107 protein-coding genes (2 of these 107 cut by a window edge) are annotated in these 113167 nt (G+C 72.3%); 59 read left to right on the forward strand and 48 right to left on the reverse strand.

What is annotated here, in order from left to right:
• From OG462_RS32970 to OG462_RS32990, 5 genes are all read right to left on the reverse strand, one after another.
• Nucleotides 1-523, reverse strand: partial view of an SDR family NAD(P)-dependent oxidoreductase gene (locus OG462_RS32970; protein ID WP_406063273.1) — the 5' portion only. 263 nt of this gene lie to the left of the window's left edge; 523 of the gene's 786 nt are visible here — the first part of the coding sequence; it begins with the start codon at nucleotides 521-523; the stop codon falls past the left edge of the window.
• Nucleotides 524-698: 175 nt separating this feature from the next.
• Nucleotides 699-1058 (reverse strand): hypothetical protein, encoded by a 360-nt coding sequence (locus OG462_RS32975; protein ID WP_406063275.1) that lies wholly within the window; start codon nucleotides 1056-1058, stop codon nucleotides 699-701.
• A 16-nt stretch (nucleotides 1059-1074) separates the two neighbouring features.
• Nucleotides 1075-2130 carry a helix-turn-helix domain-containing protein gene (locus tag OG462_RS32980; RefSeq protein ID WP_406063277.1) on the reverse strand — a complete coding sequence of 352 codons (1056 nt, stop codon included), beginning with the start codon at nucleotides 2128-2130 and terminating at the stop codon, nucleotides 1075-1077.
• Nucleotides 2131-2326: 196 nt separating this feature from the next.
• Nucleotides 2327-2566, reverse strand: a complete 240-nt coding sequence (locus tag OG462_RS32985; RefSeq protein WP_406063279.1) for a DUF397 domain-containing protein — start codon at nucleotides 2564-2566, stop codon at nucleotides 2327-2329.
• A complete protein-coding gene (locus OG462_RS32990) occupies nucleotides 2563-3408 on the reverse strand; it encodes a helix-turn-helix domain-containing protein (protein WP_406063281.1) in 846 nt (281 codons plus the stop codon). The genes OG462_RS32985 and OG462_RS32990 overlap by 4 nt, the downstream gene beginning before the upstream one ends.
• 151 nt (nucleotides 3409-3559) lie before the next feature.
• Between OG462_RS32990 and OG462_RS32995 the strand changes: the two genes are divergently transcribed.
• Together OG462_RS32995 and OG462_RS33000 are read left to right on the forward strand one after the other, a co-directional pair.
• A complete protein-coding gene (locus tag OG462_RS32995) occupies nucleotides 3560-4039 on the forward strand; it encodes an ATP-binding protein (protein WP_406063282.1) in 480 nt (159 codons plus the stop codon).
• Nucleotides 4040-4069: 30 nt separating this feature from the next.
• Nucleotides 4070-5236, forward strand: a complete 1167-nt coding sequence (locus tag OG462_RS33000; protein ID WP_406063283.1) for a hypothetical protein — start codon at nucleotides 4070-4072, stop codon at nucleotides 5234-5236.
• A gap of 6 nt (nucleotides 5237-5242) precedes the next feature.
• Here OG462_RS33000 and OG462_RS33005 read toward each other — a convergent pair whose 3' ends face one another.
• The 4 genes from OG462_RS33005 to OG462_RS33020 form a co-directional block, all read right to left on the reverse strand.
• Complete coding sequence (locus tag OG462_RS33005) at nucleotides 5243-5866, reverse strand: hypothetical protein (protein WP_406063285.1); 624 nt, start codon at nucleotides 5864-5866, stop codon at nucleotides 5243-5245.
• Entirely contained in the window at nucleotides 5866-6222 is a 357-nt protein-coding gene (locus OG462_RS33010; protein WP_406063287.1) for a hypothetical protein, read from the reverse strand. Before OG462_RS33010 ends, OG462_RS33005 begins: the two co-directional genes overlap by 1 nt.
• Before the next feature lie 146 nt (nucleotides 6223-6368).
• The gene (gene fusA, locus OG462_RS33015; protein WP_406063289.1) at nucleotides 6369-8393 is read right to left on the reverse strand and encodes an elongation factor G; all 2025 of its coding nucleotides are present in this window, start codon (nucleotides 8391-8393) and stop codon (nucleotides 6369-6371) included.
• 63 nt (nucleotides 8394-8456) lie between these two features.
• Nucleotides 8457-8588, reverse strand: coding sequence for a hypothetical protein (locus OG462_RS33020; protein WP_406063291.1), 132 nt, complete (start codon nucleotides 8586-8588; stop codon nucleotides 8457-8459).
• A gap of 151 nt (nucleotides 8589-8739) precedes the next feature.
• On the opposite strand from OG462_RS33020, the gene OG462_RS33025 reads away from it, so the two are divergent.
• Nucleotides 8740-9528 (forward strand): alpha/beta fold hydrolase, encoded by a 789-nt coding sequence (locus OG462_RS33025; RefSeq protein ID WP_406063293.1) that lies wholly within the window; start codon nucleotides 8740-8742, stop codon nucleotides 9526-9528.
• Between the two features lie 3 nt (nucleotides 9529-9531).
• Here the strand turns inward: OG462_RS33025 and OG462_RS33030 are convergent, their stop codons facing one another.
• On the reverse strand, nucleotides 9532-9948 hold the full coding sequence (locus OG462_RS33030) for a VOC family protein (RefSeq protein ID WP_406063295.1): 417 nt from the start codon (nucleotides 9946-9948) through the stop codon (nucleotides 9532-9534).
• Nucleotides 9949-10014: 66 nt separating this feature from the next.
• On the opposite strand from OG462_RS33030, the gene OG462_RS33035 reads away from it, so the two are divergent.
• Nucleotides 10015-10758: a nucleoside/nucleotide kinase family protein gene (locus tag OG462_RS33035; RefSeq protein WP_406063297.1), complete on the forward strand. Its 744-nt coding sequence runs from the start codon at nucleotides 10015-10017 to the stop codon at nucleotides 10756-10758.
• Between the two features lie 93 nt (nucleotides 10759-10851).
• Complete coding sequence (locus OG462_RS33040; protein WP_406063299.1) at nucleotides 10852-11430, forward strand: TIGR03086 family metal-binding protein; 579 nt, start codon at nucleotides 10852-10854, stop codon at nucleotides 11428-11430.
• A 56-nt stretch (nucleotides 11431-11486) separates the two neighbouring features.
• Here OG462_RS33040 and OG462_RS33045 read toward each other — a convergent pair whose 3' ends face one another.
• The gene (locus OG462_RS33045) at nucleotides 11487-12227 is read right to left on the reverse strand and encodes a glutamine amidotransferase-related protein (RefSeq protein ID WP_406063301.1); all 741 of its coding nucleotides are present in this window, start codon (nucleotides 12225-12227) and stop codon (nucleotides 11487-11489) included.
• A 96-nt stretch (nucleotides 12228-12323) separates the two neighbouring features.
• Between OG462_RS33045 and OG462_RS33050 the strand changes: the two genes are divergently transcribed.
• The 4 genes from OG462_RS33050 (at nucleotide 12324) to OG462_RS33065 (ending at nucleotide 16019) form a co-directional block, all read left to right on the forward strand.
• Complete coding sequence (locus OG462_RS33050) at nucleotides 12324-12857, forward strand: tetratricopeptide repeat protein (RefSeq protein ID WP_406063303.1); 534 nt, start codon at nucleotides 12324-12326, stop codon at nucleotides 12855-12857.
• 18 nt (nucleotides 12858-12875) lie between these two features.
• Nucleotides 12876-13757: a LysR family transcriptional regulator gene (locus tag OG462_RS33055; protein WP_406063305.1), complete on the forward strand. Its 882-nt coding sequence runs from the start codon at nucleotides 12876-12878 to the stop codon at nucleotides 13755-13757.
• Between the two features lie 49 nt (nucleotides 13758-13806).
• The gene (locus tag OG462_RS33060) at nucleotides 13807-14766 is read left to right on the forward strand and encodes a hypothetical protein (RefSeq protein ID WP_406063307.1); all 960 of its coding nucleotides are present in this window, start codon (nucleotides 13807-13809) and stop codon (nucleotides 14764-14766) included.
• A gap of 110 nt (nucleotides 14767-14876) precedes the next feature.
• Complete coding sequence (locus OG462_RS33065; RefSeq protein ID WP_406063309.1) at nucleotides 14877-16019, forward strand: M24 family metallopeptidase; 1143 nt, start codon at nucleotides 14877-14879, stop codon at nucleotides 16017-16019.
• Between the two features lie 18 nt (nucleotides 16020-16037).
• Here OG462_RS33065 and treZ read toward each other — a convergent pair whose 3' ends face one another.
• The gene (treZ, locus tag OG462_RS33070; protein ID WP_406063310.1) at nucleotides 16038-17789 is read right to left on the reverse strand and encodes a malto-oligosyltrehalose trehalohydrolase; all 1752 of its coding nucleotides are present in this window, start codon (nucleotides 17787-17789) and stop codon (nucleotides 16038-16040) included.
• 108 nt (nucleotides 17790-17897) lie between these two features.
• A complete protein-coding gene (locus OG462_RS33075; protein ID WP_406063312.1) occupies nucleotides 17898-18890 on the reverse strand; it encodes a GNAT family N-acetyltransferase in 993 nt (330 codons plus the stop codon).
• 134 nt (nucleotides 18891-19024) lie between these two features.
• On the opposite strand from OG462_RS33075, the gene OG462_RS33080 reads away from it, so the two are divergent.
• The 3 genes from OG462_RS33080 (at nucleotide 19025) to OG462_RS33090 (ending at nucleotide 21507) form a co-directional block, all read left to right on the forward strand.
• The gene (locus OG462_RS33080; protein ID WP_406063314.1) at nucleotides 19025-19573 is read left to right on the forward strand and encodes an FHA domain-containing protein; all 549 of its coding nucleotides are present in this window, start codon (nucleotides 19025-19027) and stop codon (nucleotides 19571-19573) included.
• A gap of 137 nt (nucleotides 19574-19710) precedes the next feature.
• Nucleotides 19711-20919, forward strand: a complete 1209-nt coding sequence (locus tag OG462_RS33085; protein WP_406063316.1) for a cytochrome P450 — start codon at nucleotides 19711-19713, stop codon at nucleotides 20917-20919.
• Between the two features lie 96 nt (nucleotides 20920-21015).
• Complete coding sequence (locus OG462_RS33090; protein ID WP_406063317.1) at nucleotides 21016-21507, forward strand: hypothetical protein; 492 nt, start codon at nucleotides 21016-21018, stop codon at nucleotides 21505-21507.
• Between the two features lie 40 nt (nucleotides 21508-21547).
• On the opposite strand, the gene treY is transcribed toward OG462_RS33090, so the two are convergent.
• Nucleotides 21548-23905, reverse strand: a complete 2358-nt coding sequence (gene treY / locus OG462_RS33095; protein ID WP_406063319.1) for a malto-oligosyltrehalose synthase — start codon at nucleotides 23903-23905, stop codon at nucleotides 21548-21550.
• Between the two features lie 90 nt (nucleotides 23906-23995).
• Here treY and OG462_RS33100 point away from each other — a divergent pair, with 90 nt between their 5' ends.
• On the forward strand, nucleotides 23996-25228 hold the full coding sequence (locus OG462_RS33100) for an MFS transporter (protein ID WP_406066816.1): 1233 nt from the start codon (nucleotides 23996-23998) through the stop codon (nucleotides 25226-25228).
• Here OG462_RS33100 and glgX read toward each other — a convergent pair.
• On the reverse strand, nucleotides 25197-27317 hold the full coding sequence (glgX, locus tag OG462_RS33105) for a glycogen debranching protein GlgX (protein ID WP_406063320.1): 2121 nt from the start codon (nucleotides 27315-27317) through the stop codon (nucleotides 25197-25199). The genes OG462_RS33100 and glgX overlap by 32 nt on opposite strands.
• 189 nt (nucleotides 27318-27506) lie before the next feature.
• On the opposite strand from glgX, the gene OG462_RS33110 reads away from it, so the two are divergent.
• The 4 genes from OG462_RS33110 to OG462_RS33125 all read left to right on the forward strand — a co-directional run bounded on the left by OG462_RS33110 (nucleotide 27507) and on the right by OG462_RS33125 (nucleotide 31959).
• Nucleotides 27507-28319, forward strand: a complete 813-nt coding sequence (locus OG462_RS33110; RefSeq protein WP_406066817.1) for a Tat pathway signal sequence domain protein — start codon at nucleotides 27507-27509, stop codon at nucleotides 28317-28319.
• Nucleotides 28320-28375: 56 nt separating this feature from the next.
• On the forward strand, nucleotides 28376-29755 hold the full coding sequence (locus OG462_RS33115; RefSeq protein ID WP_406063321.1) for a copper amine oxidase: 1380 nt from the start codon (nucleotides 28376-28378) through the stop codon (nucleotides 29753-29755).
• A 110-nt stretch (nucleotides 29756-29865) separates the two neighbouring features.
• A complete protein-coding gene (locus OG462_RS33120) occupies nucleotides 29866-31146 on the forward strand; it encodes an SAV2148 family HEPN domain-containing protein (RefSeq protein WP_406063323.1) in 1281 nt (426 codons plus the stop codon).
• Between the two features lie 87 nt (nucleotides 31147-31233).
• Entirely contained in the window at nucleotides 31234-31959 is a 726-nt protein-coding gene (locus OG462_RS33125) for a 3'-5' exonuclease (protein ID WP_406063325.1), read from the forward strand.
• Here the strand turns inward: OG462_RS33125 and OG462_RS33130 are convergent.
• Nucleotides 31956-32786 (reverse strand): alpha/beta fold hydrolase, encoded by an 831-nt coding sequence (locus OG462_RS33130; protein WP_406063327.1) that lies wholly within the window; start codon nucleotides 32784-32786, stop codon nucleotides 31956-31958. The two genes, OG462_RS33125 and OG462_RS33130, sit on opposite strands and share 4 nt — an antisense overlap.
• Before the next feature lie 47 nt (nucleotides 32787-32833).
• The gene (locus tag OG462_RS33135) at nucleotides 32834-33691 is read right to left on the reverse strand and encodes a phosphotransferase enzyme family protein (RefSeq protein WP_406063329.1); all 858 of its coding nucleotides are present in this window, start codon (nucleotides 33689-33691) and stop codon (nucleotides 32834-32836) included.
• Nucleotides 33692-33934: 243 nt separating this feature from the next.
• Here OG462_RS33135 and OG462_RS33140 point away from each other — a divergent pair, with 243 nt between their 5' ends.
• The 5 genes from OG462_RS33140 to OG462_RS33160 all read left to right on the forward strand — a co-directional run bounded on the left by OG462_RS33140 (nucleotide 33935) and on the right by OG462_RS33160 (nucleotide 38424).
• Nucleotides 33935-34879 carry a carbohydrate ABC transporter permease gene (locus OG462_RS33140; RefSeq protein WP_406063331.1) on the forward strand — a complete coding sequence of 315 codons (945 nt, stop codon included), beginning with the start codon at nucleotides 33935-33937 and terminating at the stop codon, nucleotides 34877-34879.
• Nucleotides 34876-35718, forward strand: a complete 843-nt coding sequence (locus OG462_RS33145; protein ID WP_406063333.1) for a carbohydrate ABC transporter permease — start codon at nucleotides 34876-34878, stop codon at nucleotides 35716-35718. Before OG462_RS33140 ends, OG462_RS33145 begins: the two co-directional genes overlap by 4 nt.
• Nucleotides 35715-37013, forward strand: coding sequence for an ABC transporter substrate-binding protein (locus tag OG462_RS33150; RefSeq protein WP_406063335.1), 1299 nt, complete (start codon nucleotides 35715-35717; stop codon nucleotides 37011-37013). The genes OG462_RS33145 and OG462_RS33150 overlap by 4 nt, the downstream gene beginning before the upstream one ends.
• Nucleotides 37014-37165: 152 nt before the next feature.
• Nucleotides 37166-37723, forward strand: a complete 558-nt coding sequence (locus OG462_RS33155) for a DUF1697 domain-containing protein (RefSeq protein ID WP_406063337.1) — start codon at nucleotides 37166-37168, stop codon at nucleotides 37721-37723.
• Nucleotides 37724-37797: 74 nt separating this feature from the next.
• Nucleotides 37798-38424, forward strand: a complete 627-nt coding sequence (locus OG462_RS33160; protein ID WP_406063339.1) for a DsbA family protein — start codon at nucleotides 37798-37800, stop codon at nucleotides 38422-38424.
• A gap of 100 nt (nucleotides 38425-38524) precedes the next feature.
• On the opposite strand, the gene OG462_RS33165 is transcribed toward OG462_RS33160, so the two are convergent.
• The 13 genes from OG462_RS33165 to OG462_RS33225 all read right to left on the reverse strand — a co-directional run bounded on the left by OG462_RS33165 (nucleotide 38525) and on the right by OG462_RS33225 (nucleotide 49804).
• Nucleotides 38525-39412 (reverse strand): D-alanyl-D-alanine carboxypeptidase family protein, encoded by an 888-nt coding sequence (locus OG462_RS33165; RefSeq protein WP_406063341.1) that lies wholly within the window; start codon nucleotides 39410-39412, stop codon nucleotides 38525-38527.
• Nucleotides 39413-39618: 206 nt separating this feature from the next.
• A complete protein-coding gene (locus OG462_RS33170) occupies nucleotides 39619-40362 on the reverse strand; it encodes a sirohydrochlorin chelatase (protein ID WP_406063343.1) in 744 nt (247 codons plus the stop codon).
• Between the two features lie 8 nt (nucleotides 40363-40370).
• Nucleotides 40371-41273: an ABC transporter permease gene (locus tag OG462_RS33175; protein ID WP_406063344.1), complete on the reverse strand. Its 903-nt coding sequence runs from the start codon at nucleotides 41271-41273 to the stop codon at nucleotides 40371-40373.
• The gene (locus OG462_RS33180) at nucleotides 41260-42054 is read right to left on the reverse strand and encodes an ABC transporter ATP-binding protein (protein ID WP_406063346.1); all 795 of its coding nucleotides are present in this window, start codon (nucleotides 42052-42054) and stop codon (nucleotides 41260-41262) included. The genes OG462_RS33175 and OG462_RS33180 overlap by 14 nt, the downstream gene beginning before the upstream one ends.
• A 33-nt stretch (nucleotides 42055-42087) precedes the next feature.
• Nucleotides 42088-43197 (reverse strand): aliphatic sulfonate ABC transporter substrate-binding protein, encoded by a 1110-nt coding sequence (locus OG462_RS33185; protein ID WP_406063348.1) that lies wholly within the window; start codon nucleotides 43195-43197, stop codon nucleotides 42088-42090.
• Nucleotides 43198-43400: 203 nt separating this feature from the next.
• On the reverse strand, nucleotides 43401-44744 hold the full coding sequence (locus OG462_RS33190; protein ID WP_406063350.1) for a sulfate adenylyltransferase subunit 1: 1344 nt from the start codon (nucleotides 44742-44744) through the stop codon (nucleotides 43401-43403).
• Nucleotides 44744-45679, reverse strand: a complete 936-nt coding sequence (cysD, locus tag OG462_RS33195; RefSeq protein WP_406063351.1) for a sulfate adenylyltransferase subunit CysD — start codon at nucleotides 45677-45679, stop codon at nucleotides 44744-44746. Before cysD ends, OG462_RS33190 begins: the two co-directional genes overlap by 1 nt.
• Nucleotides 45676-46257, reverse strand: a complete 582-nt coding sequence (gene cysC / locus OG462_RS33200; protein ID WP_406063353.1) for an adenylyl-sulfate kinase — start codon at nucleotides 46255-46257, stop codon at nucleotides 45676-45678. The genes cysD and cysC overlap by 4 nt, the downstream gene beginning before the upstream one ends.
• On the reverse strand, nucleotides 46239-46946 hold the full coding sequence (locus tag OG462_RS33205; protein ID WP_406063355.1) for a phosphoadenylyl-sulfate reductase: 708 nt from the start codon (nucleotides 46944-46946) through the stop codon (nucleotides 46239-46241). Before OG462_RS33205 ends, cysC begins: the two co-directional genes overlap by 19 nt.
• On the reverse strand, nucleotides 46943-47122 hold the full coding sequence (locus tag OG462_RS33210; RefSeq protein WP_406063357.1) for a hypothetical protein: 180 nt from the start codon (nucleotides 47120-47122) through the stop codon (nucleotides 46943-46945). The genes OG462_RS33205 and OG462_RS33210 overlap by 4 nt, the downstream gene beginning before the upstream one ends.
• A complete protein-coding gene (locus tag OG462_RS33215; RefSeq protein ID WP_406063359.1) occupies nucleotides 47119-48816 on the reverse strand; it encodes a nitrite/sulfite reductase in 1698 nt (565 codons plus the stop codon). The genes OG462_RS33210 and OG462_RS33215 overlap by 4 nt, the downstream gene beginning before the upstream one ends.
• Before the next feature lie 136 nt (nucleotides 48817-48952).
• A complete protein-coding gene (locus OG462_RS33220) occupies nucleotides 48953-49036 on the reverse strand; it encodes a putative leader peptide (protein ID WP_310591794.1) in 84 nt (27 codons plus the stop codon).
• A 198-nt stretch (nucleotides 49037-49234) separates the two neighbouring features.
• Nucleotides 49235-49804: a GNAT family N-acetyltransferase gene (locus OG462_RS33225; RefSeq protein WP_406063361.1), complete on the reverse strand. Its 570-nt coding sequence runs from the start codon at nucleotides 49802-49804 to the stop codon at nucleotides 49235-49237.
• A gap of 271 nt (nucleotides 49805-50075) precedes the next feature.
• On the opposite strand from OG462_RS33225, the gene OG462_RS33230 reads away from it, so the two are divergent.
• A complete protein-coding gene (locus tag OG462_RS33230) occupies nucleotides 50076-50744 on the forward strand; it encodes a response regulator transcription factor (protein WP_406063363.1) in 669 nt (222 codons plus the stop codon).
• A gap of 48 nt (nucleotides 50745-50792) precedes the next feature.
• Here OG462_RS33230 and OG462_RS33235 read toward each other — a convergent pair whose 3' ends face one another.
• Genes OG462_RS33235 through OG462_RS33245 form a run of 3 tightly spaced genes read right to left on the reverse strand, consistent with a single transcriptional unit; the run spans nucleotide 50793 to nucleotide 53983 of the window.
• Entirely contained in the window at nucleotides 50793-51413 is a 621-nt protein-coding gene (locus OG462_RS33235) for a DsbA family oxidoreductase (RefSeq protein ID WP_406063365.1), read from the reverse strand.
• Between the two features lie 15 nt (nucleotides 51414-51428).
• Complete coding sequence (locus OG462_RS33240; protein WP_406063367.1) at nucleotides 51429-53006, reverse strand: MFS transporter; 1578 nt, start codon at nucleotides 53004-53006, stop codon at nucleotides 51429-51431.
• Entirely contained in the window at nucleotides 53003-53983 is a 981-nt protein-coding gene (locus OG462_RS33245; RefSeq protein ID WP_406063369.1) for a zinc-binding dehydrogenase, read from the reverse strand. Before OG462_RS33245 ends, OG462_RS33240 begins: the two co-directional genes overlap by 4 nt.
• Before the next feature lie 82 nt (nucleotides 53984-54065).
• Here OG462_RS33245 and OG462_RS33250 point away from each other — a divergent pair, with 82 nt between their 5' ends.
• Nucleotides 54066-54707, forward strand: coding sequence for a TetR/AcrR family transcriptional regulator (locus OG462_RS33250; RefSeq protein WP_406063370.1), 642 nt, complete (start codon nucleotides 54066-54068; stop codon nucleotides 54705-54707).
• 72 nt (nucleotides 54708-54779) lie between these two features.
• Here the strand turns inward: OG462_RS33250 and OG462_RS33255 are convergent, their stop codons facing one another.
• The gene (locus OG462_RS33255) at nucleotides 54780-55754 is read right to left on the reverse strand and encodes a hypothetical protein (RefSeq protein WP_406063372.1); all 975 of its coding nucleotides are present in this window, start codon (nucleotides 55752-55754) and stop codon (nucleotides 54780-54782) included.
• Nucleotides 55755-56182: 428 nt separating this feature from the next.
• On the opposite strand from OG462_RS33255, the gene OG462_RS33260 reads away from it, so the two are divergent.
• The 11 genes from OG462_RS33260 to OG462_RS33310 all read left to right on the forward strand — a co-directional run bounded on the left by OG462_RS33260 (nucleotide 56183) and on the right by OG462_RS33310 (nucleotide 67503).
• Nucleotides 56183-56458 (forward strand): acyl carrier protein, encoded by a 276-nt coding sequence (locus OG462_RS33260; RefSeq protein WP_406063374.1) that lies wholly within the window; start codon nucleotides 56183-56185, stop codon nucleotides 56456-56458.
• 86 nt (nucleotides 56459-56544) lie between these two features.
• Nucleotides 56545-57225, forward strand: a complete 681-nt coding sequence (locus tag OG462_RS33265; RefSeq protein ID WP_406063376.1) for a 4'-phosphopantetheinyl transferase family protein — start codon at nucleotides 56545-56547, stop codon at nucleotides 57223-57225.
• A gap of 132 nt (nucleotides 57226-57357) precedes the next feature.
• The gene (locus OG462_RS33270; RefSeq protein ID WP_406066818.1) at nucleotides 57358-58920 is read left to right on the forward strand and encodes an acyl-CoA carboxylase subunit beta; all 1563 of its coding nucleotides are present in this window, start codon (nucleotides 57358-57360) and stop codon (nucleotides 58918-58920) included.
• A gap of 38 nt (nucleotides 58921-58958) precedes the next feature.
• A complete protein-coding gene (locus tag OG462_RS33275; RefSeq protein ID WP_406063378.1) occupies nucleotides 58959-59912 on the forward strand; it encodes an aromatase/cyclase in 954 nt (317 codons plus the stop codon).
• Nucleotides 59913-59983: 71 nt separating this feature from the next.
• Nucleotides 59984-61114, forward strand: coding sequence for a DegT/DnrJ/EryC1/StrS family aminotransferase (locus tag OG462_RS33280; protein WP_406063380.1), 1131 nt, complete (start codon nucleotides 59984-59986; stop codon nucleotides 61112-61114).
• Nucleotides 61111-62172, forward strand: coding sequence for a glucose-1-phosphate thymidylyltransferase (locus OG462_RS33285; protein WP_406063382.1), 1062 nt, complete (start codon nucleotides 61111-61113; stop codon nucleotides 62170-62172). The genes OG462_RS33280 and OG462_RS33285 overlap by 4 nt, the downstream gene beginning before the upstream one ends.
• Nucleotides 62169-63170: a dTDP-glucose 4,6-dehydratase gene (rfbB, locus tag OG462_RS33290; protein ID WP_406063384.1), complete on the forward strand. Its 1002-nt coding sequence runs from the start codon at nucleotides 62169-62171 to the stop codon at nucleotides 63168-63170. Before OG462_RS33285 ends, rfbB begins: the two co-directional genes overlap by 4 nt.
• Nucleotides 63167-64582 (forward strand): NDP-hexose 2,3-dehydratase family protein, encoded by a 1416-nt coding sequence (locus OG462_RS33295; RefSeq protein ID WP_406063386.1) that lies wholly within the window; start codon nucleotides 63167-63169, stop codon nucleotides 64580-64582. Before rfbB ends, OG462_RS33295 begins: the two co-directional genes overlap by 4 nt.
• A 98-nt stretch (nucleotides 64583-64680) precedes the next feature.
• The gene (locus OG462_RS33300) at nucleotides 64681-65403 is read left to right on the forward strand and encodes a class I SAM-dependent methyltransferase (RefSeq protein ID WP_406063388.1); all 723 of its coding nucleotides are present in this window, start codon (nucleotides 64681-64683) and stop codon (nucleotides 65401-65403) included.
• A complete protein-coding gene (locus OG462_RS33305; RefSeq protein WP_406063390.1) occupies nucleotides 65400-66407 on the forward strand; it encodes an NAD-dependent epimerase/dehydratase family protein in 1008 nt (335 codons plus the stop codon). Before OG462_RS33300 ends, OG462_RS33305 begins: the two co-directional genes overlap by 4 nt.
• Nucleotides 66408-66516: 109 nt before the next feature.
• Complete coding sequence (locus tag OG462_RS33310) at nucleotides 66517-67503, forward strand: carbohydrate kinase family protein (RefSeq protein WP_406066819.1); 987 nt, start codon at nucleotides 66517-66519, stop codon at nucleotides 67501-67503.
• Nucleotides 67504-67665: 162 nt separating this feature from the next.
• Here OG462_RS33310 and OG462_RS33315 read toward each other — a convergent pair whose 3' ends face one another.
• Nucleotides 67666-68172, reverse strand: coding sequence for a flavin reductase family protein (locus OG462_RS33315; protein WP_406063392.1), 507 nt, complete (start codon nucleotides 68170-68172; stop codon nucleotides 67666-67668).
• Nucleotides 68169-69152: a 3-hydroxyacyl-CoA dehydrogenase NAD-binding domain-containing protein gene (locus OG462_RS33320; RefSeq protein WP_406063394.1), complete on the reverse strand. Its 984-nt coding sequence runs from the start codon at nucleotides 69150-69152 to the stop codon at nucleotides 68169-68171. Before OG462_RS33320 ends, OG462_RS33315 begins: the two co-directional genes overlap by 4 nt.
• Before the next feature lie 235 nt (nucleotides 69153-69387).
• Between OG462_RS33320 and OG462_RS33325 the strand changes: the two genes are divergently transcribed.
• Genes OG462_RS33325 through OG462_RS33340 form a run of 4 tightly spaced genes read left to right on the forward strand, consistent with a single transcriptional unit; the run spans nucleotide 69388 to nucleotide 72827 of the window.
• A complete protein-coding gene (locus tag OG462_RS33325) occupies nucleotides 69388-70164 on the forward strand; it encodes a BTAD domain-containing putative transcriptional regulator (RefSeq protein WP_406063396.1) in 777 nt (258 codons plus the stop codon).
• 13 nt (nucleotides 70165-70177) lie between these two features.
• On the forward strand, nucleotides 70178-70618 hold the full coding sequence (locus OG462_RS33330; RefSeq protein WP_406063398.1) for a nuclear transport factor 2 family protein: 441 nt from the start codon (nucleotides 70178-70180) through the stop codon (nucleotides 70616-70618).
• A gap of 50 nt (nucleotides 70619-70668) precedes the next feature.
• Nucleotides 70669-71688 carry a zinc-binding alcohol dehydrogenase family protein gene (locus OG462_RS33335; protein WP_406063400.1) on the forward strand — a complete coding sequence of 340 codons (1020 nt, stop codon included), beginning with the start codon at nucleotides 70669-70671 and terminating at the stop codon, nucleotides 71686-71688.
• Nucleotides 71685-72827, forward strand: coding sequence for a nucleotide disphospho-sugar-binding domain-containing protein (locus tag OG462_RS33340; RefSeq protein WP_406063402.1), 1143 nt, complete (start codon nucleotides 71685-71687; stop codon nucleotides 72825-72827). Before OG462_RS33335 ends, OG462_RS33340 begins: the two co-directional genes overlap by 4 nt.
• A gap of 60 nt (nucleotides 72828-72887) precedes the next feature.
• Here OG462_RS33340 and OG462_RS33345 read toward each other — a convergent pair whose 3' ends face one another.
• A complete protein-coding gene (locus OG462_RS33345) occupies nucleotides 72888-73532 on the reverse strand; it encodes a hypothetical protein (protein WP_406063404.1) in 645 nt (214 codons plus the stop codon).
• A gap of 292 nt (nucleotides 73533-73824) precedes the next feature.
• Here OG462_RS33345 and fabG point away from each other — a divergent pair, with 292 nt between their 5' ends.
• From fabG to OG462_RS33370, 5 genes are all read left to right on the forward strand, one after another.
• Nucleotides 73825-74610 carry a 3-oxoacyl-ACP reductase FabG gene (gene fabG / locus OG462_RS33350; protein ID WP_406063406.1) on the forward strand — a complete coding sequence of 262 codons (786 nt, stop codon included), beginning with the start codon at nucleotides 73825-73827 and terminating at the stop codon, nucleotides 74608-74610.
• Nucleotides 74611-74644: 34 nt separating this feature from the next.
• Nucleotides 74645-75787, forward strand: coding sequence for a hydrolase (locus OG462_RS33355; RefSeq protein ID WP_406063407.1), 1143 nt, complete (start codon nucleotides 74645-74647; stop codon nucleotides 75785-75787).
• Between the two features lie 240 nt (nucleotides 75788-76027).
• Nucleotides 76028-77296: a beta-ketoacyl-[acyl-carrier-protein] synthase family protein gene (locus OG462_RS33360; protein WP_406063409.1), complete on the forward strand. Its 1269-nt coding sequence runs from the start codon at nucleotides 76028-76030 to the stop codon at nucleotides 77294-77296.
• Nucleotides 77293-78519 (forward strand): ketosynthase chain-length factor, encoded by a 1227-nt coding sequence (locus OG462_RS33365; protein ID WP_406063411.1) that lies wholly within the window; start codon nucleotides 77293-77295, stop codon nucleotides 78517-78519. Before OG462_RS33360 ends, OG462_RS33365 begins: the two co-directional genes overlap by 4 nt.
• Nucleotides 78512-79423: an MBL fold metallo-hydrolase gene (locus OG462_RS33370; RefSeq protein ID WP_406063413.1), complete on the forward strand. Its 912-nt coding sequence runs from the start codon at nucleotides 78512-78514 to the stop codon at nucleotides 79421-79423. The genes OG462_RS33365 and OG462_RS33370 overlap by 8 nt, the downstream gene beginning before the upstream one ends.
• 144 nt (nucleotides 79424-79567) lie before the next feature.
• Here OG462_RS33370 and OG462_RS33375 read toward each other — a convergent pair whose 3' ends face one another.
• Together OG462_RS33375 and OG462_RS33380 are read right to left on the reverse strand one after the other, a co-directional pair.
• Complete coding sequence (locus OG462_RS33375) at nucleotides 79568-80878, reverse strand: GAF domain-containing protein (protein WP_406063415.1); 1311 nt, start codon at nucleotides 80876-80878, stop codon at nucleotides 79568-79570.
• Nucleotides 80879-81162: 284 nt separating this feature from the next.
• Nucleotides 81163-82821, reverse strand: a complete 1659-nt coding sequence (locus tag OG462_RS33380; protein ID WP_406063417.1) for an acyl-CoA dehydrogenase family protein — start codon at nucleotides 82819-82821, stop codon at nucleotides 81163-81165.
• Between the two features lie 17 nt (nucleotides 82822-82838).
• Between OG462_RS33380 and OG462_RS33385 the strand changes: the two genes are divergently transcribed.
• Together OG462_RS33385 and OG462_RS33390 are read left to right on the forward strand one after the other, a co-directional pair.
• The gene (locus OG462_RS33385; protein WP_406063419.1) at nucleotides 82839-83963 is read left to right on the forward strand and encodes a YihY/virulence factor BrkB family protein; all 1125 of its coding nucleotides are present in this window, start codon (nucleotides 82839-82841) and stop codon (nucleotides 83961-83963) included.
• A gap of 27 nt (nucleotides 83964-83990) precedes the next feature.
• Nucleotides 83991-84755, forward strand: a complete 765-nt coding sequence (locus OG462_RS33390; protein ID WP_406063421.1) for a helix-turn-helix domain-containing protein — start codon at nucleotides 83991-83993, stop codon at nucleotides 84753-84755.
• Here OG462_RS33390 and OG462_RS33395 read toward each other — a convergent pair.
• Entirely contained in the window at nucleotides 84683-85105 is a 423-nt protein-coding gene (locus OG462_RS33395; protein ID WP_406063423.1) for a VOC family protein, read from the reverse strand. The genes OG462_RS33390 and OG462_RS33395 overlap by 73 nt on opposite strands.
• A gap of 411 nt (nucleotides 85106-85516) precedes the next feature.
• On the opposite strand from OG462_RS33395, the gene rsgA reads away from it, so the two are divergent.
• On the forward strand, nucleotides 85517-86635 hold the full coding sequence (gene rsgA / locus OG462_RS33400) for a ribosome small subunit-dependent GTPase A (RefSeq protein WP_406063425.1): 1119 nt from the start codon (nucleotides 85517-85519) through the stop codon (nucleotides 86633-86635).
• Between the two features lie 107 nt (nucleotides 86636-86742).
• Nucleotides 86743-88137 carry a bifunctional transcriptional activator/DNA repair enzyme AdaA gene (locus OG462_RS33405; protein ID WP_406063427.1) on the forward strand — a complete coding sequence of 465 codons (1395 nt, stop codon included), beginning with the start codon at nucleotides 86743-86745 and terminating at the stop codon, nucleotides 88135-88137.
• Here OG462_RS33405 and OG462_RS33410 read toward each other — a convergent pair.
• From OG462_RS33410 to OG462_RS33425, 4 genes are all read right to left on the reverse strand, one after another.
• On the reverse strand, nucleotides 88070-88468 hold the full coding sequence (locus OG462_RS33410) for a PPOX class F420-dependent oxidoreductase (RefSeq protein ID WP_406063429.1): 399 nt from the start codon (nucleotides 88466-88468) through the stop codon (nucleotides 88070-88072). The genes OG462_RS33405 and OG462_RS33410 overlap by 68 nt on opposite strands.
• 130 nt (nucleotides 88469-88598) lie before the next feature.
• Nucleotides 88599-89081, reverse strand: coding sequence for a DUF456 domain-containing protein (locus OG462_RS33415; RefSeq protein ID WP_406063431.1), 483 nt, complete (start codon nucleotides 89079-89081; stop codon nucleotides 88599-88601).
• Nucleotides 89082-89145: 64 nt separating this feature from the next.
• Complete coding sequence (locus tag OG462_RS33420) at nucleotides 89146-89583, reverse strand: hypothetical protein (protein WP_406063433.1); 438 nt, start codon at nucleotides 89581-89583, stop codon at nucleotides 89146-89148.
• 89 nt (nucleotides 89584-89672) lie between these two features.
• Nucleotides 89673-90656, reverse strand: coding sequence for a helix-turn-helix domain-containing protein (locus OG462_RS33425; protein ID WP_406063435.1), 984 nt, complete (start codon nucleotides 90654-90656; stop codon nucleotides 89673-89675).
• A 233-nt stretch (nucleotides 90657-90889) separates the two neighbouring features.
• Between OG462_RS33425 and OG462_RS33430 the strand changes: the two genes are divergently transcribed.
• From OG462_RS33430 to OG462_RS33445, 4 genes are all read left to right on the forward strand, one after another.
• Nucleotides 90890-94651, forward strand: a complete 3762-nt coding sequence (locus OG462_RS33430) for a S8 family peptidase (RefSeq protein WP_406063437.1) — start codon at nucleotides 90890-90892, stop codon at nucleotides 94649-94651.
• Between the two features lie 123 nt (nucleotides 94652-94774).
• Nucleotides 94775-96481, forward strand: coding sequence for a protein phosphatase 2C domain-containing protein (locus tag OG462_RS33435; protein ID WP_406063439.1), 1707 nt, complete (start codon nucleotides 94775-94777; stop codon nucleotides 96479-96481).
• A gap of 27 nt (nucleotides 96482-96508) precedes the next feature.
• The gene (locus tag OG462_RS33440; protein ID WP_406063441.1) at nucleotides 96509-98251 is read left to right on the forward strand and encodes a pyruvate dehydrogenase; all 1743 of its coding nucleotides are present in this window, start codon (nucleotides 96509-96511) and stop codon (nucleotides 98249-98251) included.
• Nucleotides 98252-98321: 70 nt separating this feature from the next.
• Entirely contained in the window at nucleotides 98322-98726 is a 405-nt protein-coding gene (locus tag OG462_RS33445) for an ATP-binding protein (protein WP_406063443.1), read from the forward strand.
• A gap of 36 nt (nucleotides 98727-98762) precedes the next feature.
• On the opposite strand, the gene OG462_RS33450 is transcribed toward OG462_RS33445, so the two are convergent.
• Nucleotides 98763-99881: a DUF2637 domain-containing protein gene (locus OG462_RS33450; protein WP_406063445.1), complete on the reverse strand. Its 1119-nt coding sequence runs from the start codon at nucleotides 99879-99881 to the stop codon at nucleotides 98763-98765.
• Nucleotides 99882-100085: 204 nt separating this feature from the next.
• Complete coding sequence (locus OG462_RS33455) at nucleotides 100086-100952, reverse strand: (2Fe-2S)-binding protein (protein WP_406063447.1); 867 nt, start codon at nucleotides 100950-100952, stop codon at nucleotides 100086-100088.
• Nucleotides 100953-101146: 194 nt separating this feature from the next.
• On the opposite strand from OG462_RS33455, the gene OG462_RS33460 reads away from it, so the two are divergent.
• The 3 genes from OG462_RS33460 to OG462_RS33470 all read left to right on the forward strand — a co-directional run bounded on the left by OG462_RS33460 (nucleotide 101147) and on the right by OG462_RS33470 (nucleotide 104516).
• Nucleotides 101147-102007, forward strand: coding sequence for a GntR family transcriptional regulator (locus OG462_RS33460; RefSeq protein WP_406063449.1), 861 nt, complete (start codon nucleotides 101147-101149; stop codon nucleotides 102005-102007).
• Nucleotides 102008-102036: 29 nt separating this feature from the next.
• A complete protein-coding gene (locus OG462_RS33465) occupies nucleotides 102037-102711 on the forward strand; it encodes a hypothetical protein (RefSeq protein WP_406063451.1) in 675 nt (224 codons plus the stop codon).
• A gap of 125 nt (nucleotides 102712-102836) precedes the next feature.
• Nucleotides 102837-104516: a WD40 repeat domain-containing protein gene (locus OG462_RS33470; RefSeq protein ID WP_406063453.1), complete on the forward strand. Its 1680-nt coding sequence runs from the start codon at nucleotides 102837-102839 to the stop codon at nucleotides 104514-104516.
• A gap of 59 nt (nucleotides 104517-104575) precedes the next feature.
• Here OG462_RS33470 and OG462_RS33475 read toward each other — a convergent pair whose 3' ends face one another.
• Together OG462_RS33475 and OG462_RS33480 are read right to left on the reverse strand one after the other, a co-directional pair.
• Nucleotides 104576-105364, reverse strand: a complete 789-nt coding sequence (locus tag OG462_RS33475; RefSeq protein ID WP_406063455.1) for a hypothetical protein — start codon at nucleotides 105362-105364, stop codon at nucleotides 104576-104578.
• A 304-nt stretch (nucleotides 105365-105668) separates the two neighbouring features.
• Complete coding sequence (locus OG462_RS33480) at nucleotides 105669-107366, reverse strand: PucR family transcriptional regulator (RefSeq protein ID WP_406063456.1); 1698 nt, start codon at nucleotides 107364-107366, stop codon at nucleotides 105669-105671.
• Between the two features lie 308 nt (nucleotides 107367-107674).
• Here OG462_RS33480 and OG462_RS33485 point away from each other — a divergent pair, with 308 nt between their 5' ends.
• The 4 genes from OG462_RS33485 to OG462_RS33500 form a co-directional block, all read left to right on the forward strand.
• On the forward strand, nucleotides 107675-108565 hold the full coding sequence (locus OG462_RS33485) for an FAD binding domain-containing protein (protein WP_406063457.1): 891 nt from the start codon (nucleotides 107675-107677) through the stop codon (nucleotides 108563-108565).
• A gap of 2 nt (nucleotides 108566-108567) precedes the next feature.
• Nucleotides 108568-109164 (forward strand): (2Fe-2S)-binding protein, encoded by a 597-nt coding sequence (locus OG462_RS33490; protein WP_406063459.1) that lies wholly within the window; start codon nucleotides 108568-108570, stop codon nucleotides 109162-109164.
• A 2-nt stretch (nucleotides 109165-109166) separates the two neighbouring features.
• The gene (locus OG462_RS33495; RefSeq protein ID WP_406063461.1) at nucleotides 109167-111566 is read left to right on the forward strand and encodes a xanthine dehydrogenase family protein molybdopterin-binding subunit; all 2400 of its coding nucleotides are present in this window, start codon (nucleotides 109167-109169) and stop codon (nucleotides 111564-111566) included.
• 268 nt (nucleotides 111567-111834) lie between these two features.
• Nucleotides 111835-113167, forward strand: the 5' portion of a protein-coding gene (locus OG462_RS33500) for an NCS2 family permease (RefSeq protein WP_406063463.1). 134 nt of this gene lie beyond the right edge of the window; the window shows 1333 of its 1467 coding nt (coding positions 1-1333); the start codon lies at nucleotides 111835-111837; its stop codon lies beyond the right edge, outside the window.

Genomic DNA, 113167 nt, shown 5'->3' on the forward strand with positions numbered 1-113167 from the left:
ACTCCAGGGCGCCCTTGGAGACCCCGTACGCGCCGCTCTGCACGAACGCGCGGTGCGCCTGCTGGGAGGTGATGTGGATGATCCGGCCGAAGCCGCGCTCGGCCATCCCCGGGCCGAACCGCTGACCCAGGAGGAACGGGGCCTCCAGGTTCACCGTCATCGTGGTGTCCCAGACCTCCTCGGCGAGCTCGCCGAACGGGGGGCGGAGGTTGATCCCCGCCGAGTTCACCAGGATGTCCGGCTCGCCGAAGGCGGCCGCGGCCGCCTCAGCCCCCGCCTTGATGCCCTCGCGGGTGCTGAGGTCGGCGCTCACCCAGGCCGCCCGGCAGCCGTCGGCCGTCAGCTCGTCGACGGTCGCGACGAGCTCGGCCTCCTTGCGGGCCATCACGACCACACTCGCCCCGGAGCGGGCCAGGGCCCCGGCGATGGCCCGGCCGATGCCGGAGCTGCCGCCCGTGACGAGGGCGGTGCGCCCTTCGAGGGAGAAGAGGCCGGAGAGGTATCCGCCGGGGGTCGTGCTCATGGTGCTGCTCCTCGTGTCGTACGCCACCTGCCGTCCGCGCGCGGACGGAGGGCAGGTGCACGCATCCTGGCACACGGCGCTCGCGGGCCGGGAACCGAGTCGGACGAGCGTCGGACGCGGACGACACGGGAAGGCGCACGGACACGAAGTCCCGAGGCCTGGAGACCTCCTGGGGTCAGGAGGAGACGGTCGTCCAGTCGCCGCTCTGCGAGGCCGGCACCCATGCGGTCGTGTCCCCGTAATACGTGGCGAACGAGCAGGAGTTGTTCTTGTAGAAGGTGACTTCGGCCTCCCCCTTCCACCACCAGCCACCGATCCAGGTGTCCTTGCTCGGGGTGCCGAAGCATCCCGATACCGCATCGCCGTTCTGGTTGTAACCCTGGATGCGGATGGAGTAGACGAGGCCGCTCGTGTCGTGGAAGTGGATCTGCTGTCCGTTCGTCGCGGCGAACGACTGCCCCGCGGAGCCCAACACCCCAGCGAAGGACAGGGCAGCGGCAGCGGCGGTGGTGGCAACCTTCGTACGCAGGTTCATGTTTTCGTGGTTCCGTTCACTCTGGGGTGGTGTCCTCTGCGGTGAATTTAGGCCCGAACGGAGCGCGGTGGTGTGTGTGACGTGCAGGGTTTCTGTGCTTTGCGTGCCGTGGAGCCGCCAGGGAGGACGCACGATGTTCGGTAGGGGTGATCCCGTAGGCCTCGCGGAACGCCCGGCTGAACCCGGTGGCGGTGGAGAAGCCCCAGCGCGCCGCGATCGCCTGAACGGGCTGACCGCTCAGTTCCCCGCACGCGAGGTCGGCGTGGGCACGCTCCAGCCGGCTCCGGCGGATACGTGCCGAGATGGTCAGGGGCTGGTCGCCGAAGAGGTTGTAGAGCTGCCGGAGGGACATGTTGTGGCGATCGGCGATCACCTGAGGAGTCAGGCCCGGGTCGCCGAGATTGTTCTCGATGAAGCGATGGATCCGCTGCACCGTCTCCTGCGCACGGGCCTCGGCGGGCGCCGCACCGGGGTCACCGAGCTGCTGCGCGAGAAACGCGGTGGCCAGGTCGAGGGCGACGGACCCCATCCCGCGCAGCTCCTCCGGGCGACACTGCGGGCCGTGCGTGAGCAGCGTCTTCAGGAAGTCGGCCAAGATCGCCCCTGACGCCACGTCTGCGGCCAGGCCCCGTGCGAGGAGGCGGTCCACCCGGTCCGACTTCAGAGCCAGGGCGTGACGGGGAATCTGCATGACCACCGTCTCGACCTGCCCGCCTGTGCATTCCCCCTCACTCGGTCGTGAGGTGTCCGTGAGGACGAGTTGCCCCGCGACCAGCGATTCGTTGCCCCGCTGGGAGATCCTGACAGCGCCTTGTGTGACGAGCGCCAGCTGCAGGTGCTCGGGATCGCCACGCCGTACATGAGTCGACGTGCGGCGCGAGAGCACCGGTGAGCAGGCCAAAGCGGACAGCCGCACCACGCCGAGATCCAGGTCCGTGATACTCGCCCGGAAGTCGGCCGCGTGCCGGGTGCTGAGCATGACGGGCATGACATCACTGGACACCGCCTCGCAGAACCAGTCGAACCTGTCCTTCCGCGCCTCGACAGCCTCCGACGCAACCAGCAATCCCATGCGATCCCCCACACCTCGATGTGGCGTGATCCAGTCCCGTACCGGTTGTCGCACAGCCGTGCTTCACCCTCGCCGCCACGTGATCGATTATCAGACACGCGCTTTCGGACGCATCCTCGGTTCGGCGTGGCGGCCACCGACTGGCCGGCGGGACACCCGGTGGCGCCCGCCCAGTTGTCGCATCAAACCCTGGCCGTCAGCCGAGCTGGGTGAGGAACTCCGTCCAGGCGGCGGGCGCCACCGTGAACTGGGGGCCGTCCGGGATCTTGGAGTCGCGGACGTGGACGGTGGAGGGGCAGGAGGCGACCTCGACGCAGTCACCGTCGCCACCACTGCTGTAGCTCGACTTGTGCCAGGAGAGGGCGACTTCGACGCAGTCGTCTCCGCTGCCACCGCTGTAGCTGCTCTTGAACCAGGCCAGGTCTGTGGTGCTCATGGCGCTCCTCGCATCTCCCGCAGCAGGCTCACGGACTTCTCGAAGGAGAGAGCCTGTGCTCGCATCCTGGCATACCGCTTCTGGAGGATGCTGACCACTTTGGGGTCCGAGAGGAGGAGGCCGCTCTCCTGCCCCTCGCAGTAGGCGTACCACTTGTTCTCCGGGGTCTCCAGGAGACGCATGGGGCCGTCGAGCCCCGAGTGGTGCTCGCGCGACTGCGGCATGATCTGGAAGTCGATGTTGCGGCGTGAACAGATGTCGAGGATGTGGGCGATCTGCTCGCGCATGACCTGCGGACCACCGGTCTGGCGGCGCAGCACGTGCTCCTCGATGATGAAGCTGTAGATCGTGTGGGGGCGTTCCGTGAGGAGCTTCATCCGCTCGACGCGGGCGTCGAGTTGTGCCTCGATCTCGGCGTCACCCATCGTCGGAATCTGCTTCTCGAAGAGCGTCCTCGCGTACGCGGGCGTCTGGAGCAGGCCCGGCACGAGCCGGTTCTCGTACGTGTAGAGCGCCGCCGCCTGAGCCTCCAGCTTCGCCCACTGGCGGAACCAACTCGCAAGCCCCGGCTTCCGGGCCAGGTGCTTCGCCGCCGCCCGGATCACCCCGAAGGCGTCGAGCACCACCTCGGACTTCTCCACGAAGTCGACCGACGGTAAACGCCGCCCCTGCTCGATCGAGGCCACCGTCGGCACCGAGTACCCGACGAGGGGCGCGAAGGCCTCCTGCGTCAGCCCGGCCCGCTTCCGGAAGGTCTTGACCACCTCACCGAAGGCCTTCAGGCTGTCCGATGCCTCCGGTTCACTGCCGCCCTGAACCTCGCCCGGAACCTCGTCCGTCACCCCGGCCACCTCCCGCACCCATGCGCTCGCACTGAACGCACCCATGCTCACGGGCAGTTATCGGTACCGTCCAGAGTGTGAACCCGTACGCTGTCGCAGCGTACGGGTTTCTGACCTGGCAACCCGTCCCCGGCGGCGCCACATTGGCCCCATGACCACCCCCATGACCCGCCAATCCTCCGTCACCGTACGTGTGTTCACCCAGCGCTTCAGCTCGACCCCGCGTGGCGCGCGCCTCGCCCGCCGGCTCGCTCTCCACCAGCTCGACCGCTGGAACGTTCCGTACGGCTCCGAGGTCTCCGAGACCGTCGGGCTCCTCGTCGCCGAACTCGCCGCCAACGCCGTCACCCACGGCCGGGTGCCCGGACGTGACTTCGAGCTGACGCTCTCGTACACGCCCGGTCTGCTGTTCCGGGTCGGCGTCTCCGACACCCGGAGTGAGCGGCGCCCGGCCCCCGTCGCCCCGGGCCCCCTCGACGAGGGCGGGCGCGGCCTGCTCCTCGTCGAGGCGCTGGCGACCCGGTGGGAGGTGCTCGACCGTGTACCGGTCGGGAAGACCGTACGAGCGGAACTCGACCTCGCGGCCTGCGCCGATTCCGCTGACACAGCTGACCGACTCCCGCCAGACTGACGGGAAAGAGAGGGACGGGGGAGCAGCACGATGGCGACGAAGACGGACGAGGACAAGGCGCGGGCCTTTCTGTGGGAGCTGCAGGCGCAGATCGCCGAGGTGCGTGGCCTGCGACGAGGCAGGCAGGGGGCAGGCTGGAACGAACTCCTCGTGGAGACCGGGAGGAGAATGCCCGGCCTGTCGGACGAGGTGGTGGACCGGGTTGTCGCGTTAGGGACAACGCCCCAGGATCACTGGCCGCCTTGCGGGCCCGACGAGCCTCCAGGGGGATACTGGCTGATCCACACGCTGGCGGACCGGCTCGAGAAGTCCTTCCCCGCCTCCTTCACCCGTCCCGTGCTGGGCCTGCTGGCCACGGGCGAGATCAATGCCGTGACGCTGCTCGCCCCCGACTCGCAGGCGCACGTGGTCGTCTTCGAGAACGAACTTCTCAACTTCGCCGGCCTGTTCAGCAAGGCCGTGGCCCTGGCGATGCCCCAGGAGAGAGCGGAGGGCGACAGGATCGCGTTCTCCGTGGACGTCGACAAGGTGCGTCGTCACGTGCGGGACTCCCCGGAGGCCGTTCGCCGCTTCCGCGAGGTCGTGCTCGCCTATCTCCTTGAGGGCGAACCGAGCAGAGCGCCCCAGTACTTCCCCCCGGAAGGCGTCGACCAAATGGGCAGCATCCTTCGGGACGGGATGGAGCTCTTCGTCCTCGGCCATGAATACGGCCACGTCATGGCCGAACACGTGGCCGACCGGAAGGGCCCCCGTCGCATGCTGGGGACAGACGGTGCCGACGTCACCGAGGTCACCGAGGTCGCCTGGAAGTGGGAGCAGGAGGCGGTCGCCGACCTCATCGGCTGGAATCTGTGCCTGGGGGCCATGAGCGGGGACTACGGCCCGTCGCTACCCCACGCGGGCGTCGAACTCTTCTTCTCCGCCTGCGAGGTTCTCGAACGGGCTGTGCCCTTGCTGGTGACAGGCGCGAACGCTCCGCGCCCCGCGTCCCCGACCCATCCGCCGACCGAGCTCCGACGCGACCTCGTGCGCGGACACGCGAAGGAACGCCTCAACGAAGGCGCGGCACCGCTCCTTCAGCTGGGTACCGCGATCCAGGAGATCGTGGACGTCCTCTGGGAGCAGACCGCCCCCGTGATCCTCGACCTCCACCGGCAAGGTGCGGTTCCCGACGCCCGCTGGACAGCCAACCTCTAGGGGGTCCTAGGGGCAGCTCTCCACCGACTTCGCCGACCCGATCCGCCCCGACGGCACCCGTCGCTCCACCTCCTTGACCCGCAACCGCACCCCCTTGGCGTCGATCCCGACGAGCGTGCCGCACAGCACGCTCCCGTCGGTCTGCACGATCTGCACCCCCGGCTTCCCGGGCCGGGGGCCGTACCAGGTCAGACCGATCCCCGCGGTGACCACAGCCAGCGCCAGGAACCCCGCGGCGATGGCCCGGCGCAGGTCCCGTACGGCCCGGCGCACGGTCAGCCGCTCCCTGGTGAGCAGTTCCTCCAGCGAGGCGTCGGCCACGCGACGCCGCGGCAGCCCGAACGCGGCCCGCATGGCGAAGAAGGCCCCGGCCGCGGAGAGCAGCAGTCCCCCCAGCAGGAGTACTCCCACCGCGCCGCGCGCCCCGCCGGACAGTCCCTGCAGGGTGTCGGGTCCCTTGACGATCCCGACGGCGGTCAGCAGGCCGAGCAGGGCGGCGAGGCCGTTGCGCCAGTTCTCGGCCTGGGCGCGGACCCGGACGAGCTCGCCCTCCAGCAGTCCGCGGGACTCGTCGGCCCGTGCCCGGCTGGCCGGCGAACTGGGCGTACCGGCCGTGACGCGGACCGCCATCAGGCGTCCCACTCGACGTGCAGCACCCAGGAGGCCCCGCATCCCTTGTGCTCGCCGGCCTCGGGGTGGGCGGCGGGGCAGGCGCAGATGACCTCGACCTCCCGCGAGCCCGCTTCGGCGGCCCGGCGGAGAAGCAGGCGGGCCAGCAGGCCGGTACGGGTGAGCGCGTCGGCGTACGCGACGAGCGGCTCGGCGTGCACGGTCTCGTGGTGGCAGCGTGGGCACGGACCGCTCACGACGATGACCTCGGGCGCCGTCTCGTCCGGATGCAGGCTGACCCGCGCGGTGCCGGCCGCGGCCGTGTTCCACTCCGGGTCCGACTCCACGCGGTACAGCAGGTCCTGTTGGTCCGTCACTCGCCCCCCTTGGGTGTCCGATCCGATCAACCTAACGTCCCGCAAGGGGCCTTGACACTGCCGGTATGCGCCACGCCCCGACCGCGCAGGCCCGGTGTCGGCCCGGTGTCCGGGCCGCGGGGTCACCGCGGCCCGGACACCCCCGTTCACACCGTCCGGTCCTGCGGGGCAGGGGCGTAACCCGCCGGGCGGGTGGTGAACGTGCCCCGGCCCTGGGTGCGGCCGCGCAGGCGGGACGCGTAGCCGAAGAGTTCGGCCAGCGGCACCGTCGCCTCCACCACCGCCGTACCGGAGCGGGTCGTCTGGTCCGTCACCCGGCCGCGGCGGGCCGCGAGGTCACCGAGGACCGAACCGACGGACTCCGCGGGGACGGTGACCGTCACGTCGGCCACCGGCTCCAGGAGCGTCATCACGCTCGCGCGGAGCGCCTCGCGCAGCGCGAAGCGGCCCGCCGTGCGGAACGCCATCTCCGAGGAGTCCTTCGGATGCGTGGCGCCGTCCGTGAGCGTGACCCGGACGCCCGTCACCGGGTGGCCGCCGAGGGGACCCTCGACGAGCGCGTCCCGGCAGCCGGCCTCGACCGCGCGGACGTACTCCTGCGGGACCCGGCCGCCCGTGACCGTCGAGCCGAACGCGAACTCCGCCTCGTCGGTGTCCGCGAGCGGCTCGACGTCGATGACGACATGGGCGAACTGGCCCGCGCCGCCGTCCTGTTTGACATGACGGTGGAGCAGTCCGGTGACGCCCTTCGCCACGGTCTCCCGGTACGCGACCTGCGGACGGCCGACCGTGACCTCAAGGCCCCGGTCGCGCCGCAGCTTCTCCACCGCGACCTCCAGGTGCAGTTCGCCGAGACCCGACAGGACGGTCTGGCCCGTCTCCGGGTCGGACCGCACGACGAGCGACGGGTCCTCCTCGGAGAGCCGGGCGAGCGCCGTCGCCAGGCGGCCGGTGTCCGTGCTCCGGCGGGCCTCGACCGCGACCGAGACCACCGGGTCGGCGGTGGTCGGCGGTTCGAGGACGATCGGCGCGCCCGGGGCGCACAGGGTCGCCCCGGCCCGGGCGCCCTTCGGGCCCACGACGGCGACGATGTCCCCGGCGCGCGCCACGTCGACCTCGGTCGCCCGGTCGGCCTGCACCCGCAGGATGCGGGCGATCCGCTCGGTGCGGCCGGTGACGGTGTCGAGCACGGTGTCCCCCTTTCCGATCGTGCCCGCGTAGACGCGGACGTAGGTCATCCGGCCGGTGGCCGTCGCGCTCACCTTGAACGCGAGCGCGGTGAACGGCGCCTCCGGGTCCGCCGGCACCTCTCCGCGTACCGGAGGCATGTCCGAGGGCGCCGGGAGGTACGCGACGACGGCGTCGAGCAGCGGCTCGACACCCCGGTTGCGGTACGCCGAGCCGCACAGGACGACCACGGCCTCGCCGGTGAGGGTGAGGTCGCGGAGCGCGCCCGTCAGCGTCCCCTCGGAGAGCGCGGAGACCGAGCAGAACTCCTCCAGGGCGCCCGGATGCAGCTCCGCCACCGTCTCCTCCAGGCGTCGCCTGCGGTGCCGTGCCTCGTCCCGGAGCTCGTCGGGGACCGGCTGGTCGGTGTACGTGTCGGCGCCGTCGGCCCACACGTACGCCCGCATCCTGACCAGGTCCACGACGCCGGTGAAGCCGTCCTCGCGCCCGATGGGGAGCTGGACGGGCAGCGGGACGGTACCGAGGCGGGTACGGATCGACTCCACGGCGGTGTCGAGCTCCGCGCCCGCCCGGTCCAGCTTGTTGACGAAGGCGATGCGCGGGACGCCGTGCCGGTCCGCCTGCCGCCACACCGTCTCGCTCTGCGGCTCGACACCCGCGACGGCGTCGAAGACGGCGACGGCGCCGTCGAGGACGCGCAGCGAACGCTCGACCTCGTCGGAGAAGTCGACGTGCCCCGGGGTGTCGATCAGGTTGATCCGGTGCCCGGCCCAGTCGCAGCTGACGGCCGCGGCGAAGATCGTGATGCCCCGGTCCCGCTCCTGCGGGTCGAAGTCGGTGACGGTGGTGCCGTCGTGGACCTCGCCACGCTTGTGGGTGGCACCGGTGAGGTACAGGAACCGCTCGGTGACGGTGGTCTTGCCGGCGTCGACGTGGGCGAGGATGCCGAGGTTGCGGACGCGGTCGACGAGGTGGGTACGCACGGTGTCGTGCCTTTCGCTGCTGCTGGATGAAGACAGGGCAGCGCGATTCCCGTACGCGGGCCGTCAGACGGACGGCGGGAGCGACACGGGTCGGCGATGGCGGGCGCGCAGCCGCCACCGGCCGGAGGGAGAGGCGAGGATCACGTCGTACCGGGCACGGGCGGACGACACGGCTGCGGCGCTACGGCAACGCACGGTCGTCTCCCCTCGGTCGGACGTCTCACGGGGCGCACCGGTCGATGCGCCGAGACGTGAGTGTAGGGAGGGGAACGGGACGCGCGACAACGGTTTTTCCGGAGGCCACGTGCTGCGGCCGTGGGCGGCGCATTTCAACTAGCCTGGAGGCATGGCAGTGGTGCGGGTCGGCGGCGTCGACGTCGCCTATACGCGGAAGGGGCGAGGGCCGGTCGTGGTTCTCGCTCACGGGGCCGGGCTCGACGGGCGGATGTGGCAGCCTCAGGTCGAGGCGCTGGCGGACGAGTTCACGGTGGTGGCCTGGGACGAGCCGGGGGCCGGGCGGTCCGGCGTGCTGCCGGCGGGCTTCGGGCTCGCGGACTTCGCGGGCGCTCTCGCCGCCGTGATCGAGGACGTGGGGCTCGGACCCGCCCAGGTCGCGGGGCTGTCCTGGGGCGGGACGGTGGTCCTGGAGCTGTACCGGTGGCGGCCGGAGCTGGTGCGGTCGCTGCTGATGGTGGACACGTACGCCGGCTGGAAGGGCTCGCTGCCGCCGGAGGAGGTCGCGGCGCGGGTCGAGGGGGCACAGCGGATGCTCGCGGCGCCTCGGGAGGACTTCGACCCGACGCTGCCGGGGCTCTACGCCGACGGCCCGCCGGAGCGCTTCGCCGCGCTCCTGGACGCCATGAGCCGTGACGTGCGGCCGGAGAGCATGGCCGCGCAGCTCTCCCTGATGGCCGAGGCCGACGAGACGGACCTGCTGCCCCGTGTCACGGTGCCGACCCTGCTGCTGTGGGGGGAGCGCGACGCCCGCTCCCCCCTGGACGTCGCCCACGCCTTCCGGGACGCGATCCCGCACGCCGAGCTGGTGGTGATCCCCGCGGTGGGCCACATGAGCAACCTGGAGGCGCCGGAGGCCTTCACCGCGGCGGTTCGCACCTTCTGCCGCGCGCACGTCTAGGCATTACGCGGTCGGTTCCGCCGGCTGGAGGAGGTCCCAGCGGTTGCCGTACAAGTCCTCGAAGACGGCGACCGAGCCGTAGGGCTCGTGGCGCGGGTCCTCCAGGAACTTGACGCCCGCCTCCGTCATCCGGGCATGGTCCCGGGCGAAGTCCTCGGTGTGGAGGAAGAAGCCGACCCGGCCGCCCGTCTGGTTGCCGACGGAGGCCTCCTCGGCGTCGTTCTTGGCGCGGGCCAGGAGCAGGCCCGCGTTCCCGAGGCCGCCGACCCCGGCCGCGCCGCGCGGGCGGACGACGACCCAGCGGCCGCCGCCGCCGCGGTCGGTGTCCTCGACCAGGTCGAATCCGAGGGCGTCGGTGTAGAAGGCGATGGCCTCGTCGTAGTCACGGACGACGAGGGTCACAAGTGCGATGGACGGCATGGGGCAAAAGTAGTACGTAGGAATCTACCCGCGTCAACCGGCACGCCCGGTGCGAGAATGCCCGACATGGACGCGCAACAATTCGAGCGTCTCGCCGCCCGGGCGAGGGCCCTCGCGGAGACGGGGAGCGGGCGGGAGAGCGGGCCCGGAAGCGGTCCCGACGGCGGGCCCGGAAGGCTGGATGACCGGCCTGGGAGCGAGCTCGGGAGCGGGCTCGGGAGCGGGTCGGAACACGCATCCGTTCAGCGCCGCATCCTCGGTCTCGCCGGTGCGCCCGGCGCCGGGAAGTCCACGCTCGCCGCGCGGCTCGTCGCCCGTCTCGACGGGCTCGCCGTCCTCGTCCCCATGGACGGCTTCCATCTGGCCCAGGCCGAACTGGAACGCCTCGGCCGGGCAGGCAGGAAGGGCGCGCCCGACACGTTCGACGCCGCCGGATACACCGCGCTCCTCGCCCGGTTGCGTACCCCCGCTCCCGGCACCACCGTCTACGCGCCCGCCTTCGACCGCTCCATCGAGCAGCCGATCGCCGGGGCGATAGCCGTCGGCCCCGAAGTCCCGCTCGTCGTCACCGAGGGCAACTACCTGCTGCACGACGAGGACGCCTGGGCCGGTGTCCTGCCGCTCCTCGACGAGGCCTGGTACCTCGACCTGGACGCCCGGCGCCGCGTCCCCCGGCTCGTCGACCGCCACGTCCGCTTCGGCAAGGACCGCGCCCACGCCGAGCGCTGGGTCCACGGCTCGGACGAGGCGAACGCCCGCCTGGTGGCCCGCGGCCGCGACCGCGCCCACCTCGTCGTGCCGATGTCGTAGGTCCTGTCGGTCCTTGGCGAAAAGGTCGGACGCCGGGTCGACCGCCGACCTATGGTGACGATTCGATCTTGGAAACAACGGGAGGGCCGACGGATGACCGCCGACGGATTCAAACTGCTCGCCGAGGCGCACGACTACCTGCTCGCCGCTGCGCGTGGCGTCCCCGCCGGGGCGTGGGGGGACGCGACACCGTGCACGGAGTGGACGGTGCGGCAGGTGCTGAACCACGCGCGCCTGGACCAGCAGGCGCTGGTCATGCAGATCACGGGCGTCACGCCCGCGAGTGACCCCTTCGAGCCCGTGGACGCGACGGCGGACGACCCGGTCGCGGAACTGACGGCGGTGCTGGAGGCGGCCGCCGCGGCGTGGGAGTCGGGGAGGGACGCCGAGAGCGTGCCCACCCCGATGGGGCCGATGCCGGCCGAGACGGGCGCCGCCGCCGCGGCGCTCGATGCCGGCATCCACGCCTGGGACATCGCCAGGGCCACCGGGCAGGACCTGCCGCTGACGGAGGAGATGGCCGAGGCGCTGGAGGACATCGCGTCGAAGCTCGTCGACTTCGTCCGCGACTCCTTCGGGAAGTACGCGCCGGCGCTGGTCGTTCCGGAGGGGGCGAGCCGCGCGGAGAGGCTCCTCGCCTTCACCGGGCGCGACCCGCACTGGTCCCGCTGACCTCCCGTCGACCTCGCGCGGGCACGGCACCCGGCACCCGGCCCGGGGACCTGTCCCTAGGCCGGGTGCTCGGCCGCGTGCTTCGCGGCCGCCACCGCCAGTGCCCGGATCAGCGGGTGCGGTCGGGTGCCGTCGCCCGCGAGTTCCGGCTGGAAGAGGGTGGCCAGGAAGAAGGGGTGGGAGGGGAGTTCCGCGATGCGGATCCCGCCCTCCTCGTCCGCGCCCGTGAACCGCAGGCCGTGGGCCCGCAGGGTGTCCAGGTGGCGGCTGTCGGGGCCGTAGTTGCAGTGGTAGCGCTCGGTGGTCCGCTCCGCGCCCAGGGCCTGCTCGGCGAGCGAGCCCGGGGTGACCCGTACGACTCCCTCGTGGCCCACCAGCGAGCAGGCGAGCGGCGCGATCAGCAGGTCGCCGGCGTCGGCCGACGGGTCGTTCTCGGCGTGTGCCGCACCGGTCAGACCGCAGACGTCCCGCGCGTATTCCAGGAGCGCGTGCTGGAAGCCGCCGCAGGTGCCGAGGAACGGGATGCCGTCCTCGCGGGCCGTGCGGATCGCGGCCAGCGCCCCCGCCTCGCTCGCGTACGGGCTTCCCGGCAGCACCCACACCGCGTCGAAGCCCTTCACCGCGCCGGGCGTCTCCGCGTCCCCGGTCGGGATCCAGTACGCGTCGAGGGCGAGGCCGTCGCGCTCGGCGAGCGCGTCGAGGAGGACGGGGATCCGGACGTGGGAGCGGACGTGCGGGGAGCGGTCGCCGACCAGGGCGATACGGGGGGTGCGGGGGAGGGTGTGCGTGTCGTTCATGGGGACCATCCTTGGCGGCGCCCCCCGTTCACGTCCAACGATGATTGCTGCACCTTCCATCGCCGATGCTTATGTGGAGCTGGATAGGGTGGCCGCATGACAACCGATCATGAGCTGCCCGACTGGGAGAGCCGCGTCGCCGCCCTCTGGGAGCGGCTCGACACGTACGAGCCCGCCGACTTCCGCGCCCGCGTCGCCGCACTCGCCGCCGAGCGCCCCGCCGACGACGCCGCCGCACTCTTCGAACAGGGCGCCGCCCACGACTCCACCGGACAGCCGGAAGAGGCCGTCCGTCTCTACCGTCGCGCGCTCGACCTGCACCTCACCGGACTGCGCCGCCGCCGGGCCGTCATCCAGCTCGCCAGCAGCCTGCGCAACCTCGGCCGGCCCGACCGCAGCGTCGAACTCCTCACCGCCGAACGGGACATCCCCGCCGACCGGCTCGACGCCGACGAGACCGCGCTCTCCGGCGCCGTCGACGCCTTCCTCGCCCTGGCCCTCGCCGACACCGGGCGGGACCGCGAGGCCGCCGCCCTCGCCCTCGGCGCCCTCGCCCCCCTGCTGCCCCGCTACAACCGCTCCCTCGCCCACTACGCCCAGGCCCTCCTCACCGCCCCCGACGGGTCCTGACGGGGCCCGGCGCACTCCATGGACCCCCACCTCCTCCGTACGTACGTCACCGTCGCCCGGCTCGCCTCCTTCTCCGAGGCCGCCCGTGAGCTGGGCTACACCCAGTCCGCCGTCTCCCAGCACATCGCCGCCCTGGAGGCCGACCTCGCGCTGCCGCTGCTCACCCGGCGGCCCGTCGCCCCGACCCCGGCCGGGGAGCGCCTCCTCGAACACGCCGGGGCGCTGCTGCTGCGGCTCGACGCGGCCCGCGCCGACCTCGACCGGTTCGCGGCCGCGCCCCGCGCCACCCTGAACGTCGCCGCCTCCCCGCTCGCCCTGCACGCCCGTACCCTCGCCGCGCTCCCCGCCACCGGCGTCACCCTGCGCGCCCTGCCCCGCGAGCGGGTGCCCGTCGCGGTCGCCACCGGCGAGGCCGACGCCGGGCTCGTCGACGGCATCGCCGCCCCCAGCGACCCGCTGAGGCTGCCCGACGTCGCCCCGCTCGCCGCGACCGGCGTCGCCGAGGAACCGCTCGCCGTCGTCCTGCCCGCGACCCATCCGCTCGCCGGGCGCTCCGGGCTCCGCCTCGACGACCTCGTCGACGCCCGCTGGCTCGACGCGCCCGCCGCCGGCCTCCCCCTCGACCAGCTGCGGGGCGCCCACGGCGGGCCCGCCGGGCGGGGTTTCCGTACCGCCCTGCGCTACGAGGGCACCGACACCCGCACCCTCGCCGCCCTGGCCGCCGCCGGTCACGGTCTCGCGCTGCTGCCCGCGCCGGTGGCGGCGGACGTCTCCGGCGCCACCGCCGTCCCCCTGATCGCGCCCCGGCTGGTCCACCGCACCGAACTCCTCCTCCCGGCCGGCATACAGGCCGAACCCACGGGCCCGGTGGCCGAGTTCACCCGACGGCTCAAGAGCTGACACCCGCAGTCGCTACCCTGTGCGCAACGGCGACGGAAGGCGGGCGGGCGTGGGGTGGCTGCGACGAGGACCCAGGCGGGACGGCGACGACGCACCGAGGGACCCCGAGTTCGCGTACTTCTCACAGCGCGAGGCCGCGCTCTTCCGCGGCCGCGTCCGGGAGACCTTCGCCGAACTCGGCCTTGAGGTGAGCGTCTACGCCGACCACGTCATCGACGACAAGGGCCGCCGCTTCGGCCTCGGCAACCTCGCCGCCGTCTGTCACCAGGACCGGCGGGGCCCCCGCGTCTGGCCCGGCATGATCGACCGGCACATCGGTCTGGTCGTCCGCGCCATGGACGGCCCCTCCGCGCTCGACACCCTGCCGCCCGAGCAGATCCGCTCCCAGCTCTATCCCCGGGTCGTCAGTGGGGACGGCATCGACGCCGCGGCCTTCGGGTACGCGAGGACCGTCGGCCCGGGTCTGTACGAGATCCTCGCCCTCGACCTGCCGGAGAGCGTCATGATGCTCACCGACGATGCGCTCGACCGGCTCGGCGACCACGCCCAGCTGCGCGACCGCGCCCTGCGCAATCTGCGCGGGCTTCCCGTCGAGGAGCACGAGACCGTCCGCGACTCCGACGGCATGTGCTTCGAGATCATCCTCGGCGACTCCTTCTACACGGCGAGCCGCGTCCTCGACCTGGACGGCGTCGTCCGGCGGGTCACCGGCCTGCCGATAGGCGAACACGGCGCCCTCGTCGCGATGCCGTTCCGGCACCAGCTCGCCTTCCACCCCATCCGGGACACCTCGATCATCCCGGCCCTCGGCGCGATGGCCTCCTTCGCCGCCTCCGGGTACGAGGACACACCGGGCGCCATCAGCCCGTACGTCTTCTGGTGGCGCGGCGGCACGCTCACCCAGCTCAGCGAGCACGACGCGGAGAGGGGGGACCTGCGGATCGTCGTCGGCGACGACTTCCAGGACCTCCTGGAACGGCTCATCGCCCAGGGCCCGGACCTCGGCTGACCGGTCGCGGGCGCGGGGGCCCGAGCGTCGCCGACCGGTCGCGGGCGCGGTCCCCGCCCGGCAGGATGCTGTACGTCGAGGACGCCGAGGACGCCCCAGAAGGAGACCCCATGTCGAGCAGCCCCGCCACCGAGACGGTCGAACCGTTCACCGCGGACGACTACCGGGCCCGGATGGCCCGCGCCGCCGAGTCCGCCGCCGACGCCGGGCTCGCCGGCGTCGTCGTCGCCCCGGGCCCCGACCTCGTCTACCTCACCGGCTACCAGCCCACCGCGATCACCGAGCGGCTCACCGTCCTCGTCCTCGCCGCCGGTCGGGAACCGGTCCTCGTCGTCCCGACCCTGGAGGCCCCCGACGCCGAGAAGGCGGCCGGGGCCGCCGCACTCACCCTGCGGGACTGGACCGACGGCAAGGACCCGTACGCCGTCACCGCGCCCCTCCTCGACGTCGACGGGCGGTTCGGCGTCAGCGACAACGCCTGGGCCATGCACCTCCTCGGCCTCCAGCAGGCCCTCCCGGGGACCTCGTACGTCTCCCTCACCGAGGCCCTGCCGATGCTCCGGGGCGTCAAGGACGCCCACGAGCTGGCCCGGATCGCGGCCGCCGGGGCCGCCGCCGACCGGGCGTACGGCGAGATCCTCAAGGTCCGTTTCGCCGGCCGCAAGGAGACCGACGTCGCCGCCGACCTCGCCGCGCTGCTGCTGCGCTTCGGGCACTCGCAGGTCGACTTCACCGTCGTCGGCTCGGGTCCCAACGGCGCCAACCCCCATCACGAGGCCGGCGACCGGGTCATCGACCACGGCGACATGGTCGTTCTGGACTTCGGCGGCCTCAAGCACGGGTACGGCTCCGACACCACCCGTACCGTCCACGTCGGCGAACCCACCGACGAGGAGCGGCGCGTCCACGACCTCGTACGGGAGGCCCAGCAGGCCGGCTTCGAGGCGGTACGGCCCGGGGTGGCCTGCCAGGAGGTCGACCGGGCGGCCCGCAAGGTCATCACGGACGCCGGGTACGGCGAGTACTTCATCCACCGCACCGGCCACGGCATCGGCGTCACCACGCACGAACCGCCGTACATGATCGAGGGCGAGGAGCTCCCGATCGTGCCGGGCATGTGCTTCTCCATCGAGCCCGGCGTCTATCTGCCGGGCCGCTTCGGCGTCCGGATCGAGGACATCGTGACGGCGACGGAGGACGGTGCGGGGCGCCGCTTCAACAACACCCCGCACGAGATGGCGATCGTCGGGTAGCCGCCCGCGGGGTGGTCGTCAGCCGTCCGCGAGGACGACCGCCGACTCGCCGGGGAGCCGCAGGACCCCGTCCGCCGCCGGGGTCTCGACCGGCTCCCACGCCGCCAGGACCTGGTCCCGGCCGTTGGTGCCGAGCGGGATCACGGCCGGCTCCTTGCCCAGGTTGACCGCCACCCGCAGGACCCCGCGCCGGAAGACCAGCCAGCGGGCCTCCTCGTCGAAGGCCACCTTCACGCCCGCCAGGTCCGGGTCCGTCAGGTCGGGCAGGGTGCGGCGCAGCGCGATGAGCTGGCGGTACCAGGCGAGCAGCCGCTTGTGCGGGTCCCGCTCGCGCTCGGCCCGGTCGAGGACCGAACGGTCGCGGGTGGCGGGCTCCTGGGGGTCGGGGACCTCGTTCTCGTCCCAGCCGTGCTCCGCGAACTCCCGCCGTCTGCCCCGCCGTACGGCCTCCGCGAGCTCCGGATCGGTGTGGTCGGTGAAGTACTGCCAGGGCGTGGTCGCCCCCCACTCCTCGCCCATGAAGAGCATCGGCACCGAAGGCCCCGTCAGGACGAGGGTCGCCGCGCAGGCGAGCAGGCCGGGGGAGAGGGAGGCCGAAAGGCGGTCCCCCAGGGCCCGGTTGCCGATCTGGTCGTGGGTCTGGGCGTACCCGAGGAAGCGGTGGGCGGGGGTGCGCTCCCGGTCCACCGGACGTCCGTGACGGCGGCCCCGGAAGGCCGAGTACGTGCCGTCGTGGAAGAAGACGTGCGTGAGCGTCTTCGCGAGCGCGGCCATGGGGGCACGCGCGAAGTCCGCGTAGTAGCCCTGGGATTCGCCCGTCAGGGCGGTGTGCAGGGAGTGGTGGAAGTCGTCGTTCCACTGGGCGTGGACGCCGATCCCGCCGAGCGCCCGCGGGGCGGTCGTGCGCGGGTCGGCCAGATCGGACTCGGCGATCAGGAAGTGCGGCCGGCCCTGCTCCTTCGCCAGCTCGTCGACGGCCGCCGAGAGCTCCTCCAGGAAGGTCAGCGCCCTGGTGTCGGCGAGCGCGTGCACGGCGTCGAGCCGCAGCCCGTCGATCCGGTAGTCCCGCAGCCAGGCGAGCGCGCTGCCCCGGAAGTACGCCCGGACCTCGTCCGAGCCGGGCGCGTCCAGGTTCACCGCCGCGCCCCACGGCGTGTGGTGGGTCTCCGTGAAGTACGGGCCGAAGAACGGGAGATGGTTGCCGGAGGGCCCCAGGTGGTTGTGCACCACGTCCAGGACCACGCCCATGCCGAGCCCGTGCGCCGCGTCCACGAACCGCTTCAGCGCCTCGGGACCGCCGTACGGCTCGTGCACGGCCCATGGCGCCACCCCGTCGTACCCCCAGCCCCGCACCCCGGGAAACGGGCACAGCGGCATCAGCTCCACATGGGTGATGCCGAGGCCCGCCAGCTCCCCGAGGCGCGCGGCCGCCGAGTCGAGGGTCCCCTCCGGGGTGAAGGTGCCCACGTGCAGCTCGTACAGGACGCCGCCGCGCATCCGCAGCCGCGGGGAGTCGTGACGCCAGGCGTACGTGGAGTGGTCGACGACCGCGCTCAGCCCGTCGGGCCCGTCGGGCAGCCGCCGGGAGCGCGGGTCGGGCAGCAGGGGCCCGCCGTCGAGCGAGAAGCCGTAGCGGTCGCCGTCCTCGGCGGGCACGACACCCGTCCACCAGCCGCCCCGCTCGGCGTCCCGCTCCAGGGGGTGTCCGGAGCCGTTCAGCTCCAGCGTCACCCGGTCACGGGCGTTCGGCGCCCACACCTCGAAGAGCACGGAAATCCCCTCGTCGACGGACCGACCACGCATCGGATCCAGACATCGGATCCACGCGTCGGATCAGCTCGGCGGATCAGCGAATGACCACCGCGTCCATCCTGGCAGTCAGGACCCCGCCGCGCCCGGCGCGTCCCACACGTAGTTGATCGCGCGCTCGAAGGTGATGTAGCCCGCACGGGCGAAGGCGGCCGCCATCGGCACGTTGCCCAGGTCGGTCGCCGCCCGGATACGGGGCACGTCGGCGGCGGCCAGGACGCGGGTCCCCTCGACCAGGATGTCGTCGATGTAGCCGTTGCCGCGGTGGGCCGGCAGCACGCCGATGTACGCGATCGTGTGGTGGTAGTTGTTGCGCGCGGGGACGACGAAGCCGACCGGCTCGCCGCTCTCCGGCAGCTGGGCCACCCGCCACCACTCCTGCGGCGAGGAGTAGTGCGCGAACTCCTCGTCGTAATGCAGCTCCGCGGCCTCCCGCGCCGACAGGCCGGAGGCCAGGTCGGCCTGTCCGTGCGCGTCGAGCGTGCCCTCCATGACCGGTGTCATCAGGGCGACCAGGTCCTCGCGGTCCCGGACCGGGCGGAACTCCAGACGGCCCTTCGCCTCCGGTACGGGGGTGCCGGGCTGCCATTCGAGGCGCAGCCGCTCGACCAGGGGACGGGCTCCCGTGGCCTCCAGGGTGCCGAAGACGGACTCCAGGAGGGACCGGGTCTCCGGCACCTCGCGCCAGTCCGCCGGCATGAAGCGGCCGAACTCCGGGCGCTTCCCGCCCGCCGGGATCACGGCGGCCGTGGCGGTCTCCAGGAGCCGCAGACCGACCTCGGCGCGCTCCTCCGGGGAGAGCTCGGGGTCGAGGTCGAAGAAGTCGAGTGCCAGCGGCTCGCCGCCTGCCGCGTTCGTCCACCAGGCGAGCCGGCCGAGGAGCCGGTCGCCGTCGAGGGCGACCCACATCCACTCCGGCAGGCGGCGGCCGGTGGCGAGGTCGTCCGCGAGCTCGTGGTCGAGCGAGTAGGTGAGGCGGAGGAACAGGTCGAGTTCCTCGGGTCCGGCGAGCGGACGTATGACGTGGTCGTGCTGGAGTCCGGCCGGAGAAGACGCGGTCACGTGGTGTTTCCCCCTGGGGATGGGTGATCTGGAGACCGCAGACCGTAGCAGCGGTCATGAACGGCGGGGTAAGGAGTTTCCCGGCCCGGGGCCCTTCTGGACACTGCGGGCCCGACGGACCGACAATCACGGGTGTGACGACCCCTTTCGAGCTTCCGGCGAGCACCCCTCGGCTGACCGACGCCGAGCGGGACCGTGCGCTGGTGCTGCTCCGTGAGGGCGCCGCTCAGGGCCGCCTCTCGCACGACACGTTCGTCTACCGGATGGAGCGCGCGCTCCAGGCCCGGCGCCCCGACGAACTCGCCGTGCTCACCGCCGACCTGAGGACCGAGGGCACCTGGACCCGTCGGGTGGTGGGCGCGGTCGAGCGGATGTCCGCGTTCACGGCCAGGCTGGGGCGGGCCTGGAGCGCGGAGCGGCTGCCGAAGCTGCTGCTGCCCCTGCCGGGCCCGCAGCCGCTGCGGATCGGCCGCGACCCGGTCAACGGACTCCGGCTCAGCCACGAGACCGCCTCCCGGCTGCACGCGGAACTGTCGATGCAGAGCGGGATGTGGGTGCTGCGCGACCTCGGCTCGACGAACGGCACGACCGTCAACGGGCGCCGGGTCACGGGCGCGGTGGTCGTGCGGTCGGGGGATGTCGTGGGCTTCGGCCAGATGTCGTTCCGGCTCTCGCACGGCTGAGCCGCTGGTAGGCGCCCCGCCCTGTCACCCGTTCGGCGGTACGCGGCGGGCGGTGCGGCGGGTGCGGTGATGGGCTGTGGGAGACGCGCGCCACGATCTCCGGCCGCGGCACCCACCGCCGATCGACAGGGGGCGCGATGAGCGACGAGCCGAACCGCGAGCCGGGCCGAGGCATAGGGAACGAGGCGGCGGGCACGCCGCACCTCCGGGCCGGGATGCCGCCCGGGGATCCCTGGACCCGGCTGCCGTCCATGGCACCGGCGACGCCTCCGGCCGACGAGGGAGTGGGCGCCGGCGCGCGGGGCGGTCGCGCCCCCGTGCCGGGGCGCGTGCGGACCGTGCCCGATCGGGCCGCCTCGGGGCCCGCCGGGGCTGCCGGGGCCGTCGGGCCGGGCGGACCCGGTGCGCCTGGTGTGCCCGGCGCTCCCGGCTCCAGGATCGTCGCCCCGAGCCCCCTCGACCCCGGTGCGACCCGGGACCCGCACGGGATCCACCGGACCCTGCGCGAGGAGTTCCCGCTCACGTACGACCCGCTGCTCCGGTCCTGGGTGCTCAGCCGGTACGCGGACGTGGCCACCGCCCTCACCGACAGCCGCTTCACGCACGGGCACCGGCCCGGCGACCCGCCGTGCGCGCGGGCCCATGTCGACGTCGACGTGGAGGCCCTGCACTCGGTCACCGAACGGACGGCGTACGTCCTGGCCCGCCGGATCGCCGAGCGGCCGCAGGCCGACCTCGTCGCCGACTTCTGCCACTGGCTGCCCGCCGGAACGGTCGCCGCCGCCGTCGGTGTGCCCTACCGCGACATGATGCGGCTCGTCCGGGGCCGGGCGGCCGGGGCGCTCGCCGGGGAGTGCGGCGGGCAGATCGCCGTACGGGAGAAGGCCCTCGCCTCCTTCCTCGGCAACGTCCTCTCGGACCCCGACCAGGTCGCCGCCCTGCGTGACGCACCGGCCGGCCTCGTGGGCCGCGCCTGGACGGAGTCGCTGCGCCGCGACCCGCCCGTGCAGATCGCCGTGCGCCGCACCAGCGCCGAGGTCCCGGTCAGCGGCGGTGTCGTCCCGGCCGGAGCGTCCGTCGCCCTGCTCGTCGGCTCGGCCGGGCGCGATCCGGAGCGCTTCCGTGAGCCCGACCGCTTCGACCCGCTCCGCGACGACCCGGGCCAGCTCACGTACGGCAGCGGCCTCTGCCCGGCCGTGATCCTGGCCGGGCTGGAGGCCGAGTACGCCCTGCGGGCCCTGTTCACGGCCATGCCCCGGCTCCGTCTCGCCGACGGCTTCCGGCCCACGTACACCGGCCTCATCACCCGCGCCCCGCGGAGTCTGATCGTCCGTCCCGGTGGCTGATCCGGGGCGGGGCAGGCGCGCCCCGCCCGCTGCTAGGGTGACGTGCGCTCGTCAAGAAGCGCCTTATCAAGTACCAGATTCAACGGGGATTCAAACGTGAAGAAGCGTCATATCCGCGCGATCGCTGTCTTCGGCATCGCGGTCGTCGCCCTGACCGGTGCCCGCGGCTCGCACGGCGGCAGCTGCGGTGGCTCCAGCAGCTCGGGCAGTTCGAGCAGCAACCACAACAGCGACAACGACAGCACCTCCGGTGGAACCTCCGGCGGCTCCCTGCCCGGCGGCTCCAGCAGCGCCGCCAAGGCGGCCCGCGACGTGACCATCAACGAGTGCACGTACGACGCGGCGACCAAGAACCTCGTCGCCCGCATCACCGTGAAGAACGACGGCGTGCTCGACTACGACTACAGCGTCACCATGAAGTTCAAGGGCGACGCGGGCGGCACCGCGGTTCCGGCGACCGCGACCAAGACCGCCATCGCGGTCGCGGCGGGCGCCTCCGCGAGCGCCGAACTGACCACCCCGTACTCCGGATCCGGTGACGGCTCCGAGTACACCAAGTGCGAGGTCTCGCGAGCCTCCCGCTCCTGACGGATCGAGGTGGCGGTGCCGGATCCGGCACCGGTTCACCTCACTCCGTCCGCGTGAGCAGTGCCACCGGTCGGTCCGCGAACAGCTCCGCCAGCTTGAGCTCCGTCGCCGGGCCGCCGGTGAACTCCCGTACGCCGTCGAGGGCGTCGGTCCAGAGCCCCTCGGGCAGCACCAGCTCCGTGTCCTGCCAGCCGCCCGCCTGGGCCAGCCGCAGGGAGAGCCGGGTGACGGCCGTGATCACCCGGTCGGAGCGCGTGAAGGCCAGGCAGTGCCCGGCCGCCGGGCCCTCGGCCGTGAGCGGGACGTAGCTGCCGCCCGGGCCGAAGGCGTCCGGGTGCGCGCGCCGCAGCCGCAGCGCCGCCCGCACCAGGGCCGTGTGGTCGTCGTCCTCGCCGATCGTGAACGGGGCCCGGTTGTCCGGGTCGACCAGAGCCCGGTACTCGCGCTCCGTGTTCTGGTACAGCTCCGGCACCCCCGGCATGGTCAGCTGGGTGAGGAGCGCGCCCAGCGCGTGCGCCCGGATGTGCGGTTCCAGGGCGAAGGCCGCCTCCGAGGCCGCCCGGAGCGGGATACGGCCCGGCCCGGCCGCCGCGAACTCCGTCACCGCCCGCTCGTACTCCGTGTCGGGTTCCGTCCAGCTGGTCCGCAGCCCGGCCTCCCGTACCGACTTGAGGACGGCGGGGCCGAGCCGCTCCGGATCCGGGGTGCCGAAGCCGAACGCGGTCTGCCAGGCCGTCCAGGCCACGTGCGCGTCGGGCACCGGCACCCCCGCGACGTCCGCGAGGAGCTCCGCCCACACCTGCGGGCACTGGGACAGGACCGCGATCGCGGCCCGGACGTCGGCGCTGCGCTTGGTGTCGTGCGTCGACAGGACGGTGCCGGTGCCCGGCCAGTCCCGTGCGATCCGCCCGCAGTACGCGTGGAACTCGTCCACCGACACTCCCGGGCGGCCCGCGTCCCCGCCGACCTCGTTCGCCGAGAGCAGCGGGGTGTACCGGTAGAAGGCCGTGTCCTCCACGGACTTCGCCCGCAGCGCCGAGGACGTCTGCGCGAACCGGGCCCGGAACGCCCGGTGTTCGGGCCCTTCGCCGAGCGCCCCGAGCGCCAGGTCCCGTACGACATCGACCGCCGTGGCCTCCTCCGGCACCGCGAACGCCGCCTTCGCACCGCGCGCGGCCTCCGGGGTCAGCACCTCCTCGCCGCCGGTCCGGTAGGGGCGGTAGACCGGGACCCGGACGAGGAGTTCGCGGATCGCAGTGCGCAGCGCCCAGGGCGCGTGGTCCCGCAACGCGGGATCGGCCGCGCAGATCCGCTCCGCGATCCGGGTCAGGACGGCCGTCTCGGCTGCCAGGTCGTGGCCGACCACCTCGTACGCGGCGCGCCGCTCGGTCGCCTCCCAGCGGCCGCCCCTGTCCCCGGCCCGGCAGACGAACTCGCGGTACAGATCCGCCAGTTCGTCGGCGCCGACCGCGTCGGTGAACACCCCGTCGACGTGCCGCAGGGCGTCGTACCCGGTGGTGCCGGCGACCGGCCAGGCGGCGGGCAGCGTCTCCGGCCCCGTGAGGATCTTCTCGACCACCGTCCAGCAGCGCCCGTCGGTCGCCGCCGCCAGGTCCTCCAAGTAGCCCTGGGGGTCCCCGAGTCCGTCCGGATGGTCGATCCGCAGTCCCTCGATCACCCCGTCCCGGACCAGCTCCACGATCTTCGCGTGGGTCGCCGCGAACACCTCGGGGTCCTCCACCCGCACCCCGATCAGCTCCGAGATCGTGAAGAACCGGCGGTAGCCGAGCTCGGTGCGGGCGAGGCGCCACCAGCCGAGCCGGTACCACTGGGCGTCGAGCAGCTCGTCGAGCGGCAGCCCCTCCGTGCCGGGCCGCAGCGGGAAGTCCTGGCCGTCCAGGTGGAGGGCTCCGTCCGCGACCCGCAGCCGGTCCCGTACCTCCGGAAGCCGTGCGGGCAGCACCGGAAGCAGCAGCCGGCCGTCCCCCGCCGACCGGTCGATGTCGAACCAGCGGGCGTACGGCGACGCGGGACCGTCGCGGAGCACGGCGCGCAGCGCGTGGTTGTGCCGGGGGGAGGCCGCCATGTGGTTGGGCACCAGGTCCACGACGAGGCCGAGCCCGTGCGCCCGCGCGGTCGCGGCGAGGGCCCGCAGCCCCTCCTCGCCGCCGAGTTCGGCCCGTACGGACCGGTGGTCGGTGACGTCGTATCCGTGGGTCGAGCCGGGGACCGCCTCCAGGACGGGGGAGAGATGGAGGTGGGAGACCCCGAGGTCCGCGAGGTACGGCACGGCCCGCTCGGCCGCCGAGAACGGGAACTCCGGCTGGAGCTGGAGCCGGTAGGTGGCGGTGGGAAGGACGGGAAGGGGCGAGGCGGAACCGGACGGGAGGGAGGTCATGCGAACGTACGTACCCCGCGGGAAGGCTTCTGTGTCATCGCCCCATGCACCCGTTCGTGTGCATCGCGTTACGTTCGCCCGATGCTCCGGATGTATCGCGACACGCTCTCCCTGCTCGGCCCCGCCCTGCCGGTCGTCTCCTTCCTCGGCCGGCTCCCCACCGCCATGTGTCAGCTCGGCAGCCTCCTCCTGGTCGCCGAGACGAGCGGATCCCTCGCCACGGCCGGCCTCGCGGGCGGTGCGCTCGCGGCGGGACAGACCGTCGCGGGGCCCGTCATCGGCCGGCTCACCGACCGGCACGGCCAGCGCGGGGTCGTCCTCGTGGCCTCCCTCGCCAACGCGGTCGCCGTCGCCGCCCTGGTCCTCGCCGCCCTCGCCCACGTGCCGACCGCCTGGCTGATGGTCCTCGCCGCCCTCGCCGGGGCCTCCGTCCCCCAGGTCGGACCGCTCGCCCGGACCCGCTCGGTGGCCCTCGCCCGCCGCTCCGGCGCGGACGACCGGCTCGTCGGCGCGGTGCTCTCCTTCGAGGGCACCCTCGACGAGGTGTCCTTCGTCCTCGGCCCCGCGTTCGTCGGCCTCGCCGCCGCCCTCGCCCACCCGGCGGCCGCACTCCTCCTGGCGGCGCTCCTGCTCGTCGTCTTCGGCACGGCCTTCGCCCTCCACCCGACCGCCCGGGACACCGCGCCCGAAGTCTCCGCCGCCACCCGATCGGGTGCCGCCGAACGGACGCGGCTGCCGGGATCTGCGTACGCCCTGCGCGGCACGATGGTCCTCCAGGGCGCCATGTTCGGCGCCTCGCAGGCCGGGATCACCGCGCTCACCGAGGAGCTCGGCGCGCCCGCCCAGGCCGGTCTCGTCTATGCGGCGATGGGGGTCATGAGCGCCGCGGTCGGTCTCTCCATGGCGGCCGTGCCCGCCCGGATCGGGCTCGTGACCCGCTGGCGCGCCGCGACCGTCGCGCTCGTCGTCCTCTCCGTGCCGCTGCTGTTCGTCGGCTCGCTCGGCGCGCTCTACGCGGTCGTGGTCGTCCTCGGCGCCGCGTACGCCCCGCATCTGATCACCGTCTTCGGGCTCACCGAGCGATGCGTTCCCGCGACCCGGCTCGCCGAGTCCATGGCCTTCCTCACCAGTGGGATCGTGGCCGGGCAGGCCCTCGCCCTGGCCCTCTCCGGCCGACTGGCCGAAGGCCACGGCGCCCCCGCCGCCTTCGCGGTGGCGGTGGGAGCGGCCGTGGCCTGCGCCCTGCTGTCCTGGACGGTGCGGGTGCCGACGCCCATGTCCGTACGGGAGCTCAGGCCGGCCGCCGCAGAACGGTCAGGCTGAGCGGCGCGAGGGTCACCCGCTCGCCGCCCGCGAGCTCCGGGCCCTCCTGCGGTGGCATTCCCTCCGGATCGGAGGTGTCCACCACCGTGCGCCAGCAGGCCCCGTGGCTGTCGGGGACCGCGAACTCCAGCTCCTTCGCCGAGGCGTTGAACATCAGCAGGAAGGAGTCGTCGGCGATCCGCTCGCCCTGCGTGCCCGGCTCCGAGATCGCGTTGCCGTTCAGGAAGACGGTCAGCGCCTGGGCGTGCGCCGCCTGCCAGTCGCGGGACGTCATCTCCTCGCCCTCGGGCGTGAACCAGGCGATGTCGGTGAGCTCGTCGTGGGTGCCCTCCACCGGCCGCCCGTGGAAGAAGCGGCGGCGCCGGAAGACCGGATGGTCCCGGCGCAGCCGCACCATCGCCCGGGTGAAGCGGAGCAGCGTGGCCTCCGCCTCGCTGTTCTCCTTCGGCCAGCGCACCCAGGACACCTCGTTGTCCTGGCAGTACGCGTTGTTGTTGCCGCCCTGGGTACGCCCGAACTCGTCGCCGTGGCTGAGCATCGGCACCCCCTGCGAAAGCATCAGGGTGGCAAGGAAGTTACGGGTCTGGCGGGCGCGCAGCTCGGCGATGCCGACGTCCTCGCTCTCGCCCTCGGCGCCGCAGTTCCAGGAGCGGTTGTAGCTCTCGCCGTCCCGGTTGCCCTCGCCGTTCGCCTCGTTGTGCTTGTCGTTGTACGAGACGAGGTCCCGCAGGGTGAAACCGTCGTGGCAGGTCACGAAGTTGACCGAGGCGAGCGGTCGCCGGCCGTCGTCCTGGTAGAGGTCGGAGGAGCCGGTCAGCCGGGAGGCGAACTCGGCGAGGGTGCGCGGCTCACCCCGCCACAGATCCCGTACGCAGTCCCGGTACTTGCCGTTCCACTCGGTCCACAGCGGCGGGAAGTTGCCCACCTGGTAGCCGCCCTCGCCGACGTCCCAGGGCTCGGCGATCAGCTTCACCTGGCTGACCACCGGGTCCTGCTGCACCAGGTCGAAGAACGAGGACAGCCGGTCCACCTCGTGGAACTGGCGCGCCAGGGTGGCCGCGAGATCGAAGCGGAAGCCGTCCACGTGCATCTCGGTCACCCAGTACCGCAGGCTGTCCATGATGAGCTGGAGCACGTGCGGGGAGCGCATGAGCAGCGAGTTCCCGGTGCCGGTGGTGTCCGTGTAGTAGCGGCGGTCGTTCGAGAGCCGGTAGTACGAGGGGTTGTCCAGGCCCCGGAAGGAGAGCGTCGGGCCCAGGTGGTTGCCCTCGGCGGTGTGGTTGTAGACCACGTCGAGGATGACCTCGATGCCCGCCTGGTGCAGCGCCCGTACCGCCGACTTGAACTCCAGCACCTGCTGGCCCCGGTCGCCCCAGGACGCGTAGGCGTTGTGGGGGGCGAAGAAACCGATCGTGTTGTAGCCCCAGTAGTTGGAGAGCCCCGAGTCCACCAGCCGGTGGTCGTTCACGAACTGATGAACGGGCATCAGTTCGAGGGCGGTGACACCCAGTTCCTTCAGGTGCCCGATCACCGACGGGTGCGCGAGCCCCGCGTACGTCCCGCGCAGTTCCTCCGGCAGATCCGGGTGGAGCATCGTCAGGCCCTTCACATGGGCCTCGTAGATCACCGTGTGGTGGTACTCGGTGCGCGGCCGCCGGTCGTCGCCCCAGTCGAAGTACGGGTTGACCACGACCGAGGTCATCGTGTGCGGGCCCGAGTCGAGGTCGTTGCGCGCGTCCGGCTTCCCGAAGGGGTAGCCGTACACCGCCTCGCCCCACTCGACCTGACCCGACACCGCGCGCGCATAGGGGTCGAGGAGCAGCTTCGCCGCGTTGCAGCGGAGCCCGCGCTCCGGGGCGTACGGGCCGTGCACCCGGAAGCCGTAGCGCTGACCGGGCATCACGCCCGGCAGATAGGCGTGCCGCACGAACGCGTCGGTCTCGCGCAGCTCCACCGCCGTCTCCGAGCCGTCGTCGTGGAGCAGACACAGCTCGATCCTGTGGGCGGCCTCCGAGAAGACCGCGAAGTTGGTTCCCGCACCGTCATAGGTGGCGCCCAAGGGGTACGCCTGTCCCGGCCAGACCTGCATGGATACGACTCTTCCTCTTCTGTCCGGGTTTTGTAGATGTTCTTCGGCCGAATCCTGCCCGAAAGAGGCGCAACCTCCTAGGACTTCGCCCCGTCCTACCGGGTGACCGCAGACCAAGAGGGGGAAAGAGGGGGAAGTGTGTACGAAATAGCGCGCCGCCACCTGGGGAAGGTGGTGGCCGGAGCGGCCATGGCGGTGACGGGAACCGCCGTCGCGGTCGCGATCAGCCTGCCGGGCTTGGCAGGAGCAGACGACACGCCGGGCGGCCGCGGCACTGTCGGTGTGGGGGCGGCCGGAACCGCAGGATCGGCCGGAGCCTCGGGCTCTTCCGGAGAGCAGGGCACGGACGGTACGCAGGGCGACGCGCAGGCCCCGGGCACCGCGCCCGCGCCGGCGACCGTGGCACCCGTGGCGGCCGAGGGGGAGAAGGGCGTGGGCAGCGACCCGCTCACCGACGACGAGCTCGCCCGGGCCGAGACGCTGGCGCTGGCCCCGCCGGGCGCCGCGGCCCAGCAGAACGTCGAGGGCGGCCGGGGGCCCCAGCACCTGGGCACCGACCTCGCCGACCCACTGCCGGGGGACGGCACGCGCCGCGCCGAGGTCCGGTTCTACGACTACGCGCGGGACGAGCTCATCACCCGGACCGTCAACCTGGCCACGGGGAAGGTCGAGAAGTCCGGTGCGCAGCACGGGGTCCAGCCCTCCGCCCACCCCGAGGAGCTGCGCGAGGCCCTGGAGCTGATCCTCGCGAGCCCGCTCGGCAAGGGCGTCAAGGAGGACTACAAGGACGCCACGGGCAAGGAGCTCACCTCCACCGCCCAGTTGTGGTTCAACGGCGACCTCTACCGCACCTACCGCGAGGCGAACGTGCCCGCGCAGCTCGCCCGTTGCGGCGAGCACCGGTGCGTCCGGCTCGTCACCAAGGTCCTCAACGGGGCCTGGATCGACACCCGGAACCTGATCGTCGACCTCTCCGCGAGGACCGTCACCCGCGTCGGCTGACCACCGCCGCCACCGGTCCTCTCCTGCCGCATCTCCGTACGAGGGAGTACGTTCCCATGTCCACCCAGCGCAGCCTGTCCACCCGACAGAAGCGGCGTACCGGCAGGCGGGGCGCCGTCCTGACCGCCGCCGTCCTGCTCGGCACCGCCACGGCCGCCACCGCGACCGGGGCCACCGCCGCCCCCTCGCCGCGCCCGGCGGTCCCGACGCGCACCCCCGCGGTGCCGCCGCCGTCCCCGACGCGCGCCCCTGTCGCGCCCGAGGCCGAATGCTCCAACGCCTACCGCATCACGCAGAAGCTCGACGGCGGCGCGACCTGGCGCATGTGCTGGCGCTACGACACCGACGCCGGGCTGACGCTCGACAAGGTGACGTACCAGCCGCCCGGCGCAGCCGCCCCCATCAAGGTCCTCACCAGCGCCCGGCTCGCCCAGATCCACGTGCCCTACGACGACGGTGTCGCCGAGTACGACGACCTCACCGGCGCGGGCTTCGGCTGGGGCCTGCAGAACCTCAAGCCGGCCGAGTGCCCCGGCGGCACCCTCACCACCGTGAAGGTGCCCGAGATCGGCCAGATCAAGGGCCTGTGCACCACCACGCGGGCGCGTGGCCACGCGTACCGCATGGCCAGCGACAACGGCGCCAAGGTCTGGCAGGCACAGGCCAAGGACCTGCTCGTCTACACCGTCAACAAGGTCGGCTGGTACGAGTACATCTCCGAGTGGCGGTTCTCCGCCGACGGCACCATCGGCGCCAACGTCGGTGCCACCGGCAGCCTCTCGCCCGTCGACTACAACGCCACCGACGGCCGCGGCTGGCCCCTCGGCAAGGGCGCCCGCGCCTACGCCACCAGCCACGCCCACAACGTCTTCTGGAAGCTCGACTTCGGTCTCGACGGCTCCACCAAGGACCGGATCGAGCAGTTCGACTCGACCGTCACCGCGCCCCCCGCCGGCGGCGGCGGCCCGACCGTGAAGACCAAGCGCACCGTCGTCACCAAGGAGCTGGCCGGCGACGCCAGGAACATGCGCTGGTGGCGGGTGGTCAGCGGCACCGGCAAGAACGCCGACGGCCACGCCCGCTCGTACGAGATCGTCCCCGGCCACACCGACACCCACGCGGGGCGCGGCTTCACCAAGCACGACGTGTACTTCACGCAGGCGCGTACCTGTGAGAAGTTCGCGAGCAACAACATCGGCAACTGCGCGCCCAACGCCGGTGACAGTGTGGACAAATGGGTCAACGGGGAGACTCTGACCAAACCGTCCGTCTGGGTCAACATCGGGTTCCACCACATCGCCCGGGACGAGGACCAGCAGCCCATGCCGGTCCACTGGCAGGGCTTCCAGCTCGCGCCCAGGGACGTAACCGCTATGAATCCGCTCACTCCGTCCGATCTCGCCTCCCAGAACGGCCAGCCCGATCTGGGGAGTTGAGGAAGGAGCCTGACGATCCTGCTGCACCGCCTCCCGCTCCCGGAGTACCCTTCCTTGATCGTTGTCGGACCGGTCGACACGGGCGTCCAGGAGCAGAAGGCGGTGCGCGGGTGAGCTCGGGAGGTCTGGAGCTGCCCCCAGGGGATTCGGGTCACGAGGGGGGTCCGGCCGACCCCGCCGAGGCGCCGGCCGGCGTCGTGCCGCCGGGAGCCGCTCCGCCCGGCACGGTCACCGTCGCCCGGCCGGTCGAGATCGGGGCCGAGCTCGACTGGGGCGCCGAGGCGTGGAGCGAGGTCCGCACCCGCGCCCAGCGCGCCGGACGGGCCTACATCTGGCTGAACCTCGTCGAGCAGCGCCTCCGTGCCGTGGTCGCCGCCGTCCTGCGGCCCGTGTACGAACCCGTGCACGGCGAGGAGTGGGTGGTGGCCGCGGCGGGGCCGGCGGGTCAGGAGTGGGTGCAGCGGGCGGTCGCCGTACGCGAGGTGTCCCGGCGCAAGGGGTACCTGCTCGACCCGGCCGACGACAACGTCCTGAGCTTCCTCACGCTGCCGCAGCTGCGCGAGCTGATGGTGCAGCACTGGCCGTGCTTCGAGCCCTATTTCGACGACCGGCGTGAGGTCGAGCTGGCCCTCGACGAGCTGGAGGTCACGCGCAACGTGGTCTCCCGCAACCGGGCCCTCTCGCTGACCGTCCTCGCCCAGTCCGAGCGGGCCTCCGCCCGCATCCTGGAGATCCTCGGCAGTGGCGCCGGGGTGCCGTCCGCCGACCGGCTGCCCGTGGACGCGGTCGAGGACCTCGTCGGGGACCGGTACGCGGACGTGGTCTCCGTCCACCCCGACCGGGTCCGGCTCCAGCGGCAGCTGCCCGCCGAGGACCTCTTCGGCGGGGCCCGCCGCCTCGACGCCACCGGCATAGGTCTCAATCTGCTCGTGCAGAACTTCTCGGGGCGCCGCATGGTCCGCCTCGCCGAGTCCGGCTGCCGGACCCGGCTGCTCTTCCTCAACCCCGCGAGCAGCGCGGTCAAGCGCCGCGAGCGCGAACTCGGCCTGAAGAAGGGCGAGCTGAGCCGCTCGGTCGAGATGAACATCCTGCACATGCGGCGGGTCCGCTCCAAGCTCCGCGACCCGGGCGCCTTCCAGATCCACGTCTTCGACGAGACGCCCCGCTTCACCGCCTATCTGGTGGACGGCGACGGGCCGGACGGGGTCGGCGTCGTGCAGTCCTATCTGCGCCGGGCCCGGGGCATGGAGGCTCCCGTCCTCGTCCTGCGCGGCGGCGGGCGGAACGTGGTGCGCCACGGGCAGGGCATCCGTGACGGCGATCACGGACTTTTCGAGACATACCGGGAGGAATTCGAGTCCGTCTGGCTCGACTCCCGGCCCGTCTCCTGACCCTTCGACGGGGGAGACCGGGGGCGTTGTCAGTGGTGCGTGCGAGGGTGGTCAGCACCACGGGGGAGATCACGTAAGGAGGACCCGATGGCTTGGCACGGCGAGACGCTGGTCGGCTTCGACCTGGAGACGACCGGCACCGAACCGCTGGAGGCCCGTATCGTGACGGCCTCGATCATCGAGGTCGACGGCGGGGGACACGTCACACGCCGGCGGGACTGGCTCGCCGACCCGGGCATCCGCATCCCGGAGCAGGCCTCCGCGATCCACGGCATCAGCACCGAGCGCGCGGCCGCCGAAGGCCGGCCGGTGCGCGAGGTCGCCGACGAGATCGCGCGGGCCCTCGCCGAGTACTGGGAGGACGGTGTCCCGGTCGTCGCGTACAACGCCAGCTTCGACCTGACGCTGCTCTCCGCCGAGCTGCGCCGCCACGGACTGCCCTCGCTGAGCGAGCGGCTCGGCGGCGTCCCCATCGGGCCCGTCGTCGACCCGTACACCATCGACCGGGCCGTCGACCGCTACCGGCGCGGCAAGCGGAACCTGGAGGCGGTCTGCGGGGAGTACGGGGTGGTGCTCGAAGCCGCCCACCAGGCCGCCGCCGACGCGCTCGCCGCCGTCCGGGTCGCCGTCGCGATAGCCGAGCGGCACCGCCAGGTCGCCGAGCTGGACCCGGCCGAGCTCCACGAGCGGCAGATCGGCTGGTACCGCGCCTGGGCCGAGAACTTCCAGGACTTCCTGCGCCGCAAGGGCGACGCGGAGGCGGTCGTCGACTCCACGTGGCCCCTGCGGGAGGCGGTCGCGGTGGCCGGTTAGCCGTTCTCCTTGAGGAAGGAGAGCAGCAGCTCGTTCACCTGCTCCGGCTGGTCCAGCTGGAGCCAGTGGCCGGCCTCCTCGATGCGCTCGTAGCGCCAGGAGCCGTCGACGAACTCGCCCGTGGCGGCCATCGAGCGCTCGGTCAGGAAGCGGTCGCCGGTCGACCACAGGCCCATCACCGGAAGCGTCATCGGCAGGGGTACCAGCGGCAGCTCGGCGCCGAACTGGACCTCCGGAGGGAGACCGGCACGGTAGATGTTCAGCGCGGCCGTGAGCGCGCCAGGGGCTCGGAGCGGCTCGATCACGGACTCCGCGTCCGGGTGCTCGCCCAGCATCTCGCGGAGGTTGGCGTAGTCGTCACGCGCCAGCCAGTCCTCGGCGACGCCGGCCAGCTGGAAGAGGAGCATGTACCAGGACAGCTGCCGCTGCTCCCAGCCGGCGGCCCGCATGCCGCCCAGGTGCCCCACCGACAGCAGGCTCAGGCTGCGCACCCGGTCCGGCACCACACCGGCGAGACCCTGGACGACGCCGGAACCCCAGTCGTGGCCCACGAGGTGGACCCGGTCGGTGTCGAGCCGGGCGAGCAGCTCCAGCATGTCGCCGACATGCTTGGCCGGGTGGTACGCCTCCGGACCGCCCTCCGGACGGTCCGAGGCGCCGAAACCCCGCAGCGTCGGGGCGATCGTCATGAATCCGGCCGCGTTCAGCGCCGGGACCTGATGACGCCACAGCTGGTGGCTGTCGGGGAAGCCGTGCACGAGCAGCACGGCCGGCCCCTCACCGCTCACCTCGACGTCGAGCGTCACCTCGGTCAGTTCCACGCGCATCCCAACACCCCGTTCTGATAACCCGGTTCGGTCGGGAACCCATGATGTCAGAACGGGTACCAGCGCACCTCGGCATCGCCGTCCCGCAGCGAGGCCACCCGCCGCTCGAATTCGGCCAGCGCCTTCGGGTTCGCCGGCGCGTGCTGCGCCACCCACGCACAACTCGCGGTCTCCCGCGCCCCGCGCAGCACCGCGCACCCCTCCCACTCCCGTACGTCCCAGCCGTACGCGTCGGTGAAGGCCTCGTACGCGGCCGGATCCAGGCCGTACCGGTCCCGGGAGAGGGCGAGCACCACGAGGTCGTGCTCGCGCAGATCGGAGGAGAAGGTCTCCAGGTCCACCAGGACCGGGCCGTCGGGGCCGACATGGACGTTCCGGGGGAGGGCGTCGCCATGGATCGGGCCCGGCGGCAGGTGCGGGGTCAGCGCGGCCGCCGCCGGGGCGAAGGAATCGCGCCGCTCCCGCAGGAAGGCCGCGTCCGCCGGGTCGATCGCGTCGCCCGCGAGCCGCAGCCACCGCTCGACCCCGCCGAGCAGGTCACGGCGCGGCAGCGTGAACGCCACCGGCTCCGGCAGGGCGTGGATCCGCCGCAGCAGCGGCGCCAGATCGCGGGGCTCCGCCGGCCGTACCGCCTCGGGCAGCCGGTGCCAGAAGGTGAGCGGGTGTCCGTCGACCAGACGCGGCTTCTCCTCGGCGGCCCGTACGGCCGGCACCTCCGCGTCGGCCAGCCAGGCGGCGAGCGCCAGCTCCCGCTCGGCCCGCCCGAACACCTCCGCGTCCCGGCCCACCTTCACGGCGAGATCGCCCACGGCGAAGACCGCGTTCTCACCGAGGGCCAGCAGCCGCGCCTCCGCGACCGGCACCCCCGCCGCGGCCAGGATCTCCCGCGCCCGCGCCTCGTCCATCGACCTCTCCCGTACCTGTGCGACCGCTACCTGTGTGATGGCGGCCTGTGTCATCGCGGCCCGTGTCATCGCGACCTGTGTGATTGCGACCTGTGCTGATTGCGCCAAAGTCTCCCATCCACGCAGCTCACCGCGCAGGCCGCCTTGACGGTCCCCCGGTCCGTCAGGACCATGGCGAGGTTCCCACGGCGGCGGTGGGGGTCCCCGGACGGCGTCCGGGCAGGGTGGACGGGGGTCGAATCGGTGAGCTCGCTGACCGCGACGAAGCGCCCGGGCGGGACGCGCACACCGCGCGACGCCCACGCGACACGCCCCCGCGGCCCCGACTTCGGCGCCTGGTTCCTGGTGCTCCCGGCGCTGCTGCCGATCCTGGTCCTCAGCGTCGGCCCCCTGCTCTACGGCATCGCGCTCGCCTTCACGGACGCCCAGTCCGGCCGGACCCGGGCCACCAGCTGGGTGGGCACCCTCAACTTCCAGGACCTGTTGCACGACACCCTGTTCTGGGACTCGTTCCGCATCGGCGTGGTCTGGGCCGTCGGCGTCACCGTCCCCCAGTTCCTGCTCGCCCTCGGCCTCGCCCTCCTGCTCAACCAGAACCTCCGCTTCCGCTGGCTGGCGCGGTCCCTCGCCATCATTCCCTGGGCGATGCCCGAGGTCGTCGTGGGCATCATGTGGCGGCTCGTCTACAACCCCGACGCCGGCATCCTCAACGAGACGATCCGCACCCTGGGCCTCGGCGAGGGCCGCGACTGGCTCTCCGGGCTCGCCACCGCCCTCCCCGCCGTCATCGTCGTCGGCGTCTGGGCCGGCATGCCGCAGACCACCGTCGCGCTGCTCGCCGGACTCCAGAACACCCCGCGCGAACTCCACGAGGCCGCCGCCCTCGACGGCGCCGGAGCCTGGCGCCGCTTCCGCGCCGTCACCTGGCCCGCGCTCAGACCGGTCGCCCTCGCCATCACCGCCCTCAACCTCATCTGGAACTTCAACTCCTTCGCCCTGGTCTATGTGCTGACCAACGGCGGACCGGGCGGCCGGACCCGGCTCCCCATGCTCTTCGCCTACGAAGAGGCCTTCCGCTACGGGCAGTTCGGCTACGCCGCCGCGATGGGCTGCGTGATGGTCGCCGCCGTCTCGGTGCTCATCGCCCTCTCCCTCGTACGACGGCTGAAAGGGGACCAGGACCGGTGAGCGCCCTCCGGACGAGCAGACCCGCGCGCATCGGCCAGTACGCGGCCCTCCTCGCGTATCTGGTCTTCCTCGCCTTCCCCTTCCTCTGGCTGGTCTCCACCGCCTTCAAGCCCGCCCCCGAGCTGGCCTCGCTCCACCCCACCTGGATCCCGAAGGACCCCACGCTCGCCAACTTCCGGCAGGCCTTCGACGAGCAGCCGCTGCTCGGGGCCGCCGCGAACAGCCTCGTCGCCGCGGTCGCCGCCGCCGTGATCGCGGTGGCCGTCGCGACCCCGCTCGCCTATGTGACGGCCCGTCACCGGGGCAGACTCGCCTCGGCCGCCACCGGCTGGGTGGTGATCAGCCAGGCCTTCCCGTTCGTCCTGGTGATCATCCCGCTCTTCCTGATCCTCAAGAACCTGCACCTCGTCAACAGCGTGTTCGGCCTCGTCCTGGTCTACGTGGTCTGGTCGCTGCCCTTCGCCCTCTGGATGCTGATGGGGTACGTCCGGGCCGTCCCCGCCGAACTGGAGGAGGCCGCGGCCGTCGACGGCGCCGGCCGGCTCCGTACCCTCGTCTCGGTCACCGCCCCGCTGCTCGTCCCCGGCATCGTCGCCACCGGCCTCTTCGCCTTCGTCACCGCGTGGAACGAGTTCTTCTTCGCCCTCGTCCTGCTCAAGACCCCGGAGAAGCAGACCCTGCCGGTCGTCCTCACCCACTTCCTCGGCGCCGAGGGCGTCGCCGACCTCGGCCCGCTGGCCGCCGCGGCCTTCCTCGCCACACTGCCCTCCCTCGTCGTCTTCGCCGTCCTCCAGCGACGGATCACCGGCGGGATGCTGGCCGGGGCGGTGAAGTCATGAGACGACGGATCCTCACCCTCACGGCCGCACTCGCCCTGCTCGTCACCGGTTGCACGGCGGGCGAAGACGACCGGGACGACGGGGTCGTACGGCTCCGCTTCCAGTCCCTCGCCTGGCAGCAGGAGTCCGTCGAGGCCAACCGGCAGCTGGTGAAGGAGTGGAACGCCGCCCACCCCGACGTCCAGGTCGACTACGTCCAGGGCAGCTGGGACTCCGTCCACGACCAGCTCCTCACCTCCTTCGAGGGCGGCGAGGCGCCCGACATCATCCACGACGCCTCCGACGACCTGGCCGACTTCGCCTACGGCGGCGACCTCGCCGACCTGCGCCCGCTGCTGTCCGAACGGCTGCGCGACGACATCCCCGCCCGCAGCTGGGAGACCACCACCTTCGGCTCCGACAAGGGTGTCTACGGCGTGCCGTTCCTCCAGGAACCGCGCGTGATCATCGCCAACCGGAAGATCATCGAATCCTCCGGCGTCCGCGTCCCCACCCCGGAGAAGCCCTGGACCTGGACCGAGTTCCGGCAGATCACCCAGGACCTCACCCGCAGCATGGGACCCGGCCGGTACGCCGTCGCCTGGCCGCTCAAGGAACCCGTCTCCGTCAGTCTCAACCTCGGACTCTCCGCCGGAGGGCAGCTCTTCCACCGGGAGGCCGACGGGCGGGTGACCGTCCGCTTCACCGAGGCCGACGCCGTCGTCCCCGGCACCGTCCACGACCAGGTCACCGATCGCACCGCCCCGCGCACCACGCTCGGCAGCGGCGGCTCCGACACCCTCCCCGGCTTCTTCGCCGGGAAGTACGCCATGGTCCCGCTGGGCTTCGCCTACCGGCAGCAGATCGCGCAACAGGCCCCCAAGGGCTTCGAGTGGACGGTGCTGCCCGCCCCCGCCGGGAACGCCGGGCTCACCCAGGGCGTCTCCCCGCAGACCCTGTCGATCTCCGAGGACAGCCCGTACAAGAAGGAGGCGGCCGCGTTCCTCGACTTCTTCCTGCGCCCGGAGAACATGGTGCGGCTCGCGCGCGGCGACTGGATGCTGCCCACCGGCACGGCCGCGCTCGCCGACCCCTCCCTCCACACGGCCCGGGACGGCTGGGCGACCGGCGCCGCCGTGGCCGAACAACTGCGGCCGGCCCCCGCGCAGTCGGTCCGGGGATACCCGGAGTGGAAGGACAAGGTGGCGACGCCGGCCTTCCAGGAGTACTACAGCGGCGCCATCGACGGCACCGAGCTGCGCAGACGCCTGGTGGCGGACGGCAATCGGGTGCTCGCCCGCTATCAGCGCAAATGATGCGTTCACGAAGGGTTCGTCATTACGAAACATTGTTGAATAAGTCACAGATGGGTGAAGGGTCTTCTCGCGGCTCCCCCTGATCGGACAGTGTTCGAACCGGCCACCGCGCCGCCCCCCACGAGGCGCGGTGGCCCGCCTAGATTGACCCCATGACGAAGAAGACGTACGCGGCCCTGCTCCGCGGCATCAACGTGAGCGGACATCGCAAGGTCCCCATGGCGGAGCTCCGTCCCCTCCTCGAAGGCCTCGGGCACACCAACGTCCGCACCTACCTCCAGAGCGGGAACGCCGTCTTCACCACCGACTCCGGCGCCGGGGAGGACGAGCTCAGGACCGCACTCGAAGACGCGATCGAGGAGAGGTTCGGCTTCCGCGTCGACTGCCTCGTCCGCGACGGCGAGTACCTGACGGCGGTGGCCGAGGCCTGCCCCTTCCCGGCCGCCGAGCTCCAGGGCAAGGAGCTCCATGCCATCTACTACTCGGGGCCCGCCGACCCCGAGCGCTTCGCCTCGATCGACCGCGAGGCCTACCGCCCCGAGGATTTCGCCCTCGGCGACCGCGTGCTCTACCTCTATGTCCCCGAGGGGCTCGGGAAGTCCAGGCTGGCCGACGTGGTCTCCCGTCCGTCCGTCGTGAAGGGGCTCGTCGCCACCGCCCGGAACTGGAACACCGTGGTCAAGCTCATCGAGATGACACGGGAGGACTGACCTCGAAGTGGCCCGGCTCCATGGCGCGTGATTGGACCACAGAGGCAGGCCAATGGCTGGCTAGATTCCACGGTATGACGAGCACCGAGACCCCGCCCCGCCCCACCGTCGACTTCTACTTCGACCCCGCCTGCCCCTTCGCCTGGATCACCTCCCGATGGATCCTGGAGGTCGAGCGCGAGCGGGACATCGACCTCCGCTTCAAGGTCATGAGCCTGTACCTGCACAACCAGGGCAACACCCTGCCCGACTGGTACCGCGAACTCGTCGACGCCTCGATCGGACCGGTCCGGGTCGCGGCCGCCGCCGCCGAGCGGCACGGCGAGGAGATCCTGCGCCCGCTCTACACCGCGTACGGAACCCGCATCCACGAGCAGAAGCGGAACGACTTCGGCGCCGTCGTCGCCGAGTCGCTCGCCGAACTCGGCCTCCCCGCCGCACTCGCCGAGGCCGCCCACGACCCGGCGTACGACGAGGCCGTCCGCCGCAGCCACGACGCGGGCAAGGACCCCGAGGCCGAGGCGTACGTCGGCACCCCGACGATCCACGTCGACGGCACCGTCTGGTTCGGCCCGGTCCTGCGCGCCGTCCCGCGCGGCGAGCGCGCGGCCGAACTCTTCGACGGCTTCCGGGTCCTCGCCGGCCACCCGGACCTCTTCGAGATCAAGCGGACCCGCACGGGCGGTCTCGACTTCGGCTGAGTCCCCTGTTCCCCGGCATCGCGTCCCCGCGGGCTGCCTCCCGACGAGCGGGAGGCAGCCGGGGGCGGGACCGGCGCCGCCGTGGGCCGGTCGCCGCCGACTACCTGGCGAAGCCGTAGTCCAGCAGCTTCTTGACGTCGGCGGCCCTGTTCGTCTCGCTCGACGATCCGAGCACCGTGCCGATGACCGTCTTGTTGCCACGAGTGGCCGCGAAGACGAGGCAGTACTTGGCCTGCGGACCCGAACCGGTCTTGACACCGATCGCGCCGCTGTACGTGCTCAGGAGCTTGTTCGTGTTGCTCCACGACATGTTCCGGTAACCGCCGGACTTCGTGGTCACCTTCTGCGTCGTGGACTTCGTCTTGACGACGGCGCGGAAGGTGGAGTTCTTCATCGCACTGCTCGCGAGCTTCGTCAGATCGCGCGGAGTCGAGTAGTTGCTCCCATTGCTTATTCCGTCGAACGAGTCGAAGTGGGTGTTGCGCAGGCCGAGGTTCCTGGCCTCGGTGTTCATCTTCCCGATGAACGACTTGATCCTGGCCGCCCGCGTGGAGCCGGTGCCGAACTTGTCGGCCAGCGCGTAGGCCGCGTCACAACCCGACGGCAGCATCAGGCCGTACAGGAGCTGCCGGACCGTCACCTTGTCCCCGACGATCAGCCGGGCGGAGGAGGCGTTCTTGGCGACGATGTAGTCGCTGTACGCCTTCTGGACGGTGACCTTGGCGTCGAGATTCAGGTTCCGCTGGGACAGCACCACCTTCGCGGTCATGATCTTCGTGGTGGAACCGGTCGACCGGCGGGTGTCCGCGGCCTTCCCGTAAAGCGTCGTGCCCGTCCCGTTGTTCATGACGAAGCCGCCCGGAGCGGTGATCGACGGGGTGGGCGGCGCGGCGTACGCCTGGCCGGCGAAGAGGCCGCCGGCCAGCACGGCCGAGGCCGTGATCGTGACGGTCACGGCACTGCGTACGCCGAGTGTCGAAGTGATCAAAGTCTTCTGCCCTTGGTAGGAACCGATGTCCTCCGGGTCCTAACGAACCCGGCGCACAGAAGACGCACGAAAGGGCTCGAAGGATGCACGGCCGGGGCCATGACCTTGCTCGCATCCCGTCGCCCACGGACCGAGGGCCGACGACATGGGGGGCAGGGACAGGGGCGGGGGCAGGGGTGGGGCAGAGGTAAAGACAGGGACGGGCCCTAGGCCGAGTGGGCTACGGCGACGCGGGCCACGTGGGCCCCGTCGTAGCGCTCCAGGAGCAGCCGGGCCAGCTCGGGGGAGGGGCCGAGGACGTCCGCCAGGACGTCCGCCCCGGCCGCGCCCGCCGCGATGCGGTCCGGGAGGCGGCCCGGGGCGATCACATACGGGGCGACGGCCACCCGCCGGACGCCCGGATCCGCGCGCAGGGCCCGTACGGCCTCCTCCGTGCGCGGAAGGGATGCGGAGGCGAACGCGGGCCGCACGGAGCACCAACCGGTGCGCCGCAGCTCCCGCGCCGTTTCTGCGATCACCGCGATCGCCTCCGGGTCTGTGGAGCCCGCCGAGGCCAGAACGACCCCGGTCGCGCTCTTGTCGCCGGGCGTGAGCCCGGCCTCGTACAACCGCCGTTCCACCGCCGCGACGAGCAGCGGCGAAGGGCCGAGGACCTCCGCCTGGCGGATCCGCAGGGTCTGCGGGGCCTGGCGCAGGACGGCCGGGATGTCGGCCTTCGCGTGGAAGGCCCGGGTCAGCAGCAGCGGCAGCGCCACCACGTCCCGTACCCCGTCGGCGGCGAGGCGGTCGAGAACACCCGGCACCGACGGCAGGGTGAAGTCCAGGAACGCCGTCTCCACGCGCAGCCCCGGCCGCAGCGCACCGGCCCGGCGCACGAGCGCCTGGACGGTCGCCGCGTGCCGCGGGTCGCGGCTGCCGTGGGCGATGACGAGGAGGACGGGGCGGTTCATGGAGGGGCTCAGCTCTTCGTCAGCAGGCCGCGGCGGCGGAGCACCGTGCGCTCTAGCGGGCTGAAGATCAGCAGGTCGATGGCGATGCCGACGACCAGGATCAGGATGATCGCCAGGAAGATCCCGGCCATGTCGATGTTGTTGCGGCCGTATTCGAGCAGCTGGCCGAGGCCGAGCCCCAGGTCGGGGGAGGACGCGATGATCTCCGCGGCCATCAGTGAACGCCAGGAGAACGCCCAGCCCTGCTTGAGCCCGGCCAGGTAGCCGGGGAGCGCGGCCGGCATCACGATGTGCCAGGCGCCCTTGAGCCCGGTCGCGCCGAGCGTCTTGCCGGCCCGCAGGTAGAGCGGTGGGACCTGGTCGACGCCGGCGACCAGGCCGTTCGCGATCGACGGGACGGCGCCCAGCAGGATCACCGCGTACATCATGCTGTCGTTGAGCCCGAGCCACAGGACGGCGGGTGCCACCCAGGCGACCGAGGGCAGCGACTGGAGACCCGCGAGGATCGGGCCGATCGCCGCCCGAACGAACTTCACCCGGGAGACCAGCAGACCCAGTGGGGTGCCGATGGCCAGAGCCAGGAAGAACCCGTACAGGGCTCGGGACACGCTGGTCCACAGGACGCTGAGGAGCGTCCCCTCCCTCCACATCACGGTCAGGCTGTCCCACACGGCGGACGGGGCGGGCAGCTTGTACTCGGCGGTGACCTTCCCCCAGACCAGGAGCTGCCACACCACCAGGACCAGTGCGACGGCGACAACCGGCGGGAAGACCTTCTTGAGCAGGACCTCGCGGACTGGGGTCCGCCGGATCTGCACGCTGTCCAGCGCGTCCAGACCGGCCTCCAGGCCGGCGAGGTCGTCGGCCTTCCGCGTCTTCGGCGTCTTTGGACTGGTGTCAGTGCTGGCCATGACGGCGGATCTCCCCACGCAGGTGCTCGGTGATCTCGAGGGACAGCTCGGCGACGTCGGAGTCCTCGATACGGCGCGGCTGAGGAATGTCGATGGTCCACTCGTGGGCGATCCGGCCCGGTCGGGACGAGAGGAGGACGACGCGCTCGGCCAGCCGCACGGCCTCGCGGACGTTGTGGGTGACGAAGAGCACCGACAGCTTCGTCTCCCGCCAGATGCGGGTCAGTTCGTCGTGCAGGACGTCCCGGGTGATGGCGTCCAGCGCGGCGAACGGCTCGTCCATCAGGAGCAGGTCGCTGTCCTGGGCAAGCGCGCGCGCCAGGGCGACCCGCTGGCGCATGCCGCCGGACAGCTCGTGGACCCGCTTGCCGTACGAGCCGCTGAGCCGGACGAGGCCGAGCAGCCGCTCGGCCTCGTCGCGCCGCTCGGTCTTGGGCACCCCGCGCAGCCGCAGGGCCAGTTCGATGTTCTTGCCCGCCGTGAGCCATGGGAAGAGGGCGTGCTCCTGGAACATCAGGGCCGGCCGGCCGCCGGGGGTCTCGATGGACCCCGCGGACGGCCGGTCGAGCCCGGCGACCAGGTTGAGCAGCGTGGACTTGCCGCAGCCTGAGGCGCCCAGGAGAGTGACGAACTCGCCCGGGGCGACATCGAGCGAGATGTCGTCGAGGACGAGCTGCCCGCCGGCGGGTCCGCCGAAGGACTTGGAGACATGCTCGATGCGGGCGGCATGGGTCACCGCCGCACGGTCCTCGGCCTTGGCGAGCGTCGCGGTCGTGGCCATGGTCGTCACCTCCTGGAGATCAGCTGCGGACTGTTACTTCGCGCCGAGACCGGCGTCGGAGACCTCGGGCTTGCCCGCTGCCTTCAGGACCTTGTTGAGCGGCTTCAGGTCGTAGATGCCGGCCAGCTCGGGCTTCTCCAGGAGACCGGCCTTCACCGCGTGGTCGGCCTGGGCCTGGAGCGTGGCCGCCAGCGGGTCGTCGGTGAACTGGATGGACGGCCACGCGGCGTCGATCACCTTCGCGCCCAGCGCCTTGCCCGAGAGGTTCTTCAGCTTGGTGTTGGCCGAGGCCTTCGCCTTGTCCGGGTTGGCGTTGATCCACTCGTTGGTCTTCACCGCACCGCGCAGGAAGGCCTCGACGACGTCCGGGTGGGCCTGGAGGAACTTCTGCGACACGATGATGTTCGTGATGACGAACTTCTTGTCCGGCCAGATGTCGGACTCGTCGATCAGCACCTTCGCCCCGTCGCTGACCAGCTTCGACGCGGTCGGCTCTGGCACCCAGGCACCGTCGATGGCGCCGGAGGCGTAGGCGTTCGGGGTCACCTTGTTGTCCGTGCGGACCACGGAGACGTCGCCCTTGCCGCTCTGGGCGTCGACCTTCCAGCCCTTCTCGGAGATCCAGTTGAGGAAGGCCACGTCCTGCGTGTTGCCGAGCTGCGGCGTGGCGATCTTCTTTCCCTTGAGGTCGTCGAGGGTCTTGATCTTCTCCGGGTTCACCACGAGCTTCACGCCGCCGGAGGCCGAGCCGCCGATGATGCGCAGGTTGGTGCCCTTGGTCTTGACGTAGCCGTTGATGGACGGCGAGGGGCCGATGAAGCCGATGTCGATCGAGTCGGCGTTCAGCGCCTCGATCTCGGACGGGCCGGCGTTGAAGGTGGTGGGCACCAGCTCCGTGCCGCCCAGCTCCTTCTGGAGGATGCCCTCCTGGTCACCGACGAGCGCGGTGGCGTGCGTGAGGTTGGGGAAGTACCCGAGCCGTACGGTGTCGGCGGAGAGCTTCTTGCCCTCGGCGGCCACCTTCTTCTCGTCGTTCTTGGCGTCGGAGCCGTAGCCGCAGGAGGCCAGCGCGCCGATCAGCAGCGGCAGGGCGGCAGCGGCGGCGAGACCGCGGCGCAGGGTGGTACGGGTGGTGGCAGGCACGGGAGGTTTTCCCCTCGATTCAGCGTTTTCGAAGTCTGCGTCTATGTCGTTCGGGGTGGAGCGGGTGGAGCGGGGTCGCGCCGCGCAGGCGGCGCGTCGAGGTCAGCACGCACATCGCGCGACGCCTCCCATGCCCGCACCGAGGGCACCGGAGCCCACCCGGCCGCCCTCCTTCGCGAAGGTCGCGTAGACGTTCTGGTCCATCAGAAGTCCCACCCTTCCTCGTCCTCGACGACCGCGACGGCCTTGGCGGTGGCGAAGGACTCGCCCGCCATGCCCGCCGCGAGCGTGGTGCCGTCCGCCGGGTCGATCAGCAGGAACGAACCGGTACGGCGCGAGTCCGCGTACGCGTCGAGCGCGAGCGGTTCGGCCGTGCGCACCACGACCCGGCCGATGTCGTTGGTGACCAGCTGCCCCGGGTTCGGGTGCTGGGAGAGGTCGTCCAGGGTCAGCCGCGAAGGGATCTCCTTGACGATCGCCTTGACCGTGCGGGTGGTGTGCTTGAGCAGCACCCGCTGGCCGACGGCGAGCGCCCGGTCCGCCACGTGGCAGACGGTCGCCTCGATGTCCTGCGTGGTCGCGGGGGCGTCACCGCTCGGGGCGAGCAGGTCGCCGCGCGAGATGTCGATGTCGTCCGCGAGCCGGATGGTGACCGACTGCGGGGCCCAGGCGATGTCCACGGACTCGCCCAGAGCGTCGATCCCGGCGATCGTGGAGGTCTTCCCCGACGGCAGGACGGTGATCTCCTCGCCGACCCGGAAGGCACCGGCCGCGATCTGCCCGGCGTAGCCCCGGTAGTCGGGGTGCTCGGCGGTCTGCGGGCGGATCACGTACTGCACGGGGAAACGCGCGTGGCAGGCCGTCAGGTCGTGGCTGACCGGCACGGTCTCCAGGTGCTCCAGGACCGTCGGGCCGCCGTACCAGTCCATGTTCGCGGACGGCTCCACGACGTTGTCGCCGGCGAGCGCGGAGATCGGGATCGCGGTGATCTCCGGGACGCCGAGCTCGGAGGCGTACGTCGTGAACTCCTCGGCGATCGCGGCGAAGACGGGCTCCCGGTACTCGACCAGGTCCATCTTGTTCACGGCCAGGACGACGTGCGGGACGCGCAGCAGCGCGGCGACGGCCGCGTGCCGGCGGGTCTGCTCGACCACACCGTTACGGGCGTCGACGAGGACCACGGCCAGCTCGGCGGTGGAGGCCCCGGTCACCATGTTCCGGGTGTACTGCACGTGCCCGGGGGTGTCGGCGAGGATGAAGCGGCGGCGGGGCGTCGCGAAGTAGCGGTACGCCACGTCGATGGTGATGCCCTGCTCGCGCTCGGCGCGCAGACCGTCGGTGAGGAGCGCCAGGTCGGGCGCCTCCTGGCCGCGGGAGCGCGAGGCGTGCTCCACGGCCTCCAGCTGGTCGACGAGGACCGACTTGGAGTCGTGGAGGAGCCGGCCCACCAGGGTGGACTTGCCGTCGTCGACGGAGCCGGCGGTGGCGAAGCGCAGCAGGGTGGTGGCCGCCAGCTGCTCGGTCAGCTGCTCGGTGGACGTGCTCATTAGAAGTACCCTTCGCGCTTGCGGTCTTCCATCGCGGCCTCGGACATCTTGTCGTCGGCGCGGGTCGCGCCCCGCTCGGTGAGCCGGGAGGCGGCGATCTCGGCGATGACGGCGTCCAGCGTGGTGGCGTCGGAGTCGACGGCGCCGGTGCAGGACATGTCGCCGACGGTGCGGTAGCGGATCAGCCGCGTCTGCGTCGTCTCGGACTCCTTCGGGCCGCCCCAGTCGCCGGCCGTCAGCCACATGCCGCTGCGGGCGAACACCTCGCGCTCATGGGCGAAGTAGATCTCCGGGAGCTCGATCTTCTCGCGCTGGATGTACTGCCAGACGTCCAGCTCGGTCCAGTTGGACAGCGGGAAGACGCGGACGTGCTCGCCGGGCGCGTGGCGGCCGTTGTAGAGCTGCCACAGCTCGGGGCGCTGGCGGCGCGGGTCCCACTGCGAGAACTCGTCGCGCAGCGAGAACACCCGCTCCTTCGCGCGGGCCTTCTCCTCGTCGCGGCGGCCGCCGCCGAAGACGGCGTCGAAGCGGTGCTGCTGGATCGCCTCGGTGAGCGGGACGGTCTGCAGCGGGTTGCGGGTGCCGTCGGGGCGCTCGCGCAGCTTGCCGGCGTCGATGTACTCCTGCACGGAGGCGACGTGCAGCCGCAGACCGTGCTGGGCGACGACGCGGTCGCGGTATTCGAGGACCTCGGGGAAGTTGTGCCCGGTGTCGACGTGCAGCAGCGTGAAAGGGATCGCCGCGGGGGCGAAGGCCTTCAGCGCCAGGTGCAGCATGACGATGGAGTCCTTGCCACCGGAGAAGAGGATCACCGGCCGCTCGAACTCGCCCGCCACCTCACGGAAGATGTGGACGGCCTCCGACTCCAGCGAGTCGAGGTGCGACAGCGCGAACGGGTTGTCGGTCGCGCCGTGGAGATGAGCGACGGTGGTCACAGCAGACCCCTCTCGGTGAGCAGCGCGTGGAGCTGCGCCGCGGACTCCTGCACGGTCTGGTTCTGGGACTCGATCCGGAGATCGGGTGTCTCGGGTGCCTCGTAGGGGTCGTCGACGCCGGTGAGGCCGCTGATCTCGCCCGCGGCCTGCTTGGCGTAGAGGCCCTTCACGTCACGGACGGAGCAGACCTCGACGGGGGTGGCCACGTGCACCTCGACGAAGGTGGTGCCCTCGGCGTGGTGGCGCTTGCGGACGGCCTCGCGGCTGTCGGCGTACGGGGCGATCACCGGCACCAGGACCTGCACGCCCTGCGAGGCGAGCAGCTCCGCGACGAACCCGATCCGCTGCACGTTGGTGTGCCGGTCCTCGCGGCCGAAGCCGAGGCCCGCGGAGAGGAACTCGCGGATCTCGTCGCCGTCGAGGACCTCGACCCGGTGGCCCTCCCCGCGCAGCCGGCCGGCCAGCTCGTACGCGATGGTGGTCTTGCCGGCGCTCGGCAGGCCGGTGAGCCAGATGGTGGCACCCGTCACGTGCTTCTCCTGAACTTCCTGAGTGTCCGTCATCCGTGCAGCCCGCATTCGGTCTTGGCGCGGCCCGCCCAGCGTCCGGCGCGGGCGTCCTCGCCCTCCAGGACGCGGCGGGTGCAGGGGGCGCAGCCGACGGAGGCGTAACCGTCCATCAGGAGCGGGTTGGTGAGGACACCGTGCTCCGTGACGTACGCGTCGACGTCGTCCTGTGTCCAGCGGGCGATGGGGGAGACCTTGACCTTGCGGCGCTTCTCGTCCCAGCCGACGACCGGGGTGTTCGCCCGGGTCGGGGACTCGTCGCGGCGCAGGCCCGTGGCCCAGGCGCTGTACCGGGTCAGTCCCTCTTCGAGGGGCTTGACCTTGCGCAGCGCGCAGCACAGGTCGGGGTCGCGGTCGTGGAGCCCGGGACCGTACTCGGCGTCCTGCTCGGCCACCGTCTGACGCGGGGTCAGCGTGATGACGTTGACGTCCATCACGGCGTCCACGGCGTCACGGGTGCCGATGGTCTCCTCGAAGTGGTAGCCCGTGTCGAGGAAGACGACGTCCACGCCGGGCCGGACCCGCGAGGCGAGATGGGCGACGACCGCGTCCTCCATGGAGGAGGTGACGCAGAAGCTCTCGCCGAAGGTGTCCACGGCCCAGCGGAGGATCTCCAGCGGGGAGGCGTCCTCCAGATCACGGCCGGCCTGCTCGGCGAGTGCCTTGAGGTCGGCCGCGGTCATTTCCTGAGTCGTCGTCATATGTCTTTCCTTCCAGGGGTGTTGCGCGAAGTCGCCGGGGCGAGCAGCCCCAGGAACTTCAACTGGAAGGCTCGACTGCACGCGGCGCATTCCCAGGCGCCGTGACCCTGCTCGTTGGGACGCAGGTCCTCGTCGCCGCAGTAGGGGCAGTGGAACGGTGCGGCACGCTCGCTCACGACAGCGCCTCCTCGGAGGCACGCGACGCCCAGGTCGCGAAGCGCTCGCCGGTCTCGCGCTCCGCCTGGAAACGCTTGAGGACCCGCTCCACGTAGTCCGGGAGCTCTGCCGCGGTGACCTTGAGGCCGCGGACCTTGCGGCCGAAGCCGGCCTCCAGACCGAGCGCGCCGCCCAGGTGCACCTGGTAGCCCTCGACACGGTTGCCGTCGTCGTCCAGGACCAGCTGCCCCTTGAGACCGATGTCCGCCACCTGGATACGGGCGCAGGCGTTCGGGCAGCCGTTGATGTTGATCGTCAGCGGCTCGTCGAACTCCGGGATGCGACGCTCCAGCTCGTCGATGAGCGAGGCACCGCGGGCCTTGGTCTCGACGATCGCGAGCTTGCAGAACTCGATGCCGGTGCAGGCCATCGTGCCGCGCCGGAACGGGGTCGGGTTCACCCGCAGGTCGAGAGCCTCCAGGGCGGCGACCGCCGAGTCGACCTGCGCCTCCTCGACGTCGAGCAGGATCATCTTCTGGTCCGCGGTGGTCCGCAGCCGGCCGGAGCCGTGCTGCTCGGCCAGGCCCGCGATCTTGGTCAGGGTGGCGCCGTCGACCCGGCCCACGCGCGGGGCGAATCCGATGTAGAAGCGGCCGTCCTGCTGCCGGTGCACGCCCATGTGGTCGCGCCACTGGCCGGCGGGCTGCTCGGGGGCGGGGCCGTCGTTCAGCTTGCGCTGCAGGTACTCGTCCTCCAGGACCTGGCGGAACTTCTCCGGGCCCCAGTCGGCGACGAGGAACTTCAGACGGGCGCGGTTGCGCAGCCGGCGGTAGCCGTAGTCGCGGAAGATCGAGATGACGCCCTCGTAGACGTCCGGGACCTCGTCGAGGGAGACCCAGGTGCCGAGGCGGACGCCGAGCTTGGGGTTGGTGGAGAGGCCGCCGCCGACCCAGACGTCGAAGCCGGGGCCGTGGTCCGGGTGGTTCACACCGACGAAGGCGATGTCGTTGATCTCGTGCGCCACGTCGAGCTGCGGCGAGCCGGAGATCGCGGACTTGAACTTGCGGGGCAGGTTGGAGAAGTCCTTGTTGCCGACGATCCGACGGTAGATCTCGTCGATGGCGGGCGTGCCGTCGATGATCTCGTCGGCCGAGATGCCGGCCACCGGGGAGCCGAGGATGACACGCGGGGTGTCACCGCAGGCCTCGGTGGTGGACAGGCCGACCGCCTCCAGGCGGTTCCAGATCTCGGGGACGTCCTCGATGCGGATCCAGTGGTACTGGACGTTCTGCCGGTCCGTGATGTCGGCGGTGCCCCGGGCGAACTCCTCGGAGATCTCGCCGATGACCCGGAGCTGCTCGGTGGTCAGCCGGCCGCCGTCGATCCGGACACGGAGCATGAAGAACTCGTCGTCCAGCTCCTCCGGCTCCAGGACACCCGTCTTGGTGCCGTCCAGACCCTGCTTGCGCTGGGTGTAGAGGCCCCACCAGCGCATGCGGCCGCGCAGGTCGTTGGGGTCGATGGAGTCGAATCCGCGCTTCGAGTAGACCGTCTCAATACGTGTCCGTACGTTGAGACCGTCGTCGTCCTTCTTGAACTGCTCGTTGCCGTTCAGAGGGGTGAAGTGCCCCACGGCCCACTGACCCTCGCCACGGTGGCGCCCGGGCTTGCGGCGTGCGGCGGCGGGAGTGGGGTTTTCCGGGGTGGCGGCCATGGCGTCTTGTCCTTCGAGACTGCGAGAGGGCGGCTCTGACCTGCACACTGGCGCTCAGGTCGGAGGGTGGCGCGTCAGTGCGCAGCAGGGTCGGGCAGAGTCGTGCTGAAATGTGATCGCGGCGGTGCTGGTTCTCTCAGCGCGCCGGACAGATGGCGCTGGACATGCGGCCGAGGTCGACGTGCCGCCGACTCACCAAGGCAATTCCAGTTCCAGACATGACGGAAGCGTGTCACGGGACTTTGGACCCAGTCCAGCATCGTCCAGAATGCGGACATAGTCGTCTCGCTTGGCGAGATGGTGTGGTTTGGGTCACGCGAAAGGGGCCCTGATCAGGGCCCCTTCACGAGTCTTCAGCGGCTGCGGCGGGCGCGTGGCGGCGCCCCTGCCGGCACTCCTGCCGGCGGCCCGTCGCGGCTCAGGCGTGCGCGCCGGGCCACGGGCCGGGCGTCTCGGACTCCTCGACCTCCTCGACCTTGGTGTCGAAGAGCCGGAAGCCGCGGCGCTCGTAGTTGGCCATCGCGTGCGGGCCGTCGAGCGAGCAGGTGTGCAGCCAGACGCGCCGCGTCGCCTCGCGCTCCGGCCAGCGCTCGGCCAGGTCCCAGGCCCGCGCCACTCCGAAGGAGAGGAGGTGGCCGCCGATCCGGCGCCCACGGAACGCCGGGATCAGGCCGAAGTAGACGATCTCCACCACGCCGTCGTCCTGCGGGTCCAGCTCCACGTACCCGGCCGGCGTCCCCTTGTCGTACGCCACCCAGATCTCGGCGCCCGGCTTCTCGACGATCTCCTGCCACTGCTTGTACGTCAGCGACAGCCGGTCGTTCCAGCGGATGTCGCCACCGACCGCCGTATAGAGGAAGCGGCTGTACTCCGGCGACGGGACCGCGGCCCGGGCGATCGTGATGTCGCCATCCTCCGGGACGGGGGAGGGGCGGAGATCGGACGGTGCGGTCTGTTCGAGGGACCAGGTGGTGAGAGTGATGCGCATGGGGTCATCGCATCACGAGCCCGTGCGGCGGGGCGACCGGGGTCGGGGCGCGGGGTCCATCGGGCCCGTCGATCAATTTCAGCACGGCGCTCGACAATGGCCAGAACCGATCGATTAGCCGTGACGGAAAACAGGGTCCCTGTTATTACTGAAAAGAGGCAAAAGCCGCCGACCGGGGGTGGTATTCCGGCTCGCGCGCCCTGGAGGTCATCCCATGAGTTTGTTAAACTTCTGACCGTATGGGGCAGCGGTAACCCAGAGGGGGGATCGAATGCGCGTCCTTGTGGTCGAGGACGAAGGGGATCAGGCGGAGTCACTGATAGACGGCCTCAGACGGCATGGCCACGACACCATTGTGGTCGGTTCCGGGGCTGAAGCTCTGGACGTATTCGAGAATGCCGATCTGGTGCTGCTCGACCTTGGGCTGTCCGATATTGACGGAATCGAAGTTTGTCGTCGTATGCGGGCGGCAGGCGACACGCCGATTATATCCTTCGCCGACGAGTCCGCCGAACTCGACAGGATTCTCGGTCTGCAGGCGGGATCCGACGACTGTCTTGAACGGCCCTATTCATTTCGGGAACTGATGGCCCGCATCGACGCCGTCATGCGGCGGATCGGCGGCCAGCGCAGGTCCACCCTCTCCCGGGGCGGCCTCAGCCTCGACAGCGAGTCCCGGGAGGTCCGGCTCGACGGGAGGGCGATCGAACTGACCCGCAAGGAGTTCGACCTGCTGCACTACCTCGCGAGCCGTCCCGGTGTGGTCGTGTCCCGGGAGCGTCTGATGATCGACGTCTGGGGACACCCCGCCGGCGCGGGGCTCAGCGTGCAGGCGAGCCGCACGATCGACACCCATGTGAGCTCCATGCGGAGCAAGCTGCGGGAGAGATGCTGGATCACGACCGTCCGAGGGGTGGGATTCCGCTTCTGCCAGGAGTGAGCCGTCCCGGCGAGGACACGTGGTCCTCGCCGGGACCGGGCGGCGTGGTCAGCCACGCGACCGCGGGCTCAGCAGCTGTGCCAGGGCGTCCGGACCCTGGACGGCCGAGGCCGGCACCCCGCCGTTCACGACCAGCATGGGTACGCCCCTGACGCCCTGCTGCGCGCCCCGCCGTTCGTCGGCGCGCACGTCCTCCGTGAACTCCGACCCCTCCACCACCCGGCGGACCGCGGAGGGTTCGAGTCCCGCCTCGATCCCCAGCTTCTCCAGGACCTCCGGGGCCGCGATGTCGAGCCCCTCCGTGTGATAGCCGTACAGCAGCCGCTCCAGCACCTCGTCGGCCCGCCCGTGGACGGCGCCCAACCGGACGAGCCGGTGCGCGTCGAAGGAGTTGACCGGCCGGGCCTTGTGGAGCTCCAGCCGCAATCCCTCGGCCTCGCCGAGCGACTGGATCTGCCGCACCCGGGCGGCGGCCCGCTCCGGAGTGGGCTGGTACTGGGCGATGACCTCGGCCGCCGTCGGACCCGCCGTCGGGCTGCCCTCCGGATCGAGCTCGAAGCTGCGCCAGACGACCTCCACGTCCTCGCGTCCGGCGAGCGCGGTCGCCAGCCTCCTCTTCCCGATGTAGCACCAGGGGCACAGGATGTCGAAGTACGCCTCGACCCGCATGAGCAGGAACTCCTTTCAGTCGGCGACCGGCGCGGGAGCGGCGGCGCGGTCGTCGGGGGACGTCCGGTCCTTCTCGGCCGGCTCCCCGCGGCGGCGCAGCGTGAGCGTGAGCGCCGAGAGGGCCAGCAGGAGGGGGATCAGGATGAGCGCGTGGACGTGCAGGCTCTGGGTGAAACCGGCGCGGGCGGTGTCGGCCAGCGCGGAGCCCAGCGCCCCGGGGAGTTGCCGGGCGGCCTCCAGGGCCGCGGGCAGCGTCTCGCCGGCGGGACCGGCGACGTCCGCCGGCAGGCCCGGGGGCAGATGGTCGGCCATGTAGCCGCCGTAGACGGCTGTGGCGACGCTGCCCAGCGTGGCGATGCCCAGGGCTCCGCCGAGCTCCGCGCCCGTCTCGGAGATCGCCGAGGCGGCGCCGGCCCGTTCGGCCGGTGCGGAGCCCACGACCAGGCCGGTGCCCAGGGCCATGAACGGCGTGAGGCCGGCGAAGAGGAGCAGCGAGCCGGCCACCACGAAGCCCGGGCCGCCGTCGACCTGGGTGAGCATGATCGGCCCGAGGACGGCGAAGGCGGCGCCCGCGCTCATCAGGACGGCGGGCTGGAAACGGGCGGCGAGACCGGAGACCCACAGGGCGACGACCGTGCCGCCCACGGCGGTCGGCAGCTGCCACAGTCCGGCCTTCAGGGGCTCGAAGCCCAGGACCAGCTGCAGGTACTGCGAGGTGAGGAGGCTCGTACCGAAGAGGAGCATCCCGACCACGATCATCCCGCCGGCCGAGACCGCGAACGCGGGGACGCGGAAGAGGGACAGGTCGAGCAGCGGTTCGTCGAGCCGCCGTTGGCGCCGTACGAAGGCCGCGCCGATGACCAGACCGGCGGCGATGAAGCCCAGCGAGGCCGGCCCGACGCCGTCCGCTGCGAGGCTCTTGATCCCGTACACGATGGCGAGCGGGGCCACCAGGGACATCGCGACGCTGATCGGATCCAGCCGCCCGGTCCCGGCCGAACGGAACTCCGGTACGAGGAACGGGACGGTGAGGAGCAGCACCAGCATGGTCGGTACGGCGACGAGGAAGACCGAGCCCCACCAGAAGTACTGGAGGAGGACACCGCCGACGAGCGGACCGAGCGCCCCGCCGCCCATGAAGCTCATCATCCAGATGGTGATGGCGAGGGTGCGCTGCCCGGGGTCCCGGAAGAGGTTGCGGATCACGGAGAGCGAGGAGGGCGCCAGCGAGGCCGCGGCGACGCCTTGGATCGCGCGCGCGGCGATCAGCATCCCGGCGCTGTCCGCGTACGCGGCGAAGACCGAGGCGCCGGTGAAGGCGACGGCCCCGACGAGCAGGATCCGGCGGTGTCCGATCCGGTCCCCGAGCGTGCCCATGGTGATGAGGGCGCCGGCGACCATGAACCCGTAGATGTCCGTGATCCACAGCAGCTGGGGGCCGCTGGGGTCCAGGTCGCGGCTGAGCGTCGGCAGCGCCAGGTAGAGCACCGACATGTTCATCATGACCAGGACGGCCGGAACGCCGAGGACCGCCAGGGCGGTCCACTCGCGGGACCCCGCCCGCTCGGGCGGGGTACGGGCCTCGGTGCTCATCGGCCGGCGTCCGGGTCGCCGACGGCGAGCAGGGTCTTCCCGAGGGTGGCCCGCGCTTCGATGGCGGCGTGCGCCTCCGCCGCCGCGGCGAGTGGGAAGACCTGGCCGACGACCGGCCGCAGGGTGCCGTCCGCCGCGAGCCGCAGGGCCTCCCCGATGAAGGCGTGCGTCTGTGCGGGGCCCGGTCCCGCGAAGAGCCCGAGGGTACGGATCCGCCGGGCCGCGAGGTCGTCCTCGTCGAGCTCGGCGTCCGCGCCGCTCGCCATGCCGTACAGGCTGATGCGTCCGCCGGGGCCCAGCGCGCCCGCCGCCGCGGTGCCGATCGCGCCCCCCACTCCGTCGAAGACCACGTCGAGTGCGCCGCCGGCCGTGTCCTGGACCCGGCGGACCCAGTCGTCCTGCGCGTAGTCGACGTAGGCGGCGCCGAGGGAGACGATGAGCTGGGCCTTCCGCTCGCCGCGCGCGGCCCCGACGACACGGGCGCCGGCGTGCACGGCCAGCTGGACCAGGAGGCTGCCGACGCCGCCGGCCGCGGCCTCCACGAGGACCTTCTCGCCCGGCTTGACCTCGGCCTGACGGAAGAGCAGGAGCGCCGTGCGGCCGTCGGCCAGCAGGGCGACCGCGTCCTTGAGGTCCAGGCCGGACGGAACCGGTACGACCTCGTCGGCGCGGGCCAGGGCGCGTTCGGCGTAGCCGCCCTCGCCGCCGGTCGTGGTGACCACCGTCGTACCGATGAGGGCGGGGTCCGCGCCCGGTCCGACGGCGACGACGCGGCCGCCCACGCCGTTGCCCGGCACGCGGGGGAGCGGGGGACGGCCGAAGGGGCCGTTGCCGGAGCGCACCTGGGTCTCGACGAACGTGACGCTCGCGTACGCCACGTCGACGAGCACCTGCCCGGGTCCCGGCACCGGATCCTCGACCTGTCGAGCCCGCAGGACCTCCGGTCCTCCGAACTCCTCCATCACCACGGACAGCACGGCGCCCCTCCAAACGGATAGCTTCGCTTCGTTTGGAATGTATAACGGAGCGATTCGCTTCGCAAGTGGCTAGAGTGGGCCCATGGCCCGACGAGCTCCCCGATACGCAGAAGCAGAACGCAACGACCGCGCCCTCCTGGAGGCCGCCAAGAAGGTCCTCGCCGTGGACGGCGCCCATACGTCCGTGGCGACGATCGCGGCCCGCGCGGGAGTCGGCATCGCCAGCCTCTACCGGCGGTACCGCACCAAGGAGGAGCTGTTCCAGCACCTGTGCGCGCTGTCGCTCGGGCAGTGGATCCAGGCGGCGGAGGAGGGGCTCGCGCGCGACGACGCCTGGGAGGGCCTCGTCCACTACGTCACCGCCGCCATCGAGTTCAGCGGCGGTGCGCTCGGACCGCTGGCCGGCACGATCCAGGTCACCGACGAGATGGCCGAGAAGTTCAACAGGTCCGACGAGCTGACGCGCGCGCTGGTGGCGCGTGCCCATGAGGCCGGGGTGCTCCGGGCGGACGCCACGACCGTGGACATCTCCCTGCTCATCGAGCAGCTCGGCAAGTCCTCGCTCGTCGAGCAGTTCGAGGTGCAGGGCAGGACCGACCTCGTCGACGCGGCGAGCAGCGCCCGCCAGCGCATCATCGCCATCGCGCTGGACGGGCTGCGCGCCGGGCACGGCTCGCTGCCGGGCCGCCCGCCGGGGCCCGACCTCCTCGCCGAGCGCTGGTAGGCGCGGGGCGGGTGCGGCCGGGCCGGGGGCGGGCGGTCGTCGGGCGGCCCGTCGGGCCGTGGGGGCCGGTCGTCAGGCCGCCGGGCGGGGCCGTCGCTCGCTCAACGCCCGTACGACGTCCGCCTCGTGGTAGTACGTACGACCGCCGTGGCTCCGGCGCCGCCAGGCCTGCTGGCTGGCGAGCCGGTAGACGCTGCCGGACGGTGTGCCCCACAGCCGGGTGATGTCGGACGCGGTGAGCCACACGATCCTCGTTGGGGCCGCGTCCGCCGCGTGGGAGGTGCCGCCCGCGGCCGCGCCGTCGGGGCTGGGAGCCGACGGGGTCGTGCCGTCGAGGGGCGCGCGCCGTGTCGCACCGGACGGCGCTGACGGCGCCGTCATCCGCCGCCTGAGCAGCATCAGTTCCTCGCCCGTCCAGTGGTGTGCCGGATCGTTCCGGCACCGTACGGCCGGCGCCGACCCGGTGGCGGCCGGCCGGATCAGCGACTGGAGCCTCCCCGCGCAGCCCGGCTCGGGACAGGTTCCGACGGTCACCAGGCGGCGCTGGTCGGCAGGGTCCGCCGCGCGGGCGGCCCGGCGGGTCGCCTCGCTCAGTTCGCGGGAGGCGTCCCCGGCGGCGCTGTGCGCGGTCAGCCATCCCGCATGACGGATCAGAAAGGCCGTCAGGGCCTCCACCGTGCGGTCGGGGCGGGGCACCCGCCGGGCGTCCGCGATCAGGCCCGCCCAGGAGCCGAGGATCGCCAGGGCGTCCCGGCGGGCGTCGGACGCGGCCGTGTTGAAGGGGAGCCCGGGTGAACCGCCCCCCGATGTGCGTTCACGCGGGCCGCTCACGCTCCTGCTGCCGTCGAGCAGTTGACCGCAGGCCCGGTAGAGCGGGGGCAGCCGGCGGAGGTTCGCGAGGAGTTCGCCCTGACAGTCCCGACAGAGGAGGGCCCCGCCGGCGGTGGCTTTCCGCCCGCGTCCCGCCTGGGCCTCGTGCTGCCGGCGGCAGCCCGCGCCCGCGCAGGGGTGGTGCGACCGGACCGTTCGAGTCTCGCGGGAATTCAAGGTTTGTTTCCCCTTTGTAAATTCGATCCAGCTTCTGGATCGCGGCGGTCCGGTCAGCGTAAAAGCCCTCGACGAGTCCGGGCAAGGTCGACCTGATTTACTGGAGCGGCCCTTCCCATATTGATGGAATCCTGACGACTTTACGATCCCTTGACATGATCTTGTCGGATCCTTGAAAAATCTCCATTGACGTGGGTGCGGTCCGGCGAAGAAGCTGTTGAATACGTTCCCCAGGCATGTGCCCAGCCCCCGGCCGCAGTGCGGTCCGATGTGGGCGGTAGGGGTGCCCGCCTCTTCTGCTGTGGTGATTCCCGCAGGTGAAACACGATTTCCGGGTGTATGCCGTTCGAAGTTCCGAACGGCCGCACCGGCCGGGACCGCCCGTGCCGGGCGACCCGATCGACCTCCTCCCCCGTGAAAGGACACCCATGTCTTCCGGAATCCGTATATTCGACGTCGACGATCTGAAGCGAATTCTCAAGGAAGGGGTCGGGGCCGACGAAAGCGTCGACCTGGAAGGTGACATACTCGACCTGGATTTCGAAGCGCTCGGATACGAATCCCTGGCCATGCTGGAGACCGGTACGAGGATTGAGCGCGAGTTCGGCATCACCCTCGACGACGAGACGCTCACCGAGACCGCCACGCCGCGCAGCCTGATCGAGGCCGTGAACGCGTCGCTGCGTTCCGTCCCGACCGCCTGACCGCCCGTGACCCTCACGCGGCGCACCCCCAGCACCCCGGACGCCGCCGCGTGAGGCGGGCCCGGCCGGACGTCTGGCTGGTGCGGGTGAACGAGCCGCGACCCGACGTCGCGGCCCTGGCCCTGGAGGAGCTGGACGGCCGGGAGCGGGAGCGGGCGGAACGATTCGTCAGCCCCGGCGACCGGCTCCGGTACGTCGCCGCCCACATCGCGCTGCGCCGCGTCCTGGCGCTGCACACCGGGACGGCCCCGGGGGACCTGCGGTTCACCCGGGCCACCTGCCCCGAGTGCGGCGGCCCGCACGGCCGTCCCGAACTGGCCGTCGACGCGCCTCCCGTCCACTTCTCCCTCTCGCACAGCCACGGTCTGGTGCTCATCGCCGTCGCCGCCGCTCCGGTGGGAGCGGACATCCAGCGCTCGCCGGGCGGCGGCACCGTCGAGGCGTGCCTTCCGGCGCTCCACCCGGCCGAGCGGGCCGAGGTGGAGCGGCGGCCCGAGAGCGCCCGGCCGACCGCGTTCGGCCGGCTCTGGACCCGTAAGGAGGCCTACCTCAAAGGAATCGGCAAGGGCCTGGCGCACGGAGCCTCCTCCGACTATCTGGGAACCGACACCCACGGCCGGCCGCCCGGTTGGTCGGTCCTCGACCTGGACCTCGCGCAGGACCGGGCGTTCGCGGCGGCCGTGGCCGTGCGCGCGCAGGAGGCGGGGCCCCTGGAAGTGCGGGAGCGTTCCGCCTCGTTCCTCAGAGCCGCCGCTCCCGCCCTGTGAGCCGGGCCCGAGCGGTCGCCCCCCGAGAGCAGCCGCCGAGCGCAGCCCCTGAGAGCAGCCCCTGAGTGCAGTCGCCCCCCTGAAGTGGAGTGTGCCGTGCCGACAGCCGAGAGCCGCCCGCCGACCGTCACCATGACCGGCCACCGCACCGTCTCCGACCTCCGCGAGGAGTTGCGTGCCCTGCGTGAGCAGGCGCTCCGTGGCCCGAGTGACCGTGCGACCGAGGCCCAGCATGCGAAGGGGAAGCTGACGGCGCGCGAGCGCATCGAGCTGCTGCTCGACGCCGGTTCGTTCAGCGAGGTCGAGCAGTTGCGCCGGCACCGTGCGCAGGGTTTCGGCCTGGAGGCGAAGAAGCCGTACACCGATGGTGTGATCACCGGGTGGGGCACGGTGGAGGGCCGGACGGTCTTCGTGTACGCGCACGATTTCCGGATCTTCGGCGGTGCGCTGGGTGAGGCGCATGCGACGAAGATCCACAAGATCATGGACATGGCCATCGCGGCCGGTGCGCCGCTGGTCTCGCTGAACGACGGTGCGGGTGCCCGTATCCAGGAGGGCGTCTCGGCGCTCGCCGGCTACGGCGGCATCTTCCAGCGCAACACGCGTGCCTCGGGTGTCATCCCGCAGATCAGCGTGATGCTGGGCCCGTGTGCGGGTGGCGCGGCCTACAGTCCGGCGCTGACGGACTTCGTGTTCATGGTCCGTGAGACCTCGCAGATGTTCATCACCGGGCCGGACGTCGTCAAGGCGGTCACCGGTGAGGAGATCACCCAGAACGGGCTCGGCGGCGCCGACGTCCACGCGGGGGTCTCCGGTGTCTCCCACTTCGCGTACGACGACGAGGAGACCTGCATCGCCGAGGTCCGCTACCTCCTGTCGATGCTCCCGCAGAACAACCGGGAACTGCCCCCGGCCGTCGTGCCGGACGACTCGCCGGACCGGGCCACCCCGGCCCTCCTCGACCTCGTCCCCGCCGACGCCGCCCGTGCGTACGACGTACGGGCCGTGATCGAGGAACTCGTCGACGACGGGGAACACATGGAGGTGCACGGCGACTGGGCCGCCAACCTGGTGTGCACCCTCGCCCGGCTGGACGGCCGGGTCGTCGGCATCGTCGCCAACCAGCCCTCCGTGATGGCCGGAGTCCTGGACATCGACGCCTCCGAGAAGGGGGCCCGTTTCGTGCAGTTCTGCGACGCCTTCAGCATCCCGATCGTCACGCTCGTGGACGTACCCGGCTTCCTCCCCGGCGTCGGCCAGGAGCACAACGGCGTCATCAGACGGGGCGCGAAGCTGCTGTACGCGTACTGCAACGCGACCGTGCCCCGGGTCTCCCTGATCCTGCGCAAGGCCTACGGCGGCGCGTACATCGTCATGGACTCCCAGTCCATCGGCGCCGACCTCACGTACGCCTGGCCCACCAACGAAATCGCGGTCATGGGCGCCGAGGGCGCCGCCAACGTGATCTTCCGCAAGCAGATCGCGACCGCTCAGGATCCCGAGGCGGAACGCCGACAGAAGATCAAGGAATACCGGACCGAACTCATGCACCCCTACTACGCGGTCGAGCGCGGCCTCGTGGACGACGTCATCGACCCCGCCGACACCCGCCGGGTGCTCGTACGCGCGCTGGACATGCTCCGCGCCAAGCACGCCGAACTCCCCGCACGCAAACACGGAAACCCGCCGCAGTGACGACGGCGTCGCCGGGCGCCGATCCCAAGGAGCCGACCATGACCCAGCCCACCACGCGGGAGACCGCACACGAGATCACCGTCCGCGCGACGGCCGAGCGGCTCTACGCACTGATCGCCGACGTCGGCGGCTGGCCCGCGATCTTCCCGCCCTCCGTCCACGCCGACCACCTGGAGCGGGGCGACACGGAGGAACGCATCCGCCTCTGGGCCACCGTCGACGGACAGGTCAAGCACTGGACGTCCCGACGCACCCTGGACCGGGCGGGCCTGCGCGTCGACTTCCGGCAGGAGGTGCCGAGCCCGCCGTTCGCCGCGATGGGCGGCGCCTGGATCATCGAGCCCGCCGGACCGGGGGAGTGCCGCGTACGCCTGCTGCACGACTTCCGGGCCGTCGGCGACGACGCCGGCACGCTCGACTGGATCGACCGCGCCGTGGACGCCAACAGCCGGGCGGAACTCGCCGCGCTCAAACAGCACGCCGAACGCGGCGACGGCGGCGGCGAGCACGACACCTTCCTCACCTTCGAGGACACCGTCCGCCTCGAAGGCCACGCCAAGGACGTCTACGACTTCATCGACCAGGCCCAGCACTGGGCCGAACGGCTGCCCCACGTCACGGCCGTGTCCCTGCGGGACGCCGGCCCCGGCGTGCAGATCCTGGCCATGGACACGCTCACCAAGGACGGCAGCGCGCACACCACCGAGTCGGTGCGCGTCTGCGTCCCGTACGAGCGGATCGTCTACAAGCAGACCACCCTGCCCCCGCTGATGGCCCTGCACACCGGCGAATGGAGCTTCGAGGAGGACGGCGACGGCACCACCGTGGTCACCTCACGCCACACCGCCGTGGTCGAGCCCCGTGCCGTCGCCCGGGTCCTCGGCGAGACCGCCGACATCGCGGCGGCGCGCCGTTTCCTCCGCGAGGCGCTGGGCGCGAACAGCCTGGCCACGCTGAGGCACGCCGGAGCGTACGCCGCGGCCCGCCGCTGACCGCGGCCGGTCCCCTTCCGTATCAGCACCCCTCGTCAGCACCCCTCATCAGCACTCCTAGAAGGAACGCCATGACCACCTACGTCTGGGACTACCTCCCGGAGTACGAGAACGAACGCGACGACCTCATCGACGCGGTGGACACCGTCTTCCGCTCCGGCCGCCTGGTCCTCGGTGCATCCGTCGAGGGCTTCGAGAACGAGTTCGCCGCCTACCACGGGCTCGCGCACTGCACCGGCGTCGACAACGGCACCAACGCCGTGAAGCTCGGCCTCCAGGCCCTCGGAGTCGGCCCCGGCGACGAGGTCGTCACCGTCTCCAACACCGCCGCGCCCACCGTCGTCGCCATCGACGGCACCGGAGCCACCCCCGTCTTCGTGGACGTCCGCGAAGAGGACTTCCTCATGGACACCGACCAGGTGGCGGCGGCCATCACGCCCCGGACCAAGGCCCTGCTGCCCGTCCACCTCTACGGCCAGTGCGTGGACATGGCCCCGCTCCAGCGCCTCGCCGAACAGCACGGCCTGAAGATCCTGGAGGACTGCGCCCAGTCGCACGGCGCCCGCCACCACGGCCGGACGGCCGGCACGATGGGGGACGCCGCGGCCTTCTCCTTCTACCCGACCAAGGTCCTCGGCGCGTACGGCGACGGCGGCGCGGTCGTCACCGACGACCCGGAGGTCGACGCCGCCCTGCGCCGCCTGCGCTACTACGGCATGGCCGAGACCTACTACGTCGTCCAGACCCCCGGCCACAACTCCCGCCTCGACGAGGTGCAGGCCGAGATCCTCCGGCGCAAGCTCCGCCGCCTCGACAACTACGTCGAGGGACGCCGGGCGATCGCCCGGCGCTACGAGGAGGGTCTCGCGGACCTCGTCGGACCGGGCGGCCTCCAGCTGCCCGCCACCACCGACGGCAACGACCACGTCTACTACGTCTACGTCGTCCGCCACCCGCACCGCGACGAGATCATCGAGCGGCTCAAGGGCTACGGCATCTCGCTCAACATCAGCTACCCCTGGCCGGTGCACACGATGAGCGGCTTCCGGCACCTCGGCTACGGCAAGGGCTCGCTGCCCGTGACCGAGCGGCTGGCCGGCGAGATCTTCTCCCTCCCGATGTACCCCTCGCTCTCCGAGGACGTGCAGGACAAGGTGATCTCCGCCCTGCGGGAGGTCCTCACCGAGGGGTTCCGGTCATGAAGGCCCTGGTGTTGTCCGGTGGAGCGGGCACCCGCCTGCGCCCCTTCAGCTACTCGATGCCCAAACAGCTCATCCCCATCGCCAACAAGCCCGTCCTCGAACACGTCCTGGAGAACGTCCGCGCGGTGGGCGTCACCGAGGTCGGCGTCATCGTCGGCGACTGGGCCGACGAGATCTCCGCGGTGATCGGCGACGGCTCCCGGCTGGGACTGCGCATCACCCTGATCCCCCAGGAGAAGCCGCTCGGGCTCGCGCACTGCGTCGCCCTCGCCCGGCCCTTCCTCGGCGACGACGACTTCGTGATGTACCTCGGCGACAACATGCTCCCCGGCGGCATCGCCGACATCGCCGCCGACTTCACCGCCCACCGGCCCGACGCCCAGGTCGTCGTCCACAAGGTGCGCGACCCCCGGGCGTTCGGGGTGGCCGAACTCGCCCCCGACGGCAGCGTGCTGCGCCTCGTGGAGAAGCCCGAACAGCCCAGGAGCGACCTGGCCCTCATCGGCGTGTACTTCTTCACCGCCGCCATCCACCGCGCCGTCGCCGCCATCGAACCCGGCGCCCGCGGCGAGCTGGAGATCACCGACGCGGTCCAGTGGCTCGTCACCCACGGCGCGCGCGTCACGGCCAGCGAGTACGACGGCTACTGGAAGGACACCGGGCGGGCCGAGGAAGTCCTCGCCTGCAACCGGGCGTTGCTCGGCGAGCAGACCGCCCGGGTGGACGGCGAGATCGACGCGGAGAGCGAGGTCACGGGCCGCGTCGTGATCGAGCCCGGCGCCCGCCTGATCCGCTCCACCGTCACCGGACCGGCCGTCATCGGCGCCGGCACGGTGATCGAGAACAGCACGGTCGGACCGCACACCTCGATCGGCCGCGACTGCCTCCTGCGCGACACGACCCTCACCGACTCCATCGTGATGGACGGGGCCTCCATCAGCGGCGTGACCGGGCTGCGCGGCTCCCTGATCGGCCGCAACGCCGTCGTCGGCGGCGCCGAGGGCGACGGGCACCGCCTGGTGATCGGCGACCACACCCATATCGAGGTGGCGGCATGAGGCTGCTCGTCACCGGCGGCGCCGGTTTCATCGGCTCCCACTACGTGCGCACCATGCTGGCCGGCGGCTACCCCGGCTACGAGGACGCGCGGGTCACCGTCGTCGACAAACTCAGTTACGCCGGCAACCGGGAGAACCTCCCGGCCGACCACCCCCGCCTGGACTTCGTCCACGGCGACGTCTGCGATCTCCCCCTCCTCCTCGACGTGTTCCCGGGCCATGACGCCCTGGTCCACTTCGCCGCCGAGTCGCACGTCGACCGCTCGGTGGAGTCCGCGGCCGAGTTCGTCCGCACGAACGTGGGCGGCACCCAGACGGTGCTCGACGCCTGTGTGGAGACCGGCATCGAGCGGGTCGTCCACGTCTCCACCGACGAGGTGTACGGATCGATCGACTCGGGCTCCTGGACGGAGAGCCGGCCGCTGCTGCCCAACTCCCCCTACGCGGCCTCGAAGGCGGGCGCCGACCTGGTGGCCCGCTCCTACTGGCGCACCCACCGCCTCGGCGTCTCCATCACCCGCTGCTCGAACAACTACGGCCCCCACCAGCACCCCGAGAAGCTCGTCCCGCTGTTCGTCACCAACCTTCTCGAAGGCGTACCCCTGCCGCTCTACGGAGACGGCCGCAACATCCGCGAATGGCTGCACGTCGACGACCACTGCCGGGCGGTCCAGCTCGTCCTCGCCCACGGCGGCGCCGGCGAGATCTACAACGTCGGCGGCGGCAACGAGATCACCAACCTGGACCTCACCCGCCGGCTCCTGGAGCTGTGCGGGGCCGACGAGTCCATGATCCGGCGGGTGGCCGACCGCAAGGGCCACGACCTGCGCTACGCCCTGGACGACAGCAAGATCCGCGAACAGCTCGGCTACGAGCCCCTCGTCCCCTTCGAGCAGGGGCTGGAGCGCACGGTCGCCTGGTACCGCGAGAACCCGCAGTGGTGGAAGCCGGTGAAACACCGGGAGCGGCAGGCGTCCGGCCCGGAGACGGGACCGTGACCGGCCGTGCGGAGCCCTTGACCGCCCCCGCGGCAGCACTGCGCCGCCGTGGCGAGTCCGGCCTGCCCCGGCGCCTCGCCCGCTCCGCCGCCGCGCCGGACGGCGCCCATCTGCGTACGGACGAGGTCGTCGACTGGCTGGCGCAGTGCCTGCGGGCGCACCGGTTCCAGGTCGACCGCATTCCCTTCGCCGAGCTCGACGGCTGGTCGTTCGTGCCGGGCTCCGGAAACCTCGCCCACCACAGCGGCCGGTTCTTCTCGGTCGAGGGCGTCGGCGTCACGGTCGCCGGGGGACCCGTTCCGCACTGGGAGCAACCCATCATCCACCAGCCCGAGGTCGGCATCCTCGGCATCCTGGCCAAGGAGTTCGACGGAGTCCTGCACTTCCTGATGCAGGCGAAGATGGAGCCGGGCAACCGGAACCTGCTCCAGCTGTCCCCGACGGTCCAGGCCACCCGCAGCAACTACACCAAGGTGCACAAGGGCGCGGACGTGCGGTACCTGGAGTACTTCGCCGACCCGCGCAGGGGGAGGGTGCTCGCCGACGTCCTCCAGTCCGAGCACGGCTCCTGGTTCCTCCGCAAGGCCAACCGGAACGTCCTCGTCGAGACCGACGACGACGTGCCGCCCCACGAGGACTTCCGCTGGCTCACCCTCGGTCAGATCGGGCGCCTGCTCCGCCTCGACAACCTGGTCAACATGGACTCCCGCACGGTCCTCGCGGGGCTGCCGACCCCGGCCGCCGAGGACCACCTCGCCCGCGCGCTCCACACGGACCTCGAACTGCTCTCCTGGATCACCGCCCAGCGAGCCCGTCACGAGGTCCGGGTGGAAGGGCTTCCGCTCGCCGGGGTGCGGGGCTGGCACCGTACGCCCACCGCGATCGAGCGGCCGGACGGGCGCTACTTCCGCGTGGTGGCGGTGGCCGTCGAGGCGGGCAACCGGGAGGTCACCGGCTGGACGCAGCCGCTCGTCGAACCGACCGGGCAGGGCGTGACCGCGTTCCTCACCCGCCGTATCGGCGACGTCCCCCACCTCCTGGTGCACGCGCGGGTGGAGGCGGGCCTGCTCGACGTCCTGGAGCTGGCGCCCACCGTCCAGTACGTCCCGGAGAACTACGCCCACCTCGACCCCGCCGACCGGCCGCCGTTCCTCGACGAGGTCCTCACCGCCGGGCCCGGGCGCACCCGTTACGAGGCGGTCCACTCCGAGGAGGGCGGGCGGTTCCTCAACGCCGAGAGCCGCTACCTCGTCGTCGAGGCCGACCCCGGGTCCCCACCGGAACCGCCCGAGGGCTACCTCTGGATCACCCCGGGCCAGCTCGGCGCCCTCGCCCGGCACGCGCGCTACGTGAACGTCCAGGCCCGCACTCTGCTCGCCTGCATCAACACAGGTGCGGTGCAGGGGTTCTGACGTTCCGACACTTTAGCGGCGCCACTCCTGTGCCGCCCCTGGCTCCGCCCGTACCCGCTCCCTCCCACCGACCGTCACCGACTGCACCGAGGACGAACATGTACGGAAACGACTCCGCCGAGCTCTACGACCTCCTGCACAGCGCCCGGGGCAAGGACTTCGAGGGCGAGGCCGCCGCGGTCGCCGCCCTCGTCGACGACCGCATGCCCGGCGCCGGCTCCCTCCTCGACATCGCCTGCGGTACCGGCGCCCACCTCGCCCGCTTCGCCGAACGGTACGACCACGTCGAGGGCGTGGAGATCTCCGGGCCGATGCTCGAACTCGCCCGCGACCGGCTGCCCGGCGTCCCGCTCACTCTCGGGGACATGCGCGACTTCGACCTGGGCCGCCGCTTCGACGCCGCCGTCTGCCTGTTCGGCTCCATCGGGTACGTCGACTCGGCCGACGAACTCGACGCCACCCTGCGCTCCTTCGCCCGCCATCTGAACCCCGGCGGCGTCCTGGTCGTCGAACCGTGGTGGGCCCCGGACACCTTCACGCCCGGACACGTCTCCGCCGATGTGATCGAGGTCGACGGGACCCATGTGGCCCGCGTCTCGCACGCGTCGCTCGCCACACCCGCCGGCGACGCCTCCCTCATGCGCGTCCACTACACCGTGGCCCACCGCGACCACGGCGTACGGCACTTCGCCGAGGACCATGTGTGCCGGCTCTTCGGCAGCGATCGCTACGAGGCCGCGTTCACCGCGGCGGGCTTCGCCTTCGAGCGGGTCGCCAGCCCCGTGTCGGCCCGCGGTTTCCTCGTCGGGGTACGCAAGTGACGGCCGGGCCGCCCGCCGACGCCCGGCCCGGACGGGACCGGCGCGGACAGAACGGGTCCGGACAGGCCCGGCGCGTCGTGGTGCTCGGCGGCACGGGTTTCGTGGGGCGGACCGTCTGCGCCGACTTCCGGGCCGCCGGCTGGGACGTCCTGGCGGTTGCCCGGACCGTGCCCGCCCGGCCCGTCGCGGCGCGGTTCCTCCCGCTCGACCTGGCGGAGACGACACCGGAGGAGCTCGCCCGCGTCCTGGCGGACGAGCGCCCCGACGTGGTCGTCAACGCCACCGGGAGCATCTGGAGCCGGGACGACGCCGCCATGGATCGCATCTGCACCGTCCCCACCCTGCGGCTCCTCGACGCGCTCGGGGCCCTGCCGCAGCCGCCCCGGCTGGTCCACCTCGGCTCCGTACTCGAATACGGCCCGCTGCCGCCCGACGGAGCCCCCCGACCCGACCCGGCACCCGAGCCGACGACCCCGTACGGAAGGGCGAAGCTCGCCGCCTCCCGCGCCGTCCTGGAGGCGGCGGCGGACGGCTCCGTGCGCGCCCTCGTCCTGCGCGTCGCCAACGTCTCCGGCATCGGCACCCCCGACGTCAGCCTGCTCGGCCGGGTCGCCGAGCGGCTCGTGGCGGGTGCCGCCGGCGGCGAGCCGGTCACCGTGGAACTCGCACCGCTGCGGGCCCACCGCGACTACGTCGACGTACGGGACGTGTCGGCGGCCGTGCTCGCGGCGGCGCTCTCGTCCGCCAGCGGCCGGGCCGTCGACATCGGGCGCGGCGAGGCCGTCCCCGTACGGCGGCTCGTGGACCTCCTGGTGAGGGTGAGCGGCGTACCCGCCCGCATCGTCGAACGACCGCAGGAGCCGGGCGCCGGGCCCGAGCGGGACTGGATCCGGACGGACCTCGCCGCTGCCCGCGAGGTGCTCGGCTGGAAGCCGAGCCGCGGTCTCGAGGAGTCGCTCGCCGCCTACTGGGCGGACGTCAGCGGCCGTGCCGCCGCCGCTTGAAGGCGGCCGGGCCCCCACCCCGTACGGAGCGGCGCTCTCACGCCGAACCGAGCGGGGCTCTCACCTCGTACAGAGCGGGGCTCTCACCCCGAACAGAACTGGAGTGGATGTGCGTATCGCGGTGACAGGCTCCATCGCCACCGACCATTTGCTGACGTTTCCCGGCCGGTTCCGGGACCAGCTCATCGAAGGCCGGCTGGACACGGTCTCGCTCTCCTTCCTCGCCGACGAACTGGAGGTGCGCCGCGGCGGCGTGGCGGCGAACATCGCCTACGGCCTCGGCGCCCTCGGACTCGCCCCGCTGCTCGTGGGGGCCGTCGGCCGGGACTTCGCCGAGTACGGGGAGCTCCTCGCGGCACAGGGCGTCGACACCGGCTCCGTACACATCAGCGAGGCCCGCCACACGGCCCGGTTCATCTGCACCACCGACGCGGAGCAGAACCAGATCGGCACCTTCTACGCCGGTGCGATGAGCGAGGCCCGGGACATCGCCCTGGCCCCGGTCCTCGACCGGGCCGGGGGCCTGGACCTGGTCCTCGTCTCGCCGAACGATCCCGAGGCGATGCTGCGGCACACCAGGGAGGCGGCGGCGCTCGGCGTGCCGTTCTGCGCCGACCCCTCCCAGCAGCTGGCGCGACTCGACGGGGACCAGGTCCGGCTCCTCCTGCGCGGGCCGAGGCATCTCTTCACCAACGCGTACGAGGCCCAGCTGGTCCAGGAGCGGACCGGATGGACCGAGGCGCAGGTCCTGGAGCGGGTCGGCACCTGGGTGATCACCCGGGGCGCCGACGGCGTCCGGATCCTGGCGGCCGGCCGGCCCGCCCTCGACGTGCCGGCCGTCCCCGCCGACGGAACCGTGGAGCCCACCGGAGCCGGGGACGCCTTCCGGGCCGGCTTCCTCGCCGCGGTGGCCGGGACGGACGACACGGAGCGGGCGGCCCGGCTCGGCGCCGCCCTGGCCACCACCGCCCTGGAGTCCGTGGGGTCGCAGGCGTACACCCTCGACGGGGAGCGGCTGCTCGCCCGCATCGAGGACGCCTACGGGCCGGCGGCCGCCGCGGACCTCGCACCGGTGACCAAGGCCGTACGGGTGTAGCCGCACCCGCACCCGTACTTGTACCCGCACTCGTACGCGTACCCGTACGCGTACCCGCACGCGTACCCGCACGCGTACCCGCACGCGTACCCGCACGCGCACCCGCACGCGTACCCGTACGCGTACCCGCACGCGTACCCGCACGCGTGCCCGTGCCCGTCGTCAGCTCGTCGTCGTACGGAAGGCCCGGCCGTGCCAGAGCAGCGGCCGGGTGCCCCCGTCGAGGAGCACCTCGGTCGGCCGGCCGACCAGCATCTCGTGGTCACCGACCCGCAGCCGGTCCGCGACCTCGCAGCGGAACGCCGCGTGCGCGTCGGGGACGAAGGGCAGCCCGGAGCCGGGCCAGGTGGCGAGGGCCTGACCGGCGAACCGGTCGATGCCCCGGGTGGCGAACCGGCGGGCGAGCTCCTGGTGCTGCTCGCCGAGCACGTTGACGACGAACGCGGACGCGGTGGCGAAGGCCGCGGCGCAGCTGGAGGTGTGGGCGATGCCGACCATGACGAGCGGCGGGGAGAGGGAGGCGGAGGTGACCGAACTCGCCGTGAGCCCCCACCGGCGCCCTTCCCCGTCCGCCGTCGTCACGAGCGTGAGCGGCGAGGCGAGCAGGGACAGCGCGTCCTTGAAGGTGTCCGTGTCCCGTACGGCCCTGATGTCCGCCCGCACGCTCACGAGGAGCCTCCGTCCGCCTCGACCGCCTTGACCGGCTCGTCCGTCTCGACCGCCGCCAGCGCGTCGAGCACTGCGCGGTGCCGGACATCGCGCTCCAGGCACAGGCGGCCGTAGTCCTTGCCGCCGAAGAGGCGTTCGGCCTCCGAACCGAGCGCGTCGATCGTCTCCTCGGTCATCCGGGGAGACCCCAGTTCGGCCCAGCTCTTCTCCAGGCCGACGCCGAGGTGGCCGAGCCACTTCCGCAGGCCGCCCTCCCCACCTCCGAGATGGAAGGAGTGGAACGGGCCGATCGTGGCCCACCGCAGTCCGATGGACCGGGTGACGACCGTGTCCAGCTCCTCCATCGACACCACGCCCTCACGGACGAGATGGATGCTCTCCTGGAGCAGCGCGGACTGCAGCCGGTTCGCGACGAACCGGGCGATCGGCCGCCGCAGCACGACGGGCGTCCGGCCCACCGAACGGTAGAAGGCGACGGCCTCCTCCACCGCCTCCGGGTCGGTCCGCTCACCACCGACCACCTCCACCAGCGGCACGATGTGGGGGGAGTTGAAGGGGTGGCCGACGACCAGCCGGCCGGGGTCCTTCATCCGCTCGCCCATCGCGTCGGGCAGCAGGGTCGACGTCGACGACAGCAGCAGGGCGCGCTCCGGGGCCTCCTCGCCGACGAGGCGGAACAGCTCCTGCTTCAGGAGCAGGTCCTCGGGTGCGTTCTCCTGCACGACGTCCGCGTCCGCGACCGCGCGCGCCACGTCGGGCTCGAAGGTGACCCGTTCGAGAAGCTCCTCGGGGTCCAGGCCGGCTCCGCCGGGCAGGGTCGGCGCGAACGTCCGCAGACCTCCCAGGACGACGCTCCGCGCTTCGGGACGGCGGCTGTTCACCCGCACGTCGAGTCCGTGTCCGAGGAACAGGGTGATCCACCCGAGGCCGATCGTCCCCGCGCCGATCACCGCCACGGTAGGCCGGCCGGATCCGCTCATCGTCTTCGTTCTCCCGTTCTCGTGTCCCGTGTGCGCTGTCGCACGGGGCACATGCTGGGCCGCCGTGCTCGACGGAACCTCGACGCGCGCTCGACGAAGCCCCCGGCCCAGAGAGACGAAGAGCCCCTGGCCCAGAGAGACGAAGACCCCCGCCCAGAGATCAGTGACACCCCATCCGCCGGTCCGGAACCGACCGGAAACGAGACGTCCGAGGTCATCCCATGAAGGTCATCCAGTGAAATTCCATCTCCTCGGCCCCTTCGAGATCACCACGGAGGACGGCCGGTCCTGCATCCCGCCCACGCCGAAGGCCAGCCAGGTACTCGCCCTGCTGCTCACCCGACCCAAGGAGATCGTGCCGGTCGACGCCTTCATCCAGGAACTCTGGGCCGAGAACCCCCCGCGCAGCGCCCTGACCACGCTGCAGACGTACGTCTACCACCTGCGCAAGATCCTGGTCGGCGAGGGCCTCGCCGCGGCGGAGGAACGAATCCTGGTCACCCGCAGTCCCGGCTACCTCATCGACCCGTCCGGACACGGCCTGGACACCCGGGAGTTCGAGGAGCTCGTGAAGTCCGGGCGCCGGGCCGCCGACAAGGGCCACCTCGAACTGGCCGCCCGCACCCTGGGCGACGCCCTGGACATGTGGACCGGCCCCGCCCTGGCCAACATCTCCACCGGCCGTGTCCTCAACGGCTACACGATGTACCTGGAGGAGCTGCGGGTCCGCGCCGTGGAGCGGCGCATCGAGGCGCTCAAGCAGCTGGGGAACGAGCGTGACCTCATTCCCGAACTGTGCGCGCTCATCCAGCAGTACCCGCTCAACGAGTGGTTCCACGCCCAGCTCATCGAGTCGCTCAGCAACTGCGGCCGGCGGGCCGAGGCCCTCAAGGTCTACCGGGACCTGTGGCGGTCCCTCGACGACGAGCTGGGCATCGAGCCGTCCCCCGACGTGCAACGCCTTCACCACGAGGTACTCAACCCGGTCGCGCGCTCCGGTCGCGCGGCCTGACGAGAGGAGATCCATGTCCACCACCCGAGTTCCCGAGGAGCTGTACAGCCGTGTGCAGCAGTTCCACGCGGCGCAGATGCAGGCGCTCGACAGCGGCCGGTTCGACGACTACGCCGACACGTTCACCGAGGACGGCGAGTTCCGGCACTCGCCCGGCCGGCCGGCCGCCCGCACCCGGGCCGGCATCGCCAAGGAGCTGGTGGCGTTCCACCAGGAGCGTTTCGCCGGCGAACCCGTCCAGCGCCGCCACTGGTTCAACATGCTGAACGTCCAGGAGCAGCCCGACGGCACGATCCACGCCACCTTCTACGTGCTCGCGCTGCTGACCCGGGTGGGCGAGCGCGTCCCCGAGATCGCCCCGAGCTGCCTGGTCCGGGACGTGCTGGTGGAGGAGGACGGCCGGCTCCTCACCCGCTCCCGCCGGGTCGAGCACGACCACGTCCCGGAAGCGTGAGCAGCCCCCGCCCCTTCCCCCGACCTTCTCCGACCCCCTGGAGGAATGCCATGCGCGCTGTCCGAATCCATGAGTACGGCGGCCCCGAGGTGCTGCGTACCGAAGAGGTGCCGATACCGGAACCGGGGCCCGGCCAGGTGCTGATCGCGGCCGAGGCGATCTCCGTGGGCTTCGCCCAGACCCAGATGCGACGGAACATCTTTCCCGCCCCCATGTGGCGCCCCGAGTTCCCCGTCACGCTCGGCGGCGATGTCGTCGGCGAGGTCGTCGCCGTGGGGTCCGGCGTGACCGGGATCGCGACCGGCGACCGGGTCGGCGCCTTCACCCTGCACGGCGCCTACGCCGAGTACGTCGCCGTCGACGCGGACACCGTGCTCCCGGTGCCCGCCGCTCTCGACGCGGTCCAGGCGACGGCGCTGCCCGCACCCGGGCCCATCGCCATGGGCACGATGGGCACGGCGTCCCTCGCCGCCGGGGAGAGAGTCCTGGTGCACGCGGCGTCGGGCGGCATCGGGCACCTCGCGGTCCAACTGGCCCGGCTCGCCGGGGCGGGGACGGTGATCGCCACCGCCGGCACGCCCGAGAAATGCGCCTACGCCCGCTCCCTCGGCGCGGACGTCGCCGTCGACTACAGCCGTACGGACTGGCCGGACGCGGTACGCGAAGCCACCGGCGGGCGCGGCGTCGACGTGATCCTCGACAGCGTCGGCGGCGAGGTGCTCCGGCAGGGCGTGGGTCTCCTCGCCCCGTTCGGCAGGCTCGTGTTCTACGGGTCGGCCGGCGGCGGTCTCGGCATTCCCTCCGTCTCGCCCATGGAGCTCATCGGGATGCGGTTCCTCACCGGGTTCGCCCTGTCCGCGTGGCGGAGCGAGCGGCCGGAGCAGTACCGCGCCGACCACGACACGCTCACCGCCCACCTGCTCGCCGGCACCGTCCGGCAGAGCGTGCACATGACGCTGCCCCTGGAGGACGTGGGCAAGGCGCACGAGATCGTGGAGAGCCGGGGCCAGTTGGGGCGGATCGTGCTTCTCACGGGCCGGGGCGCCGCGGCCGCCGGAGGGACGGCATGAGGATCCTCTTCGTCGCCGGCCCCAGCCCGGCGACCGTCTTCGGACTCGCCTCCCTGGCCGTCGCCGCACGCCAGGCGGGACACCAGGTGATCATGGCCGGGACGGAGGAGCTCGTCCCGCACATCACCGGGATCGGTCTGCCCGGCGCGGCCGTCACCCCGCGCACGTGGGAGAGCCTGATCGTCACGGACCGGTCCGGCGAGCCGGTGCCCCGGATGCCCCGCGGCGTCGAGCCCGAACGCCGCCACCACGGCGGCTGGTTCGGCCGGCTGGCCGCCGAGAGCCTGGACGGCCTTCGGGAACTCGCCGCGCACTGGCGTCCCGAACTCGTCGTCGGCGGCAGCATGTCGTACGCGGCCCCGCTGCTCGCGGCCCAGCTGGGGATCCCGTACGTCCGCCAGGCCTGGGACCTGTACGACACCCGGGGGGTCGACCCGTACGCCGCCGAGGAACTCCGTCCCGAGCTCGACGCGTCGGGGCTCGACGGGCTTCCCGCGCCGGACCTCCGCATCGACGTCTGTCCGCCGAGCCTGCGGCCCCCGGACGCCGACCCGGCCCAGTCGATGCGCTGGATCCCGTACAACCGTCAGGAGCCGCTCGAACCGTGGATGTACACCCGGGGCGAGCGGCCCCGGGTGTGCGTGACCTCCGGCAGCCGTGAGACCGAGGCCAACCGGGACTTCCTCGGCCGGCTGGTCGCGGACCTCGCCGCCTTCGACGCGGAGATCCTGGTCGCGGCACCGGAGGAGGCCACGTCCCGGCTGCGGCAGACCGTCGGCCGGGTGCGGATCGGCTGGATGCCGCTGGACGTCGTCGCCCCGACCTGCGATCTCGTCGTCCACCACGGCGGGGGAGTCACCGGGATGACGGCGCTCGGCGCCGGAGCGGCCCAACTGCTGCTTCCCCGCTGGGACATCTTCGCCTCGACCATGCGCCGCACGGCCGAGCAGGGAGCGGCGCAGGTCCTCTTCCCCGAGGACGCGACGCCCGAGGCGGTGCTGCGGGCGTGCCGGGAACTCCTCGAAGAGCCCGGACACCGGAAGGGGGCCGGTGAGATCGCGGCGGAGATCGCCGCGCTCCCCGGTCCTGCGGAGGTCGTCGGGGCCCTGGAGCGGCTGGCCGCCCGGCACCGGGCGTGACGCCGCCGGGGGCGGTCACGGGAGATCCCGTGACCGCCCCCGGCGGGCGTCGAGGAGGGGTCAGCCGACGTTCGTCGTGCTGAACACGACGGGGGTGGCCGGGTCGGCGTAGCACTGGAACGGGTCCCACTGGTTGTTCGCCGGGTGCAGACGGTTCCACCCGAAGGAACGGTTCTCGAAGCTCGAACCGCCGGGGGCGGTCGTGACGGCGCCCTGGGCGGGCGCGCGCAGCGCGACCACGAGGGTGGGCAGGTCGAACTCGACGCCGCCCGGGATGCTGTCGGGCGAGGTGACGACGAACTCGGCGCCGCGACGCTCGACATGGAAGGCGGCCGTGCCGAGGTTGCTGCCCCCGACCAGCTTGTAGCCGAGGACCTTGGCCCCGGGCGAGACCTTGTAGGCGACCTCGATGTCGGTGAGCTCCTTGTTGTACTCGCCGAGCGCCAGGATGGGCGCGGGGTCGAACGACACGTTGAACACGGCGTTGGAGGAGACCTGTGCCGGGGCCGTGGTCGTGAAGTTCCGGGCGTACCCGTTGATCGGGAACCACGCGCCGTCGAAGCGGCTCTGGCACACGTAGCCGACGGTCGACGAGGTGCTCGTGCCCGGGGCGGTGGCGCTCGCCGGGGACGTGGCGCCCAGCAGGGCGGTGGCCGCCGAGATGGTCAGGGCGGCGGCGATCCCCGCCGTGCTCTTCTTCTTCATGGTGCGTGTGGCCTCTCTCGCTGCGGTACGTGGGCCCCTGCTCCACGACGGAGAGCAGGGAGGCCGGTGGTGCCGGCGAGACGAAAGCATCGTCGGCCCGCTCGAACGGTCCTCGGCGTCCGGTCGATCGGAACTCGAAGTTCCGATTCGCCCGCGCCCGCTCCTCCGCCGGCGGGCGCTTCGAGCGCACTTCGAACGGCCTTCGAGACCCCGGAGCGAACGTCGGCCGAGTCGGGACCCGCACGTTTCGGCCCCCGCACACCGCCCGTACAGCACACCTCTTGGAGGACCCATGACTCAGGCGAACGGCCGTGTGGCCGTGGTCACCGGCGCGACCAGCGGCATCGGTTGGGAGATCGCCGCCCGCCTGGCCGAGACCGGCCACCGGGTCTATCTCTGCGCACGGTCGGCGGACCGGCTCGCCGAGGCCGTCAAGCAGCTCCAGGACCGCGGATACGACGCCGACGGCAGCACCTGCGACGTGGCCGACCCCGAGCAGGTCACGGCGTTCGTGACGGCCGCCGTCGCCCGCTACGGCCCCATCGACATCCTGGTCAACAACGCCGGCCGCAGCGGCGGCGGCATCACCGCCGACGTCACCGACGAGCTCTGGCTCGACGTCGTCAACACCAACCTCAACAGCGTCTTCCGGATGACGAAGGCGGTCCTCACCGTCGGCGGCATGCAGGGGAAGAAGCGCGGCCGCATCGTCAACATCGCCTCGACCGGCGGCAAGCAGGGCGTCCTGCACGGCGCCCCCTACTCGGCCTCCAAGCACGGCGTCGTCGGCCTGACGAAGGCCTGGGGCCTGGAGCTGGCCAAGACCGGCATCACCGTCAACGCCGTCTGCCCCGGCTTCGTCGAGACCCCCATGGCGGAGAAGGTCCGCACGCACTACGCCGGGATCTGGGGGACCACGGAGGAGGAGGCGTTCGAGCGGGTCACCGCGCGCGTTCCGATCGGCCGGTACGTCGAACCCTCCGAGGTCGCCGCGATGGTCGAGTACCTCATCGGCGACGGAGCCGCCGCGGTCACCGCCCAGGCCCTCAACGTCTGCGGCGGCCTCGGCAACTACTGACCGGACGCCCGCAACCAGCACCTCAGGGAGCGCCATGCCCGCCACCCAGCCGCCCTCACTGTCCCCGGACGCCGTACACGAGGCCGCCGAGACGGCCGCCAAGCACGCGACGGCCGCCGAGTCCGACCGGAGACTTCCGACGGAGGTCGTCGCCCCGATCCTGGCCGCCGGATTCGCCCGCCACTTCGTCCCCGCCCGCTGGGGCGGCTCGGCCGGCACGTTCCGCGCGCTGCTGCCCGCCGTCGCCGTGATCGGCGAGAACTGCACCTCGGCGGCCTGGTACGCCTCGCTCGCCGCGAGCGTCGGCCGGCTCGCCGCCCACCTGCCGCCGGACGGCCAGGCGGAACTCTGGCAGGACGGGCCCGACATCCCGATCGTCGGAGCGCTCGCCGCCGCCGGCACCGCCGTGCGCGTCCCCGGCGGCTGGCGCGTCAGCGGCCAGTGGCCGTACGTCAGCGGGGTCGACTCCTCCGCCTGGGCCCTGGTCTGCGCCCGCGCGACCGACGGCGAGCACCAGGAGCCGCGCTTCTTCGCGGTCCCCCGCGCCGCGTACGGCCTCGGGGACTCCTGGTTCAACGTCGGGCTGCGCGCCACCGGCAGCAACACCCTCGTCCTGGACGGCGTGGCCGTGCCCGACGCGCGCTCCGTCGCCCTCGCCGACCTCCTCGCCGGCCGGGCACCCGACGCCCTCGCCCCCTGCCACCGGGTCCCCATGAAGGCAGCCAACGGCCTGACCCTGACGGCACCCCTGCTCGGCGCGGCCCGCGGCGCCCTGCGCCAGTGGTCCGGCCTGGCGCGCGACAAGCTCCGGGCGCCGGCCGCCGCCATCACCGGCGGCGCGGACCGGACTCCGTACGAGCTCACCCTCGCCCGCTCCGACGGCGAGGTCGACGCGGCCGCCCTGCTCCTCGACAGGGTCGCGGAGGTCCTGGACCAGAGCCCCGTCGACGCGCTCCTGACGGCCCGCAACGGACGCGACTGCGCCCTGGCGGCCGAGCTGCTCGCCGGCGCCGTCGACCGGCTGCTGCGGTCCTCGGGCAGCAGGGGCCAGACCGACACCGAGCCGCTCCAGCGGTTCTGGCGGGACGTCAACGCGGGAGCCGGCCACAGCGGCCTGCAGTTCCCGCCCGCGGCGAGCGCCCTGAGCCGCGCCTCGGGAGCCCTGGGGCCTGTCTGACACCCCGTGACCGGCGCGCGAGGCAGCTGATCCGCCGGCACACACCTACAGCAACGACACGTACCCGCAGCAGCGACGCGTACCGCAGTCGCGACGCGTACCGCAGCGGCGACACATACCGCAGCAACGACTCGTACCGCAGCAACAAGAAGGGAACACGCACCCGATGTCGTGCATCCAGCGAACGACGGCAGCCCCCCGGGGGCACGCCCGGTCCCGCTACCCGGCGGGGGGCTCCCGATGAGCCGCCGCGTCGTCGTCACGGGACTGGGGGTGCGGGCCCCGGGTGGCTCGGGGACGCGGCAGTTCTGGGACCTGCTCAGCTCCGGCCGGACCGCCACCCGCGCCATCAGCTCCTTCGACGCCTCCAAGTGCCGCTCCCAGGTGGCGGGCGAGATCGACTTCGACCCCGCCGCCGAGGGCCTCACCCCCCGCGAGATCCGCCGCATGGACCGGGCCGCACAGTTCGCCGTGGTCTGCGCGCGCGACGCGGTGGCCGACAGCGGGCTCTCCTTCGAGGGCCTCCGCCCCGAGCGCGTCGGCGTGAGCGTGGGCAGCGCGGTCGCGGCCGCGATGTCGCTGGAGAGCGAGTACCGGGTCCTCTCCGACCAGGGCCGCGAATGGGAGGTCGACCCCTCCTACCTGACCCCCCACATGTTCGATCACATGGTGCCCAGCATCCTCGGAGCCGAGGTCGCCTGGACCGTCGGCGCCGAGGGGCCGGTCACCGTGGTCTCCGACGGCTGCACCTCCGGCCTGGACTCGGTGGGCTACGCCTGCCGGCTGATCCAGGAGGGCTCCGTCGACGTCATGCTGGCCGGCGCCACCGACACCCCCCTCACCCCCATCGTCGCCGCCTGCTTCGACGCCATCAAGGCGACCACCCCGCGCAACGACGACGCGGAACACGCCTCCCGGCCCTTCGACCTCTCCCGCAACGGCTTCGTCCTCGCCGAGGGCGCCGCGATGTTCGTCCTGGAGGAGTACGAGAGCGCGGTACGCCGGGGAGCCCGGATCTACGCCGAGGTGAGCGGCTACGCGACCCGCCTCAACGCCTACCACATGACCGGTCTCAAGACCGACGGCCGGGAGATGGCCGAGGCCATCCGCGTCGCCCTCGACGAGTCCAGGATCGACCCGACGGCCATCGACTACGTCAACGCCCACGGCTCGGGCACCAAGCAGAACGACCGCCACGAGACGGCCGCCTTCAAACGGAGCCTCGGCGAGCACGCCTACGCCATCCCCGTCAGCTCCATCAAGTCGATGGTCGGCCACTCCCTCGGCGCCATCGGCTCCATCGAGATCGCGGCCAGCCTCCTGGCCCTGCAGCACCAGGTCGTCCCGCCCACGGCCAACCTCCACACCGCCGACCCGGAGTGCGACCTCGACTACGTCCCGCTGACCGCCCGGGAGGCGAAGCTGCGCAGCGTGCTCACCGTGGGCAGCGGCTTCGGCGGATTCCAGAGCGCGATGGTGCTCCGACGACCCGAGGAGGCGGCGGCATGACCGACCGAGCCCTGATCACCGGCATCGGCGTGGTGGCCCCCAACGGCCTCGGCGTCAAGGAGTACTGGAACGCCACGCTCGAAGGGCGCGGGGGCATCGCCCCCCTCACCCGCTTCGACGCCTCCCGCTACCCCTCCCGACTGGCCGGCCAGATCCTCGACTTCGACCCGGCGGACCACCTGCCCAACCGGCTGCTGCCGCAGACCGACATCTCCACCCGGCTGGCCCTGATCGCCGCCGAGCAGGCCCTCGCCGACGGCGGCGTCGACCCGGCCGAGCTCGTCGACTTCGACCTCGGCGTCATCACCGCCAACGCCTCGGGCGGAATGGCCTTCACCCACCGGGAGTTCGCCAACCTCTGGTCCAAGGGGCCGGAGTTCGTCAGCGTCTACGAGTCGTTCGCCTGGTTCTACGCCGTCAACACCGGCCAGGTGTCCATCCGGCACAAGCTGCGCGGCCCGGGAGCCGCCCTGGTCGCGGACCAGGCGGGCGGCCTGGACGCGCTGGGTCACGCCCGCCGGTCCCTCGGGCTCGGCACCCCGCTCGTCGTCACGGGCGGCGTCGACTCCGCCCTGGACCCCTGGGGCTGGGCCGCCCACCTGTCCAGCGGGCTGACCAGCGACAGCGACGACCCGGACCGCGCCTACCTCCCCTTCGACACCGGGGCCCGGGGCCATGTGCCCGGCGAGGGCGGCGCGTTCCTCATCATGGAGAGCGAACAGGGCGCCCGGTCCCGGGGGGTCGACCGCGCCTACGGCGAACTCGCGGGCTACGCCGCCACCTTCGACCCGCCGCCCGGCTCCGATCGTCCTCCGGCCCTCCGCCGCGCCGCCGAGCTGGCGATCGCCGACGCCGGCCTCACCCCCTCGGACATCGGCGTCGTCTTCGCCGACGCCGCCGGCACGGCCGACCTGGACCGCAGCGAGGCGGAGGCGATCACCGCGATCTTCGGTCCGCACGGTGTGCCGGTCTCCGCGCCCAAGGCGCTGACGGGCCGGCTCCTCGCGGGCGGAGGCCCGCTGGACGTCGTGGCGGCGCTGCTGGCCCTGCGGGACGGGCTCGTCCCGGCCGTACCGTACGAGGGGGAGACACCCGCCGCGTACGGCCTCGACCTGGTACGCGGGACACCCCGGCCGACCACCGCGCGCGCCGCCCTGGTGCTCGCCCGGGGCCGCTGGGGCTTCAACTCCGCCGTCGTGGTCAAGGGCGCCGACCATGGCTGACGCCCTCCCGCGCCTCGCCGAGGTCGCCGACGGAGTCCACGCGTACCTGCAGCCCGACGGCGGGTGGTGCCTGAACAACGCGGGGGTGATCCGGGTCGACGGCGGGGCCGTCGTCGTCGACACGGCGGCCACCGAACGCCGGGCCCTGCGGCTGAAGGAGAGCGTCGACGCCCTCGCGCCCGGCCCGCGACGGACGGTGGTCAACACCCACTTCCACGGCGACCACACCTTCGGCAACAAGGTCTTCGGGCCCGGCGCCACCGTGATCAGCCACGCCCACACCCGGACCGACATGGCCGCGACCGGACTCGCGCTGACCGGGCTGTGGCCGGACGTGGAGTGGGGGGACGTCGAGGTCGTCCTGCCCGACCTGACCTACTCCGGCAGCCTGACCCTGCACGCGGACGGCCGGCGCGTGGAGCTGCTGCACCTCGGCCCCGCGCACACCCGGAGCGACACCGTGGTCTGGCTGCCGGAGGAGCGGGTCCTGTTCACCGGGGACATCGTGATGCCCGGGTGCACGCCCTTCGTCCTGATGGGAACGGTGCGGGGCTCCCTGGACACCCTGGAGCGGCTGCGCAGGCTGCGGCCCGTCACGGTCGTGGGCGGCCACGGACCGCTCGCGGGCCCCGAGGCCTTCGACGCCACCGAGGAGTACCTGCGGTGGCTGCAGAAGGTCGCGGCCGAGGGCGCCGACCGGGGGCTCACCCCGTTGGAGACGGCCAGGACGTGCGACCTCGGACCCTTCGCGGGCCTGCTCGACTCCGAGCGGCTCGTGGGCAATCTGCACCGCGCGTGGCAGGAGCGGGACGAGGACGCCGAGCCGGCCGGCCCGCTGGACGTGGCGGGGGTGTTCGGCGAGATGGTCACGTACCACGGCCGCCTGCCGGCCTGCCACGCGTGACGGCACCGGCTTGCCACGCGTGACGGCGTCGACCTGCCACGCGTGACGGCGCCCGCCTGACACCTCCGCCCGGGCCCGGGACACCACCGGGCCCGGGCGGCACACGCATGCCGCCCTCTGCGTCCCCTAGGTGTCCTGCGTCCCCTACGAGTCCCGCGCGTCCGTGCCCGTTCGGGGCGCCCGTACCGCCGGGGCAAGGGAGTGCGGCAGCAGGTCCGCCGGGCGCTCCGGGCGGAGGACCTCCACCGCGACCTCCTCGCGGAAGCGGTACGGGCGGTGCGCCAGGACCCCGGCGAGGTTCCGGCGTACCCGGGACATCTCCGCCCGTACGGTCACCGTCCGCGTACGGTCCCCGAACACGTCGTCCGCCAGCTCCGCCGCCGTCCGCCCGTCCCGGTGCAGCGCCAGGACGTAGAGGAGCTCCGCGTGCCGGGGGCTCAGCTCCTGCTGCCAACTGCCCGCCGCACCCGAGACGGACACCGTCCAGCGGCGCGGCCGGCTCAGGTCGAGGACCACCCGGCTCGCCGCGGCCGTGCCCGGCTCCTCCACCGGCGTCTCCTCCTCGACCCGCAGCAGCCAGCCGCCCGGCAGCGGCTCCACCGCGCACACGCCGAGCGAGGGCAGCCACAGCCGGCCGGACCGGAAGGACTTCGGCAGCGGGATGCGGTCCACCGGTGCGAGCCCCGTCACCGCCGCCGTCCAGCCGTGGCTGTCGACCGCGACGGCCCGGCCGCCCACCCGGCACAGGATCGGCGCGGCCACCGCCCGCAGTCGCTCCACCGATCTGCGGTGCCGCTCCCGCATCTCGGCCTCGGCGAGCTGGGCCACCGAACCGACCAGGGCCAGCATCGCCGGATGGAAGCTGGACGCGGGACCGCTCACGTCCAGGATGCCGAGCAGCCGACGGTCGCGCGGATCGTGCACGGGCGCGGCGGCGCAGGTCCAGTTGTGGAGCGCCTGGACGTAGTGCTCGGCGGAGTGCACCTGAACCGCCCGGCCCATGGCGAGGGCCGTACCGACCGCGTTCGTCCCGGTGGTGTGCTCGGTCCAGGCGGCGCCCTCCTCCAGGCAGATGCCGTTGGCCTGCCGCATGACCGCCAGGTTTCCCTGCCGCCACAGCACCCGGCCGTGCTCGTCGGTGACCACCATGATCTGCAGGGAGGTGTCGGCGATGCCGGCGAGGCCGCCGCTCAGCGTCTGCATGACCTCGGAGAGGAGCGTGGTTCTGCGCCGCTCCTCCAGCTCGTCCCGCTGGAGCAGCACGCTGTTCGTGCCCTGGTCGGGGTCGAGCCCGAGCCGGGCCATGCGCTGCCAGGACGCGTCGATCTCCGCGCGGGGCGCGATCGGCGGCGTGCGGCCGGCGAGCGTCGCCTCGCGGACCCGGTGCAGCAGCCGGGTGGCCTGGGCGGCGTCCATGGCGGCGAGGCGCTTCATGTCGAGCTGCGTGTTATTCATCGGTCTCTCCCAGCCACCCGGGGTGCTGTATCGGTTCTGCACGGGGCAGATGTCCGGAGTGTCGGTGCCCATCGTGCCGTTCGGAACCGCTCCGCGAGGCCCGGTTCGGGTAATCCTGCAACCCTTTGCAACTCTGTTCGCCGACCGCCCCCCTGGGCGAAGGTGGTGGAAGCGGCGGGTGGTGCCGTGTCGGCGCAGCACCACCCCCGCTTTTCCGCGCGTGCCGACCCCCCGTGGTCCACCCCTGGCGCGCGCGGCAAGCTTCCCGGACGTACGCCCCCGCCTCAGACCTCCACGCGCGCCCGCTCCACCAGCGCCCGCAGGTCCAGCGTGTGCGGCAGTGTCCCGAACGCCGCACCCCCGTCCCCGCCGAGGCGCGCCGCGCAGAACGCGTCCGCGACCTCCGGCGGTGCCCACCGCACGAGCAGCGCCCCCTGAAGGACCAGCGCGATCCGCTCCGTGAGCCGCCGCGCCCGCGCCTCGATCCCCTCCAGGTCCGCCAGTTCGACCAGCAGTCCCCGGATCGCCCGGTCCAGCCGGTGGTCCGCGCCCCGCGCCGCCCCCACTTCCCGCAGGAACGCGTCCAGCGAGGCCGGTTCGGTCCGCAGCGCCCGCACCACATCGAGCGCCTGGACGTTCCCCGAGCCCTCCCAGACCGAGTTGAGCGGCGACTCCCGCAGCAGCCGGGGCATCCCCGACTCCTCCACGTACCCGTTGCCGCCCAGGCACTCCAGGGCCTCCGCCACCATCGGCGTGCACCGCTTCGTCACCCAGTACTTCGCCGCCGGAACGGTGATACGGAGCAGGGCCCGCTCCCGCTCCGCGTCGCCGGAGCCGTCGGCATCGACGGCGTCGTAGGCCGCCGCGAGTCGCATGCCGAGAACCGTCGCCGCCTCCGACTCAAGGGCGAGATCGGCGAGTACGTTCCGCATCAGCGGCTTCTCGATCAGCGGCCCGCCGAAGGCGCTGCGGTACGCGCAGTGGTGCACGGCCTGCGCCACCGCCTGCCGCATCAGCGCCGCCGAACCGAGGACACAGTCGAGCCGGGTCGCCGCCACCATGCCCATGATCGTGCGGAGCCCGCGCCCCTCCTCGCCGACCCGGCGCGCCCAGGTCGTCCCGTCGAACTCCACCTCCGCGGAGGCGTTCGAACGGTTGCCCAGCTTGTCCTTCAGCCGCTGGAGCGCGAAGGCGTTGCGCGAGCCGTCCGCGAGAACCCGGGGCACCAGGAAACAGGTGAGCCCCGCCGGGGCCTGCGCGAGGACCAGGAAGGCGTCCGACATCGGCGCCGAACAGAACCACTTGTGCCCCGTCAGGACGTACTCCCCGTCGGCCGCCAGGGGGCGCGCCTCCGTCGTGTTCGCCCGGACGTCGCTGCCGCCCTGCTTCTCCGTCATGGCCATTCCGAGGAGGACGCCCGGCTTCTCCGCGACCGGGCGGAGCTCCGGCTCGTACACGTGCGAGCGGGCCGCCGGCTCCCACACCTCGGCGAGCTCCGGCTCGGCACGCAGCGCGGGCACGGCGGCATGCGTCATCGACAGCGGGCAGCCGTGCCCCGCCTCCGCCTGCGACACCACCAGGAACCCGGCGGCCCGCCGCACATGACCGCCCGGACGGCCCCACGCGTCCGTGAGCCCGGCCCCCACCGACTTGCCGAGGATCCGGTGCCAGGCCGGATCGAAGTCGACCTCGTCGATCCGGTGGCCGTACCGGTCGTGGGTCCGCAGCCGCGGCGGGTTCGCGTTCGCCCGCTCGCCCCACGCCCGGACCTGCGCCGAACCGGACGCCCGGCCGAGGACGACGAGATCCTCGCGGGCCTCCGCCAGGAGCTCCGGCGCGAGGTGCCGTTCGACCGCCTCCGCCAGTGCCGGGTCGCTCGTGAAGACGTCGTACCCCAACAGGGGCGGAGCCTGGTTGGTCACGGTGTGGGTGGTCGCTGCCATGCCGATACGGTAAGCAGGTGCAGGCAGCAAGCGAAACACCCGAACGGCCCGAGCGGCGGCCCTGGAGCAGGCTCCACCGCGCGCGCGTCCTCTACCGCAACGTCTCGAAGCGGAAGATGGTCTGGCTGCTCCTCAAGGACACCGTCAACTCGTGCATCGAGTACCGGATCCTCGGCCTCGCCGCCGAGGCCGCGTTCTTCACCCTGCTGTCACTGCCGCCGCTGCTCCTCGGCATGATCGCCCTCCTCGGCTACGCCGACGACTGGACCAACACGGACACCGTCGCGAGCATCCAGGAGAACATCCTCCGTGCTGCCGGAACGGTCCTCTCCGACCGAGGGGTCCGCGACATCGCCAAACCCCTCCTGGACGACGTGACCCAGGGCAAACGCCCCGAACTGGTCTCCCTCGGCTTCGCCATCGCCCTCTGGTCCGGCTCGCGCGCGGTGAACGTCTTCATCGACACCATCACCGTCATGTACGGACTCGACGGCCACCGCGGCATCGTGAAGACCCGGCTCCTGGCCTTCCTGCTCTACATCGTGGCCCTGATCATCGGAGCCGTCGTGCTGCCCCTCGCGGTCGTCGGCCCCGACCGGGTCGTCGAACTCGTCCCCTGGGGCACGGAGGTCGTCTCCGTCCTCTACTGGCCGGCCGTCACCCTGCTCTCCATCGCCTTCCTCACCACGCTCTACCACGTGTCCGTGCCCGTCAGATCGCCGTGGATCGAGGACATCCCGGGCGCCCTCGTCGCGCTCGGGATGTGGGTCCTCGGCAGCTTCCTGCTGCGCATCTACCTCACCAGCCAGGTCGAGGGGCCCACGATCTACGGCTCCCTCGCCGCGCCCATCGCCGTCCTCCTCTGGATCGGCATCTCCGCCTTCGCCGTCCTCGTCGGCGCCGCCGTGAACGCCGCCATCGACCGCGTCTGGCCCTCCGTCGCCACGGCGGCGGCCCGTGAGGCCAACGAGCGGGCCCGCGCCGTCCAGGCGGCGGAACTCGTCGCCCGGGTCCGGGCCGAGGCGGAGGACGTCGACGAGGACGACCCGGACATGCCGTCCGAGTTCCCCGAGCGCTGGTCCCGGTTCCTGCCCCCGGACGACGTGAAGGCCCGCCTCCACTCCGGCTGGGAGAAGGACTGACCGACCGGCGGGGCTTATTTTTGAGGTGTGTACGAGGAGCGCCCCGCCCTGCTCGACGGAGCCGTCCTGTGGACCCGGACCGCCGGGCCCGCCCCGGAAGGCTCCCGGCCGGCCGTGCCGGCCCGGCCCGTCCTGCCCGACGGCTGCATGGACCTGATCTGGGCCGAGGGACACCTCCTGGTCGCCGGACCCGACACACGCGCGTACGTACCGGGGGAGTTCGCCGCGCGGTACGCCGGAATCCGCTTCGCGCCCGGTGACGCGCCCGGTTTCCTGGGCGTACCGGCCCATGAACTCCGCGACCGGCGGGTCGCCCTCGGCGCGCTCTGGGGCGAGGCCGAGGCGCGGCGGCTCGGCGAACGGATCACCGAGGCCCCCGACCCGGCCGCCGCCCTGGACGAGCTCGTACGGCACCGGGCGGCCGAGGCCCCCGCGCCCGATCCGCTGCTCCGGGCCGTCGTGGCGCGCCTCGCGGCCGGCCGGGCGGTCGCGGAGACGGCCGACGCGGTCGGGATCGGCGCCCGGCAGCTGCACCGGCGGTCCCTCGACGCCTTCGGCTACGGCCCCAAGATCCTCGCGCGCGTGCTGCGTCTCCAGCGTGCGCTCGCCCTGGTCCTCGCCGGAGTGCCGTACGCGGAGGCCGCCGTACGTGCGGGCTGCGCCGACCAGGCCCATCTCGCCCGTGAGACCAGGGCACTGGCCGGGATGACGCTCGGTGCCTACGTGGCGTCCGTGGCGGAGTCGGCGAAGAGCGAGACGCCACTGCCGTCCGGGTCGAGGACCACCGCGTAACGCTGGCCCCAGAAGGCGTCCCAGGGCTTCAGATGCCCCTGGTACCCGGCGGCGACCAGCTCCTCGTACACCGCGTCCACGGCCTCCGGCGTGCCGCACCGGAAGGCGAGCTCGATCCGGTTCCCGCCCTCGGGCCGCCGCCGGCCGGGGTCGAAGGAGCGCACGACGTCCTCCGTGTCCCAGGCGATCCGCAGCCCGCCGGGCAGCACGGCCTCCACGTGCGGGGCGGACTCGGCCCCGGCCGGGATCTCCAGGCCGAGGCGGCGGTAGAAGGCGAGCGAGGCGGCCATGTCGGAGACGACGAGGCCGATCAGGTCCAGGTGCGGGGTGATGCGGGGTGCTGTGTCCATGAGGGCACGGTAGGCAGGGTGTCCCCGGCCGGTCTTGTACGAATCGGACCTCGGATCCGGCCGGCCGCACTGCTCGGCCGCATCCGCTCGTACCGGGCGTCCAAGGCGAGGGACTGCGCCACCGGTTCCCGCTCTCACGGCCGGAAAAGGAGGTGTGGGAGTGGCGCGAAATAAATGCCTGGCGTGGCCCGACGGGGCCGCGCTAAGGTCATGTCGTTCTCACGGACCGGCCGACTCGGCTGTCCGGGACTGTCGCCGTGTGTGATCCAGGAGGTGTGACCGATGGCTGTCGTCACGACGGGTGTTGCCCGCATTCAGCAGTTCGTTCACTCCACCTCCGTGGTCGCCGGCTGACCTTCTTCCTGCGCGCCGATCGGCGTGTGCCGGGGCCACCCCTGTGAAGGGTCCCCCTTGTCTTTCCCGCTTTCCCCCGTCACTTCTTCTTCCTCTTCCTCGCCGCTCGACGCCCATGGATGGGACGCCGGGTGGGCCGCCGCCTTCGCCCCGTACGCCGCCCAGGGGCTCGTCCCCGGCCGGGTCGTCCGGGTCGACCGCGGTCAGTGCGACATCGCCACCGCCGACGGGATCGTGCGCGCCGACACGGCGTTCGTGACCCCGCACGATCCGCTCCGGGTCATCTGCACCGGCGACTGGGCCGCCGTCGACCCCGAGGGCGTCAGCGACCCCCGCTACGTACGGGCGTGTCTGCCGCGCCGTACGGCCTTCGCGCGTTCCACCTCCTCCAAGCGGTCCGAGGGGCAGATCCTCGCCGCCAACGTCGACCACGCCGTCATCACCGTCTCGCTCGCCGTCGAGCTGGACCTCGGCCGCATCGAGCGCTTCCTCGCCCTGGCCTGGGAGTCCGGCGCCCAGCCGACCGTGGTCCTCAGCAAGGCGGACCTCGTACCCGACCCCCTCGGGCTCTCCTACCTCGTCGAGGACGTGGAGACGGTCGCCCCCGGCGTCCAGGTGGTGCCCCTCAGCTCGACCACGGGCGAGGGACTCGACGTGCTGTCCGCGGTGGTCGCGGGCGGTACGACCGTGCTCCTCGGCGTCTCCGGCGCCGGGAAGTCGACCCTCGCCAACGCCCTCGTCGGCGAGGACGTCATGGCCGTCCAGGCCGCCCGGGACATCGACGGCAAGGGCCGCCACACCACGACCACCCGCAACCTCTTCGTCCTGCCGGGCGGGGGCGTCCTCATCGACACCCCCGGGCTGCGCGGAGTCGGGCTCTGGGACGCCGAGACGGGTGTCGGCCAGGTCTTCTCGGAGATCGAGGAGCTGGCCGGACACTGCCGCTTCCACGACTGCGCCCACGAGGCGGAGCCGGGCTGCGCGGTGGCGGCGGCGATCGAGGACGGCTCGCTTCCGGTGCGCCGTCTGGAGAGCTACCGCAAGCTGATCCGCGAGAACCAGCGGATCGTGGCCAAGACCGACGCCCGCGTGCGCACCGAGATCCTCAAGGACTGGAAGCGCAAGGGCGCCGAGGGCCGCCGCGCCATGGAGCTGAAGCGCGGAAACGTCCGGTAGCGGGCGTACGGGGCGGCGTGGGCGTACGGGGGAGGGCCACCCTCCCCCGTAACGCCGTGTCCGAAAACCGCGAGCCCGATGTCGGGCGGCGTCGCACACTGGGAGACGTGAAGAACGACGACACCCGCTACGAGGCGGTCAGCAGCAGGGACGCGCGGTTCGACGGAGAGTTCTTCTTCGCCGTCCGCACCACCGGCATCTACTGCCGTCCCAGCTGCCCCGCCGTCACCCCGAAACGGCAGAACGTCGCGTTCTTCCCGACGGCCGCCGCCGCCCAGGGCCACGGCTTCCGGGCCTGCCGCCGCTGCCGCCCGGACGCCGTGCCCGGCTCCGCCGCATGGGACGTGCGGGCCGATGTCGTCGGGCGGGCCATGCGGATGATCGGCGACGGCGTCGTCGACCGCGAAGGGGTGCCCGGCCTCGCCGGACGCCTCGGCTACAGCACCCGGCAGGTGCAGCGCCAGCTCACCGCCGAGCTCGGCGCCGGGCCGGTCGCGCTGGCCCGCGCCCAGCGGGCGCACACGGCACGGCTGCTCCTCCAGACCACCGGGCTGCCGGTGACCGAGATCGCCTTCGCGGCCGGCTTCGCCAGCGTCCGCCAGTTCAACGAGACCATCCGCGCCGTCTACGCCCGCACCCCCACCTCCCTCCGTGCCGAGGCGGGCAGCGGCGCGGGAGCCCGTACCGCACTCGCCGCCGGGGTCCCGCTGCGGCTCGCCCACCGGGGTCCGTACGCCGCCGGCGAGGTCTTCGACCTGCTCGCGGCCGAGGCCGTGCCCCGCGTGGAGGAGATCGTCGGCGCCCCCGGCGCCCGCACCTACCGGCGCACGCTCCGGCTCCCGTACGGCACCGGGATCGTCTCCGTCGACGAGCGCTCCGCCGGGCGCTGGCTGGAGGCCCGGATCCATCTCACCGAGCTGCGGGACCTGACCACCGCCGTGCACCGGCTGCGCCGCCTCTTCGACCTGGACGCCGACCCGTACGCGGTCGCCGAACGCCTCGGCTCGACCCCCGCGCTCGCCGCCGAGGTGGCCGCCCGGCCCGGCGTACGGTCCCCGGGGACGGCCGACCCGGAGGAGTTCGCCCTGCGGACGCTGCTCGGTGCCGCGGAATCCGCCGTGGTCGTCGAGGCGCACGGCACACCGCTGGCCACCGGCTGCGGCAGCCTCACCCATGTCTTCCCGGAGCCCCGGGCCCTGACCGGTCACCCCGTCGCGGGCCCGCTGGCCCGCGCGCTCACCGCCGGCGAGGTCTGCCTCGACCCGGGCGCCGACCGCGACGAGGCCGAGCGCGCGCTGCGCGCCGTGCCCGGCGTGACCGTCGAGGCCGCCGCCCTGATCCGGATGCGGGCCCTCGGTGACCCCGACGTGCCCCCGGCGGACGGCCCGGACACGGAGGAGTGGCGGCCCTGGCGCTCGTACGCCGCCCGCTACCTCAGGACGCCGATCCCGGGGACTCCTCGAGGCCCCAGCTGTGGATCCGGCGCGGATGGATCCGGATGACCTCCTCGCTGAAGTGCGGACCGAGCGCGTGCGAGCCGACGAGGAGCTCGGCCTCGCCCCGGATCTCGACGCCCCGCACCCGCCAGGGGTGGACGCTCGCGAGGTCGTCGACGACCAGCGCCACCTTCGGGTTCTCCCGCAGGTTGCGCCACTTCTTCGTACGGCCCATCGCGAGTCCGCCCACCAGGACGGTGCCGTCCTCCTGCGGGAAGAAGCCCACGGGATTGGCCTGCGGCTGACCGGACGGGTCGACCGTGGCCATCCGGCCGAGCTGCCGGCCGCCGGTGAGATAGGCGCGTTCCGCCTCGGTGAAGCCCTCGAAATCCCTCATGTACCCAGGATCGCGCCGTCGTGCCGCCGATGGATCGGCAGCGGGACCCATCCCCGCTCCCTCTTCCGCCCTAGGCCGTGTCCGGAAAGTCCCGCCTTGCCCGCGGTGCCCGGCCCGCCCGGCCCAGGACTCAGCCCCAGATCACCGCCCCCGCCCACGCCCCCACGATCAGCAGGCAGGAGAACAGCTCGACGAGGACGCTCGTGCCGGCCGCCCGCATCACCGTGCGGGTCGCCGCCCTGGCCTGGCCGTGGCCGCCGAGCCGGAGCCGTTCCGAGAGGTAGATCCCGCCGACGAAGCCGGGGATCGCGCCGAGCACCGGGACCAGGACGAAGCCCAGGAGCGCGCCCACCCCGGCGTACGTCACCATCCGCCGGGTGATGCCCACGCCCCGGAAGCGGCGGGGCGGCAGCTGCCAGACGACCACCTGGGTGAGCAGCAGCAGACCGGTCGTGGAGGCCAGCAGGATCCAGGCGAGGTCGGTCCGCTCGTGCAGCGACCACCACAGCATGGCGGCCCACACCAGCCACGTTCCCGGCACGCCGGGGGTCAGCACCCCGAACAGGCCGAGCAGCATCACCGTCGCGACCAGCAGGAGCTGCCACACACCCATGTGCCCAGGGTGCCGGAATCCGGGTGTTCCCGCAGGTCACGGCGGACGAACGGAGTACGGGGCGTCAGCCGGCGGCAAGCGGCAGGGCGGCGGCCACGAGATCCCGGCCCTTGCGGCCGAGCAGCGGGAACACGATCTTCAGGGAGGTCTCGCTGTGCGGCGAGGAGACGATGAAGGAGGAGTTCACGTACCGCTCCTTGATCTCCGACCGGACCAGGCCGGCCCGCTGGAGCGTCATCGTGTGCTCCACCGGCTTCGCGAACATCGGGTCCGCGCGGAAGATGAACAGCCGGCGGTCGGTCATCGCCAGGTACATCGGGGTCGGCGTCGGGATCACCGCCATCGCGCCACCGCTGAGGACGGCCGACGCCACGCCGAACACGGCGGTCCGGCGCACCGAGACGGAGCTCAGGTTGACGACGGCCGTCACCTCGACCTGCTCCCCGGGCTCCAGCACCGGGGTGACGGTGGCCAGCAGGGCGCGGCGGCGCCTTCCGTTCATGGTGGTGCTCCTGGGCGGTCGTACGAGAGGGCAGCGGGTCGGTACGGACGTCCGAACCGGGCGCGCTCACCCTGCCATACGACCCCCGCTCAGCCGCGCGCCACCCACCCCTTCTCGTACGCGTGCCAGCCCAGCTGCAGCCGGGTCGTCACCCCGGTCAGCTCCATCAGGCCCTTCACCCGCCGCTGCACCGTCCGCAGCCCCAGGTCCAGCTGCTTGGCCACGCTCGCGTCCGTCATCCCGGCGAGCAGCAGCGACAGGATCTCCAGATCCATGACATCCGGACCGGGTGCCTCGTCCTCGGTGACCTGCGCGCCGGCCCCGAGTCTCAGGGGCAGTGCATCCCGCCACACCGACTCGAACAGGCCCATCAGCGATTCGAGGAGCCCGCTCGCGTGCACGACGATCGCCGCCGGCTCCGCGCCCCGCCCGGTCAGCGGCACCATCGCCAGGTTCCCGTCGGCGACCACCAGCTTCGTCGGAACCCGGTCCGCGACCCGGACGCGCTCCTCGCGGCCGAGCGCCGCCGAGAGTTCGAGCAGCCCGGTCGGGAGGGTGAGCACTTCGCGTTCGAGCACCACCCGGTAGCGCACCCCTCGCCCGGCGGCCTGCTCCTCCGCGTCGTTCTCCATGCCGGAGACCGCGATCGGCTTGCCCGTCACCAGGGCGCAGACCTCCTCCTGCGCGCCCAGCTGGAGCTGGAGGAAGCGGTGGGTGACGGCGCTCGCGCCGGTCACCACCTCCACCAGGTCGTGCACGGCCGCTTCCTCGGCCTCCGCCCGGTACTCCTCGGCGAGCAGCGCCGCCGCCAGTTCCGCCCGCTCCAGCTCGTGGCGCTGCTGGGTGAGGAGGGCGCCCAGGGCCACCCCCGGCGGCGCCGCCACCCACCGCCCGGTCCTGGCCGAGGACTGGGCGGCGAGCCCCTGCGACTCCAGGCGGCGCAGCGCCCGCTCGGTGTCCCGCTCGGGCAGTGCGAGCCGGTGCGCGAGGTCGGTCACCTCGGCCGCACCCAGCGCGACCAGCGCCCGGTACGCGGACTCCTGGCGCTCATCGAGTCCTATCGCTCCCAGCATGGATGCCCCGCCCCTCGCCGTACCTCCGGCGGGCGCCCCGGATTCTTCCCAGGACGTTCACCGGAGGCATTCGTTCCGTTGGTGACCTGGCGGGAAACGGCCACGGCGCATTCCCGCCTTGCCCATCATCCCTGTACGGCCCTCACCTCTGCCAATGTGGCGCCACCGCAGCACCAACAACCTTCGGATACGGGTGTCTTGTGCCCTTTTTCCGGAATCAGATGGGGAGAGCGATGCGCCCGATTTCGCGTACGGCCCTGGGGGCGGCGACCGCCGTCGTCCTGGCCGTCACCGCGGTCGCGCCGTCCATGGCGAATGAGCCGAAGGACGACACGGCCGGCAAGCGACCGCTGGTAGGCAGCGAGGCCTCGGCCCGCGCCGGCGACCGTCCCGTCACGGTGACCCTGGTCACCGGAGACCGCGTCGTGGTCACCCGCGACGCCGACGGCAACCCGGCCGCCACGGCCCTGCCGCGCGAGGACGGAACCGTCCCCCTGGTCCAGACCCGCCGCTCTGGTCAGGACCTGTACGTCTACCCCGAGGACGCCACCGACGCGCTCGCCGCGGGTCGCGTCGACGAGGAGCTCTTCAACGTCACCGGGCTCGTCCGCCAGGGCTACGACGACGCGGCCACCACGACGCTGCCCCTCATCGCGGTCTACGGCTCCGACCTCGCCCGATCCGTCCCCGCCGCCCCGCGCGGCGCCAAGCGCGGCCAGGTCCTCAAGACCGTCGACGGTGTCGCGCTCAAGGCGGAGAAGAAGCAGGCCGCCACGTTCTGGGCCGAGCTGAACGCCCCCGCCGCCCGCTCCGCCTCCGGGATCAAGAAGCTCTGGCTCGACCGCAAGGTCCAGGCCACCCTGGAGCGCTCGACGAAGCAGGTCCACGCCCCCGAGGCCTGGGCCGCCGGCTACGACGGCACGGGCACCAAGGTCGCCGTCCTCGACACCGGCGCCGACGCCGAGCACCCCGACCTCAAGGGCCGGATCGCCGCCTCGGAGAACTTCACCGACTCCGACACCGCCGACGACCGCCAGGGCCACGGCACCCACACCATCTCCACCGTCGGCGGCTCCGGCGCCGCGAGCGGCGGCAAGAAGAAGGGCGTCGCGCCCGGCGCGGAGCTCCTCAACGGCAAGGTCCTCAACGACTCCGGCTCCGGTGCCACCTCGTGGATCATCGCGGGCATGGAGTGGGCCGTCGCGCAGGGCGCCGACGTCGTCTCCATGAGCCTCGGCAACCCCACCCCCACCGACTGCACCGACCCGATGAGCGTCGCCGCCGAGGAACTCGCCCAGAACGAGGGCACGTTGTTCGTCATTGCCGCCGGAAACTCGGGACCGACCCTCAACACGGTCTCCTCGCCCGGCTGCGCGCCCAGCGTGCTCACCGTCGGCGCCACCGACCGCGACGACTCCACCGCGTACTTCTCCAGCAGCGGCCCGACGATCGTCAACCACACCCTCAAGCCCGAGATAGCCGCGCCCGGCGTGAACATCTCCGCCGCGGCCGCCGGCGGCCGGGGTGTGTACGCCTACCAGTCCATGTCCGGTACGTCGATGGCCACCCCGCACGTCGCGGGCGCCGCCGCCATCGTCAAGCAGCGCCACCCCGACTGGACCGCCCAGCAGATCAAGGCCGCGCTCGTCGCCTCCGCCGAGAGCTCCGTCCCCGGTGACGTCCGCGAGGTCGGCGGCGGCCGCCTCGACGTCAAGGCCGCCGTCGACCAGACGGTCCTCGGTGCCCCCGCCGTCCAGGGCGGCACCTACAATTGCCCGCAGGACAAGAGCGACCGCACCACGGTCTCCGTCCCCTACACCAACACCTCCGCCGCCCCGGTCACCCTGAACCTGGCCGTCGAGAGGGTCACCGGCAACGACGGCTCCACCGTGCGGAGTTCGGTCGCCCGCCTCGGCAAGCGCACCGTCACCGTGCCGGCCGGCGCCACCGTCCAGGTCCCGCTGGAGCTCGACCCCACGGCCCGCCTCGACCGCGCCCAGTACGGCGACGTCACCGGCCGCGTGATCGCCACCGGCAAGGGCGGCGTCCACGTCTCCACCCCGTTCTCGCTCTACGTCGAGCCCGAAACGGTCACCCTCCGCGTCAAGCTGATCGACCGTCAGGGCAAGGCCGCCTCCGGCGCCTCCTCCCTCGACGTCATCGGCACCGACGACGCCAGCGGCGAGCGCCGTTTCAACGAGGGCGTCGCCGACCAGGTCTACCGCCTGCGTCCCGGCAGCTACTTCCTCTCCTCCTTCGTCACCACCCCCGACGCGGGTGAGGGCGCCACGCTGAACGACTCGCTCAGCTACCTCGGCCGCCCGCAGCTGGAGCTGAAGAAGGACACCACGGTCGTCCTCGACGCCCGCAAGGCCCACAAGCTGTCGGTGAAGACCGACCAGGCCTCCGAAGCCCGCGGCACCACCCTCGCGTTCGCCCGCTCCTGGGACGACATGTGGATGCACGCCGGCACCGCCGCCGGACCCCGCACCATCCGCGGCTACTACGCCTCGGTCGAAGGCGCCGCCGACGAGGGCGACTTCGAGTTCGGCAGCTACTGGCGCGCCGCCGCCCCGCTGATCTCTTCGCTCCGGACCACCGACGGCCTGACCCTGCACCCGGTCACCGCCTCCACCGGCTCCGACAACCTCGACGGCACCGGCTCCGCCGGCCTCGTGGACGCCGGAACCGGCACCCCCGACGAGCTGAAGGCCGCCGGTGTCCAGAGCCGCATCGCCCTGGTCCGCTTCCCCGACTCCTCCAACGCGGCGGCGACGGTCGCCCGCAACGCCAAGGCCGCCGGAGCGGTGGCCGTTCTCGGGTACCGCACCGGCCCCGGCCGCTGGTACCCGACGGGCGGATTCACCGGTGCCGGGTTCCCGGTCCTCGCCGTCGACTCCACCGAGGGCGCGGCGCTGCTCACCAAGCTCGCCGCGGGTGAGGTCGCACTCTCCTGGAAGGCCACGGCGAAGAGCCCCTACCTCTACAACCTCGCCTTCCCCGAGAAGGGCTCGATCCGCGACGCCGAGAACTACCGTGTCCGCGACGGACAGCTCGGCCGCACCGAGTCCACCTACCGCGCCATGGGCATCGCCAACGACTTCCTCGACTTCAGCGGCGCCAACCGGCCCAACGGCATGGCGATCTCCTTCAGCGACCTCGCGCCGATCCCCGCGCCGGGCACCCGCACCGAGTACTTCACCGCCGGGGACACCGGCTGGGACCGGATGCTGTCCTCCAGCTTCCCCTTCGGCGAGTACATGCTGGGCGCCCAGCACACCTACAAGGCCGGCGAGCGGCGCACCGAGAGCTGGTACGACGGCGTCGTCGCCCCCACCGCCCCGCGCGACACCACCGGCAAGCCGGTCCTCGTCGCCGAGCGCCAGGGCAACTACATCGGCTTCTCCGCCGCCATCTGGGGCGACAACACCCACCACGGCGAGGCCGGTTCCTTCGGTGACATCGGCGGTGTCCGCCTCAGCCGGGACGGCGAGGTCCTGGGCGAGTCCGGCTGGCCGTTCGGAGCCTTCGAGGTACCCGCCGACGCGGGGACGTACACCCTCGAACAGAACGTCATGAAGATCGGCAGCAAGGTGTGGGCCCGCTCCACCTCCGTCAACTCGGTGTGGAAATTCACCTCCAAGCTTGACGAGAGCGTCTATTCTCAGGGCATCCCGATTCTCTTCCCCCGGTACGACCTTCCGGAGGACGGACTCAAGACCCTCGCCGCGACCGACGGCCAGCACATCGGCCTCACCGCGACGGGTCACGCGGGCTACACCCCCGCAGCGCTCACCTCGGCGAAGCTCTCGTACTCCTACGACGGGGGTACGACCTGGACCGAAGCGCGGGTCTCTCAGCAGGGCGGCAACTGGACCGCGACCGTGAACCACACGGGCGCGACCGGCAAGCCGGTCACCCTGAAGACCGAACTGACGGACGCCAACGGCAACTCCGTCACCCAGACCGTGGTCCGCGCCTACGACGTGCGCTGATCACGCCGGTCCGCCGGGCGTCCTTCCCGTGGGGGGTGGGGCCGCCCGGCGGACCACCCATTTGCAGCAACGGTTTTCCTGATGTCCCGTTTTCGGGCGCCCTGCGCGGTGGACAATAAGGGCATGACTCAGCAGGGGGACGACAACTGGTGGGACAAGCTCTACGACGAGTCGGCGCCGGACACGGCCCCGACGGCGTCGGGTGACACCCTCGACGACCACTTCACGACGGCGGCCCGGGCCACCACGGACCCGCGCCCGAAGACACCTGACCCGAGCCCGAAGACACCGGACCCGGGTCCGACGGCCCCGGACCCGGAACCCACGCCGACCGTGCCGGTCAGAGCGCCGGCCCCGTGGGCCACGGAGGCCGACGAGGCCCCGCCTCCGCCGCCGATCCCGGCCGTCACGCCGCCCGCGCCTCCCGTGCCGCCCGCGCCTCCCGTGCCGCCCGGCCCCCCGCCCGTGCCGCCCGGCCCCCCGCCCGTACCCGGCACGGCCCCCGCGCGCGGGCCCGCGCCCCTCACGCCCGGTCGGGCGCCCTGGGAGACGCCTCCGGAAGGGCCGCAGACCTTTCCCGCGCCGCCGCCTCCCGTCGCCCCGCCCGTCGAGGCGCCCACCGTCCAGGTGCAGGTGCCGCAGGGAACGGGCCGTGAGGAGCCGGAGTCCGGGTACTGGGACGAGGCCCCCACCGACACCGACACCTATCCCGAATCCGGTCCGGACTCCGGCCCCGGTCCGGACTCCGGCCCCGGTCCGGACTCCGGCCCCGGTCCGGACTCCGGCCCCGGGTCGGACCTCACCGTCGAGGTCTCCGTGCCCCGGCCCCGTACCGGATACGTCGGCAGCCGGCCGCCCACGTACGAGGCCGAGCCGACCGCGCTGCCCGTCGCCCGGCCCGGTGAGCTCGGTGAGCTGGTCTCCGACACCGTGCTCGACGGGGCCCGTTACGGCACCTGCACCCTGCGGGCCGCCTCCGTGCGCGGCGACTCCGCGCGCTACCGGGGCGAGCCCCGCCGCGACGCCCTGCTCACCGCCCGCTTCGGCCACGACGAGACCGCGCTCGTCCTCGTCGCCGTCGCCGCCGGCTCCCGCGCCGCCGAGGACGCCCATCTCGCCGCCGCCGACGCCTGCCAGTGGATCGCCGAGGCCGTCTGCCGCAGCCATGCCCGGCTCTCCGAGGACATCAGGTCCGGTCGCCGCGGCGACCTCAAGTCGGGACTGCACCGGCTGACCGACCGTACGTACGGCAAGCTCCGTACCCGCGCCGCCGAGCGCGGCCTCGCCCCCGACGAGTACACCGCCACCCTCCGCTGCCTGCTCGTCCCCGCCGACCCCGCCTGCCGCACCCGCGTCTTCTTCGGCATCGGCGGCGGCGGTCTCTTCAGGCTCCGTGACGGCTCCTGGCAGGACATCGAACCGCTCCTGCCGGAACCGGCCGCCGTCACCGGCGGTCCCGTCCTCGGCTTCGGATCGCCGCCGCGTCCGGCGCCCCCGGAGGCGGTCCCCTCCGAGACCGAGGAGGGCGACCGGCTCACCATGGACTTCGGCATCACGACCGCTCCCGGGCCGCTCGTCGAGGAGCCCGTGCCGCCGCCCGCCGAGCCGTTCCGCTTCCGCGCGTCCGTCGCCCGCCCGGGCGACACCCTGCTGCTCGCCTCGCCCGGTCTCGCCGAACCGATGCGCGGAGAACCCGCTCTCGCCCGCGAGCTCGCCGCCCGCTGGGCCGACACCGAGGCGCCCGGTCTCGCCGAGTTCCTCGCCGACACCCAGCTGAGGGTGACCGGTTACGCCGACGACCGTACGGGGGTGGGCGTCTGGGAGGCGTAACGCGGCGGGCCATGTGTTGATGGATCCATGGCCAAACAGAACGTGGCGGAACAGTTCGTCGACATCCTCGTGCGCGCGGGCGTCCGGCGCCTGTACGGCGTCGTCGGTGACAGCCTGAACCCGGTCGTCGACGCGATCCGCCGTACCCCCTCGCTCGACTGGATCCAGGTGCGGCACGAGGAGGTCGCGGCGTTCGCCGCCGGCGCCGAGGCGCAGATCACCGGTGGCCTCGCCGCCTGCGCCGGCTCCTGCGGCCCGGGGAACCTGCACCTCATCAACGGCCTGTACGACGCCCACCGCTCGATGGCCCCGGTCCTGGCGCTCGCCTCGCACATCCCGTCGAGCGAGATCGGCCTGGGCTACTTCCAGGAGACCCACCCCGACCAGCTGTTCCGCGAGTGCAGCCACTACAGCGAACTCATCTCCAATCCGAAGCAGATGCCCCGGCTGCTCCACACGGCGATCCAGCACGCCGTCGGCCGCGGCGGCGTCAGTGTGGTCGCGCTGCCCGGCGACGTCGCCTCCCAGCCGGCCCCGGAGAAGGTGGCGGAGACCGCGCTCGTCACCTCCCGGCCGACCGTCCGTCCGGGCGACGCCGAGATCGACGCCCTGGTGCGGATGATCGACGCGGCCGACCGGGTGACGCTCTTCTGCGGCAGCGGCACGGCCGGGGCGCACCCCGAGGTGATGCAGTTCGCCGAGCGGATCAAGTCACCGGTCGGCCACGCCCTGCGCGGCAAGGAGTGGATCCAGTACGACAATCCGTACGACGTCGGCATGAGCGGACTGCTCGGTTACGGCGCCGCGTACGAGGCCACCCACGAGTGCGATCTGCTGATCCTGCTCGGCACCGACTTCCCGTACAACGCCTTCCTGCCCGACGACGTCAAGATCGTGCAGGTGGACGTCCGGCCCGAGCGCCTCGGCCGCCGCTCCCGGCTCGACCTCGCCGTCTGGGGTGACGTCCGCGAGACCCTGCGCTGTGTGATCCCGCGCGTCCGCGCGAAGAACGACCGCCGCTTCCTCGACAAGATGCTCAAGAAGCACGCCGACGCGCTCGAAGGCGTCGTCAAGGCGTATACCCGCAAGGTCGAGAAGCACGTCCCGATCCACCCCGAGTACGTGGCCTCGGTGATCGACGAACTTGCCGACGACGACGCCGTGTTCACGGTGGACACCGGAATGTGCAACGTCTGGGCGGCCCGCTACCTCACCCCCAACGGGCGGCGCAGGATCATCGGTTCGTTCAGCCACGGGTCGATGGCGAACGCGCTGCCGCAGGCCATCGGCGCGCAGTTCACCGACCGGAACCGTCAGGTCGTCTCGCTCTCCGGCGACGGCGGATTCTCCATGCTGATGGGCGACTTCCTCACCCTCGTGCAGTACGACCTGCCGGTGAAGGTGATCGTCTTCGACAACTCCTCGCTCGGCATGGTCGAGCTGGAGATGCTGGTCTCCGGACTTCCCTCGTACGGAACCACGAACAAGAACCCGGACTTCGCGGCCATCGCCCGCGCCGCCGGCGCCTACGGGGTACGGGTCGAGAAGCCCAAGCATCTGGCGAGTGCCCTCAAGGACGCCTTCAAGCACAAGGGCCCGGCCCTGGTGGACGTCGTCACCGACCCCAACGCGCTCTCCATCCCGCCGAGGATCAGCGCCGACATGGTGACCGGCTTCGCCCTCTCCGCCAGCAAGATCGTCCTGGACGGGGGAGTGGGCCGGATGGTCCAGATGGCGCGCTCCAACCTGCGCAACGTGCCCCGACTCTGAGGGAATGCGGGCGTTTTGGCGGGGCATGCATCCCCGTGAGCCTGTTCGACGCGATCTGTGGGTGGGGGTTATGGCCGGGGAGGCACGACAGCCGACTCAACTGCTCAGAAAGGTGGGATGCGAGGATCTCACCGCGGTGCCGGAGGTGCGACATGCCTTGCGCGAAATGCTGCGGAAGTGGGGCGGACCGGGCGCCTCCGACGTGGCGGAACTGCTCACCAGCGAACTGGTGACCAATGCCCTGATCCACACCGAGCACGGGGCCGTCGTGACCGCGACGGTCGTTCCGGAGCAGCTGAGGGTCGAGGTCCGCGACTTCGTGCCCGGACTCGCGCCACCGCACGTACCGCGCGCCGACGACGGTACGCACGGCAGGGGGCTGATCCTCGTCGAGGCGCTGGCCGACTCCTGGGGAGTCGAGGACCACGGAGTGGGCAAGGTGGTGTGGTTCGAACTGAACGGCGGGGCCGCCTGAGAGGCGGCCCCGCCGGTTTCGGGTCGGCGCGAGGACTCAGCCGAACTGCTGCTCCAGATCCTTGAGCTTGCGCTCCAGGGAGTCGAGACGGGGCAGCGTCTGGGTGTCGTCCTCCGCGGTGAGGTCCACCGTCCGGGAGTCGTTCGTCTGGATGTCACGTCCCCTGACGGCTTGGAGGGAGGGCCGGGGTCGAAGCGGCAGTTGTCCCGGGTCCGCTATGGCGGGTTCCGCGACGGCGGCCTGGACGGACGCCGTGGCGGAACCGGAACCGGAACCGGAACCGGACCCCGGACCCGGGCCCGTACCGGATCCCGACGCGGCGTTGAGCGCCGCCATCTCGACCTGACGGCCGCCGCCCCTGCCGAAGGCGCGGTGCTGGCGGTTGATGGCCTTCAGGCGTGCCCGGTCGAGTTTGACCTGGTCGCGCCGGCGGAGGCGGTTCTGCTCCTTCTCCCGCCGGTCCTCGCGCACCTCGTCGACGGCCTCGTCCAGGGTCCGTACGCCCTCCAGAAGCATCAGCGACCAGGCGGCGAACGTCTCCCGGGGCGCTCTCATCCACCGCACGATCCGGATCTGCGGCAGCGGGCGGGGCACCAGGCCCTGCTCGCGCAGCGCGGCCCTGCGGGTCTGCTTGAGCGCCCGGTCGAAGAGGACCGCCGCCGAGAGGGACATGCCCGCGAAGAACTGCGGGGCCCCGTCGTGGCCCATGCCCCGCGGCGCGTGCACCCAGTTGAACCAGGCCGCCGCACCCGCGAACAGCCAGACGAGCAGCCGCGAGCCGAGGGCCGCGTCACCGTGGCTTGCCTCGCGGACCGCGAGCACCGAGCAGAACATGGCGGCGCCGTCGAGGCCGAAGGGGACGAGGTACTCCCAGCCACCGGTGAGGTTGAGGTTCTGCCGGCCGAAGCCGACGAGTCCGTGGAAGGAGAGGGCCGCGGCGACCGCGGCACAGCAGAAGAGGAGGACGTAGGAAGCGGTGCCGTACACGGCTTCCTTGCGTCTGCGGCGCTCCTCGCTGCGTTCCCAGGAGTCCTCGGCCGCGGCCTGGTCACCGGCGCGCTTCCCGCGCGCGAGCACCGCCACCGCCGTCAGGACTCCGGCCACCATGACGCCACCCGGAAGCAGCCAGTCCAGCGATATGTCGGTCAGTCTCATGCGGTGTCCCTTGCATCGCAGTAGGGCGTTTGGCGGCCCATACTGGCCGACCCCGCGGGGCGCTCAAGGGGTTTCCGGGCAAGAGCACGCCATCGGGGCGCCACGGCATACGAATAGGTGCGATCTGGTCGAACACCTAAGCAGGGAGAGGGGGTTGAGTTCGATTTACGCCACCCGTCCGGGTGGCGTAATCACTCGGGAGCCTCAGGCGGCCGCCGCGAGCCGACGGACCCGCTCGGCGTCGCACGTGCGCGGACAGGTGAGGCAGGTGTCCTCGGGGCGCAGCGTGTAGAAGAAGCAGCAGGTCGCCCGGTCGCGCGTGGCGCGCGGAGCGCCGTCCGGCCCCTCGGCGCCCGGCAGTTCACGGAACCCCGCCGCTCCCGCATAGGGCTTGTACGGCTTGACGGTGCCCGGCATCAGCAGGTCGAGCTCGTCCATCGCCCGGCGCTCCTCGCCGAACAGGGCGCCGACGTACCAGAGGCCCTCGACGATCTCGTCCGTCGCCATCCCCCACAGGGCGCGGCGGCCGCGCCGCATCCGGGAGCCGAAGCCGTCGAGGATCGCCTCGAAGTGCTCGGCGAGCGAGGCGCGCACCTCGGCCCGCAGCGCGTCCTCGTCGGCGACCACACGGGCGCCGGGCAGGGCCGCCGCGGGGTCGCCGGGCAGGCAGGCGAACTCCTCCACCCGGACGGCCATCCGCCCCAGCGTGCGCTGGAAGGAGACATTCCGTGCGGGCAGCCGGGGCACCCTGCGGTCCAGGAACCAGGGGACGGTGACGAGGAGACAGGCGGGCCAGGCGTACCGGTGCAGCCCGAAGCCGGCGACGACGTCGGGGCGGGCCTGGGTGCCGTAGTCGCGCAGCACCTGCGCGTTGTCCCAGGCGAGGAAGGCGTCGAGGTCGGGGCCGCCGGCCGCGAGCTCGTCCGCGCCGACCCAGCCCGCGCCGCGCGGCAGCCGCTCATCCCGGACGTGTTCCTCTATCCGCAGATGGGTGAAGACCTCGGCGAGCCGGGCGTAGGCAGCCGCGACGGGCGAGGTCGGAAGGGCGGGCAACAGGGCGGGGACGGTCATGGGGACCACCGAATCGCGAGCGTTGGCAGGTTAGCCTTACCTTACCCGATTCGGAGTCGCCTCTCACCACCGGCCCGAGGGCTCCCACCAGGGAGGCAGCCCCAGGGGGTGTCCTGTCGGACCGTTCGCCTATGGTGCACAGAGGACCCGGGCGACGCGAGCCGGGACCGGCACGAGGCCGCAGGAGGACCCGGGTGGAGCAGGGCGCAGCGCGCGAGCGGGCGACGGAGAGGCCGTCCCCGCCCTTCGGCGACGCCGCCCACGCCCCGGAGGACGCCACACGAACGGCGGACGGCGCCGCACGGGTGCCGGAGCAGGCCCGTGGCGCGGGCGAGCCCCCGCGTGGCGCCGACCGGCGTGCCGAGTCCGCCCGGGGCGAGCACACCCACTGCGAGTCGGACGCCTCCGGCATCGCTCCCGTCCCCGCCTCCCGCGTCGTACGGCACTCCGTCCGCGGCCAGATCCTCGACGCCCTGCGTACCGCCCTCGTCGGCGGCGAGCTCGTCCCCGGCGAGGTGTACTCCGCCCCCGCCCTCGGCGAGCGGTTCGGCGTCTCGGCCACCCCGGTCCGCGAGGCCATGCAGCGGCTCGCCGTCGAGGGCGCCGTCGAAGTCGTCCCGAACCGTGGCTTCCGCGTCACCGAGCGCACCCCGCGCGAGCTCGCCGAACTCGCCGAGGTCCGCGCGCTCATCGAGGTCCCCGTCATGCTGCGGCTGGCCCGCACGGTCCCGGCCGCCCGCTGGGCCGGGCTCCGGCCGATCGCCGAGGCCACCTCGACCGCCGCCGCGCGGGGCGACCGCGCCCACTATGCCGAGGCCGACCGGGCCTTCCACCGGGCCGTCCTCTCCCTGGCGGGGAACGAGCAGCTGCTCGCCGTCGCCGACGACCTCCACCGCCGCTCCCAGTGGCCGCTGATCAGCGCACCCGCCGTCCGGCACGGTGTGCTCGTCGCCGACGCCGCCGAACACACGGCCCTCCTGGACGCCCTGATCGCCCAGGACCTCCCGGTCGTCGAAGCCCTCGTCCGCGAACACTTCACCGGCTCGAACGCCTGACCACCTGCGGCCCGCTAAGGTTGATGATCATGTCAACCGGCAAAGCCACAGGGGGAATCAGGATGAGGGCGGGCGTACGGGGGATCGCCGTCGCGGCGGCCATGGTGGTCGCACTCACGGGATGCGGGGACGGCGACGGAACCGGGGCGGCCACGGGGATCGCGGACGGCAAGGAGAAGGTCCAGCCGGCCTCGCTGGACGCGACCGGACTCATCAACGCCCTGCCGGTGTCGTCCGAGTTCAGCGACGGCACGTACACCGGCGGCGACCCCGAGCTGGTCCCGGAGGCCGAGGCCGCGAAGTTCTGTGCCGACAAGCTGGAGGACGTGGACTGCGCCGGAGTGAAGGCCGCGAGCATCAAGGACCTGGTCCTGGCCGGCTCCTCCTCGGACGACGGGGTCACCTTCACGCTCTACACCTTCGGTACGGAGGCGGAGGCGACCGCCGTACTGAAGGCGGTGGAGGAGGTGAGGAAGTCGTCGAAGGGCGAGGACGGCCCCTTCAAGCCGGTGAAGGCCGAGACCGGGGCCGACGAGACGTACGCCTTCGAGCGGGACGACTACGTCGGTGTCTACATGCGCGTCGGCACCGTGGTGTCCTACGCGAGCACCTACCTGTTCGGACCGGAGAGGGCGGAGCGCGCCGCCCAGGTCCAGGTCGGCCGGCTCAAGGTCGTCGCCGGGGGCGGCAACCCCGACCTCTGACCCGCCCCGAGAACCCACGGAAGCTCCCGGGAGACCGTCCCCGCGACGGGGCGGTCCCCGGGGCCCCGCGCCCACTAAGGTCATGGGCGACAGCCGCCCGTATCGCATCGCCCGTGAGGTGTCCCATGCCGTCCGCGACCCCGTCCCCGGCATGGGACGGACGCCGGCCCGCCACTGGTACGGAAGCCGAGGCCACGGCTCTGCTCGGCTGGCTCACCGATCCCGAGGCGCCCCGGCTCTGCCTCGTCACCGGCGCCCCCGGCAGCGGCAAGACGGCTCTGCTCGGCTGGTTCGCCAAGCACGGCCCGAGGGCCGGCCGGCCGCGCCGCCGCACGGCCCGGGTGCTCGTCCCGCTGGCCGGCCAGAGCGCGCTCGGCGCGACCTGGACGATCGCGGACCGCCTCGGCGTGGTGGCGAGGTCGCCCGGCGACCTCGTGCACGCCCTCGCCACCAGCGAGGCCCGGCCCGCCGGTCGCGCGGTCCTCCTCCTGACCGATCTGCACGCCGCCGCCGAACCCGCCGCGCTCACCGATCTGATCGCCGAGCTCGCGGGCGTGGGCCGGGTCCGACTCGTGGTCGAGGCGCGCAGCGGCACCCCGGCCCCCGCGGCCCTGCGCACCGACCGCCGGGTCGCCGTCGTGGATCTCGACGGTGACGCCGACCCCGCCGGATTCGCCGCCCCGGAGCGGGACCGGCCGCTGCCGGACCTCTCCGACCCGGTGGCCGTCTGCACGGCCGACCCGCTGCTCGTCACCACGGCGTACGTCACCGGCTCCGCCGCCGCAGGACTTCCGGGCACTCTCGACGGACCCGAGGCGCCCGCCCGCCCCGGCGAGAACGCCGCCGAGGACCACGGCGGGCTCCGGGCCGCCTGGATGCGGGCCGGCCAGTCGCTCTGCCGCGAACAGCCCCCTGCCGACCGGGCGTTGGTGCTGCTCACCGCGCTCGGCGACGGGGCCGACCCGCGGCTGCGCCCGGCGCTCGCCGAGCTGGCGGAGAGCTCCCCCTGGCGGCTCCGGTGGGCCCGGCACCGCGGCGACCTGACCCCTCCCTGGCCGGGGCCGGTGACCGTACTCGGCGCGGCGGGCGGGCCGTTGGAGGGAACCCTCCTCGTCGGCGACCGCACCGGCGCCGTCCGGCTCCTCCACGAGGCCGACGCGAGCCCGGCCGGCCGTCTCGCCCACACGGTGCCGGGCCGGGTCACCGCGCTCGCGCCGGCGCCCGACGGCACGGTGCTGCTCCTGGACGACCGGGGCAGGCTGCACACCGTACGGGGGGCGACGCCCCGGGCCCCGTACCTGGAGCGCCTCACGGAGGCCGTCTCGGCGACCCTGGCCCGGCACCCGGGCACGGCCCTCGCGGCGATCGCCGGTTCGGTGGTGGTGGGGGACCGGCTCGGCTCCGTGCACGCCTTCGGTCTGCGGGGCCTGCACCAGGCGGCCTCGCACAGCGGCCGGGTGACGGCGGTCTCGGCGGTGGACTCCGAGACCCCGTTCGTCTGCTCCGGCGGCGCCGACGGGACGGTCCGGCTCTGGACCCCGGGCCGCGACCCGCGCCCCGAACCCCTCGCCGAACGGCCCTCGCCGGTGGTCTCCCTGCACGCGACGGACACCCCGCACGGTCCGCTGGTCGCCGTCGCCTGGGGCGACGGTCTCGTCGAACTCCACCGCCCGGAGGGCGGCCCGACGCTCTCGTTCCGTCCGGGCCCCCCGGTCCGCGCGGTCGCCGTCACCGGCGCCGGCTCCCTGATCATCGGCACCGACGAGAGCCTGGTCTGTATCGCACCGAAGCGCATGTCCTACTGAAAGCCTGCTGCCGAGAAGCCTGCTGAGGGAGCGTCACCAGCCTCTCGGTCAGGGGGACTTCAGGTGGCCGGCTGTGGTGTCAGCTGGCTCGCGAGCCAGGTCGGCACCCCGCCCAGGAGGCGGAAGAGGCGGCGGGCCTCGGCGCGCAGGCGGCCCGCCTCCGGTTCCGTCTCGGTGGTGGCGAGCGCGGTGAGGGCCGGGGCCGTACCGACCAGGTAGCCCAGCTCCTCCCGGATCCTGAGCGACTCCGCGAAGCCGTGCCGTGCCTCCGCCAACTCACCTTCCCGCAGGGCGAGTCCGGCGAGATGCCGCCAGGTCGAGGAGAGCAGCAGCGAGTCGCCCTGCTCGGTGGCCGCGGCGTGCGCCCTGCGGTACGCGGCACGGGCCGCCTGCGGGGAGTCGCCGAGGTTCTGCGCGATGAGCCCGCGCCGCAGGTCGAGCAGTGGCCGGCCCTCGGCCGAGGGGGCGATCAGGGCGGCCGCCCGGCCCAGTGCCATCCGCGCCTCGTCGGCCCGGTCGCGTACCCCGAGCAACGTCGACGCGTAGGCCAGATAACCGCGTTCGCAGGCGGCGGCCCCGCGTTCCTCGTCCGTGCCGGCCACCGCCTCGGCCGCCCGGAGGGCCTCCTCCGCGTCGGCCCAGCCCTGTTCCGTGTAGAGGCAGCGCTCGATCAGCAGCGCGGCCCGTTCGAGTGCGGCGGCCGGTTCGTTCGCGTGCGGGGCGAGCAGCGCCGCGGCGTCCGTCCAGCACCCTCGGGAGCGGAGCCGCCATATGGCGGTCTCCACGGGAGTCTCCTTGCCGTAGGCGAGGGACGGATCTTCGCCGCCCCTTGATTCGGAACCAGACATGGCGGTGTCCGCCACATTGCCCTCCCCGAGCGCGCCATTGAGCTGTTGAGTGAGACCCGCATCTCAGCACGAAGGGCAGTACCTGGCCAAGGGGTCAGGTGAAAGAATTCACAAGACACCGGTGCGTCGGGGCGCCGCCGTCCGGACCGCGACCGACAGGCCGTCAGATCGCCGACGGGCCCGTGATCAGGCCCCGGCGAGGCCCGCCGGCCGGTCCGGCCGACGGGCCCCCACCGGCCCGGACGTCACTCCACCGGACTCGCCCGAAGGGGTGAATCCGCGTGGGAGATCTCCGCTCATCCGATCAGCTCATCCGGAGGGCGAGGAAGAAGTCGAGCTTGTCCTCCAGACGGGACAGATCACGGCCCGTGAGCTGCTCGATCCGGCCCACCCGGTAACGCAGCGTGTTCACGTGCAGGTGGAGCCGGGTCGCGCAGCGGGTCCAGGAGCCGTCGCAGTCCAGGAAGGCCTCCAGCGTCGGGATCAGCTCCGCGCGGTGCCGCCGGTCGTAGTCGCGCAGCGGGTCGAGCAGCCGGGCCGTGAACGCGCGCCGGACGTCGTCCGGGACGAACGGCAGCAGCAGCACGTGCGAGGCCAGCTCGTGGTGGCCGGCGGCGCAGACCCGGCCCGGACGGGCGGCGGCGACCCGGCGGGCGTGCCGTGCCTCCTCCAGGGCCCCGCGCAGGCCCTCCGCCGAGTGCACGGCCGCGCTGACGCCGAGGGTCAGCCGCCCGTCGTCGGCGAGACCGGCCGACAGCGGAGCGCGTACGGCCGCGAGCAGCGCGTCCGCGTGCAGGCCCAGCGCGGTGGCCGGGCTCTCGTCCTCGCTGTCCGGCAGCGGGCCCGCGGCCAGCGGGACCAGGGCGATGGCCTCGTCGCCGCTGTGCGCGACGGCGATCCGGTCGGCGGACTCGGCGCCCACGGTCGCCGGGTCGACGAGGATCTCCTCCAGGAGCGCCTGGGCGACCGGGCCGGCGTCCACGGCGGGGCCCTGACCGGCCTCCTGCTCCCATTCGACCCGGGCCACGACCACCTGCCAGTGCGGGGCCGTGCCGAGCCCGGGCAGCAGCACCGGGGCCGCGACCCGCAGCCTGGCCGCGATCTCGGCGGGCGCGGCGCCCGTCTGCACCAGCTCCAGGACCTCCTGGGCGAGCCGGCGCCGTACCGTACGGGCCGCGTCGCGCCGGTCCCGCTCGACGGCGATCAGCTGGGTGACGCCCTGGAGCAGGTCGAGCCGGGCGGCCGGCCAGTCCCCGGCGTCCGCCTCGACGGCGAGCAGCCAGTCCGAAAGGACCGTCTCGCGCACGTCACGGGAGGCGGGCGCGGCGCCCCGGCCGGTGTTGCGGATCGGGAAGAGGGAGTACGCCGTTCCGCCCGTGCTCAGCCGGTGCGGACCGCGCCGCCCGGTCCGGGTGGCGGCCAGGTGCTCACCGGCCAGGGTGGCGGCCAGCGAGGCCGGGAGGGGCTCGCCCGCGCCCGCGATCTGGCGGCCGGTGGGGGAGAGGACCCAGGCCCGCAGGTCCAGGTCGGAGCCCAGCAGGTCGAGGACCACCTCGGGGCCGCCGCCCGCCGGTCCCGAGGTCATGAGCCGCCGGTGCCGGTCGACGACGGCTGCCAGGTCGCCCGCCCGCTCGCCGGACACCTGTCGAACAACGTGCTCGGTGATCGTCGCGAAAGCAACGGTCTCGTTCACCGCGAAGAGCGGCAGCCGATGGCGTGAACACGCCGCTACGAGATCGTCGGGGATGTCGCCCAGCTCCGCCTCGCCCGCCGCCAGGGCGGCGACCCCGGCCGACGCCAGGATCCGTGCGAAGGGCTCGGCGTCGGCCGGCTCCCGCAGCCAGGCGAGGCCGGTGAGCACCAGCTCGCCGCCGGACAGGTACCGGCTGGGATCCTTGAGGTCCGTCGTCATCACGCCGCGGACGGTGCGGTCGAGCTCGTCCTCGCCGCCGAGCAGGCGCAGCCCGAGCGCGTCGTTCTCCAGCAGTGCGCGCAGCCGCATCGTGTCGCCGCCGTTCCTTCGTCAGTGGGTGGTGGGGTTGTCGCGTTGTCGACGGTGGCGTGTGGCCACCGTTTCCAGGGGAAAACAGCGAGGTAACCGTTCCCCGCCTTTCGTTCGAATCTACAAGACGACGACGGGACCCAGCCAACTCCTTCATGTTTTCGGTGACTGCACCCGGGCGATCGTGGGCTTGTGTACTAGGCCACACACCGCGTGAACAGCACATGAACGTGAAGTCGAGGACCGGCCGTCCCCCCGGAACCCTGCGCACGACCCCCGATCACCAGAATCACTAGAAGAGAGCCACCATGGACTTCCTTCGCCCCGCCAGCTGGGAGGAGGCGCTCGCCGCCAAGGCAGAGCACCCCACGGCCGTGCCCCTTTCGGGTGGCACGGACGTCATGGTCGAGATCAATTTCGACCACCGGCGGCCCGAGTACCTCCTGGACCTGAACCGCATCGAGCTGCTGCGCGAGTGGGAGGTCGGCGAGGAGAACGTCCGCCTCGGCGCCGCCGTTCCGTACACCCAGATCATGGAGAACCTGCGGGCCGAGCTGCCCGGTCTGGCACTCGCCTCGCACACGGTCGCCTCCCCGCAGATCCGTAACCGCGGCGGCGTCGGGGGCAACCTCGGTACCGCCTCGCCCGCCGGCGACGCCCACCCGGCGCTGCTCGCCGCGGGCGCCGAGGTCGAGGTCGAGTCGGTGCGCGGCATCCGGTTCATCCCGATCGACGAGTTCTACACGGGCGTGAAGCGCAACGCGCTCCAGCCCGACGAGCTCATCAAGACCGTCCACATCAAGAAGGCGGACGGCCCCCAGCAGTACTCCAAGGTCGGCACCCGCAACGCGATGGTCATCGCCGTCTGCGCCTTCGGCCTGGCCCTGCACCCGGAGACCCGGACCGTGCGCACCGGCATCGGCTCGGCCGCGCCGACCCCGATCCGCGCCAAGGAGGCCGAGGCCTTCCTGAACGCGGCTCTGGAGGAGGGCGGCTTCTGGGACAACGGCAAGATCATCACCCCGTCGATCGCGAAGCAGTTCGCCGACCTCTGCTCCGGCGCCGCCAACCCGATCGACGATGTCCGAGGCACCGCCAAGTACCGCCGCCACGCCGTCGGCATCATGGCCCGCCGCCAGCTCGGCTGGACCTGGGAGCAGTACCGCGGCACCGGCCGCTCGCTTGAGGGAGCTGCATAACCATGCGCGTCAATTTCACGGTCAACGGACGTCCGCAGGAAGCCGACGACGTCTGGGAGGGCGAGTCCCTCCTCTACGTCCTGCGTGAGCGGATGGGGCTCCCCGGCTCCAAGAACGCCTGCGAGCAGGGCGAGTGCGGTTCCTGCACAGTCCGCCTCGACGGAGTGCCGGTCTGTTCCTGTCTCGTCGCCGCCGGTCAGGTCGAGGGCCGCGAGGTCGTCACCGTCGAAGGCCTCGCCGAGTTCGCCAAGGACCGCGCGGAGCACGCCGGTTGCGCCTCCGGTGCCTGTGGCACCTCGCTCGACGCCGCCAAGAAGTGGGAAGCGAAGCCGGGTCAGGACTCGCAGACCGGCGAGGGCGTCGAACTGTCCCCGATCCAGCAGGCGTTCATCGACGCCGGCGCCGTGCAGTGCGGCTTCTGCACCCCCGGTCTGCTGGTCGCGGCCGACGAGATGCTGGAGCGCAACCCGTCCCCGACGGACGCGGACATCCGCGAGGCGCTCTCCGGCAACCTCTGCCGTTGCACGGGTTACGAGAAGATCCTCGACGCGGTCCGCCTCGCGGCCGCTCGCCAGGAGCGTCAGGGAGAGGCGGTCTGACGATGGCTCAGAACACACGCACGACTCCGGTGGGCACGCCCACCGACGTCACGCAGAACCACACCAAGGGCGGCATCGGCGAGTCCACGCTCCGTCCGGACGGCACCCTCAAGGTCACCGGCGAGTTCGCGTACTCCTCGGACATGTGGCACGAGGACATGCTGTGGGGTCAGATCCTGCGCTCCACGGTCGCGCACGCCGAGATCCTGTCCATCGACACCTCCGAGGCCCTCACGATGGACGGCGTCTACGCCGTCCTGACGCACGAGGACCTGCCCGCCGCGAAGAACTACGGCATGGAGTTCCAGGACACCCCGGTCCTCGCCTACGGCAAGGTCCGTCACCACGGTGAGCCGGTCGCCCTCGTGGCCGCCGACCACCCGGAGACCGCCCGCCGCGCCGCCGCGAAGATCAAGATCGAGTACCGGGAGCTCCCGGTCATCACGGACGAGGCCTCGGCCACCGCTCCGGACGCGATCCTGGTCCACGAGAACCGCGACGACCACCACTCCGGTCACGTCCCGCACCCGAACATCGTGCACCGCCAGCCGATCATCCGCGGCAACGCGACCGAGGCCGCCAAGAAGGCCGACGTCATCGTCACCGGCGAGTACACCTTCGGCATGCAGGACCAGGCCTTCCTCGGCCCCGAGTCCGGCCTCGCCGTGCCGGCCGAGGACGGCGGCGTCGACCTGTACGTCGCCACCCAGTGGCTGCACTCGGACCTCAAGCAGATCGCCCCCTGCCTCGGCCTGCCCGAGGAGAAGATCCGCATGACGATGGCCGGCGTCGGAGGTGCGTTCGGCGGCCGCGAGGACATCTCCATGCAGATCCTCGCGTCCATCCTCGCGCTGCGCACCGGCAAGCCGGTCAAGATGGTCTACAACCGCTTCGAGTCCTTCTTCGGGCACGTCCACCGGCACCCGGCGAAGCTCTGGTACGAGCACGGCGCCACCAAGGACGGCAAGCTCACGCACATGAAGTGCAAGATCGTGCTCGACGGCGGCGCCTACGCGTCGTCCACGGCCTCGGTCGTCGGCAACGCCTCGTCCCTCTCGGTCGGCCCGTACGTCATCGAGGACGTCGAGATCGAGGCGATCGGCCTCTACACCAACAACCCGCCCTGCGGCGCGATGCGCGGCTTCGGCGCGGTCCAGGCCTGCTTCGCGTACGAGGCCCAGATGGACAAGCTCGCCGCGAAGCTGGGCATGGACCCGGTGGAACTGCGCCAGCTCAACGCCATGGAGCAGGGCACGATCATGCCGACCGGCCAGGTCGTGGACTCGCCGGCCCCGGTCGCCGAGCTGCTGCGCATCGTCAAGGCCCGCCCGATGCCGCCGGAGCAGCAGTGGCTCGCGGCCGGCGAGGACGCGGACGTCCGCGCCCTTCCGGGTGGCCTCTCCAACACCACGCACGGCGAGGGTGTCGTCCGGGGTGTCGGCTACGCCGTCGGCATCAAGAACGTCGGCTTCTCCGAGGGCTTCGACGACTACTCGACCGCCAAGATCCGCATGGAGGTCATCAACGGCGAGGCCGTCGCCACGGTCCACACCGCGATGGCGGAGGTCGGCCAGGGCGGTGTCACCATCCACGCGCAGATCGCCCGCACCGAGCTCGGCGTCCAGCAGGTCACCATCCATCCCGCCGACACCCAGGTGGGCTCGGCCGGTTCGACCTCCGCGGGCCGTCAGACGTACATGACCGGCGGCGCCATCAAGAACTCCTGCGAGATCGTCCGCGAGAAGGTCCTGGAGATCGGCCGGCGCAAGTTCGGCTCGTACCACCCGGCGTGGGCCAACGCCGAACTCCTCCTGGAGGGCGGCAAGGTCGTCACCGACGGCGGCGAGGCCCTCGCCACCATCGTGGACGTCCTGGAGGACCAGGCCGTGGAGGTCGAGGAGGAGTGGCGGCACCGCCCCACCCAGGCCTTCGATCTCGTCACCGGCCAGGGCGACGGTCACGTCCAGTACGCCTTCGCCGCGCACCGCGCGGTGGTGGAGGTCGACACCGAGCTCGGCCTGGTCAAGGTCATCGAACTGGCCTGTGCCCAGGACGTCGGCAAGGCGGTCAACCCGCTCTCCGTCATCGGCCAGATCCAGGGTGGCACCACCCAGGGCCTGGGCGTGGCGGTGATGGAGGAGATCATCGTCGACCCGAAGACCGCGAAGGTGCGCAACCCCTCCTTCACGGACTATCTGATCCCGACCATCCTCGACACGCCGACCATCCCGGTCGACTACCTCGAGCTGGCCGATCCCAACGCGCCGTACGGCGTGCGGGGCATCGGTGAGGCCCCGACCCTGTCGTCCACCCCGGCCGTCCTCGCGGCGATCCGGGCGGCGACGGGTCTGGAGCTCAACAAGACGCCGGTCCGCCCCGAGGCGCTCACCGGCACCCTGTAGGACTCTCCGGGCGGTCCGTGCCTCCCCGGAACGTCACACTTCCACCGCCCGTACCGCCCGGAGTAACCCCCCGTAGTACCCGCAGTACCCGCAACACCCCGTAGTACCAGCAGCACCGCAGTACCGCAGTACCGAACCATTCCGTTCGCCTCGGGCCGTCCCCCGGGTCGTGCAGCCACGCATCATCCCAAATCCCGCAATCTTCACCAGATCAGAAGTCCTTCGAAGTCTGACGCGGGTGCCCCTTTGAACCTTGGGAGTAGGCCCCATGACCCAGTCGTCTGTGGAGCCCAAGACCGCTTCGGAGGACGCGGGCTCCGGCTCGAACGTCCCCGCCGGCCGCTCTTGGCTCGACCGGTACTTTCACATCTCGGAGAGAGGATCCACCGTCGCGACGGAGATCCGCGGCGGCGTCACCACCTTCATGGCGATGGCGTACATTCTCCTGCTCAACCCCCTGATCCTCGGCGGCAAGGATGTGGACGGCAACGTCCTCAGCCAGCCCGCACTCATCACCGCCACCGCGCTCGCCGCTGCCGTGACCACCCTGCTGATGGGCTTCTGGGGCAAGGTCCCGCTCGCCCTCGCGGCCGGTCTCAGTGTCTCCGGCGTGCTGTCCTCGCAGGTCATCGCCGTCATGACCTGGCCGCAGGCCATGGCCATGTGTGTGGCCTACGGTGTGGTGATCTGTCTCCTGGTGGTCACCGGCCTCCGTGAGATGATCATGAACGCGATCCCGCTGGCGATCAAGCACGCGATCACCATCGGCATCGGCCTCTTCATCGCACTGATCGGCTTCGTCAAGGCGGGCTTCGTCCACGAGAACCCCTCTCCCGGTGGTGGCCCTGTCGTCCTCGGCCCGGCCGGTGAGCTGGCCGGCTGGCCGGTCCTGATCTTCGCCTTCACCCTGCTGCTGATCTTCGCGCTCCAGGCCCGCAACGTGCCCGGCGCCATCCTCATCGGCATCGTCGCCGGCACGGTCATCGCCGCCGTCGTCAACGCCGTCGGCGACCTGCCGGCCAAGTCCTGGTTCGCCGGCCCGCCGGAGCTCAACGGCAGCGCGGTCTCCACGCCGGACTTCTCGCTCATCGGCGAGGTGTCGTTCAGCGGCTGGGGCGACGTCGGCTACATCACGATCACCATGATCATCTTCACCCTGGTGCTCGCCGGCTTCTTCGACGCCATGGCCACCATCATCGGTGTCGGCTCCGAGGCCAAGCTCGCGGACTCCCAGGGCCGGATGCCCGGCCTGTCCAAGGCGCTGTTCATCGACGGCGCCGGCGGTGTCATCGGCGGCGTCGGCGGCGGCTCCGGCCAGACCGTCTTCGTCGAGTCGGCCACCGGCGTCGGCGAGGGTGCCCGTACGGGTCTGTCCTCCGTCGTCACCGGCGCGTTCTTCGCGGCCTGCCTCTTCTTCACGCCGATCACCGCGATCGTGCCCGCCGAGGTGGCCTCCGCGGCCCTGGTCGTCATCGGCGCGATGATGATGCAGAACGCCAAGCACGTCGACTGGAGCGACCGCTCCGTCGCGATCCCGGTGTTCCTCACCGTGGTCCTGATGCCCTTCACGTACACCATCACCACGGGTGTCGCGGCCGGCG

This window comes from Streptomyces sp. NBC_01077 (assembly GCF_045162855.1).
Taxonomy (GTDB): Bacteria; Actinomycetota; Actinomycetes; order Streptomycetales; family Streptomycetaceae; genus Streptomyces.

Coding starts and splice junctions, on each gene's coding strand:
- OG462_RS33335 (WP_406063400.1), top strand. CDS start 70,669: ATGCGCGCTGTCCGAATCCATGAGTACGGCGGCCCCGAGGTGCTGCGT.
- OG462_RS33170 (WP_406063343.1), bottom strand. CDS start 40,362: ATGAACCGCCCCGTCCTCCTCGTCATCGCCCACGGCAGCCGCGACCCG.
- OG462_RS33280 (WP_406063380.1), top strand. CDS start 59,984: ATGACCACCTACGTCTGGGACTACCTCCCGGAGTACGAGAACGAACGC.
- OG462_RS33260 (WP_406063374.1), top strand. CDS start 56,183: ATGTCTTCCGGAATCCGTATATTCGACGTCGACGATCTGAAGCGAATT.
- OG462_RS32985 (WP_406063279.1), bottom strand. CDS start 2,566: ATGAGCACCACAGACCTGGCCTGGTTCAAGAGCAGCTACAGCGGTGGC.
- OG462_RS33300 (WP_406063388.1), top strand. CDS start 64,681: ATGTACGGAAACGACTCCGCCGAGCTCTACGACCTCCTGCACAGCGCC.
- OG462_RS33040 (WP_406063299.1), top strand. CDS start 10,852: ATGACCGCCGACGGATTCAAACTGCTCGCCGAGGCGCACGACTACCTG.
- OG462_RS32995 (WP_406063282.1), top strand. CDS start 3,560: ATGACCACCCCCATGACCCGCCAATCCTCCGTCACCGTACGTGTGTTC.
- OG462_RS33480 (WP_406063456.1), bottom strand. CDS start 107,366: ATGCGGCTGCGCGCACTGCTGGAGAACGACGCGCTCGGGCTGCGCCTG.
- OG462_RS33005 (WP_406063285.1), bottom strand. CDS start 5,866: ATGGCGGTCCGCGTCACGGCCGGTACGCCCAGTTCGCCGGCCAGCCGG.
- OG462_RS33375 (WP_406063415.1), bottom strand. CDS start 80,878: ATGAATAACACGCAGCTCGACATGAAGCGCCTCGCCGCCATGGACGCC.
- OG462_RS33470 (WP_406063453.1), top strand. CDS start 102,837: ATGCCGTCCGCGACCCCGTCCCCGGCATGGGACGGACGCCGGCCCGCC.
- OG462_RS33175 (WP_406063344.1), bottom strand. CDS start 41,273: ATGGCCAGCACTGACACCAGTCCAAAGACGCCGAAGACGCGGAAGGCC.
- rfbB (WP_406063384.1), top strand. CDS start 62,169: ATGAGGCTGCTCGTCACCGGCGGCGCCGGTTTCATCGGCTCCCACTAC.
- OG462_RS33430 (WP_406063437.1), top strand. CDS start 90,890: ATGCGCCCGATTTCGCGTACGGCCCTGGGGGCGGCGACCGCCGTCGTC.
- OG462_RS33235 (WP_406063365.1), bottom strand. CDS start 51,413: ATGCGGGTCGAGGCGTACTTCGACATCCTGTGCCCCTGGTGCTACATC.
- OG462_RS33150 (WP_406063335.1), top strand. CDS start 35,715: ATGAGACGACGGATCCTCACCCTCACGGCCGCACTCGCCCTGCTCGTC.
- OG462_RS33360 (WP_406063409.1), top strand. CDS start 76,028: ATGAGCCGCCGCGTCGTCGTCACGGGACTGGGGGTGCGGGCCCCGGGT.
- OG462_RS33125 (WP_406063325.1), top strand. CDS start 31,234: ATGGCTTGGCACGGCGAGACGCTGGTCGGCTTCGACCTGGAGACGACC.
- OG462_RS33275 (WP_406063378.1), top strand. CDS start 58,959: ATGACCCAGCCCACCACGCGGGAGACCGCACACGAGATCACCGTCCGC.
- OG462_RS33215 (WP_406063359.1), bottom strand. CDS start 48,816: ATGGCCGCCACCCCGGAAAACCCCACTCCCGCCGCCGCACGCCGCAAG.
- OG462_RS33320 (WP_406063394.1), bottom strand. CDS start 69,152: ATGAGCGGATCCGGCCGGCCTACCGTGGCGGTGATCGGCGCGGGGACG.
- OG462_RS33490 (WP_406063459.1), top strand. CDS start 108,568: ATGCGCGTCAATTTCACGGTCAACGGACGTCCGCAGGAAGCCGACGAC.
- OG462_RS33410 (WP_406063429.1), bottom strand. CDS start 88,468: ATGAGGGATTTCGAGGGCTTCACCGAGGCGGAACGCGCCTATCTCACC.
- OG462_RS33230 (WP_406063363.1), top strand. CDS start 50,076: ATGCGCGTCCTTGTGGTCGAGGACGAAGGGGATCAGGCGGAGTCACTG.
- OG462_RS33000 (WP_406063283.1), top strand. CDS start 4,070: ATGGCGACGAAGACGGACGAGGACAAGGCGCGGGCCTTTCTGTGGGAG.
- fabG (WP_406063406.1), top strand. CDS start 73,825: ATGACTCAGGCGAACGGCCGTGTGGCCGTGGTCACCGGCGCGACCAGC.
- OG462_RS33180 (WP_406063346.1), bottom strand. CDS start 42,054: ATGGCCACGACCGCGACGCTCGCCAAGGCCGAGGACCGTGCGGCGGTG.
- OG462_RS33365 (WP_406063411.1), top strand. CDS start 77,293: ATGACCGACCGAGCCCTGATCACCGGCATCGGCGTGGTGGCCCCCAAC.
- OG462_RS33370 (WP_406063413.1), top strand. CDS start 78,512: ATGGCTGACGCCCTCCCGCGCCTCGCCGAGGTCGCCGACGGAGTCCAC.
- OG462_RS33270 (WP_406066818.1), top strand. CDS start 57,358: ATGACCGGCCACCGCACCGTCTCCGACCTCCGCGAGGAGTTGCGTGCC.
- OG462_RS32975 (WP_406063275.1), bottom strand. CDS start 1,058: ATGAACCTGCGTACGAAGGTTGCCACCACCGCCGCTGCCGCTGCCCTG.
- OG462_RS33250 (WP_406063370.1), top strand. CDS start 54,066: ATGGCCCGACGAGCTCCCCGATACGCAGAAGCAGAACGCAACGACCGC.
- OG462_RS33440 (WP_406063441.1), top strand. CDS start 96,509: ATGGCCAAACAGAACGTGGCGGAACAGTTCGTCGACATCCTCGTGCGC.
- OG462_RS33110 (WP_406066817.1), top strand. CDS start 27,507: ATGGCGGTGACGGGAACCGCCGTCGCGGTCGCGATCAGCCTGCCGGGC.
- OG462_RS33205 (WP_406063355.1), bottom strand. CDS start 46,946: ATGACGACGACTCAGGAAATGACCGCGGCCGACCTCAAGGCACTCGCC.
- OG462_RS33190 (WP_406063350.1), bottom strand. CDS start 44,744: ATGAGCACGTCCACCGAGCAGCTGACCGAGCAGCTGGCGGCCACCACC.
- cysC (WP_406063353.1), bottom strand. CDS start 46,257: ATGCGGGCTGCACGGATGACGGACACTCAGGAAGTTCAGGAGAAGCAC.
- OG462_RS33345 (WP_406063404.1), bottom strand. CDS start 73,532: ATGAAGAAGAAGAGCACGGCGGGGATCGCCGCCGCCCTGACCATCTCG.
- OG462_RS33435 (WP_406063439.1), top strand. CDS start 94,775: ATGACTCAGCAGGGGGACGACAACTGGTGGGACAAGCTCTACGACGAG.
- glgX (WP_406063320.1), bottom strand. CDS start 27,317: ATGCAGGTCTGGCCGGGACAGGCGTACCCCTTGGGCGCCACCTATGAC.
- OG462_RS33115 (WP_406063321.1), top strand. CDS start 28,376: ATGTCCACCCAGCGCAGCCTGTCCACCCGACAGAAGCGGCGTACCGGC.
- OG462_RS33065 (WP_406063309.1), top strand. CDS start 14,877: ATGTCGAGCAGCCCCGCCACCGAGACGGTCGAACCGTTCACCGCGGAC.
- OG462_RS33025 (WP_406063293.1), top strand. CDS start 8,740: ATGGCAGTGGTGCGGGTCGGCGGCGTCGACGTCGCCTATACGCGGAAG.
- OG462_RS33160 (WP_406063339.1), top strand. CDS start 37,798: ATGACGAGCACCGAGACCCCGCCCCGCCCCACCGTCGACTTCTACTTC.
- OG462_RS33485 (WP_406063457.1), top strand. CDS start 107,675: ATGGACTTCCTTCGCCCCGCCAGCTGGGAGGAGGCGCTCGCCGCCAAG.
- OG462_RS33285 (WP_406063382.1), top strand. CDS start 61,111: ATGAAGGCCCTGGTGTTGTCCGGTGGAGCGGGCACCCGCCTGCGCCCC.
- OG462_RS33445 (WP_406063443.1), top strand. CDS start 98,322: ATGGCCGGGGAGGCACGACAGCCGACTCAACTGCTCAGAAAGGTGGGA.
- OG462_RS33030 (WP_406063295.1), bottom strand. CDS start 9,948: ATGCCGTCCATCGCACTTGTGACCCTCGTCGTCCGTGACTACGACGAG.
- OG462_RS33355 (WP_406063407.1), top strand. CDS start 74,645: ATGCCCGCCACCCAGCCGCCCTCACTGTCCCCGGACGCCGTACACGAG.
- OG462_RS33100 (WP_406066816.1), top strand. CDS start 23,996: ATGTATCGCGACACGCTCTCCCTGCTCGGCCCCGCCCTGCCGGTCGTC.
- treY (WP_406063319.1), bottom strand. CDS start 23,905: ATGACCTCCCTCCCGTCCGGTTCCGCCTCGCCCCTTCCCGTCCTTCCC.
- OG462_RS33395 (WP_406063423.1), bottom strand. CDS start 85,105: ATGGACACAGCACCCCGCATCACCCCGCACCTGGACCTGATCGGCCTC.
- OG462_RS33045 (WP_406063301.1), bottom strand. CDS start 12,227: ATGAACGACACGCACACCCTCCCCCGCACCCCCCGTATCGCCCTGGTC.
- OG462_RS33420 (WP_406063433.1), bottom strand. CDS start 89,583: ATGAACGGAAGGCGCCGCCGCGCCCTGCTGGCCACCGTCACCCCGGTG.
- OG462_RS33035 (WP_406063297.1), top strand. CDS start 10,015: ATGGACGCGCAACAATTCGAGCGTCTCGCCGCCCGGGCGAGGGCCCTC.
- OG462_RS33425 (WP_406063435.1), bottom strand. CDS start 90,656: ATGCTGGGAGCGATAGGACTCGATGAGCGCCAGGAGTCCGCGTACCGG.
- OG462_RS33050 (WP_406063303.1), top strand. CDS start 12,324: ATGACAACCGATCATGAGCTGCCCGACTGGGAGAGCCGCGTCGCCGCC.
- OG462_RS33220 (WP_310591794.1), bottom strand. CDS start 49,036: ATGTCTGGAACTGGAATTGCCTTGGTGAGTCGGCGGCACGTCGACCTC.
- OG462_RS33085 (WP_406063316.1), top strand. CDS start 19,711: ATGAGCGACGAGCCGAACCGCGAGCCGGGCCGAGGCATAGGGAACGAG.
- OG462_RS33155 (WP_406063337.1), top strand. CDS start 37,166: ATGACGAAGAAGACGTACGCGGCCCTGCTCCGCGGCATCAACGTGAGC.
- OG462_RS33455 (WP_406063447.1), bottom strand. CDS start 100,952: ATGACCGTCCCCGCCCTGTTGCCCGCCCTTCCGACCTCGCCCGTCGCG.
- OG462_RS33465 (WP_406063451.1), top strand. CDS start 102,037: ATGTCAACCGGCAAAGCCACAGGGGGAATCAGGATGAGGGCGGGCGTA.
- OG462_RS33450 (WP_406063445.1), bottom strand. CDS start 99,881: ATGAGACTGACCGACATATCGCTGGACTGGCTGCTTCCGGGTGGCGTC.
- OG462_RS33330 (WP_406063398.1), top strand. CDS start 70,178: ATGTCCACCACCCGAGTTCCCGAGGAGCTGTACAGCCGTGTGCAGCAG.
- OG462_RS33225 (WP_406063361.1), bottom strand. CDS start 49,804: ATGCGCATCACTCTCACCACCTGGTCCCTCGAACAGACCGCACCGTCC.
- OG462_RS33415 (WP_406063431.1), bottom strand. CDS start 89,081: ATGGGTGTGTGGCAGCTCCTGCTGGTCGCGACGGTGATGCTGCTCGGC.
- OG462_RS33240 (WP_406063367.1), bottom strand. CDS start 53,006: ATGAGCACCGAGGCCCGTACCCCGCCCGAGCGGGCGGGGTCCCGCGAG.
- OG462_RS33495 (WP_406063461.1), top strand. CDS start 109,167: ATGGCTCAGAACACACGCACGACTCCGGTGGGCACGCCCACCGACGTC.
- OG462_RS33380 (WP_406063417.1), bottom strand. CDS start 82,821: ATGGCAGCGACCACCCACACCGTGACCAACCAGGCTCCGCCCCTGTTG.
- OG462_RS33135 (WP_406063329.1), bottom strand. CDS start 33,691: ATGGACGAGGCGCGGGCGCGGGAGATCCTGGCCGCGGCGGGGGTGCCG.
- OG462_RS33475 (WP_406063455.1), bottom strand. CDS start 105,364: ATGTCTGGTTCCGAATCAAGGGGCGGCGAAGATCCGTCCCTCGCCTAC.
- OG462_RS33055 (WP_406063305.1), top strand. CDS start 12,876: ATGGACCCCCACCTCCTCCGTACGTACGTCACCGTCGCCCGGCTCGCC.
- OG462_RS33340 (WP_406063402.1), top strand. CDS start 71,685: ATGAGGATCCTCTTCGTCGCCGGCCCCAGCCCGGCGACCGTCTTCGGA.
- OG462_RS33130 (WP_406063327.1), bottom strand. CDS start 32,786: ATGCGCGTGGAACTGACCGAGGTGACGCTCGACGTCGAGGTGAGCGGT.
- OG462_RS32980 (WP_406063277.1), bottom strand. CDS start 2,130: ATGGGATTGCTGGTTGCGTCGGAGGCTGTCGAGGCGCGGAAGGACAGG.